Source organism: Marinobacter nauticus (assembly GCF_003634635.1).
Classification (GTDB): Bacteria; Pseudomonadota; Gammaproteobacteria; order Pseudomonadales; family Oleiphilaceae; genus Marinobacter; species Marinobacter nauticus.
Map to the genome: position 1 here is coordinate 1 of NZ_RBJB01000008.1, position 94293 is coordinate 94293.

General features: G+C 58.1%; 85 protein-coding genes and 3 tRNA genes. 52 read left to right on the forward strand and 36 right to left on the reverse strand.

Annotation, left to right across the window (positions count from 1 at the left end; all coding sequences use genetic code 11):
- Window positions 1–111: 111 nt before the first annotated feature.
- From C7436_RS18020 to C7436_RS18060, 9 genes are all read right to left on the reverse strand, one after another.
- A complete protein-coding gene (locus C7436_RS18020) occupies window positions 112–864 on the reverse strand; it encodes a response regulator (protein ID WP_014421941.1) in 753 nt (250 codons plus the stop codon).
- Between the two features lie 148 nt (window positions 865–1012).
- Entirely contained in the window at window positions 1013–1693 is a 681-nt protein-coding gene (locus C7436_RS18025) for a sensor histidine kinase (protein ID WP_014421940.1), read from the reverse strand.
- Window positions 1690–3330, reverse strand: a complete 1641-nt coding sequence (locus C7436_RS18030; RefSeq protein WP_121208667.1) for a response regulator — start codon at window positions 3328–3330, stop codon at window positions 1690–1692. Before C7436_RS18030 ends, C7436_RS18025 begins: the two co-directional genes overlap by 4 nt.
- A complete protein-coding gene (locus tag C7436_RS18035) occupies window positions 3327–6845 on the reverse strand; it encodes a PAS domain-containing hybrid sensor histidine kinase/response regulator (protein ID WP_113880503.1) in 3519 nt (1172 codons plus the stop codon). The genes C7436_RS18030 and C7436_RS18035 overlap by 4 nt, the downstream gene beginning before the upstream one ends.
- A gap of 27 nt (window positions 6846–6872) precedes the next feature.
- Complete coding sequence (locus C7436_RS18040; protein ID WP_121208668.1) at window positions 6873–7379, reverse strand: hypothetical protein; 507 nt, start codon at window positions 7377–7379, stop codon at window positions 6873–6875.
- 97 nt (window positions 7380–7476) lie between these two features.
- Window positions 7477–9246 (reverse strand): sodium:solute symporter family protein, encoded by a 1770-nt coding sequence (locus C7436_RS18045; RefSeq protein WP_121208669.1) that lies wholly within the window; start codon window positions 9244–9246, stop codon window positions 7477–7479.
- Between the two features lie 6 nt (window positions 9247–9252).
- On the reverse strand, window positions 9253–9516 hold the full coding sequence (locus tag C7436_RS18050; RefSeq protein WP_011784417.1) for a DUF4212 domain-containing protein: 264 nt from the start codon (window positions 9514–9516) through the stop codon (window positions 9253–9255).
- A gap of 210 nt (window positions 9517–9726) precedes the next feature.
- Window positions 9727–10434 (reverse strand): 3'-5' exonuclease, encoded by a 708-nt coding sequence (locus tag C7436_RS18055; RefSeq protein ID WP_121208670.1) that lies wholly within the window; start codon window positions 10432–10434, stop codon window positions 9727–9729.
- Window positions 10435–10449: 15 nt separating this feature from the next.
- On the reverse strand, window positions 10450–12366 hold the full coding sequence (locus C7436_RS18060; protein WP_121208671.1) for a putative nucleotidyltransferase substrate binding domain-containing protein: 1917 nt from the start codon (window positions 12364–12366) through the stop codon (window positions 10450–10452).
- A 182-nt stretch (window positions 12367–12548) separates the two neighbouring features.
- On the opposite strand from C7436_RS18060, the gene smrA reads away from it, so the two are divergent.
- From smrA to C7436_RS18100, 8 genes are all read left to right on the forward strand, one after another.
- The gene (gene smrA / locus C7436_RS18065) at window positions 12549–13130 is read left to right on the forward strand and encodes a DNA endonuclease SmrA (RefSeq protein ID WP_014421934.1); all 582 of its coding nucleotides are present in this window, start codon (window positions 12549–12551) and stop codon (window positions 13128–13130) included.
- Window positions 13131–13183: 53 nt separating this feature from the next.
- Window positions 13184–13375, forward strand: coding sequence for a hypothetical protein (locus tag C7436_RS18070; RefSeq protein ID WP_023011386.1), 192 nt, complete (start codon window positions 13184–13186; stop codon window positions 13373–13375).
- A gap of 59 nt (window positions 13376–13434) precedes the next feature.
- Entirely contained in the window at window positions 13435–13923 is a 489-nt protein-coding gene (locus C7436_RS18075) for a (2Fe-2S)-binding protein (protein ID WP_121208672.1), read from the forward strand.
- Window position 13924: 1 nt separating this feature from the next.
- Window positions 13925–16123, forward strand: coding sequence for a xanthine dehydrogenase family protein molybdopterin-binding subunit (locus C7436_RS18080; protein ID WP_121208673.1), 2199 nt, complete (start codon window positions 13925–13927; stop codon window positions 16121–16123).
- Between the two features lie 89 nt (window positions 16124–16212).
- Window positions 16213–16839: a methylthioribulose 1-phosphate dehydratase gene (locus C7436_RS18085; RefSeq protein ID WP_014421930.1), complete on the forward strand. Its 627-nt coding sequence runs from the start codon at window positions 16213–16215 to the stop codon at window positions 16837–16839.
- Window positions 16836–17393: a 1,2-dihydroxy-3-keto-5-methylthiopentene dioxygenase gene (locus tag C7436_RS18090; RefSeq protein WP_023007906.1), complete on the forward strand. Its 558-nt coding sequence runs from the start codon at window positions 16836–16838 to the stop codon at window positions 17391–17393. Before C7436_RS18085 ends, C7436_RS18090 begins: the two co-directional genes overlap by 4 nt.
- Window positions 17393–18085, forward strand: a complete 693-nt coding sequence (mtnC, locus tag C7436_RS18095) for an acireductone synthase (RefSeq protein WP_121208674.1) — start codon at window positions 17393–17395, stop codon at window positions 18083–18085. The genes C7436_RS18090 and mtnC overlap by 1 nt, the downstream gene beginning before the upstream one ends.
- 10 nt (window positions 18086–18095) lie before the next feature.
- Window positions 18096–19157 carry a DUF3080 domain-containing protein gene (locus C7436_RS18100; RefSeq protein ID WP_121208675.1) on the forward strand — a complete coding sequence of 354 codons (1062 nt, stop codon included), beginning with the start codon at window positions 18096–18098 and terminating at the stop codon, window positions 19155–19157.
- A 13-nt stretch (window positions 19158–19170) separates the two neighbouring features.
- Here the strand turns inward: C7436_RS18100 and C7436_RS18105 are convergent, their stop codons facing one another.
- The 4 genes from C7436_RS18105 to arsC are packed head-to-tail and all read right to left on the reverse strand — an operon-like array spanning window position 19171 to window position 22379.
- Window positions 19171–20964 carry a GspE/PulE family protein gene (locus C7436_RS18105; protein ID WP_406600428.1) on the reverse strand — a complete coding sequence of 598 codons (1794 nt, stop codon included), beginning with the start codon at window positions 20962–20964 and terminating at the stop codon, window positions 19171–19173.
- A 38-nt stretch (window positions 20965–21002) separates the two neighbouring features.
- Window positions 21003–21362: a DUF2069 domain-containing protein gene (locus C7436_RS18110; protein WP_014421925.1), complete on the reverse strand. Its 360-nt coding sequence runs from the start codon at window positions 21360–21362 to the stop codon at window positions 21003–21005.
- Between the two features lie 42 nt (window positions 21363–21404).
- Entirely contained in the window at window positions 21405–22010 is a 606-nt protein-coding gene (gene wrbA, locus C7436_RS18115; RefSeq protein WP_023007903.1) for an NAD(P)H:quinone oxidoreductase, read from the reverse strand.
- Between the two features lie 15 nt (window positions 22011–22025).
- Complete coding sequence (gene arsC, locus C7436_RS18120; RefSeq protein WP_014421923.1) at window positions 22026–22379, reverse strand: arsenate reductase (glutaredoxin); 354 nt, start codon at window positions 22377–22379, stop codon at window positions 22026–22028.
- A 67-nt stretch (window positions 22380–22446) separates the two neighbouring features.
- On the opposite strand from arsC, the gene C7436_RS18125 reads away from it, so the two are divergent.
- The 17 genes from C7436_RS18125 (at window position 22447) to C7436_RS18205 (ending at window position 41321) form a co-directional block, all read left to right on the forward strand.
- On the forward strand, window positions 22447–22923 hold the full coding sequence (locus C7436_RS18125) for a TlpA family protein disulfide reductase (protein WP_014421922.1): 477 nt from the start codon (window positions 22447–22449) through the stop codon (window positions 22921–22923).
- Window positions 22924–22925: 2 nt separating this feature from the next.
- Window positions 22926–26408 carry a DNA polymerase III subunit alpha gene (gene dnaE / locus C7436_RS18130; RefSeq protein ID WP_121208703.1) on the forward strand — a complete coding sequence of 1161 codons (3483 nt, stop codon included), beginning with the start codon at window positions 22926–22928 and terminating at the stop codon, window positions 26406–26408.
- 102 nt (window positions 26409–26510) lie between these two features.
- Window positions 26511–27464, forward strand: coding sequence for an acetyl-CoA carboxylase carboxyl transferase subunit alpha (gene accA / locus C7436_RS18135; RefSeq protein WP_011784433.1), 954 nt, complete (start codon window positions 26511–26513; stop codon window positions 27462–27464).
- Window positions 27448–28785: a tRNA lysidine(34) synthetase TilS gene (gene tilS / locus C7436_RS18140; protein WP_121208676.1), complete on the forward strand. Its 1338-nt coding sequence runs from the start codon at window positions 27448–27450 to the stop codon at window positions 28783–28785. The genes accA and tilS overlap by 17 nt, the downstream gene beginning before the upstream one ends.
- Window positions 28786–28873: 88 nt before the next feature.
- Window positions 28874–30502: a CTP synthase gene (locus C7436_RS18145; RefSeq protein WP_121208677.1), complete on the forward strand. Its 1629-nt coding sequence runs from the start codon at window positions 28874–28876 to the stop codon at window positions 30500–30502.
- Between the two features lie 2 nt (window positions 30503–30504).
- On the forward strand, window positions 30505–31350 hold the full coding sequence (gene kdsA / locus C7436_RS18150; RefSeq protein ID WP_121208678.1) for a 3-deoxy-8-phosphooctulonate synthase: 846 nt from the start codon (window positions 30505–30507) through the stop codon (window positions 31348–31350).
- A gap of 326 nt (window positions 31351–31676) precedes the next feature.
- A complete protein-coding gene (gene eno / locus C7436_RS18155) occupies window positions 31677–32972 on the forward strand; it encodes a phosphopyruvate hydratase (protein ID WP_113880494.1) in 1296 nt (431 codons plus the stop codon).
- Between the two features lie 199 nt (window positions 32973–33171).
- Window positions 33172–33444: a septum formation initiator family protein gene (locus C7436_RS18160; protein WP_011784438.1), complete on the forward strand. Its 273-nt coding sequence runs from the start codon at window positions 33172–33174 to the stop codon at window positions 33442–33444.
- A 151-nt stretch (window positions 33445–33595) separates the two neighbouring features.
- Window positions 33596–34297 carry a 2-C-methyl-D-erythritol 4-phosphate cytidylyltransferase gene (gene ispD, locus C7436_RS18165; RefSeq protein ID WP_121208679.1) on the forward strand — a complete coding sequence of 234 codons (702 nt, stop codon included), beginning with the start codon at window positions 33596–33598 and terminating at the stop codon, window positions 34295–34297.
- A 34-nt stretch (window positions 34298–34331) separates the two neighbouring features.
- The gene (gene ispF / locus C7436_RS18170; protein WP_121208680.1) at window positions 34332–34811 is read left to right on the forward strand and encodes a 2-C-methyl-D-erythritol 2,4-cyclodiphosphate synthase; all 480 of its coding nucleotides are present in this window, start codon (window positions 34332–34334) and stop codon (window positions 34809–34811) included.
- On the forward strand, window positions 34808–35863 hold the full coding sequence (gene truD, locus C7436_RS18175; protein WP_121208681.1) for a tRNA pseudouridine(13) synthase TruD: 1056 nt from the start codon (window positions 34808–34810) through the stop codon (window positions 35861–35863). The genes ispF and truD overlap by 4 nt, the downstream gene beginning before the upstream one ends.
- Window positions 35864–35883: 20 nt before the next feature.
- Window positions 35884–36654: a 5'/3'-nucleotidase SurE gene (gene surE, locus C7436_RS18180; protein ID WP_014421915.1), complete on the forward strand. Its 771-nt coding sequence runs from the start codon at window positions 35884–35886 to the stop codon at window positions 36652–36654.
- On the forward strand, window positions 36651–37307 hold the full coding sequence (locus C7436_RS18185) for a protein-L-isoaspartate(D-aspartate) O-methyltransferase (protein ID WP_121208682.1): 657 nt from the start codon (window positions 36651–36653) through the stop codon (window positions 37305–37307). The genes surE and C7436_RS18185 overlap by 4 nt, the downstream gene beginning before the upstream one ends.
- Window positions 37307–38296 (forward strand): DUF368 domain-containing protein, encoded by a 990-nt coding sequence (locus C7436_RS18190; protein WP_121208683.1) that lies wholly within the window; start codon window positions 37307–37309, stop codon window positions 38294–38296. The genes C7436_RS18185 and C7436_RS18190 overlap by 1 nt, the downstream gene beginning before the upstream one ends.
- A gap of 290 nt (window positions 38297–38586) precedes the next feature.
- Entirely contained in the window at window positions 38587–39357 is a 771-nt protein-coding gene (locus C7436_RS18195; RefSeq protein ID WP_170155448.1) for a peptidoglycan DD-metalloendopeptidase family protein, read from the forward strand.
- A 194-nt stretch (window positions 39358–39551) separates the two neighbouring features.
- Complete coding sequence (gene rpoS / locus C7436_RS18200; protein ID WP_011784446.1) at window positions 39552–40550, forward strand: RNA polymerase sigma factor RpoS; 999 nt, start codon at window positions 39552–39554, stop codon at window positions 40548–40550.
- A gap of 195 nt (window positions 40551–40745) precedes the next feature.
- The gene (locus tag C7436_RS18205) at window positions 40746–41321 is read left to right on the forward strand and encodes a chalcone isomerase family protein (protein WP_011784447.1); all 576 of its coding nucleotides are present in this window, start codon (window positions 40746–40748) and stop codon (window positions 41319–41321) included.
- Between the two features lie 71 nt (window positions 41322–41392).
- On the opposite strand, the gene nth is transcribed toward C7436_RS18205, so the two are convergent.
- From nth to metG, 8 genes are read right to left on the reverse strand one after another with little or no spacing between them, the layout of a single operon-like run.
- Window positions 41393–42031, reverse strand: a complete 639-nt coding sequence (gene nth / locus C7436_RS18210) for an endonuclease III (protein ID WP_011784448.1) — start codon at window positions 42029–42031, stop codon at window positions 41393–41395.
- Window positions 42032–42047: 16 nt separating this feature from the next.
- Window positions 42048–42764, reverse strand: coding sequence for an electron transport complex subunit E (locus tag C7436_RS18215; RefSeq protein WP_023007890.1), 717 nt, complete (start codon window positions 42762–42764; stop codon window positions 42048–42050).
- A 2-nt stretch (window positions 42765–42766) separates the two neighbouring features.
- Window positions 42767–43468 (reverse strand): electron transport complex subunit RsxG, encoded by a 702-nt coding sequence (rsxG, locus tag C7436_RS18220; protein WP_121208685.1) that lies wholly within the window; start codon window positions 43466–43468, stop codon window positions 42767–42769.
- 2 nt (window positions 43469–43470) lie between these two features.
- Complete coding sequence (gene rsxD / locus C7436_RS18225; RefSeq protein ID WP_121208686.1) at window positions 43471–44523, reverse strand: electron transport complex subunit RsxD; 1053 nt, start codon at window positions 44521–44523, stop codon at window positions 43471–43473.
- A 20-nt stretch (window positions 44524–44543) separates the two neighbouring features.
- The gene (gene rsxC, locus C7436_RS18230; protein ID WP_113880484.1) at window positions 44544–46373 is read right to left on the reverse strand and encodes an electron transport complex subunit RsxC; all 1830 of its coding nucleotides are present in this window, start codon (window positions 46371–46373) and stop codon (window positions 44544–44546) included.
- A complete protein-coding gene (gene rsxB, locus C7436_RS18235; RefSeq protein ID WP_023007886.1) occupies window positions 46373–46951 on the reverse strand; it encodes an electron transport complex subunit RsxB in 579 nt (192 codons plus the stop codon). Before rsxB ends, rsxC begins: the two co-directional genes overlap by 1 nt.
- A gap of 13 nt (window positions 46952–46964) precedes the next feature.
- On the reverse strand, window positions 46965–47546 hold the full coding sequence (gene rsxA, locus C7436_RS18240) for an electron transport complex subunit RsxA (protein ID WP_014421904.1): 582 nt from the start codon (window positions 47544–47546) through the stop codon (window positions 46965–46967).
- 21 nt (window positions 47547–47567) lie between these two features.
- Entirely contained in the window at window positions 47568–49604 is a 2037-nt protein-coding gene (gene metG, locus C7436_RS18245; protein WP_023007885.1) for a methionine--tRNA ligase, read from the reverse strand.
- A 180-nt stretch (window positions 49605–49784) separates the two neighbouring features.
- Between metG and apbC the strand changes: the two genes are divergently transcribed.
- From apbC to C7436_RS18265, 4 genes are all read left to right on the forward strand, one after another.
- The gene (gene apbC, locus C7436_RS18250; protein ID WP_022991706.1) at window positions 49785–50885 is read left to right on the forward strand and encodes an iron-sulfur cluster carrier protein ApbC; all 1101 of its coding nucleotides are present in this window, start codon (window positions 49785–49787) and stop codon (window positions 50883–50885) included.
- Between the two features lie 246 nt (window positions 50886–51131).
- Window positions 51132–51698 carry a dCTP deaminase gene (gene dcd / locus C7436_RS18255; RefSeq protein ID WP_011784457.1) on the forward strand — a complete coding sequence of 189 codons (567 nt, stop codon included), beginning with the start codon at window positions 51132–51134 and terminating at the stop codon, window positions 51696–51698.
- Window positions 51695–52294, forward strand: coding sequence for a YjaG family protein (locus C7436_RS18260; protein ID WP_022991707.1), 600 nt, complete (start codon window positions 51695–51697; stop codon window positions 52292–52294). The genes dcd and C7436_RS18260 overlap by 4 nt, the downstream gene beginning before the upstream one ends.
- Window positions 52295–52356: 62 nt before the next feature.
- Window positions 52357–53634 carry a valine--pyruvate transaminase gene (locus tag C7436_RS18265; RefSeq protein ID WP_121208687.1) on the forward strand — a complete coding sequence of 426 codons (1278 nt, stop codon included), beginning with the start codon at window positions 52357–52359 and terminating at the stop codon, window positions 53632–53634.
- On the opposite strand, the gene C7436_RS18270 is transcribed toward C7436_RS18265, so the two are convergent.
- The 3 genes from C7436_RS18270 to purM form a co-directional block, all read right to left on the reverse strand.
- Complete coding sequence (locus C7436_RS18270; protein WP_023007882.1) at window positions 53631–54371, reverse strand: DUF3108 domain-containing protein; 741 nt, start codon at window positions 54369–54371, stop codon at window positions 53631–53633. The two genes, C7436_RS18265 and C7436_RS18270, sit on opposite strands and share 4 nt — an antisense overlap.
- Before the next feature lie 73 nt (window positions 54372–54444).
- Window positions 54445–55107 carry a phosphoribosylglycinamide formyltransferase gene (gene purN / locus C7436_RS18275; RefSeq protein ID WP_014421897.1) on the reverse strand — a complete coding sequence of 221 codons (663 nt, stop codon included), beginning with the start codon at window positions 55105–55107 and terminating at the stop codon, window positions 54445–54447.
- Window positions 55104–56168 (reverse strand): phosphoribosylformylglycinamidine cyclo-ligase, encoded by a 1065-nt coding sequence (purM, locus tag C7436_RS18280; protein WP_014421896.1) that lies wholly within the window; start codon window positions 56166–56168, stop codon window positions 55104–55106. The genes purN and purM overlap by 4 nt, the downstream gene beginning before the upstream one ends.
- 188 nt (window positions 56169–56356) lie before the next feature.
- On the opposite strand from purM, the gene C7436_RS18285 reads away from it, so the two are divergent.
- The 5 genes from C7436_RS18285 to C7436_RS18305 are packed head-to-tail and all read left to right on the forward strand — an operon-like array spanning window position 56357 to window position 60146.
- Window positions 56357–57676 carry a DUF2066 domain-containing protein gene (locus tag C7436_RS18285; protein ID WP_121208688.1) on the forward strand — a complete coding sequence of 440 codons (1320 nt, stop codon included), beginning with the start codon at window positions 56357–56359 and terminating at the stop codon, window positions 57674–57676.
- Window positions 57677–57697: 21 nt separating this feature from the next.
- Window positions 57698–58258, forward strand: a complete 561-nt coding sequence (locus C7436_RS18290) for a CDP-alcohol phosphatidyltransferase family protein (protein WP_121208689.1) — start codon at window positions 57698–57700, stop codon at window positions 58256–58258.
- A complete protein-coding gene (gene hda, locus C7436_RS18295; RefSeq protein WP_113880478.1) occupies window positions 58255–58953 on the forward strand; it encodes a DnaA regulatory inactivator Hda in 699 nt (232 codons plus the stop codon). Before C7436_RS18290 ends, hda begins: the two co-directional genes overlap by 4 nt.
- Window positions 58954–58996: 43 nt before the next feature.
- A complete protein-coding gene (locus C7436_RS18300) occupies window positions 58997–59794 on the forward strand; it encodes a ParA family protein (RefSeq protein ID WP_011784466.1) in 798 nt (265 codons plus the stop codon).
- Window positions 59795–59804: 10 nt separating this feature from the next.
- A complete protein-coding gene (locus C7436_RS18305; protein WP_121208690.1) occupies window positions 59805–60146 on the forward strand; it encodes a YqcC family protein in 342 nt (113 codons plus the stop codon).
- Between the two features lie 16 nt (window positions 60147–60162).
- Here the strand turns inward: C7436_RS18305 and nadC are convergent, their stop codons facing one another.
- Entirely contained in the window at window positions 60163–61002 is an 840-nt protein-coding gene (nadC, locus tag C7436_RS18310) for a carboxylating nicotinate-nucleotide diphosphorylase (RefSeq protein ID WP_113880477.1), read from the reverse strand.
- 223 nt (window positions 61003–61225) lie between these two features.
- Between nadC and C7436_RS18315 the strand changes: the two genes are divergently transcribed.
- The 4 genes from C7436_RS18315 (at window position 61226) to C7436_RS18330 (ending at window position 67277) form a co-directional block, all read left to right on the forward strand.
- Complete coding sequence (locus C7436_RS18315) at window positions 61226–63526, forward strand: DUF1631 domain-containing protein (RefSeq protein ID WP_121208691.1); 2301 nt, start codon at window positions 61226–61228, stop codon at window positions 63524–63526.
- A 105-nt stretch (window positions 63527–63631) separates the two neighbouring features.
- A complete protein-coding gene (gene ampD, locus C7436_RS18320; protein ID WP_023007878.1) occupies window positions 63632–64243 on the forward strand; it encodes a 1,6-anhydro-N-acetylmuramyl-L-alanine amidase AmpD in 612 nt (203 codons plus the stop codon).
- Entirely contained in the window at window positions 64243–65130 is an 888-nt protein-coding gene (locus C7436_RS18325; RefSeq protein ID WP_014421889.1) for a histidine kinase, read from the forward strand. Before ampD ends, C7436_RS18325 begins: the two co-directional genes overlap by 1 nt.
- 116 nt (window positions 65131–65246) lie before the next feature.
- Window positions 65247–67277 (forward strand): methyl-accepting chemotaxis protein, encoded by a 2031-nt coding sequence (locus C7436_RS18330; RefSeq protein WP_121208692.1) that lies wholly within the window; start codon window positions 65247–65249, stop codon window positions 67275–67277.
- Window positions 67278–67304: 27 nt separating this feature from the next.
- On the opposite strand, the gene C7436_RS18335 is transcribed toward C7436_RS18330, so the two are convergent.
- From C7436_RS18335 to C7436_RS18355, 5 genes are all read right to left on the reverse strand, one after another.
- Entirely contained in the window at window positions 67305–67862 is a 558-nt protein-coding gene (locus C7436_RS18335; RefSeq protein ID WP_023007876.1) for a cob(I)yrinic acid a,c-diamide adenosyltransferase, read from the reverse strand.
- A 23-nt stretch (window positions 67863–67885) separates the two neighbouring features.
- Complete coding sequence (locus tag C7436_RS18340) at window positions 67886–68770, reverse strand: ketopantoate reductase family protein (RefSeq protein WP_023007875.1); 885 nt, start codon at window positions 68768–68770, stop codon at window positions 67886–67888.
- 4 nt (window positions 68771–68774) lie between these two features.
- Complete coding sequence (locus tag C7436_RS18345; RefSeq protein ID WP_121208693.1) at window positions 68775–71627, reverse strand: valine--tRNA ligase; 2853 nt, start codon at window positions 71625–71627, stop codon at window positions 68775–68777.
- 91 nt (window positions 71628–71718) lie between these two features.
- On the reverse strand, window positions 71719–72231 hold the full coding sequence (locus C7436_RS18350) for a DNA polymerase III subunit chi (RefSeq protein ID WP_121208694.1): 513 nt from the start codon (window positions 72229–72231) through the stop codon (window positions 71719–71721).
- A complete protein-coding gene (locus C7436_RS18355) occupies window positions 72221–73711 on the reverse strand; it encodes a leucyl aminopeptidase (protein WP_121208704.1) in 1491 nt (496 codons plus the stop codon). The genes C7436_RS18350 and C7436_RS18355 overlap by 11 nt, the downstream gene beginning before the upstream one ends.
- 237 nt (window positions 73712–73948) lie before the next feature.
- Here C7436_RS18355 and lptF point away from each other — a divergent pair, with 237 nt between their 5' ends.
- Both lptF and lptG read left to right on the forward strand, forming a co-directional pair.
- A complete protein-coding gene (gene lptF / locus C7436_RS18360) occupies window positions 73949–75052 on the forward strand; it encodes an LPS export ABC transporter permease LptF (protein ID WP_121208695.1) in 1104 nt (367 codons plus the stop codon).
- Window positions 75045–76106, forward strand: a complete 1062-nt coding sequence (gene lptG / locus C7436_RS18365; protein WP_121208696.1) for an LPS export ABC transporter permease LptG — start codon at window positions 75045–75047, stop codon at window positions 76104–76106. The genes lptF and lptG overlap by 8 nt, the downstream gene beginning before the upstream one ends.
- Before the next feature lie 8 nt (window positions 76107–76114).
- Here lptG and C7436_RS18370 read toward each other — a convergent pair whose 3' ends face one another.
- Window positions 76115–76651 carry an RDD family protein gene (locus tag C7436_RS18370; protein WP_113880474.1) on the reverse strand — a complete coding sequence of 179 codons (537 nt, stop codon included), beginning with the start codon at window positions 76649–76651 and terminating at the stop codon, window positions 76115–76117.
- Between the two features lie 158 nt (window positions 76652–76809).
- Between C7436_RS18370 and alaS the strand changes: the two genes are divergently transcribed.
- From alaS to C7436_RS18400, 6 genes are all read left to right on the forward strand, one after another.
- Window positions 76810–79440, forward strand: coding sequence for an alanine--tRNA ligase (gene alaS, locus C7436_RS18375; protein WP_121208697.1), 2631 nt, complete (start codon window positions 76810–76812; stop codon window positions 79438–79440).
- 105 nt (window positions 79441–79545) lie between these two features.
- Entirely contained in the window at window positions 79546–80784 is a 1239-nt protein-coding gene (locus C7436_RS18380; protein ID WP_011784482.1) for an aspartate kinase, read from the forward strand.
- A gap of 172 nt (window positions 80785–80956) precedes the next feature.
- Complete coding sequence (gene csrA / locus C7436_RS18385) at window positions 80957–81154, forward strand: carbon storage regulator CsrA (RefSeq protein ID WP_011784483.1); 198 nt, start codon at window positions 80957–80959, stop codon at window positions 81152–81154.
- 126 nt (window positions 81155–81280) lie between these two features.
- Window positions 81281–81370, forward strand: a tRNA-Ser gene (locus C7436_RS18390).
- Window positions 81371–81425: 55 nt separating this feature from the next.
- Window positions 81426–81502: transfer RNA gene (locus C7436_RS18395), tRNA-Arg, on the forward strand.
- A gap of 20 nt (window positions 81503–81522) precedes the next feature.
- A tRNA-Arg gene (locus C7436_RS18400) sits at window positions 81523–81599 on the forward strand.
- A 99-nt stretch (window positions 81600–81698) separates the two neighbouring features.
- Here C7436_RS18400 and C7436_RS18405 read toward each other — a convergent pair.
- Window positions 81699–82235, reverse strand: coding sequence for a DUF2058 domain-containing protein (locus C7436_RS18405; RefSeq protein WP_011784484.1), 537 nt, complete (start codon window positions 82233–82235; stop codon window positions 81699–81701).
- A gap of 104 nt (window positions 82236–82339) precedes the next feature.
- On the opposite strand from C7436_RS18405, the gene dbpA reads away from it, so the two are divergent.
- The 4 genes from dbpA to C7436_RS18425 all read left to right on the forward strand — a co-directional run bounded on the left by dbpA (window position 82340) and on the right by C7436_RS18425 (window position 87368).
- Complete coding sequence (gene dbpA, locus C7436_RS18410; protein ID WP_121208698.1) at window positions 82340–83713, forward strand: ATP-dependent RNA helicase DbpA; 1374 nt, start codon at window positions 82340–82342, stop codon at window positions 83711–83713.
- A gap of 225 nt (window positions 83714–83938) precedes the next feature.
- A complete protein-coding gene (locus tag C7436_RS18415; RefSeq protein ID WP_011784486.1) occupies window positions 83939–84190 on the forward strand; it encodes an OadG family protein in 252 nt (83 codons plus the stop codon).
- A 42-nt stretch (window positions 84191–84232) separates the two neighbouring features.
- On the forward strand, window positions 84233–86020 hold the full coding sequence (gene oadA, locus C7436_RS18420) for a sodium-extruding oxaloacetate decarboxylase subunit alpha (protein WP_023011360.1): 1788 nt from the start codon (window positions 84233–84235) through the stop codon (window positions 86018–86020).
- Between the two features lie 13 nt (window positions 86021–86033).
- Window positions 86034–87368 carry a sodium ion-translocating decarboxylase subunit beta gene (locus C7436_RS18425; RefSeq protein ID WP_041654810.1) on the forward strand — a complete coding sequence of 445 codons (1335 nt, stop codon included), beginning with the start codon at window positions 86034–86036 and terminating at the stop codon, window positions 87366–87368.
- 56 nt (window positions 87369–87424) lie between these two features.
- On the opposite strand, the gene C7436_RS18430 is transcribed toward C7436_RS18425, so the two are convergent.
- The 3 genes from C7436_RS18430 to imuA are packed head-to-tail and all read right to left on the reverse strand — an operon-like array spanning window position 87425 to window position 92661.
- Window positions 87425–90544 carry an error-prone DNA polymerase gene (locus C7436_RS18430; protein ID WP_121208699.1) on the reverse strand — a complete coding sequence of 1040 codons (3120 nt, stop codon included), beginning with the start codon at window positions 90542–90544 and terminating at the stop codon, window positions 87425–87427.
- Window positions 90544–91965: a Y-family DNA polymerase gene (locus tag C7436_RS18435; protein WP_121208700.1), complete on the reverse strand. Its 1422-nt coding sequence runs from the start codon at window positions 91963–91965 to the stop codon at window positions 90544–90546. The genes C7436_RS18430 and C7436_RS18435 overlap by 1 nt, the downstream gene beginning before the upstream one ends.
- A gap of 3 nt (window positions 91966–91968) precedes the next feature.
- Window positions 91969–92661: a translesion DNA synthesis-associated protein ImuA gene (gene imuA / locus C7436_RS18440; protein WP_121208701.1), complete on the reverse strand. Its 693-nt coding sequence runs from the start codon at window positions 92659–92661 to the stop codon at window positions 91969–91971.
- Between the two features lie 127 nt (window positions 92662–92788).
- Between imuA and C7436_RS18445 the strand changes: the two genes are divergently transcribed.
- A complete protein-coding gene (locus tag C7436_RS18445) occupies window positions 92789–93127 on the forward strand; it encodes a 4a-hydroxytetrahydrobiopterin dehydratase (RefSeq protein WP_014421872.1) in 339 nt (112 codons plus the stop codon).
- Window positions 93128–93159: 32 nt separating this feature from the next.
- Complete coding sequence (locus C7436_RS18450) at window positions 93160–93435, forward strand: YrhK family protein (RefSeq protein ID WP_014421871.1); 276 nt, start codon at window positions 93160–93162, stop codon at window positions 93433–93435.
- Here the strand turns inward: C7436_RS18450 and C7436_RS18455 are convergent.
- On the reverse strand, window positions 93432–94079 hold the full coding sequence (locus C7436_RS18455; RefSeq protein WP_121208702.1) for a phage integrase N-terminal SAM-like domain-containing protein: 648 nt from the start codon (window positions 94077–94079) through the stop codon (window positions 93432–93434). The two genes, C7436_RS18450 and C7436_RS18455, sit on opposite strands and share 4 nt — an antisense overlap.
- Window positions 94080–94293 lie beyond the last annotated feature (214 nt).

Sequence of the window (94293 nt, forward strand, 5' to 3'; positions counted from 1 at the left end):
AAGGGCCGAGCGCGCCAGCGCGAGCAATGTAGGTCATCGTCAGGCGCCTAATGCCTAAAAACCCCCGACAGCTTCGCTGTCGGGGGTTTTTTATTTCTGCCTTTATGGTCACTAGCGACCGATTAATTCAATAACGCCGCCAACAATGCTGTGCAGCAAACTGAATTGTTCATCGGTGCGCGCAATATACTCGTCCAGAACCCCTCCCTGCCATGTGACAAGCCAAACCAGTGCCACCAAACCCGCAATGGATAAGCCGCCGAGCCAGCGCATTTGCCGTTGTTGCTGGTCTAACTTCTGAACCTGTTGTAGCTGACATTCGGTAAAGGCAGCGCGCAACTCACGGATTTCTTCCTCCAGCTCTTCATAGGCAATTTCCAGCGTGGACAGGCGCCCGGTCATGCCCCGGGAGTTCTGTTCCGTTGCTTCCAACCCGTGATGTCCTCCTTCCTCAACGGCCAGGCGGATGGCTTCACTTTGTTCCTGATCAGGCACGTTAGACAGAATGATATCCAGAGTTCGCATCAGCTGGTCCCGGTCAACCTGCTTGCGAATGACGCCGGCAGCACCGAGGGCTCTGGCTTCCTGTAGGTAACGCTCTGCGTTCTGGGAGGTATACATGAATACCGGGATGTCCCGCGTCTCCGGCTGCTGCTTGAGTCTCTCCAGTGCCTGAAAGCCATTCATACCCGGGAGGAGATGATCAAGGAAGATAAGGTCGAAATGTTCCTGCTGAAGCAGGGGAAAGGCCTGCTCTGCAGTGGCAACCCCTTTGGTAGAGATATCCGCCCGTTCAAGCAGCCGGGACAACAGAATACGGGCCGTTGACGAGTCTTCGATGATCAGTGCGTGCCCTCGCGGCATGAGAGAGCTCCTCCCTGGAAGTGACAGACGTTGTTACGCCGTGATGAATCAGTCCGAAAGACTCGGGCACTATAAGTGCAGCTCAGAAAATATGCAGTGGGTTGGCGGGCCCGGGTTCCGTTTTTGAGACTCCCATTTCATTTTTGCGTCAGGGCAGCCAGATTTCGAATACACCCCCACCCAGGCTGCCGCCGTTGTGCAGTTTGATGGAGCCGGTTCGCTCGCCTTCGCTATGCAGTGCGGCCACAGACGAGGCGAAGAACAGCCCCAGGCTGGTACTGCCGGTATTGAAGTCCAGCGACTTGAAACTCAGGGTACCAGTATGTTGCATGCTTTCCGGGTAGCCCTGGCCATCATCTTCAACCCCCAGCACCAGATAACCGTCTTCTTCGCGCGCAATAAGCCGTATCTGGCTTTTGGTATAACGGATGGCGTTGTTGATGGTGTTGTTGAGTACACCGGTCAACAGGTCCTCGTCGAAAAAACCATTGATGTCATCTGCGGCAATTGAATATTTGAGGCCGAGTCCCTGCAACAAAGGGATGTGCCTGGCGAGGTGCTCCTCCAGGAAATCTGGCACAAAATGCTCGTCAATGTGCGCAGAGAGATTGTTTTCTCCCAGGCGATAGATACCGAGTAACTGAACCAGATCGTTATGCATACGCTCGGCTTCGTACTGGAGCATGTTGAATTTGTCGGAGCCAGCAAGGGATTGCTCATGTTCACCACGAAGTTCGTCGAGGCTGTTCAGTAACATGCCGAGAGAATTTTTCATGTCGTGCACGGCAGAGGCCAGCACCATCGAAAAGTCGATGTTTGGGTCGGTCATGCGGTCAGTCCTTTCAGTTTTCGGGTGAGGGCCAGGTATCGACGGTGTTGACGATGCTGCTCTGGCAGCTTGCTCAGACGGTCCAGGCGCTGTTGGCAGGCAGCCAGTAACGCAGGCTCCGGGTTCTGGTCATATTGCTTCATCAACACCTGAACCAGGTTCAGGTTCAGGGCAGCATGGTCCGGAACGATCGCCAGGGCTTTGTTGAAGGCTTCCACTGCAGCGTGGAGGTCGCCTGCCTCAAACGCTTTGATGCCATCCCGGTTCATGCTGCGTGCTTCCAGTTTCTGACGGAAGCCAACGGGCTCGTCCAGGAGGTTTTCAATTTTCTGCAAGGTGTCGGGGTCGTTATCAAATCGTGAGGCCAGATCGCCGAGGATTCTCTTGGCCTGATCTTCCCGGCCCATCCGGAACAGGGTTTTTGCGAAATCCAGCCCCATATCGGCCGGGAGTTCCTCCAGGCTCTCGAGCTCCGAGCTGACCGCGGTAAGAATCTTTTCGGCCTCCCGGTGGCGGCCTTGTCCGGCATGGAGACGGCACTGCACGATCCGGCTTTTGAGCCCGATGGTTTCATCGTTGTCGAAGCGTTTCTCCATTTTCGTAAGCACAGAGAGGGCTTCTGACGAGCGCGCCGCGCCTTCTTCGTCCAGATCGCCCTCGCTCAGATCGGACAGGCTCTGGGCGAGCGACAGGTAATGCTCTGCATTGTCGTGTATGGAATAGGTGCCCAGAGACACCGTCTGTCGCCACGCCTGGGAGGCGGTGTCAATATCCTGGTTTGCGCCGGCCAGTTCAGCGAGATGCTTCTGGCGGAGCAGAGCGTTGGGGGAATGTTCAGCCGCTTTCTCAAGAACCTGTTGGGCCTGGGCCGATCGTCCCTGTTTCTGAAGGCCTTCGGCCAGCAGGTCGTAGGCTTCCATATAGTCCGGGTGTTTTTCAATCAGAGCTTTGAGGCCGTCGACAGCCTGATCAAAGTTCCGGTTGGCCAGCAACACCTTGCACCGGCCTAGCCGGGCCCAGGACAGCTCCCGCTGATTCAGAACATCATCGTAGACTTTCTGGGCGTGGGCCAGGTCGCCGACCATGAAGTAGAGTTCTCCGAGTGTCTTCATCAGCCAGGTTTTGTAGCGCGGCTGTTTGGGCAGGGTTTGCAGGCAAAGACTGATGGCTTCCGGGTAGTTTTCCCGATCGATCTCCCGGGTGATGGGGAGCAGGGCATTGCGCTGTTTGATCAGGCTGCCCAGACGTTGCTCCAGCATGGCACGGTTAATGGGCTTTGTCAGATAGCCGTCAGGCTGATATTCCCGTGCCCCCATGACCATTTCCTTGGAGGTTTCCGCGGTTACCATCAGGAACAGCGATGAGCGTTTGAGGAGTTTCTTGTGCCTCAGCTCTTCCAGTACGTGCTGGCCGTTTTTGCCTTCCCCCAGGTTGTAATCGCACAGCACGACATCGACGTGATTGTAGGTACAGTACTGGATGGCGGGCGTGGCGTGAGCAACCAGTTCAATCTTGTCGGCACCACAACTGCGGAGCATCTGCCGCATGGATAGCCGAAAGTTCTCGAAATCGTCGACAACAAGAAAAGTAAGCTTGCCAAACGGATTTACTGCGTCTTTCCGGTCGGATGGATTCATGGCCGCTTTTGTTTAAGTAGTTTGTTTACGAGCGCTCGCAGGGCTGCAGGCTTCACTGGCTTGTACAGTACCTGGTAGCCCCGGTTGCCTGCGTCGTCACGTACCTCCGGCGCCATATAGCCGGTAATGAGGATGCCGGGAATATCGCTTCCCAGATGTTCCCTTATGCTGTCCATGGCATCCAGTCCATTGCGGTTATCATCCAGCTGATAATCAGCAAGTATAATATCGGGCCTGCGTCCGTCCAGTTTGTCCAGGGCATCGTCCAGGCTTTCGGCGGCAGTGACATCACACTGCCAGTTGCCCAGCAACGCGACCATGCCTTGCAGAATGGCTGCATCATTGTCGATGCACAGAACGTGCAGGCCCCCGAGATTGGAGACCCGTCTTGAACTGCTGCCACTTTTCTGGGAATCCAGCCGGCTTTGATCGGCCGGGGCGACCGGAACCGTGATCCCGAATACGCTGCCTTTGCCCTGGATGGAGTGCACGGTGACCGGGTGGTTAAGCATGCCGCTGATACGATCAACAATGGCCAGGCCAAGCCCCAGCCCCTTCTTGTCGCGACCATGCTGGAATCGGCGAAACTCCTCAAAGATGTGATTAAGCTGGTCATCTGACATACCCGGTCCGGTGTCCCAGACTTCAATGCGCAGATAGCCTTTCAGGCGTCGGCAGCCCATCAGAATCTTGCCGCTTGCGGTGTAGCGGATGGCATTGGAAAGGAAGTTCTGTACCACACGACGCAGAAGTTTCGCATCGGAACGGACCCAGGCGGTACTGGGGACCACATGCAGTTCCAGCCCCTGATCCTTGGCGATGGCTGAAAATTCGGTGGCCAGATGCCGAAGCAGCTCGTTGACCGGAAACACGCCAATATCCGGCTCAAGTGCCCCGGCATCAAGCTTTGAAATGTCCAGCAGTGTACTGATGATCTCCTCAGCCGCGCCCAGCGAGCTGTCGATGTGGTCTACCAGATCCCGGGTTTCGCCCTCGTTCACTTTGCCGGACAACGCGGAGGTAAAGAGTCTTGCTGCGTTCAGGGGTTGCAGCAGGTCGTGGCTTGCAGAGGCAAGGAAGCGGGTTTTACTCTGGTTCGCCTGCTCGGCTACCGACTTGGCCTTGAGCATCTGCTCATTGATTACCTGCAGTTCCTGGGTACGCTCCCGGACCCTTTGCTCCAGATAGATGTTGGTTTCCTTCAGGGCCTGCTCGGTCCTGCGCATGGCGGTAATGTCCTGGAATGTGGTGACATAGCCACCGCCTGGAATCGGACTGCCATCCACCCGGACGACCGTGCCATCGGGCCGCTGACGCTCGTAAGACATGGGTTTGCCTTCGCGCATGCTGTTACAGCGGTTCTCGACGATGTCGTCAATTCGACGGGCAGACAGGTTGGCGTTGGTGAGGTTATAGCGCATCAGGTCTTCAACCGGCCGGCCAACCCGGACAAAGCCCTTGGGATAGTTGAACAGCTCGAGATAGCGATGGTTCCAGACGACAAGTTGCTGCTGATGGTTGACCACGGACACGCCCAGGCTGATGTTCTCGATGGCAGACTGCAGTAATTCCCGGCTGAAGGTCATGGCCTGGGAGGCTTCATCGACAATGCTGACCACGTCCTCAATCTGCATATCGCGGCCAGTCAGGGTTGACTCCAGAACCACGCGGGCGGTGGAGGCTCCAATCACCGATGCCAGCTGGCGCTCTATGTACTTCATCAGGTGGGTGGAAGCTGGCCGCTGAGGATAGAGCCGGATGGCATTACGTCGTTCGTAGTTCCTGAAAATGCTTTCGGAACGTTCTTCCCCCATGAACCGGTCGGTCAGGGCCTGCAGGTCGGAAGTAAGAATCTCACCCTGCCAGCTCTGGTGCTGGGCATTCTCGGCTTTGGGCTGCGCATCGTGGAAGAACGCGGCAATCTGAATCTTCTCCCGAATACGTTGCCGGGTAATCAGGGAGAGCAGAATATAGGCCCCGGTGTTTACCCCCAGACTCCAAAGAATGCCATGGCTAATCTGATCCAGGTCGGAACCGAACAGGGCTGTTGGTCGGGTCCAGTTCCAGCCAAACAGGCCGTGCTCAATCAGGGTATCCGCAACCCACCCGGTGGACACCAGCGCGGGCAACAGCAAGGTGTAACACCACATCAGGAAGCCCAGCCCAAGGCCCCAGGCAGCTCCGGTGAAGTTACCCTGGCGCCAGAGAATACCGCCTACGAGCGCGGGACCAAACTGGGCCGCTGCGGCAAAGGACAGTAAGCCAAACGCCGTCAGGCTGTAGTCTTCGCCAGCCATGCGGTAGAAGCCGTAGGCGGTCAGCAGTACTACAAAGATGGCAACCCGCCGGATCGTCAGCAGCAGGAAGCTGAGATCAGTTCGTCGGTTCATGCCTGGTCGGAAGAACTTGAGCAGGCCTGGCATGATGATTTCATTACTCACCATGGTGGCTATGGCGACGGAACAGACAATCACCATGGCGGCCGCCGCTGATCCACCGCCCAGAAACGCCAGTACGGCAAGCCAGTGTTCCCCTGCCATGATCGGCAGTTGCAGGATGACGATGTCCGGATCGCTGCCCGCCAGGTGAGTGCTCAACAGTCCGGCTGCGGCAATGGGAATGACGAATGCGCTGGCGATGATCAGATAGATCGGCATCGCCCAGCGAGCGACCTCAAAATCCCGGTGATCGGTGTTCTCCACCACCATCACGTGAAATTGCCGTGGCAGGCAGATGATGGCCAGCATGGCAACCAGCGTCTGTGTGAGGAACGCAGGGGCTTCCAGCGACTCTGTGGTAAGCGTGCCCATCAGGTCAGCTTCGCGGACTCGGGTAAACAGGTCCCCGAAGCCATCGTACAGCCCGTAGCCAACAAACAGCCCCACCGCCACAAAGGCGATGAGCTTGATCAGTGATTCAAAGGCAACGGCCTGGATCATGCCCCGATGATGTTCTGTGGACTCCAGGTGCCGGGTTCCGAACAGCACGGTAAAGACCGCCAGAGCCAGGGTGATGTACCAGGCAGAGTCGTTCCAGGCCGCTGTACTCAATTCCTGATAACTGTCACCGGTGCCCGAGAGGACATTAAACCCCAGGGCAATGGCTTTGAGCTGAAGGGCAATGTAGGGAACGCTGCCGATCAGGGCAAAGATGGCCACCATGGCCGCCAGCACCTGGGATTTGCCGTAACGCGAGGCAATAAAGTCGGCAATGGAGGTGCTGTTGTTGCGTTTACTGATGTAGATGATGCGCCGGAGCAGCGGCGCAAAGAAAATGAATACCAGTAACGGGCCCAGGTAGATGGGGAGAAATGCCAGACCTTCCTGGGTGGCCCGACCAACTGCGCCATAGAAGGTCCATGACGTGAAATAGACGGCCAGGGACAAACCGTAAATATGGGTTCTGGCCAGACGGCGCTTGTAGAGCCCCGGGTGCCGGTCACCTGCCCAGGCGATCAGGAACAGCAGTGAAATGTAAGTGATCGATATAAGGACAAGCAGCCAGGCGCTAATCATGGGGTCTTGTTATCCGCTCCTGTGGTCTCAGCTTCTGCAAATGATGGTATAGAGTGGATCGTCGCTCTCCAGCAACTTCATGTTATCTACTCTCGGCGCCCCGTCGGAACCCAGTGGTACCAGCTCCCGGCTGCCACAGTTAATGAGATGAATCCGGTGCGAAACCGCATCGGTGACCGTCTGCTCGAAACGATAAAGGGTGAAGCGAACAATGTTCTGATCACCGGTATCACGGCTGATACTTTCCTTGTCGACCGCAGAGAATGAGGTCACGTAGGGAAACACAAAGGTCCAGGGGCGAAAGAAAATTCTCTCCTGTTCGGTGGCCACAACCACAGCTTCTTCCGGCAGCATGGCTCGTTTGTGGTCATACCAGGTGTATTCTCCATAGATCAGATAACCCAGCATGCCCGCACCGGCAAAGACCGGAATCAGCCACTTCGGGGCTTTTTTGGCGGTGGACGCGCGAATACCCATGGCAATGCCAGCGGCACCAAGACCGCAAAAAACGGTGGCTACAAAAGTCCAGAACATACAACGGTTTCCTCAAAAAAGAACGGGCTCCCTCACTGAGGAAGCCCGTTCGGTTTCAACCTGTCATCAGGTGCGATGAATCAGATTGTCTTTCGCTTCAGTGATCCTGGGCAGTACCGGCACCACGCGGGTAGCGGACGCTTTCAACCAGTTCCTGAATTTCAACGGGCGGCTCTGCAGTCACCTTGGATACTGCGAAGGCTACCGCAAAGTTGACGATCGCACCAATGGCACCGATAGACAGCGGGGAAATACCCAGCACCCAGTTCTCGGGAGTGTCTGCCAGATTGTTGGTGCCTGGGATGAAGAACCAGCCTTTGTACACGAAGATGTACACCAGAGTGAAGATCAGGCCGGACAGCATGCCCAGGGTCGCGCCCACGTTGTTTACGCGTTTGGAGAAGATACCCATCATCAGTGCCGGGAACAGCGAGGCAGCCGCAATACCGAAGGCAAGAGCAACCACCTGAGCCGCGAACCCTGGCGGGTTTGCACCGAGATAGGTGGCGACAACAATGGCAACGGCCATGGATATCCGGGCAGCCATCAGTTCGCCCTTATCACTGATACTGGGGTTGAATCGTCCCTTGATAAGGTCGTGACTCACCGCCGAGGAAATCGCCAGCAGCAGGCCGGCGGCTGTCGATAGCGCGGCTGCAAGACCACCGGCTGCGATCAGGCCAATGACCCAGCCCTGGCGCAGGTTGGCGATTTCGGGGTTGGCCAGTACCAGGATGTCACGGTTAACCACCAGTTCGTTGCCGTTCCAGCCGCGGGCCTGGGCTTCAGCTTCAAACGCAGGTACGTCGTTGTAAAGCTGGATACGGCCGTCTTCGTTTTTGTCAGTAAACTGAATCAGACCCGTTACTTCCCATTCCTTGACCCAGTTCGGGCGCTCATCATATTCGATGGGAGCGGCCTGGGTTCCGTCCGGGTAGATAGTGGTCATCAGGTTCAGGCGAGCCATGGAAGCGACAGCAGGAGCCGTCAGGTACAGCAGGGCAATGAAGACCAGAGCCCAGCCGCCAGACCAGCGCGCGTCAGCCACCTTGGGCACAGTGAAGAAACGAATGATAACGTGTGGCAGACCGGCAGTACCGATCATCAGGGACAGTGTGAACAGAACCATGTTCAGTTTGTTGTCCACATCAGCGGTATACTCGTTGAAACCGAGATCAGTGATGACCTGGTTCAGCTTCTCAAGCAGCGGCAAGCCAGAGTCGGTATGGGTAGAGAACATGCCCAGGCCCGGAATCGGGTTGCCTGTCAGTTGAATGGAAATGAATACTGCGGGAATCGTGTAAGCGACAATCAGTACACAGTACTGTGCTACCTGGGTGTAGGTAATGCCTTTCATGCCACCGAGTACCGCATAGACGAATACAACAACCGCTGCGATGATCAGACCGGTGGTGGCATCCACTTCCAGGAAGCGGGAGAAGGCCACACCAGCGCCAGCCATCTGGCCGATAACGTAGGTTACCGAGGCAACGATCAGACAGATAACGGCTACCAGTCGCGCGTTTGCGCTGTAGTATCGATCCCCGATGAACTCCGGAACCGTAAACTTACCGAACTTCCTCAGGTAAGGAGCCAGCAGCATGGCCAACAGGACGTAGCCACCGGTCCAGCCCATAAGGAACGTGGAGTTGGCATAGCCACCGGCCGCGATCAGACCAGCCATGGAGATAAACGAAGCGGCAGACATCCAGTCAGCACCGATTGCGGCGCCGTTGGTGATAGGATGCACACCACCGCCCGCAACGTAGAAATCGCTGGTACTGCCGGCCTTGGCCCAGACAGCGATGGCGATGTAGAGGAGGAACGAGCCCCCTACGAACATAATGTTGATTGCAAATTGGCTCATTTGTCCTTACTCCTCATGCACGCCGAATTTTTCGTCGATCTTGTTCATGCGCCATGCATAGTGAAAGATCAGAACAATGAAGGTAAGGATGGAGCCTTGCTGGGCAAACCAGAAGCCCAGATCGGTGCCGCCTACGGGGATTCCCGCCAGCATCGGGCGTAACAGAATAGCGAAGCCGTAAGATACCAGGGCCCAGATAATCAGGCTCCCGAATATCAGGCGTAGATTCGCCTTCCAGTAGTTTTCAGCGTCGTAGCTATGACCTGACATACAATCACTCCTGTATTGTTGTTGTGGAGATTGGGTGTTTTTTTGGTGAGGTGTTGCGGATAGAGAATTTATTATTCATGTAGTACTTCTCCGACTTGTTGTCTCCTCCGACTTTACCGGTCAATGGATTTATGGATATTGGCAAATGGTCTAACTCTCAGTAACTTGCCTTGTATTTGGTCAAGGACATCGCCAGTAGATCCTGTTCCGCTAATAGCGGTGCATATGCTGTAAACGGCGTTGATAATGCAGCTTTTCACTGAGTTCTTTGAGAGTTTTGACGTCGTTTTTCCGGGCTTTATTGAGGGCTATCAGCGCGAGTTCTGCGGTAACCAGCGCGTCGGCTGCGGCGTGATGGCGTTCACTGATTTCCAGGCCAAATACATCCGCCCAGTCGTCCAGGCCGCGCCCTTTGATCGTTGCTTTCGGGAAGAACGCCGGCATCAGCTCGGCAACATCCATCCAGACGTGGGGCAGGGTGTAGCCCAACTGGCTTTTCAGTGTCTTTTCGAGGAACTTCTGGTCGAAGGCGGAGTGGTAGGCAAGAATCGGGTCCCCGTTCATCCATTCCAGAAGGTAGAGCAGTGCATCCTGGGTTTCGTAGCCCTGAGTCAGGGCTTCTGGGCCGATGCCATGGATCAGCACGGTTTCCCGAATGTCCAGTTCAGGGCGGCGCAGTATCAGGTCAAACTGGTCATTCAGGTGGATGACACCACCTTCGATGGCAACCGCTCCGATGGCAATCACTTCATCTTTGGACGCGTTCAGGCCGGTGGTCTCAAGGTCAAGGACAATCAGCCGGCTCCGGGACAAGGGCTGGTCGCCAACCGTTTTCGGGCTGGGCAGATTGGCGGCATCGTGTTCGCCGACCGTTCCACCGCGCCTTCTGGCCAGCCACTGTTTGATGTATTCCAGCATGTTCTGTGCGCAGACCTATAGTTGATACGTAACTTCGAGTTTCTGCTGGAGCCGCTGGGCCTGGCGGAAAGACTCGCGAAGTATGCGCCGGTCCAGAGGATTCAGGTCGTCCGGATCGATGTAATTGGTCAGCTTCTCGCCCCGGTCGAGCATTTCCTGATGAGCACGCATACGGATGGCCTGAATCAGGCTGTAGGCTTCCTTCCAGGCGTTGGCGTCCTTGGCGTCAAAGATGTCTTTTCTGGCCAGGGCGTCAATGCGCTCCAGGGTATTGGCGGCTTCCACCCCATGGGCCAGTGCGAACACCCTTACGGATTCCACAAATGGCGCCAGGCCCTGACGTTTCAGATCCAGCGAGTGTTTCTTCTCGTCGTTCAGATAGCGGAAGTTCCGGAACATGGTCAGGGGCGGTTTTCGCTGCAGCGCGTTGCCAGCGAGCATTTTCTGGAACAGGGCGTTCTTGCGGATGCGTTGGAGCACCTTCTCCAGCAGACGATGGAGTGGCTCAGTGGGGCCGAAAACCGCTCTCATATCCAGGAATATCGACGAGTAGACCAGGTTCTGGGGGGTTGAGGCATCAATAAAGCGGATAAACCAGTCGTCCCATTCCCGGTCACTCAGGCAGAGTTTGGGGTTGCTGGCCATAATGTTGCCTTTGCACAGGGTGAACCCGCACTCTGCCAGTTCGTCGTTGACCTTGCGGGCAAAGGGCAGCAGTTTCTCACGCACCTGGTCTTCGGTCATGCCCTCCGGTGTCTCGAACAGAATACCGTTATCCTGGTCGGTCAGCAGGGTTTGCTCCTGGCGGCCCTCACTGCCAAAGGTAAGCCAGGTAAACGGAATGCCAGGGTCGTTCTTCTTGAGGTTAAGTTCGAGTACCCTGCGCACGGTGACATCGTTCAGGGTGGTAATGATCTTCACCACCTGGCCCGAATCCGCGCCGTGGGCCAGCATGGCGTCGACCAGCCTTGAGACATCGGAGCGAAGGCTGACCAGGGTACGCAAGTGGGTGGCAGTGCCGATGGTTCGCGCCAGGTTGACCAGGTCTACCCGCTGAAGAGAAAACAGATCCCGCTCGGATACCACGCCAATCAGGCGGTCCTCTTCGTCGACCACACACAGATGGGCAAAATGGTGTTCCGCCATCAGCATTGCCGCCTCAAAGGCGTCCGCTGTGGCGGGCAGGCGACAGGGATTGCCTGTCATCACCTGACGAATGGGCGTGTCGAGGGGGCCCTTTTCCTCAGCGATCATGGTGCGCAGGTCGCGCAGCGTGAAAATGCCGGTGGGATGACGATTGTCATCGGTGATAATGATGCTGCCCACATTGTTCTCGTGCATCCGGGCTACGGCCTTGCGAACCGGCAGATCCGGTGAGCAGACAATCGGGTTGCGCAGCGCGTAGCGCTCCAGGGGAGTGTCCAGGCTGTTGCTGGAGCCAATGGAAGCCATGGCCTTGGACTGGATGCGCTGATTGACCTGATCCAGCAGGCTGCTCACGCCCCGCAGGCAGAAATCGCGAAAGGATTCGCTTTCGGAAAACAGGGTGATGAAGGCGTTCTGTTCAATACTGAGGCAGAAGGTATCGCCGGAAGCCCTGTGTAGCGTTCGGGTCGGGCGCTCGCCAATCAGTGCCGCAAGCGGAAAGCACTCACCCTGGCTGATTTCAAAGGTGGTTTCTGCCCGGTCTTCTTTTTCATTGTGGCGCTCACCCCGGATACGTCCCTGCTTGACCACATAAAACCGCTTGACCACTCCATCGTCGGGCGAGAGCACTTCGTCGCCATCGGCGTAAAACCTCAGGGTCGCATGCTCGGCAAAATGGGCCAGATGGGTGTCGTCCATGCTGGAGAACGGGGCATGTTCCCTCAGGAATGACATAATCGCTCGGGTGTTCTGAGGGCGGGTAGTGTCCTGATTTGCTGCGGCCATATCGCGATCCGTAAGCTTGGGAGCCAGGTTCAGGGGAGCTCCATCGTTATTATTCTCCGCTTGCAGTGTAGTTCAGCGGAACCCGGAGGGGCTCTACGATTTTCGTCGCAGAGCTTTTCTTTATGGTAGACCGGTGCGGTGATAGAGTTCTGATACTCGTCAAACCGGAATCAGTTAGTGTCATGACCAGTAAAGATGAACGCCTTGCCTTCCTCGAAGAAATGAAGGATGTGCAGCGGATACGCAAACCCAATCGGGCCGAAGTATCGGTGCCCAAGGAGCTGACGCCCGGGCACCTTGAACGCCAGAGGGCGGCGGTTGAAAAACCGGTGCGAGACCTGAACCCGCTGACATCCGATATGGTAGAGCCGCTAACGGCACACGACATTCTCAGCTGGCAACGCCCAGGCGTTCAGCACGGGGTTTTCCGCAAGCTGCGTCTTGGTCAGTACCCGATCGAGGCCCGGCTGGATCTGCATCGCATGACGGTGGAAGAAGCCCGCCGGGAAGTGTTCGGTTTTATCAACGACTGCGTACATTACGGTTTACGCTCGGTGATCATCCTGCACGGCAAGGGCGAACGCAATCCCGATGGCATCGCCCAGCTCAAGAGCTACCTGGCGAAGTGGTTGCCGGAGCTGGACAACGTTCTCGCTTTCCATTCGGCAAAGAAACACCACGGTGGCACCGGCGCGGTTTACGTAATGGTCAGGAAAAACGATCGGGAAAAACAGCATAATCGGGAGATCCATGGTTCCAGATAAGGAATCGTCTGGATCATTCGCTACGACGGAAACACCGAATCGGGAGAATTAAGATGCGTTTGATTTTTGTGGCTTTGATTTCTGTACTGACATTGGCCGGCTGTAAAGACCGGGTAATCTGGAACGATAACGGCAAAGTGGAAAGTGCCACCCAGAACCGTGAAGTGTGGGATTCCAACGGCAAGCTGGAAACCGGTGAGCGCAAAATCTGGGTAAACAAGGATGGTGAAGACGTCGTCAAGTAAAGGCGTGGCGGTAAAACGCGCCGAACCTGCCAAAACAATAACATGATGAGGAGCACGGAATGGCTTTCACGCTGACTGTGAACGGTCGCCAGCATTCGCTGGATGTCGAACCCGATACCCCGTTGTTATGGGTGCTGCGGGATGAACTTGGGCTCAAAGGGACCAAGTTTGGCTGCGGTGCAGGCCTCTGTGGCGCCTGCACTGTGCACCTGAACGGTCAGCCCGCCCGTTCCTGCTCTACGCCGGTGGAGATGGCTGAAGGTGCCGAAATCACCACCATCGAAGGCCTGTCCGCTGATGGCGAGTTGCATCCGTTACAGAAAGCCTGGGTGGAACAGGGGGTGCCCCAGTGTGGTTATTGCCAGTCTGGCCAGATCATGACGGCCGCGCACCTGCTGGCCAACAACCCCTCTCCGGATCGCGAACAGATCGTCACCGCCATGACCGGCAACCTGTGTCGCTGCGGCACCTATCCTCGCATTGTGGCTGCGGTTGAGTCCGTCGCCGGTGGTGTGGGTCAGTACCAGCCGGCCGGGGAGGATGCGTAATATGGCGATGAATCGACGGGATTTCCTGAAGGTCAGCACCTCGGCTTCCGGTGGACTGCTATTGGCGCTGAATCTGCCTGGTTGTGCCTCCGTGCAAACCGGCTATGAGCCTGAAACCGGTGAATGGAAACCGAACGCCTGGCTGGAACTCACCCGGGACAACGACATTATTTTCACCCTCGATCGGGTAGAGATGGGCCAGGGCACCTACACCGGTCTTACCACTTTGATAGCGGAGGAGCTGGATGTAGCGCCGGAGGCCATTCGCGTGGAATTTGCCCCGGTTGCTCCGGAGTACCGTAACCCGTTGTTCGGGCTTCAGCTTACCGGTGGCAGCACCAGTGTCGCCTCCAGTTGGCAGCCCCTGCGGGAGGCCGGAGCTTCGGCGCGACTGATGCTGGTGATGGCCGCCGCCCGGGTTTGGCGGGTCGAGCCGGGACAATGCAAAACGGAGGGCGGGTACGTACGCCACCCCAACGGCCTGGATTCCATGCCCTATGGCAAACTGGTGGAGTTGGCGGACAAAGAGGTGATTCGTGGTGATGTGCCACTGAAACCCCGTTCCCAGTGGAAATACATCGGCCGACAGGCCGGAAGGCTGGATGCCGAGGCCAAGTCCACCGGCCAGGCGATGTACGGGATAGACGTAGAGCTACCGGATATGGTCTATGCCGTTATGACCCGGAGCCCCCGCTATGGCGGACTGGCGGTCAGTTTCAACCGCGATCAGGTTCGGGCCATGCCGGGCGTGCTTGATGCCTTCATCACCGAGCGCGGTGTGGCCGTAGTGGCAGATCGCTACTGGCGAGCCCGCAAGGCTCAGGAAGCGCTGGCGGTTGAGTGGGATTTTTCCGAGGCCGTCGGGTTATCCAATCCGGACGTGTTCAAACACTATCGTCAGGCCGCCGGTGACGATCCCGGCGAGGACGAACGGGTGGACGGTGACCCCGAGGCTGTTCTGGAGAAAGCGGGTACCCTGGTGGAGGCTGAATATGAGCAGCCGTACCTGGCCCACGCCACCATGGAACCAATGAATGCGACCGCCTGGTATCGGGACGGTGGCATGGAAGTCTGGGCGCCGACCCAGGCGCCGGATCTGGGCCGCATAGCCGCCGCGCGACACACCGATCTCTCTCCGGATGACGTGACTATCCACACGACCTTTCTTGGCGGTGGCTTCGGCCGCAGGTTGACTCAGGACTACATTGAGGAAGCGGCCCTGGTCGCCTACCGGGTGAAAGTGCCGGTCAAACTGATTTGGTCCCGGGAAGAAGACACCCGCCATGGCTTTTTCCGCCCGGCCATGTTGCATCGTATGGCGGCCAGTCTGGAGGATGGGCAGTTGACGGGCTGGGATCATCAGATTGTTGGCCCGCAGATACTTGACTGGTACGTCCGGAACGCTGCACCAGCCCAGTACCCCTGGGCACCAAAATTACTGTACGGAACATTGGGCAGGGTTGGCCTGATGGTTGAAGGTATCGCAACCCCGAAAGACATTTCGGCCATTGAGGGGGCTATTGGCTATCCCTACGCGGTACCCAATGTCCGGGTTCGGCATACCCATACTGACCCGGGCGTGCCAATTACCTGGTGGCGATCCGTGGGCTATTCCCACAATGGTTTCGCGGTCGAGACCTTTATGGATGAACTCGCCAGCCAGGCCAACGAAGATCCGGTCAGTTTCCGGCTGAAACTGCTGGAGAGTGAGCCCCGTCATCGGCGGGTTCTGGAGCGGGCTGCCGAGCTGGCGGGCTGGAACCAGCCGGTGCCAGAGGGCAGGGCGCGCGGAGTGGCTTTGTTCAAGAGCTTTGGTACCTATGTTGCCCAGGTGGTGGAAGCCAGTATTGAGCAGGGCGGAATTCGCGTTCACAAGGTCACCTGCAGCGTGGACTGTGGTCAGGTGGTGAACCCGCGAATTGTCGAGGATCAGATGACCGGCGGCATTGTCTTTGGCCTGACGGCGGCGCTGAACGGGGAAATTACCCTGGACGGCGGCGAGGTGCAGCAAAGTAACTTCCACGATTATCGTCTGCTGCACATGCATCAGGTACCGGAGATGGTGGTGGATATTGTCGACAGCGAAGAGCCGCCCACCGGCGTTGGGGAACCTGGCGTCCCGCCGGTGATTCCGGCCCTGGGCAACGCCTTGTTTGCGCTGACCGGCAAGCGCCAGCGCCGTCTGCCCCTTAAAGCCTGAGCGGAATCGGTTTTACCCGGGCTGGGGTGGTTCTATAATGGCGCCAGATTCGCGCCCGGGCAGGGCTCGTACCAACCCGGAGGATGCCTGTGTTTGATGTAACCCGCTACGCCACCGCCGCCCAATCCATCGTCGAGGCCGGCCGCTTTCTCTACGACCGCGGCTGGTCGCCCGCCACCAGCAGTAATTATTCGGCCCGTATCGATGGCGACCATGTGGCGATTACGGTATCTGGCCGGCACAAGGGCCAGTTGGGCGCAGGCGACGTCATGGTGGTGGATCTTCATGGCCAGGCGGTGCAAAGCGATTGCCGCTCGTCGGCAGAAACCCTTCTGCACACGGTGATCTATCAGCTTTATTCCGAGGTTGGCGCCGTTCTGCATACCCACTCGGTCAAGGCTACCGTGCTTAGCCGCCTGATCCCGGCGGGGCAGGCACTGGAGCTTGAAGGCTATGAATTACAGAAAGCCTTCAATGGCGTGCAAACCCATGAGGGTAAGCTGATTGTTCCCGTGTTCGACAACACCCAGGATATTCCGGCACTGGCGGAGGAAACCCGGGACTGGTTTGCGCGGCACCCGGAACAGCCTGGATACCTTATCCGCGGCCATGGTCTTTACACCTGGGGCCGCACCATGGCCGATTGCCTGCGCCATATTGAAGCGTTTGAATTTCTCTTTGAATGTGAACTCGAAACCATGAGGGTACGCCGATGACCACCCTGAGCATTTTTCATCAGAACCAGCCCGAGCAGGCCCTGACGGTCGTAACAGACCCGGACGCCATCCGGAATAAACTGAGTGCCCACGGTGTGCATTTCGATCGTTGGGCAACCCGTGATCTGCCGGCCGACGCCACCGAGGAGGAGATTCTTGAGGCCTATGCCGACGAAGTGGCACGGCTCAAGCAGGATTGGGGATTTCAGACCGCAGACGTGGTCAGCCTGACCGCGGATCATCCCCAGAAAGATGCGTTCCGGCAGAAGTTTCTGGATGAGCACACCCACAGCGAGGACGAAGTGCGCTTCTTCGTTCGTGGTCAGGGGTTGTTTTACCTGCACTTCGGTGACCAGGTATACGCGCTGCTGTGCGAGAAGAATGACCTGATCAGTGTGCCGGACGGTACCCGGCACTGGTTTGATATGGGGCCGGAGCCTGAGTTCACCTGTATCCGGTTATTCAGCAACCCGGAAGGCTGGGTTGCGAGCTTTACCGGTGAGGATATCGCTTCCCGGCTGCCACGTTATGAGAGCCTGGCGGGAGGGGCCTGATGATTCGAGTGATCCTGACGGACATCGAGGGCACCACCAGTTCGATCTCCTTTGTACACGATGTCCTGTTTCCCTACGCCAGCGAGCACTTGCCGGAGTTTATCCGGGCCAACCATCACACCTTGCCGGCGGTGGCGGAACAGCTGGCTCGGGTGGCAGAGATCAGCGGTACCGACCGGGAAGACATCGATGGCCTCATCGATGTACTGCAAGGGTGGATTGCCGAAGACCGCAAGGAGGGTTCACTAAAGGCGCTGCAGGGCATGGTCTGGGAGCAGGGGTATCACAGCGGTGAACTGAAAGGCCATATCTATCCGGATGCCGCGGATTATCTCCAGCGCTGGCATGATCGGGGCCTGAGACTGTTCGTATATTCTTCCGGTTCCGTCAAGGCCCAGAAGCTGATCTTCGGTCATAGCAATGAAGGCGACTTCACGGTTTTCTTCTCTGGTTATTTCGACACGGCCGTCGGGGGCAAAAAGGAGTCCCAGTCCTATCGCAACATTCTTGCGGAGCTGGGGGTAGACGCGGGCACAGTGCTGTTTCTGTCCGATGTTGAGGAAGAGCTGCGTGCAGCCGAGGAAGCGGGCCTGAAAACCGCCTGGCTGGTACGAGAGGGCGAACTGCCGGATACCGCTCGGGTCGTGGCCAGGGATTTTTCGGAGGTTGATGCGCTGTTGCGCAAACGATAGGAGGTGATTCATGCCCGGGCGCCGCTGGTATTCATGGCTGTTACCGGCTGTGTGTACACTCAGCCTGCTCGGGTGCAATCCCTTTTCAGACGCTGAATCCCTCACCGATGAGTACCTGGAACGTTTGGCCCGGGTACTCGATACCGCGGCCGTTCCCAGGGCCGAGCTGCCCGCCGGCTCCATTCCCCCCAGGCGGCGAGAGCGGATACTTGCCCTGCCGGAGCTGGATCTGGGCATGCTGGATTTTCTGTCGCTTTACGGCTGCGAGCTTCAGTATGTGGTGGGCGAACGCAATTCCGTGATGGGCAAGGTGATGCAGCCCATCAATCAGTTACGCTACGAGATTCGTTTTATCCGAGCTGCGGAGGCCTGTCTGCCTGAGGTGGATGACGAGGAGCTCACAGACGCTCTGGAATCCGCCATTGAAAGCAAACGGGGCAGTCTGCCGCTGGCGGTCTGGAATGCCACCTGGGGGACCGAAGAGGTGGAGCGCCAGTTCACACTGTCCAAAGGCTATTATCCGGTGGCGGAAACGGGCAATCCCGCGTCGGATCTGGTCCGGGATCTGCAGCAGTTGAACCGCCAGGTGGAAGCCTTACTGGCTCAGAAGCTCGAGATCTCCCTGGAGAATCTCGGCCAGATCCATCAGCGCTGGCAGGCGGATGTGCTGGCGGGCCAGACTATTAACAGCGCCCGCTTGCTGATCAGCACCCTGAATGCCGGCACCGAGCTGCTCGGCACTCGATTGGAGGGCATGCCGCTGTGTCTCAACGGCCAGCCCAATAACCAGTCGGAAATTGTTCAGAACTTCTTCTTCAGTATCTATATCGGAAAAATCCAGCCGTACATGAGTGACGTCAGCCGGGCACGGGATTCGCTGATTGCGGGCTTTGAGGAACTCGCCAGACAGCAGCAAGCCGTGATGCCAGAGAGTTTTACGCCCTGGTACCAGCGTCATCTGGCGGCTGATACCCAGAATAGCCTCTGGCAGGAACTGGATCAGGCCATGATGCGGCATACCCGGCACTGGCAGGATCTGTTGGGGCAGTGCGGGCTTCGTCCGGGCGCCTGATGGTCCGTTTTACTCAACGTTGGCTTTCCGGCGTTACCCTCAGAATTTCCTCCACCGTGGTCAGTCCCGCGGCCACTTTCTGGGCGCCATTGAGCCGCAGTGACTTCATGCCTTCTTTGTAGGCATCCAGCCGAAGCTGTTCCAGCTCGCAGTGATCGGTGATCTGGCGGGTGAGTTTGTCTGACAGTGCCATAATCTCGTATACCCCGGCTCGGCCCATGTAACCGGTGTTCCGGCATTCCAGGCAGCCGACCGGCTGGTAGAACTGCCGGGGCAGCAGTGCCTTCCACGGCCGGGTCAGCGTCTGCCAGGCGTGAGCATCCGACTCCCCGGGCTGCTTGCAGTGCGGGCAGAGCGTACGCGCCAGTCGCTGGGCCATCACGCCGAGTACCGTGGCCCGGATCAGATAGGGCGGAATGCCCAGCTCCATCAGGCGGGTGATGGCGCTGGGGGCATCGTTGGTATGCAGTGTTGAGAGAACCAGATGCCCGGTTAGCGCTGCCTGCACTGCCATTTCAGCCGTTTCCAGATCCCGGATCTCACCGATCATGATGATGTCCGGGTCCTGCCGCAGCAGGGCACGCACACCGTGGGCAAAGGTCAGGTCGATATTGGTTTGCACCTGCATCTGGTTGAATGCGGGCTCCACCATCTCGATCGGATCCTCAATGGTGCAGATGTTGAGCTCCGGAGATGCCAGTTGTTTGAGCGTGGAATACAGCGTGGTGGTTTTACCGGAACCGGTGGGCCCGGTTACCAGCACGATACCGTGGGGCCGCGAGGTCATGGTTTGCCAGCGTTCCCGGTCTTCCTTGCTGAAGCCCAGTTGCTCGAAGGATTTGAGCAGTACCTCCGGGTCAAAAATCCGCATCACCATTTTTTCGCCGAACGCCGTTGGCATGGTGGCCAGGCGCAGCTCCACTTCGCTGTTATCGGGTTTGCGGGTCTTGATGCGGCCGTCCTGGGGCCGTCGTTTCTCGGCTACGTTCAGGCGCCCGAGGATTTTCAGGCGGCTGGTCACGGCCACGCCAACGTGTTCCGGGAATTCGTAGACATTGTGCAGCACCCCGTCGATCCGGAACCGCACCTGGGTAACCGTGCGCCGGGGCTCTATATGAATGTCGGAGGCTCGCTGCTCGAAGGCATATTGCAGCAGCCAGTCAACGATTTTGACCACATGCTGGTCGTTGGCGTCCGGATTTTCGCTGGCGCCCAGGTCCAGTAACTGTTCAAAATTCTGATTGCCGGCACTGCCTGACGACTGGCCGCCACTGGCCTTGCTGACCGAGCTTGCCAGTTGATAGAACTCCACCGTGTAACGGCGGATATCCTCCGGATTGGCGACCACCCGGCGAATGTCCTTGCGCACGGCCTGGCGGAGGTTGCTTTCCCATTCCCGCTTGAAAGGTTCGGTGCTTGCAATCACTACTTCATCCGGGGTGATCTCCACCGCGAGAATGCCATGGCGCTGGGCGAAGGCGTAGGACATCACCCGCGCGATGGCCGGCGTGTCGATCTTGAGCGGATCGATATGGTAGTAGTCTTGTCCACCCCAACGGGCAAGCCAATGGGTCAGCCGCTCCAGATCAAGAGTTCGGCCGTCCCGCTGGCTGGTCAGTGCGGCAATTGCCACCAGCTCGAGAGGATGTCGTTGTGGCGTATGGCCGGCACCGGAGGCGGCACCGAGATTGGCCGTCAGTACTTTTTCAGCATCTCGCTGGGCGATCTCGCCGCTTTCCACCAGCGCTGAACAGATGTCCCTCAGGGTCAGGGTCTGGCGATGCGGCGGTGCCGGCATGGTCACGATGTCATTCGCCATCTATGTGCCTCCGGGAGCCAGCAACATCAGTTTGCAACCGGTCGATTGACCTTGAGATGCACCATGGCAACGGTAAACAACAGGAACGTCAGGATAGTCAGTGTCACAGGACCGGCGGCGCCCTCCGACAGCCAGGCTGAAACCACGGCCTGAGTGAAGTAGAAAATCACCACAAACGCCAGCCAGATATAACCCCGATTGTGACCCCGGAAAACCGGTACCGCGAACGCTAGCAGCGGCAGGAGTTTGACGGTCAGCATCAGGGGTATGGAAACACCCTCCACCGGTGCGGGCCAGAACGTAGTGACCAGCAGGGTGGCGAGCACGGCGAGGTAAAGGGCGATGGTCAGGCGTGCGGTATTTCTGGCTTTGTCGTTGTGGAGCATGGAGCAGTCCGCATTAAGGGTTGTTTGAAAGTTTGGTCCAGTTTAGTTGGCCAGTTTCAGGGCCAGTCTGGCGAGGCGTTCACCGAAGGCCTGGCACAGGGTTTTCTCATGGTCACTCAGGGCCTGCTGTTCACCGGTGCCGGCCCAGTGGGAGGGGCCATACGGTGTGCCTCCGGTGGCGGTCTCGTTGAGCGCGCTTTCGGAATAGGGCAGGCCACACAGTACCATGCCGTGATGCAGTAACGGCATCATCATGGTCAGCAGGGTGGTTTCCTGGCCCCCGTGCAGGCTGCCGGTGGAGGTAAAGGCGCCTGCCGGTTTGCCGGCCAGTTTGCCGTTGAGCCAGAGGTCGCCGGTGCCGTCCAGAAAGTGCTTGAGTGGCGCTGCCATGTTCCCGAAGCGGGTCGGGCTACCCATGGCCAGCCCGGCGCACTCCGCCAGGTCGGCTTTGGTGGCATAGGGGGCTCCCGCATCCGGAACCGGGGGCAGGCTGGCGGCGGTATCCGGGGAAACCGGCGGAACCGTCCGGATTCTGGCTTCTATTCCTGCCACTCTGGCAACGCCGCGGCCGATCTGTGTGGCCATCTCGGCGGTCTGTCCGTTGCGGCTGTAGTAGAGCACCAGCACATAGGGAGTTGTTTCTGTCATGGGTAGCCCTGGTAGTCAGAGAATGTCCAGTACGTTTTCTGGAGGCCGGCCGACGGCAGCCTTGCCATTGGCCAGTACAATCGGGCGCTCAATCAGCTTCGGTGTGTTTGCCATGGCACGTATCAGGGCTTCTCGGCTGAGATCCGGGTTGTCCAGCCCTTGTTCCCGGTATTCGGCTTCCTTGGTTCGCATGAGTTCCCTGGGTTCGCAACCAAGCAGATCCAGAATGTGTAGAAGTTCCTGCTCTGTCGGTGGCGTCTCAAGGTAGCGTATAATCACCGGTTCGATGCCCTTTTGCTGCAACAGTTCCAGGGTCTGGCGTGATTTTGAGCACCTGGGGTTATGGAAAATACGGGTAGCTTCTGTCATGGTCGTGGCCGTTTAACCTATTGATTGCAGACTTTTCCGGGGCGTTAGTCTAACAGGAGGATAACCCTTGCAGTACCCTCAGTCCGGGCTCTTTTGTAGTGGCGCACGTTGGCTGGCATGGCCGGTACTCATGCTGATGCTGTTGTTGGTCTCAGGTTGTGAAAAGATCGAGCTGGAACGGGCCGACGGCACCCTGGCCAACTGGAACAAGTACCGCGGCCAATGGGTACTGGTGAATTACTGGGCGGAGTGGTGCAAACCCTGCCTTGAGGAAATCCCCGAGCTGAACGAGTTGGACAAGGCTCCGGATATTGCGGTGCTTGGGGTTAATTTTGATGGCGTTACGGGTGTGCCGCTGGTTGAACTCGGCGAACGTATGGGGATTGAGTTTACCATGCTGGCCTCTGATCCGGGGCCCGGGTTCGGTTGGCAGGTGCCGATGGCGCTGCCTGCCACTTTCGTTGTGGATCCTGAAGGCACCCTGATTGAGGCCCGATTCGGGCCCCAGACCGAAGAAGACATCCGAGCACTGATTGGCGAATGACCATGGCAAACACCTTTGTACACCTGCGCGTTCACTCCGAATACTCCATGGTGGATGGCCTGGTTCGGGTCAAACCGTTGATCGGCCGGGTCGCGGAACTGGGCATGCCGGCGGTTGGCCTGACCGAACAGTCCAACATGTGCTCACTGGTACGTTTCTACAAGGCCGCCATGGGCGCGGGCGTCAAGCCCATTATCGGTGCCGATATCTGGCTGGAGAATCCGGATGAGCCCGAAACCCCGTTCCGGCTGACCTTGCTGGCCCGAGACAACGATGGTTACCTGAACCTGACGGAGATCATTTCCCAGGGCTATACCGAAGGCCAGCGCTACGGCAAGCCGATTGTCCAGAAAAGCTGGCTGGAATCCCGTGCCAAGGGCCTGATTGTGCTGTCCGGCGCCAAGATGGGGGACGTCGGCAAGGCCTTGCTGGCCGGGAAGCCGGAACTGGCCAGGGAGCGTGCAGACTATTGGCGAAACCTCTATCCCGACAGTTATTACCTGGAGTTGCAGCGCACAGGGCGGGCCGGTGATGAGGATTGTCTGCACATGAGTGTGGAGTTGGCAGCTGAGCTCGGTTTGCCGGTGGTGGCGACCAATGACGTTCACTTCCTTGAGGCGGATGATTTTGAAGCCCACGAAGCCCGGGTCTGCATCGGCGAAAGCCGGACTCTGGACGATCCCAGGCGGGATCGTCGGTTCAGCGATCAGCAATATCTGCGCAGCGCCGAGGAAATGATCGAGCTGTTCTCGGACATTCCGGAAGCTGTGGAAAACACCGTGGAAATCGCCAGGCGCTGCTCGGTGAAGGTTCGGATGGGTGAATACTTCCTGCCTAATTATCCGATCCCGGACGGCATGACCATGGACGAATATTTTCGCCATGTGTCGGAAGAAGGACTGGAAGCCCGACTGGCGAAGACCCTGAGCAAGGACGATCCGGAGTATGATCAAAAGCGTGAAGAGTACTACAAGCGCCTGAAGTTCGAGCTGGACATCATTATCCAGATGGGGTTCCCAGGCTACTTCCTGATCGTAATGGACTTCATCAAGTGGGCCAAGAACAACGGCGTGCCAGTAGGGCCAGGCCGGGGTTCCGGTGCCGGCTCGCTGGTGGCGTATGCGCTGCTGATCACGGACCTGGATCCGTTGGAATACGATCTGCTGTTCGAGCGGTTCCTGAACCCGGAGCGGGTCTCCATGCCTGACTTCGACGTCGACTTCTGCATGGAAGGCCGGGACCGCGTCATCGACTACACCGCCCAGAAATACGGCCGGGAAGCGGTTTCCCAGATTATTACCTTCGGTACCATGGCCGCCAAGGCGGTGGTCCGCGATGTGGCCCGGGTGCAGGGAAAATCCTATGGCCTGGCAGACAAACTCTCCAAACTGATCCCCTTTGAAGTGGGCATGACCCTGAACAAGGCGATCGAGCAGGAGCCCCAGCTCAAAGAATTCCTGGAGCAGGATGAAGAAGCCCAGGAAATCTGGGAGATGGCTCTGAAGCTGGAAGGCGTGTGCCGTAACGCCGGCAAGCACGCCGGGGGCGTGGTGATCGCACCCACCAAGATCACCGATTTTTCGCCGCTTTACTGTGATGACGAAGGCGGCAGTCTGGTGACCCAGTTTGACAAGGGCGATGTGGAAGACGCCGGCCTGGTGAAATTTGACTTTCTGGGCCTGCGAACCCTGACCATCATCAAATGGGCACTGAACATGATCAACCCGCGCCGGCAGCAGCGTGGGGAAGGCGAGCTCGACATCAGCGCGATTCCGCTGGACGACAAGCCCTCTTTTGACATGCTCAAGAAGGCAGAGACCACGGCGGTATTCCAGTTGGAATCCCGGGGTATGAAAGATCTTATCCGCCGCCTGCAACCGGACTCCCTGGAAGACATGATCGCCCTGGTAGCCCTGTTCCGTCCCGGTCCGCTGCAGTCCGGCATGGTGGATGACTTTATCGACCGGAAGCACGGTCGGCAGCCGTTGTCTTATCCGCATCCGGATTACCAGTATCAGGGCCTGAAGCCGGTTCTGGAGCCCACCTACGGGGTTATCCTGTACCAGGAGCAGGTCATGCAGATCGCTCAGGTGATGGCGGGCTATACCCTTGGCGGCGCCGACATGCTGCGCCGGGCCATGGGTAAGAAAAAGCCGGAAGAAATGGCCAAGCAGAAAGCCATCTTCCTGGACGGTTGTGAAAACAACGGCATCGACAAGACCCTGGCGGAAAACATCTTTGACCTGGTGGAGAAATTCGCCGGTTACGGCTTCAACAAATCCCACTCTGCCGCTTACGCGTTGGTGTCGTACCAGACCCTGTGGCTGAAAGCACACTATCCGGCCGAATTCATGGCTGCGGTTCTCACCGCCGATATGCAGAACACCGACAAGGTGGTGACGCTGGTGGAAGAGTGCCGCAATATGAAGCTGGACTTGCTGGTGCCGGACGTCAGCCGATCCGCTTATACCTTTACCGTTAATGATCAGGGCCAGATTGTCTACGGCCTGGGCGCAATCAAGGGCCTGGGTGAAGGTCCCATCGAGAGCATTGTAGAAGCGGCCAAAGAAGGCCCTTTCCAGGATATCTTTGATTTCTGCCGCCGGGTGGATCTGAAAAAGGTCAACAAGCGGGCCATGGAAGCCCTGATTCGCTCTGGCGCCATGGATAAACTGGGTGCCGATCGCGCCAAGCTGATGGCCAGTATCGACAAGGCCATCCAGCAGGCAGACCAGCAGTCCCGCAACGATGCCGCCGGCATGGTGGACATGTTCGGAGAAATGCTTGAGGGCGGTGGCGACGATGAAGACACCTATGCGGACGTTGCCCACGTTCGGGAGTGGCCAGAGAAAGAACGCCTGAAAGGCGAAAAGGACACTCTGGGCCTGTACCTTACCGGCCACCCCTTTGATGAATACGAACGGGAAGTACGTCGGTTTGTCCGTTGCTCCATCGCCGATCTGAAGCCCAATAAATCGCCACAGCGGGTAGCCGGGCTGGTGGTGGCCCAGCGCACCATGAAGACCAAGACCGGCTCTACCATGTGCTTCATTACTCTGGATGATCGCAGCGCCCGGATCGAGGCTACCCTGTTTTCCGAGGCCTTCTTCGAGAACCGGGAGTTGCTGCAGTCGGACCAGGTAATTGTGGTGGAAGGACAGGTCAGCCACGATGATTATTCCGGCCAGATGAAAATGCGGGTCAGCAGCGTGATGGATGTGGCGACCGCCCGTCAGCAATTCAGCCGGGGTATCAAACTGGCGTTGCGTTCAGAGCAGTTGCAGAATGGACTTCTGGAGAAGCTGGACGATACCCTCAGGCCGTTTCGCAGTGAAGGCAGTCCGGTCTGGATTGAGTACCGCAGTGCCGAGGCCAGCACCCGTATTGAACTGGGTGAAAGCTGGCGGGTACAGCCAGACGACACACTGTTGTTCGAGCTGAAGCACTTGGTGGGCGACCAGTCTGTGGAACTGGTCTATGATTAAGACCAATGTCCGCTTTAGCCTTGCCGGCAGCGCTGCTATCTTTGTCCCAAATTCTGGTTTTGGCGGGTTTCGGCCCGCCTGGCAATAAAATGATGGAACATCATGAACCCTAACTACCTGGATTTCGAACAGCCGATCGCCGACCTGGAAGCCAAGATTGAAGAGCTTCGCATGGTGGGTAACGACACCGATATCAATATCACCGACGAAATCAGCCGCCTGAAAAAGAAGAGCATCAGTCTGACCGAGTCGATCTTTTCCGACCTTAAGTCCTGGGACATTGCCCGTCTGGCCCGGCACCCGCGCCGGCCCTATACCCAGGATTATATTGACCTGATCTTCGAGGATTTTGACGAACTGCATGGTGACCGACGCTACGCCGATGATCTGTCGATCATTGGCGGCACCGCTCGCCTCGATAACACGCCGGTCATGATTATCGGCCACCAGAAGGGTCGTGAAGTGCGGGACAAGGTCAAGCGCAACTTCGGGATGCCTCGTCCGGAAGGTTATCGCAAGGCTCTGCGCCTGATGGAAATGGCTGAACGTTTCAAAATGCCGATTCTGACCTTTATCGATACCCCGGGCGCTTATCCCGGTATCGGTGCCGAAGAGCGCGGACAGAGTGAAGCCATCGCATTCAACCTCGCGGTGATGTCGAGACTGAAAACTCCGATTATCTCTACCGTGATCGGCGAGGGTGGTTCCGGTGGCGCACTGGCGATCGGTGTCTGCGACCAGCTCAACATGTTGCAGTACTCCACCTACGCCGTTATTTCTCCGGAAGGTTGCGCCTCCATCCTCTGGAAGAGCGCCGAGTACGCTGCTCAGGCGGCTGAGGCCATGGGTGTTACCGCCGATCGCCTGAAAGAGCTGGGTGTGGCGGATCACGTGATCGATGAGCCGCTGGGCGGCGCTCACCGTAATCCGGAAAAAATGGCGGAAACCCTGAAGACGTCGCTGGCCCAGGGCGTGGCTGAGCTGAGCCGATTGCCGCTGGATGAACTGGTTTCCCGCCGGTACGAGCGTCTTACCCGCTATGACGGCGGGCGGTAACACCGCTCGCCGGGATACCTGGCCCGAAGACCTGATCGGGCCGGTTCAGAAACTTCCCGCCTGTGATGAACTCTGGGTCGCTCTGAGCGGCGGCCTGGACTCATCCCTGCTTTTGCATGTCGTTGCGGCCGCCTATCCGCGCGTCAGAGCGTTGCATATCAATCATCAGTTACAGTCCAATCACGATCAGACGGAGCGCGCCTGTATCGATCTCTGTGCTGGACTGGGCGTCGAACTCCAGGTGCGTCGAGTGAATGTAGCTGCGGGCGCGGGGAGCCTCGAAGAGTCAGCAAGAGCGGCGCGCTACGAGGTCTTCAAGGAGGTTCTGGGAGACAACGACCTTCTCCTGATGGCGCACCATGCAGACGACCAGGCAGAAACGGTTCTGTTCCGGCTGCTGCGTGGTACTGGCGTAAACGGTCTGGCCGGAATGCCCGCCGCCCGGTCGCTCGGGCTGGGGCATCTCTACCGGCCCTGGCTTGGCGTATCCCGCAGTCGATTGGAGCAGGTGGCGCGTGAGCAGGGGGTAAGCTGGGTAGAAGATCCCAGCAACCAGAGTGAAGTACACGACCGCAATTATCTGCGGCACTCGGTAATGCCGGGCCTTAAACAGCGTTGGCCGGGTTTGTTGAAGCGCGTTGCTCACAGTGCCCGGGCCTGCGCCGAGAGTGAAACCCTGAGTCAGAGGCTGGCGGAGTTGCAATGGCAGAGTTGCGGCGACGATAAAGGTCGAATCCGCCTGACCCCGTTTTCGGCACTTGGGCAGATCGAGCGCCGGAACCTGGTGCGTTGGTGGATTCATGGCCGGGGATTGCCGGTTCCGGCGCTGTCAGATTGGTGCTCAGCACTCGACCAGTTGCTTCATGCAGGTTTGGATCGAACTCCGGAAATTCGTGGAGACGGATTCTGTATCCGCCGTTATCGGGATCATCTTTACCTGGTGCCCCAGGTCGGAATCCCTGCGGGTCCCAGGCCCTTGTTGCCGGGCCAGGTCATGGAGTGGGGGTGGTGGACCCTTCGGCTTGAGCCTGCATCGCAGAGCGCTACAACGGAAGCCTCCTGTCCGGAAATAAGGGTATCTACGAGGCAGGGCGGCGAGCGAATCCGGTTCGGCAGCAATTTACCCTCCCGATCGCTGAAAACCTGGATGCAGGAGCAGGGCGTGCCACCTTGGGAGAGAGCGGCTCTGCCGCTGGTTTACGAGGTCTCGGCGGCTGGAGAGGCATGGATTGCCATTGGCGATTTGTGGTGTTCTGAACAATACTCCGGAGGCGCCCATGCCGCCGGCTGGCGGCTGATTGTGGAGCGGGATTGTGATTGAGTAGAGAGAGGCTTTCTGGTAGTCTGGCGTCCCATCTTGAGATGAATAATCTCCCTCCTTCACCGAACCAGATAATCACGGAATCTGCATGACGCGTTATATTTTCGTCACCGGCGGTGTCGTGTCCTCATTGGGGAAAGGTATTGCGTCTGCCTCACTGGCAGCCATCCTTGAGGCACGCGGCCTGAAGGTCACCATTCTCAAGCTGGACCCGTACATCAACGTGGACCCCGGCACCATGAGCCCGTTCCAGCACGGTGAGGTTTTCGTCACCGAAGATGGTGCGGAAACCGACCTCGACCTTGGCCACTACGAGCGTTTCATTCGCACTCCAATGACCAAGCGCAATAACTTCACCACCGGCCGGGTGTACGAAGAGGTTATTCGTAAGGAGCGTCGGGGCGATTATCTGGGTGGTACCGTTCAGGTCATTCCGCACATCACCGACGAAATCAAACGCCGTGTGGTGGAAGGCGCAGCGGGTGCCGACGTGGCACTGATTGAAGTCGGTGGCACGGTAGGTGACATCGAGTCCTTGCCGTTCCTGGAAGCCTGCCGTCAGCTGAAGGTGGAAGTAGGCTCCCAGCGTGCACTGTTCATGCATCTGACTCTGGTGCCGTACATCGCCACCGCCGGCGAGATCAAAACCAAGCCGACCCAGCATTCCGTGAAAGAAATGCGCTCCATTGGCCTGCAGCCGGATATCCTGCTGTGCCGGTCTGAGCACGAAGTGGACGCCAGCTCCCGTCGCAAGATTGCCCTGTTCACTAACGTGGAAGAGCGTGCGGTCATCCCGATGCAGGACGCCAGGTCCATCTACGCCATTCCGCGCATGCTGCACGAATACGGTCTGGACCAGCTGGTTATCGAACGCTTCGGCCTGGATGCCCGTGAAGCAGACCTGAGCGAATGGGACGCGGTTGTGGATTCACTGATGAATCCGCAGGACGAAGTCACCATCGCCATGGTCGGCAAATACATGGAGCTGCTGGACGCCTACAAGTCCCTGATCGAATCCCTGCTGCACGCCGGTATCAAGACCCGCACCAAGGTCAACATCAACTACATCGATTCCGAAGACATCGAACGCGGCGGCACCTCCGTGCTGGAATCCGCGGATGCTATTCTGGTGCCCGGTGGCTTTGGTGAGCGTGGCGTGGAAGGCAAGATCCGCACCGTACAGTACGCCCGTGAAAACAAGGTGCCGTATCTGGGCATCTGCCTGGGTATGCAGGTGGCGGTTATCGAATACGCCCGCAACGTGGCCGGCCTGAAAGACGCCCACAGCACGGAATTCCGTGAACACACACCGGAGCCGGTTGTCGGCCTGATCACCGAATGGCTCGATGCCACCGGTGAAAAAGAAGAGCGCACCGAAGAATCCGACCTCGGCGGCACCATGCGTCTGGGTGCCCAGGATTGTGTACTGACTGAAGGCTCCACCATCGTTGGCTGTTACGGCAAGAAGACCATTCGTGAGCGCCATCGTCACCGTTATGAAGTCAACAACCATTTCCTGCCCAGGCTGGAAGAAGCAGGCCTGCAAATTTCCGGCCGCTCTGCCGATGGCAAGCTGGTTGAGGTGGTGGAAGCGCCCGATCATCCCTGGTTTGTTGCCTGCCAGTTCCACCCGGAATTTACCTCAACACCCCGCGACGGCCATCCGCTGTTCAAGGGCTTTGTTGAAGCCGCGCTGGCGAACAAGAAAGGATCCTGATTATGGCGCGCAGCAACCTGAACGTCTCGGGCATCGAGATCGCCAACGATAGGCCGTTTGTGCTGTTCGGCGGCATGAACGTGCTTGAGTCCAGGGAACTGGCGTTTGAAGTGGCGGAAAAGTATGTGGATGTCTGCACTCGTCTGGGCATCCCGTACGTATTCAAGGCGTCCTTCGACAAAGCCAACCGCTCATCCGTCAACTCCTTCCGCGGCCCCGGCCTCGAGAAGGGGCTGCAGATCCTGGCCGACATCAAAAGCAAATTCGGCGTGCCCATCATCTCGGACGTGCACGAGCCTGGTCAGGCTGCCCCGGCGGCGGAAGTCTGCGACATCATCCAGTTGCCCGCCTTCCTGAGCCGGCAGACTGACCTGGTGGTGGCCATGGCCAAAACCGGCGCCGTCATCAACATCAAGAAAGCCCAGTTCCTGGCACCCCAGGAAATGAAGCACATCATCACCAAGTGCGAAGAAGCCGGCAACGACCAGATTATCCTCTGCGAGCGAGGCACCAGCTTCGGTTACAACAACCTGGTGGTGGACATGCTTGGCTTCGGCATCATGAAACAGATGAACGTGCCGGTGTTCTTCGACGTCACCCACGCCCTGCAGATGCCGGGCGGTCGGGCCGACTCCGCCGGCGGGCGTCGCGCCCAGGTCACCGACCTGGCCCTGGCGGGAATGTCTCAGGGCCTGGCGGGCCTGTTCCTTGAGGCTCACCCAGACCCGGATAACGCCAAATGCGATGGCCCCTGCGCATTGCGCCTGAGCCAGCTGGAACCGTTCCTTGAGCGAGTGAAAGCTGTCGACGATCTGGTAAAAAGTTTTAAACCTATCGACACCGCCTGATTGGCGGTGTTGGTATTTTGACAGGTCGCATGCCTCATTGTTTTTGGAATGACGGCATACCGTGAACCTTGAGAGCGAGCGACTGGAAGGGCCTGGCGAAAATTTCGGAGGCCAGGGATGGCCGGAGAGAAGCGCACATGGGTGAGGCAAGCGTGTATGAAGCGGAGCTTCATGCGCAGCCGAACGACAGCAATCTGTGATTGCTGGCTGGACCCACTGGTGGGTGCTTGTAGCGGTTTTCGCCAGGCCCTTCCAGTTGATCGCTCCGGCACCATCATTCAAAGCTTGTATAGTGATTAAAAGATAAAATCTGGAGAATCAACCGAATGACCAAGATTGCCAACATCAAAGCCCGTGAGGTTCTGGATTCACGTGGTAACCCCACCGTGGAAGCAGACGTCATCCTGGAAGACGGCACCCTGGGCCGCGCTTGCGCACCGTCCGGCGCCTCTACCGGTTCCCGCGAAGCTCTGGAACTGCGCGATGGTGACGCCTCCCGTTACCTCGGTAAAGGTGTTCGCAAAGCCGTTGAAGCCATCAACGGTCGAATTCGTGACGCCCTGCTGGGTAAAGATGCCGCCGACCAGCGCAGTCTGGACCAGATCATGATCGACCTGGACGGCACCGAAAACAAAGCCAACCTGGGCGCCAACGCCATCCTGGCCGTATCTCTGGCTGCTGCCAAAGCCGCAGCTATCTCCCTGGGCAAGCCTCTGTATGAGCACATCGCCGATGTAAACGGCACCTCCGGCAAATTCTCCATGCCGGTGCCGATGATGAACATCCTCAACGGTGGTGAGCACGCCGACAACAACGTCGACATCCAGGAATTCATGGTCCAGCCGGTCTCCGTGAACAGCTTCGGTGAAGCCCTGCGCGTTGGTGCCGAAATCTTCCATAGCCTCAAGAAAGTGCTGAAGGCCCAGGGCCTGAACACAGCCGTAGGCGACGAAGGTGGCTTTGCCCCCAACCTGCCGTCCAACGAAGCAGCCCTGGCGGCGATCAAGGATGCCGTCGAGAAAGCCGGTTATGAACTGGGCAAAGACGTCACTCTGGCGCTGGACTGTGCCTCTTCCGAGTTTTACAAAGATGGCCAGTACCAGCTGTCTGGTGAAGGCAAGAGCTTCGATTCCGAAGGCTTTGCCGATTACCTGTCCGGCCTGTGCGACCGTTACCCGATTGTGTCCATCGAAGATGGTATGGACGAGAGCGACTGGGACGGCTGGAAAGTGCTGACCGACAAACTGGGCAGCAAGGTTCAACTGGTCGGGGATGACCTTTTTGTCACCAATACCAAGATTCTGAAGCAGGGTATCGAGAAGGGCATTGGTAATTCCATTCTGATCAAGTTCAATCAGATCGGTAGCCTGACCGAGACTCTGGATGCCATCAAGATGGCTCAGGATGCTGGCTACACAGCGGTCATTTCTCACCGCTCCGGTGAAACCGAAGATACCACCATTGCGGATCTGGCCGTGGCTACCTGTGCTGGCCAGATCAAGACTGGTTCTCTGTGTCGTTCCGACCGGGTTGCCAAGTACAACCAGCTGCTGCGTATTGAAGAGGCGCTGGAAGGCAAGGCACCTTACCGTGGCCTGAGCGAAATCAAAGGTCAGGGTTGAGGATTAGCGACGTTTTCTGACCTGCCGGTCCATTCCTGCAGGTAACAAAATGTTAAGGCCATCGCGTTCTGAATGAAAATCCAGACACGATGGCCTTTTTGTACAGTGACTTACAGAAAATTGTTGCTAATCTACTATAAGGTCTATACTTGACCCTCGACTCGTTTATTTTGTTGTTCATTTTCTGTACGGATTCGGCATGAAATCGCTTTGGGCCATTCTGGTAGTGCTGATACTCCTGCTGCAGGTTCGCCTGTGGATCGGGGAGGGCAGTTTTGCGCAGGTGTGGGCCCTGGAGCAGTCGATTGCCGAGCAGCGGGAAGAGAATGCCGAGTTGGCGGCCCGGAATGACCGGCTTTATGCGGAGGTGCGGAATCTTCGCAATGAGCAGGGCGCCGTTGAGGAGCGGGCCCGGATGAATCTTGGCCTGATTCGTGAGGATGAGACGTTCTTTCTCGTTGTTGAAAATTGATTTCAGACCCGGGTGGTGCGAGCGCCGGGGAGTGTCTCTCCGGGAACCGCTACAAGCACATCCATGTGCGCTTCTCTCAGGCCATCCCTGGCCTTCGAAATTCCCGGAGAGACACTCCCCGACGCTCACCTGACCTTTGAAGTGCCGTCCCATGAAAAATGCAGATCTTTGGCTTATTGTCCCCGCCGCCGGTATCGGCCAGCGCATGAACGCCGAATGCCCCAAGCAATACCTCAAAATCAATAACCGTTTCATCCTGGATATCACCCTGTCCCGTTTGTTGGACAACGCCCCGTTTAAAGGTTGTATGGTGCCGCTGAATCCGAAGGACCACTGGTGGCCGGAGAGTGAGTCGGCGAGGGATGATCGGGTGCAGACCTGTACTGGGGGCAAAGAACGGGCGGATTCGGTGTTGTCGGCTCTGGTAGCCCTGGAGGGGCAGGCGGCGGATAATGACTGGGTGCTGGTACATGATGCGGCGCGGCCCTGTGTTCATTCTGAAGATCTGTCCCGTCTGATTGAGACGTTGTCTGAGCATCCGGTGGGTGGTTTGCTGGCTGCGCCGGTGGCGGACACGTTGAAGCTTGCCGAGGCCGGATCATTGCCGGAGGTGAGTGAGACCATTGACCGGAGCCGGTTGTGGCGGGCGTTGACGCCGCAGATGTTCCGGTTCGGAGCGTTAAAACAGGCGTTGTCATTGTGTCTGGAACGTGGCCAGGCGATTACGGATGAGTCCTCTGCCATGGAGTTTTCCGGTAACATGCCGGTTCTGGTGGAAGGGCGCCCGGATAATCTGAAGATTACGGTCCCCTCGGATCTGGCGCTGGCGGAGTTTATCCTCGGACGTCAGTGATTCCCTGCATTCTGTTCTGTTTTCGGAGATGATCATGCGCATTGGTCAGGGCTTTGATGTCCATGCCTTCTGTGAGGGCGATTCTGTCATTCTTGGGGGTGTGACAATTCCCCATAGCCACGGTCTGAAGGCGCACTCGGACGGGGATGTTCTGTTGCATGCGCTTGCGGATGCGCTGTTGGGCGCGGTGGCGCTGGGTGATATTGGCCATTTCTTTCCGGATTCCAGCGAGGAGTGGGCCGGCGCAGACAGCCGGGATTTGTTGCGGCGGGTGATGCAGCGGGTGCTGGATGAGGGCTACGCGGTTAACAATATTGATTCCACAATCATTGCCCAGGCGCCGAAAATGGCGCCCCATATAGAGGCGATGCGGATGAACATTGCCGAGGATCTGGGCGTGCCTGCTAATCGGGTGAGCGTGAAAGCCACCACCACAGAAAAGCTGGGTTTTACCGGGCGAGGGGAAGGCATTGCCTGTCAGGCGGTGTGTCTGCTTGAGGCGGTTTCCCAGTGAGTGAGGATTCTCAGTGGCTGTTGGACTGGCCGGTGTCTGGCGGAGCCCGGGTTGGTCGTGCTGACCTGAAAACGTCGCCAAAGGATTTTCGGGTTGCGGAGTTGCTCTGGCCGGAGCGGGAGGACGATGCCGCGGCGCCAGGTCCGATTGAGGTATCCGGCGACGGTGAGCACCTTTGCCTGCGGCTGGAGAAAACCGGTGACAATACCGAGTACGTCGCCCGGGAGCTGGCGGCATTGGCGGGCTGTCGTTCTTTCGATGTTGGTTTCTGTGGCCTGAAAGATCGGCATGCGGTGACGGTTCAGTGGTTCAGTCTTTATCGGCCTGGCCAGGAAGCGGACGATCAGGCGTTGATGGCAGAGGTTGGCCAGCGTTGGTCGGTTCGGGCCGCGGTTCGCCATTCCCGCAAACTGAGGCGCGGCGATCATCAGGCCAATGGTTTTGAGATTGTGCTGCGCAATGTGACGGGCCAGCGTGAGCTTGTGGAAGCCGGGCTTGCGCGGTTGGCGAGTCAGGGCGCCCCCAATTATTTTGGCCCCCAGCGGTTCGGTTTTCAGGGAGCGAATCTCGACCGTGCTGTACAGATTGATCCCTCACGGCTCAATCGCAAGCGCGGACGCGCTGGCAGAAGCGCGTCGAAAAACGTATTGTACTTTTCGGCGGCACGTTCCTGGCTGTTCAATCAGGTACTTGCGGAGCGGGTCAGCAATCGAACCTGGACTGAGGTGTTGGCGGGAGAGCCGGAACCCTCAGGTGCCGGGCCAACCGGACCACTGTGGGGCGATGGCGGTACGCTGGCCTCGGGCGAGCAGGAATCCCTTGAGCGTGGCGTGGTGGATGCCTGCCCGGCGTTGACCAGGTTGTTCCAGTCCACCCGCATGAAACCGGAGCGTCGCCCCCTGGTAGCCCGCCCGGGAGAGTTCAAATGGCAGTGGCTGGATACCACCACCCTGCGAATTCAGTTTGTGTTGTCGCCCGGGCAATATGCCACAACGGTATTGGGTGACCTTTTCGAGCTTGAGGACCTGAGCCTCAGCCGTGATAACAAGTAGTATGGCTAGCGGAGATAATTGTGCGAATTCTGTTGTCCAACGACGATGGCGTTCATTCGCCGGGTCTGGTGGCGCTGTATGAGGGTCTGAAGGGCCTCGGGGAGCTGGAAGTTGTTGCCCCGGACCGGGATCACAGCGGTGCCAGTAATGCCCTGACACTGAACCGACCTCTTACGGTAGAGCAGCACCCCAATGGTTTCCGGTCTGTCGACGGAACGCCGACAGATTGCGTACACCTGGCCGTTAACGGTTTGTTCGACACGGCGTTTGATCGGGTGGTGTCGGGCATCAATACCCACGCCAATCTTGGTGATGACATCATCTACTCGGGCACAGTGGCTGCTGCTACAGAAGGGCGCCATCTGGGGCTGCCTGCCATTGCTGTATCGCTGGTCAACAATGGCCACTTCCATTACGACACGGCTGCCCGGGTAGTGCGGCTGTTGCTGGAGTACAAGCAGGCCCTGAAACTGGGCCCCCGTTCCATTCTCAATGTAAATGTGCCGGATCTGCCCTGGGAACAGCTTAGCGGGTTCCGCGTGACCCGTCTGGGACACCGTGAACGGGCCGAAGGTGCGGTGCCGATGACCTGCCCGAGAGGCAAGCAGAGATACTGGATAGGGGCAGCGGGGCAGGGCGGAGATGCAGGCCCGGGTACGGATTTTCATGCGGTGCGTGAGGGCTATGTGTCCATCACCCCGGTGCACATCGATATGACCCGGCACGAAGCCTTGTCCGGCCTCAGGGAATGGGTTGACGGTCTGGATATGACTACCGGAGGTCAGTCATGACGGCCCAGCTCGAAGGCATTGGTATGACCTCACGGCGCACGCGCATGCGTCTGGTGCAGCGTCTGCGTGAGGGGGGAATAGAGTCTGACCGGGTGCTTGAGGTGATTGGCCAGGTGCCCCGGCATATCTTTCTGGATGAAGCGTTGTCACATCGGGCCTACGAGGATACCTCGCTGCCCATCGGGCATGGCCAGACTCTTTCCCAACCCTACATCGTCGCCCGGATGACTGAGCTGTTGCTGGCCCATGCGCCGCAACGGGTGCTGGAACTGGGGACCGGCTCCGGCTACCAGACGGCCGTGCTTTCGCAACTGTTCCCCGAGATCTACAGTGTTGAGCGTATCCGCCCGCTCCAGGATCGCGCCCGGGACCGGCTGCGCCAGTTAAGCGTGCGCAATGTCCTGTTCAAACATGCGGATGGTGGTATGGGCTGGCCAGAACGAGGGCCCTTCGATGGCATCATCGTAACGGCAGCCCCGGTGGAGGTTCCCAGAGAACTGCTGGATCAGCTGGCCGATGGTGGCGTGCTGATAGCCCCGGTGGGGGAAGAGAATCAGGTGTTGGTTGAGATTATCCGCAAAGGCAATCGCTTTGAGCGCCACAACCTTGAACCGGTGCATTTTGTGCCTTTGTTGGGTGGAGTTATCCGTTAATGTCAGAACCGTCGGTGTCGGAAACAGACCAGAACCAGACTGAGTATCATCATCGCCTGCCTGCGATATTTCTGAGGGGCATGGCGATGGGTGCCGCGGATATTGTGCCAGGTGTTTCCGGTGGCACCATTGCCTTCATCACCGGTATCTACTTCCGCTTGCTGGAGGCCATCAGTGCCGCGCCCGTAGCCTTTGTGCGCCAACTGGTGCGGGGTAATGTGGCCGGCTTCTGGCGAGCCATCGACGGAACATTTCTGGTGTGCCTGCTGGCGGGGATTGTCTCGAGTGTTGCCAGTCTGGCCTCTGTTATTACCTGGTTGCTCGAAACCCAGCCGGTTCTGATATGGAGCTTCTTTTTCGGTTTGATCGTGGCCTCGGTCTGGCATGTTGGTCAGCAGATCCAGCGCCCTCGGGCCGGTTTGCTCGTGCCGTTTGTGGCGGGGGCTGTCTTTGCCTGGTGGGTGACGACCTTGCCGGCCAGTGAACTTGCGCCCACGGGTATTGCCTTCCTTGGAGCTGGCGCGCTGGCCATCTGCGCCATGATTCTGCCCGGAATCTCTGGCAGCTTCCTGCTGTTGATTATCGGCATGTACGCCCCCGTTCTTGCCGCGATCAAAAATCTTGAACTGATCCATCTGGGGCTGTTTGTGCTGGGTTGCCTGATTGGGTTGTTGTCGGTTGCGCGCCTGATTACGCTGGCCTTTCGGCATTTTCACGACACAGTGTTAGCGCTGCTCACCGGCTTTATGGTGGGCGCCTTGAGTAAGGTTTGGCCCTGGCAGGAAACCCTCAGTTGGCGTACCAACAGTGCCGGGCATCAGGTACCGTTGAGCCAGACCCCGGTGACACCGGAAACCTGGACAACGCTTTACGGGCAGGATCCCCAGATTCTGCTGGCGTCGTTAATGGCGGCGCTCGGGCTGGCCTTGGTATTAGTGATTGAATTGGCCGGCAAAAAGGCAACGCCTGCGGAGAGTGGTTCTGCCTGAGCAAGATAAAACGTTACCTGGCGCACAAAAGGACTGTTCCCGAGGGTAACAATCCTGTGCACAGGGTAACTTGGAATTGCCCGATAATCGTGCAATATATTAGTAAGTTAGTCCTGAATGATAAGAAACTGGATAAAACCAGGGCTATTCTTAAGACGGATTTTTCATAACCGGGCAGCTTTTAATACGTGACTCTTTTTAACGGGCGCATTCAATTTGAGCATTTCCCCGTTTGGTGGTCTGAAGTCCCGGCTTCTGAGCGCCGGAGCCCTCCATTGTTCCGGGTCCTCATGACGGCGCTTCTGGTCCTCGCCGTGCTTGTGCTCTCTGGCTGCAATACCAGTGCAATCTATCAGGACGATCTGTATAACCCCCCGGTTTACTGGGGCTCCCATGTGGTCAAAAAGGGTGAAACCCTGTATAGGATCGCCTGGCAGTACGGCCGGGACTACCGGGAGCTGGGTAATGCCAATGGCATCGGGCCGCCCTGGAATATTCGTCCGGGGCAGGTGCTTCGACTCGATCGCAAGGGCACGATCCCCCGGACCGCGCGGACGACCGCGCCCTCCAGGCCCGCGGCATCACCACCCCCTTCCCGTTCAGGTGCAGGCGCGACGGTGTCGAAACCGGCTGCCAAACCCGCGACCTCCGCTCCGACGGCCAGGTCATCCGGTAGTCAGGTGGTGGCCAATGTGCGGTGGCACTGGCCGCATTCTGGCACTGTAATTGCACACTTTTCTTCGTCTGGCAAAGTCAATAAAGGCATTGATATCGCCGGCAATCCCGGTGATGCTGTCAAGGCGGCGGCTGATGGAAGCGTGGTGTACGCAGGAAACGGGTTGCTAGGTTATGGCAATCTGATTATCGTGAACCATAACGAACATTATTTGAGCGCCTACGCACACAATCGGAAAATTCTCGTTAAGGAAGGGGAGGGTGTGAAAGCTGGACAGGTAATCGCCGAACTGGGCAATACCGGAACCGACAAACCGAAGTTGCATTTCGAGATACGCAAGAATGGCAACCCGGTAGATCCATCCAGGTATTTGCCAAGGCGCTGAAAAACGCGCACGGGCCCGAGGCCCGGAGGGTATTACCCAACAGCCTGACTGAAACCGCGAAACAGAAGAACAAAAACGGCAACGGTAATTGCCAGCCAACAAGTAAATGTCCTGAAGAAAACCAAAACTGAAACACTCCCGGAATAAAAAGAAGTAGCGGGTGACAACAGGATTATTGAGAGGCGGGGTAAACAATGTCAGTAGAACAGGAAGATATCATCATTGATCGCGTAGCAGATCTGGAAGACGCCGACGATCAACTGTTAGCCGAAGACAAGCCTGAAAAAGCTTCTGCTGAAGACGAAACTGCAGAAGTCGAAGACGGATTTCCCGCACAGGGAAAGTACTACTCCAACCAGAAGCAGCTGGATGCCACTCAGCTGTACCTCAACGAAATTGGTTTTTCTCCCCTGCTTACTCCGGAAGAAGAGGTGTACTTCGCGCGGCTTGCCCGTAAAGGGGAAGAGAGCGGCCGTAAGCGCATGATCGAGAGTAATCTCCGGTTGGTGGTCAAGATTGCGCGCCGCTACGTCAACCGTGGGCTGACACTGCTTGATCTGATCGAGGAAGGCAACCTGGGGCTGATTCGGGCGGTTGAGAAGTTCGATCCCGAGCGTGGATTCCGTTTCTCCACCTACGCTACCTGGTGGATTCGCCAGACCATCGAGCGAGCCATCATGAACCAGACCCGCACCATCCGTCTGCCGATTCATGTGGTCAAGGAATTGAACCTGTACCTGCGGGCCGCCCGTGAGCTGACCCAGAAACTGGACCATGAACCGACCGCGGAAGAAATTGCCCGCATGGTCGACAAGCCGGTTGACGACGTAAAACGCATGCTCGGCCTCAACGAGCGCGTTGCCTCCATGGACACTCCGATCGGGGCTGGCAGTGACAAGTCCCTGATGGATACCGTGGCCGATGAGGGCGCGTCGGATCCTGCGGATCTGCTGCAGGACAACAACATGTGTTCATGCCTGGAGAAGTGGATTGATCAGCTCAGCGACAAACAGCAGGAAGTGCTTTCCCGCCGTTTCGGGCTGAGGGGCTATCCCATCAGTACCCTGGAAGAGGTTGGCCAGGAGATTGGCCTGACCCGGGAAAGGGTGCGGCAGATTCAGGTGGAAGCCTTGCGTCGCCTGCGGGAGATCCTTGAGAAAGAGGGATTGTCCGGAAGTCTGCTGTTCAAATAGACTGGATTGACGAGATCAGTGAAAAAGCCGGCCATGGAAACATGGTCGGCTTTTTTGTTAAATGTGGCGGCAAATGAGAACCAGGTGGCGATCAGGCCGCAAAGTTCGTTGTTAGAATGGGCCACCGGGCAGATCTAGGGAGTCGCCCTGGTGTCGAATGAAACACTCAATAATAACGATCGAAAGGAAAGGACTATGAAGAAGGCTCTTACTGCAGGATTTGCATCCCTTTTGCTAACCGGTGTTCTGTCAGCCCCGGCTTCCGCCCTGACCGTAGGGGATGTCGATGTGCCCGATACCTATTCTGCCATGGGGCAGGAACTCAAGCTCAATGGCGCCGGCACCCGTTCCAAGTGGTTTATGGATCTTTATGTGGGTGGTCTCTATGTACCTGAACAGGTGAGCGATGGCGAAGCGGTTATCAACGCTGATGAGCCCCAGGCCATCACGCTGCACATTACCTCGGGGATGATCACCAGCGAGCGCATGACCGAGGCGACCATGGACGGCTTCAAGGCATCCACCGATGGTGACCTGTCTGCTATCCAGTCGGATGTGGACCAGTTCATGGCGGTATTCCAGGAAGAGATCACCGAAGGTGATGTGTTTGATCTGGTTTACCTGCCCGGCGAAGGCGTTCGCGTACTCAAGAACGGCGAGCAGAAAGATACCGTTGGCGGCCTGGAGTTCAAGAAGGCGCTGTTTGGTATCTGGCTGTCAGACAAGCCCGCCCAGGAAGACCTGAAAGAGAAAATGCTGGGCCAGCGTTGATCGCAACCCAGATCTGAAAAAGCCGGCATTCGCCGGCTTTTTTGTTCCTGTCAGTTCGCTTTCAAGACAGTCTACTGGTAGTCCCGCTTCTGCTTGAATTCGCACAGATCCTCAATAATGCAGGCGCCACATTTTGGCTTTCGGGCTGTGCAGGTATACCGGCCGTGAAGGATCAGCCAGTGGTGAGCGTCCATCAGGAACTCTTTCGGCACCAGCCTGAGCAAGCGTTTCTCGACTTCCAGTACATTCTTGCCCGGCGCGATACCGGTACGGTTGGAGACCCGGAAAATGTGGGTGTCCACGGCCATGGCTGGCTGCCGGAACGCTGTGTTCAGCACCACATTAGCCGTTTTACGGCCGACGCCGGGCAAAGCTTCCAGGTCTTCCCGCCGGGCCGGGACTTCACTGCCGTGTTTCTCGATCAGAATGCGGCAGGTCTTGATCACATTCTCGGCCTTGCTGTTAAACAGCCCGATGGTCTTGATGTATTCCTTCAGGCCGTCAACGCCCAGGGCAAGAATTGCCTCGGGCGTGTTCGCTACCGGGAACAGCTTGTCGGTGGCCTTGTTCACGCCTACGTCTGTGGCCTGAGCGGAGAGAATGACCGCAATCAGTAGCTCAAATGGCGTGCTGTAATTGAGCTCCGTGGTCGGATTGGGGTTAGCGTCCCGCAACCGGGAGAAAATCTCGGTACGTTTTTCTTTGTTCATGCTGGCCCGATCTGGTTCAGGAAATAGTGCCGGTTACGCGCACCCGTTTGCTACCTGTGCTGGCCGGAGCGGGTTCGGCGGCTTTTCTGCGTTCTTTGAGGTGATTGTCGATGCCGTTCTTCAGGGCAATCAACAACCCGAGGCCCACAAAGGCGCCCGGTGGAAGCACCATGAACAGCATGTCGGGGTACTGTTCGAACGGCCGGATGACCCAATCCGCCGCCATGGGGCCGAGGAGCAGGTGCATGTCGGCGAACAATGTGCCCTGGCCGATCAGTTCCCTCATAGCGCCCAGCGTCATCAATACCGCAAGGAAGCCGATCCCCATCATGGCGCCGTCCAGAATGGCCGGTAACGGTGGATTCTTGGAAGCAAAGGCATCGGCACGGCCAAGAATGGCGCAATTGGTAACGATCAGCGGGATGAAGATGCCGAGAATCTGGTACAGCTCATAGGTGAACGCTTGCATCAGCAGTTCAGCGCAGGTTACGAACGAGGCAATGATCATGACGAACGCCGGCAGTCGAACGGATTCGCTGACGAAGTTCCGGATAAGGGAGACCGACAGGTTTGAGCCCATTAACACCAATAGTGTGGCCAGGCCCAGGCCGATGGCGTTGACGACCGTGCTGGTGACGGCAAGCAGCGGACACAACCCGAGAACCTGCACCAGGGCAGGGTTGTTGTGCCAGAGGCCATCCTTGATGATTTCGCTGGACGTTTTCGTGCTCATGATCAGGAGTGCTCCGCTGGTTGAGTATCGGCGGCAATGGCTTCCGGAGACAGGCGGCGCTTACCGGGCTCCGGGGGCGCGTTCACCCGTTCGCGGATGATCTCACGGTTCTGGCGAAAATAGACCAGGGTTTTCTGTACCGCTTTCACCACCGCTCTCGGAGTGATGGTGGCTCCGGTGAACTGGTCGAAGATGCCACCGTTCTTCTTCACGTTCCAGGCGTTGGGGGCAGGGTTACCGAGAGACTTCCCGTCAAACGCATAGATCCAGTCAGACTTGCGGGTTTCGATACGATCGCCAAGCCCCGGTGTTTCCTTATGGCTGGTGACCCGAACGCCCAATACCCGGCCTTGAAGATCCAGGCCAACCAACAGGCGGATATTACCGGAGTAGCCGTCTGGTGCCACGGTGGGCAGTATCATGCCGATAGGCCGGCCGTCTTTTCTGGCAACCCAGGCCCGCACGGGGCCTTCAACGGGTAGCCGCTCGCTGGCAGGCAGGGTGACCATATCTCTCAGCAGGTCATTATCATGCTGGCTTTCCGGAATAATCTCGAACAGTGCCCTGGCCTCGGCGCGGGCCGCCTGCTCCTGAATCCGGTCTTTGGTCAGCCCCTGAGTCAGGGCAATGGTGCCGCCGGTAATAATGGCAAACAGGCCCAGGCCGATTGCGCTTCGACGGATGGCGGTGGTTACTGCACTCATGGTCAACCTCCACTCCGGCCCGGGACGCCCCGGCGGGCCTTGTGATGGCCGTAGGTGCGGGGTGGTGTGTAATGGTCGATAAACGGAACCGCGAAGTTCATCAGTAGCACGCTGAACGCGACCGCATCGGGATAGTTGCCCCAACTGCGAATCAGGTACACCAGGACACCGATGCCGGCACCGTATATCAGCTTGCCCTGATGGCTGGTGGCTGCCGAAACCGGGTCGGTGGCAATAAAGAACGCGCCAAGCATGGTACCACCGGCCAGCAGGTGCAGTTGCAAAGGCGCGTACTGGTCGGCGTTGCTGCCAAAGGCCAGGCTCATGGCGGCAATACCGGCCAGGAAGGCAACCGGAATATGCCAGGTTATGATTCTAAGGGCGATCAGCAGGACGCCGCCGGCCAGGAAGGCCAGATTGACCCACTCCCAGCCCCGGGCAATCAAGTTGCCAAAGGTGGGGTGGCCGAGCACTTCCACTGACGTGTGACTGGCAATCTTGTGTTTGTATTCGTCCAGCGGTGTTGCCATGGTCCAGCCGTCGACGGCGGTCTGGCCCCCGGTGAAAATCTTCGCGAGGGTCTCACCAAAGCCGGGCGCGCCGCCCCAGAGCGTGGCTGCTTCGGCCCAGTTGGTGGTCATGGCGACCGGAAACGAGATCAATGCCAGGGCATAGCCCACCATGGCCGGGTTAAAGGGATTGGAGCCCAGACCACCGTAAAGCTGCTTGGCCACTACGATTGCTGAGACCACGGCAATACCGGAGACCCACCAGGGCGTGAACTGGGGCAGGGATAGCCCGAGCAGCAGGCCGGTGACCGCCGCGGTGTTGTCACGCAGGAAAAAGGCGACGGGTTTGCCGCGCAGCTTCAGGAAGGCGGCTTCAGAGCCCAGCGCCAGGGCAATGCACCAGACGACATTGATCAGGTTGCCCCAGCCAAAGAACAGAGTCTGGGCCAGCAGGCCGGGCAGAGCGGCCAGAATGACCCAGAGCATGACCCGTGACGTGGGCCGCGCGCGACGAGCATGGGGTGAGGACTGTTGAGCAAGAGCCATGAAGTTCCAGCCTGATTGAATTATTGAGACGACGCGGGTTCTTCCGCCACTTGCTTGCGAGCCTGATCAAGCGCCTGCTGAGCCCGTTGCACCCGATCATGGTTCTTGGCGACAGCACGTTCCAGTTTCTCAACATTATCCGCCTGCTGAGACCGGGCCTCATCGAGCATGCCCTGCATGGTGTTGAGCTTGGCTTCTGCCTGGGTGAGTTGCTTCTCCAGCGCCTCTATGTCGGGTTTGTCATCGGCCACTTCAGTGCTGCTCGGTACCGGTTGCTCTTTGGTGTCGGCGGCTGTTTTGGCCTTCTTGCGTTCCAGGGCCTGCTGTACCAGGGCGGCTTTGGCTGCCCGGTCGTCGCTTGCCTGGCCATCGGCGGCGGCCATTTCGGCTTCCGCCTGCTTTTTGGCCTGAGCTTCGGCAGCAGCCTTGGCCCGCTCCTTGCGCCGTAATTCCTTTTCCTGTTGCTCCCTTTCCAGGCGGGCCTGACGTGCCTCGAAGCGCTCGCGAGCGCGATCCGCTTTCAGCTGTTCCGCGCGCTGGGTGCGAATCTCGCCTTTGGCAAACCGATAGTACTGGACCAAAGGAATGGAGCTGGGGCAGACGTAGGAACAGGCTCCGCATTCGATGCAGTCGAACAGGTTCAGGTGTTCTGCTTTCTCGAATTCACCCGCCTTGGAATACCAGAACAATTGCTGCGGCAACAGTTCCATGGGGCACGCCTCGGCGCACTGTCCACAGCGGATGCACGGTTGCTCTGGCGGCGGAGCCGGCAGTTCTGCCGCGGTTGCCGCGATCACGCAGTTGGTGGTTTTTACCACAGGCACGGAATCGGTGGTCAGGGTATACCCCATCATGGGGCCGCCAAGAATCAGCCGGTCAAGACGTTCCTGCGCCATCCCTGCCGTTTCGAGCAGGTGATGGATCGGCGTGCCGATCAGGACTTCAAAATTGCCGGGTTCCCGCACCGCCTCGCCAGTAACGGTTACCACACGGGATATCAGCGGCTTGCCCTCAAAGACAGCACGGCCCACGGCGACTGCAGTTCCGATGTTCTGGCACATCACCCCGATATCGGCAGGAATACCGCCACTGGGGACTTCCTGGCCGGTCAGAATCTGTATCAACTGTTTTTCACCACCAGACGGGTACTTGGTGGGCACCACCGCAATTTCAATCTGAGTGCCCGCCACCGCCTTGCGCATGGCGGCAATGGCCTCGGGCTTGTTGTCTTCAATGCCGACAACGCACCGGGAGGGCCGGAGAATCCACGCCATCACTTTCAGGCCTGCAACCACCTCGGCGGCCTGCTCGCGCATGGTCATGTCGTCGGCGGTGATGTAGGGCTCGCATTCCGCGCCGTTGAGAATCAGGGTATCGACCTTGCGATCCCTTGGAGGCCTCAGCTTGATATCGGTAGGAAAACCGGCGCCACCCATGCCGGAAATGCCGGCTTCGCGAATTCGCTGCAGCACCGCTTCCCGGTCAAGTTGTTTGTAATCGTCAATCGGTGACAGGGCGCACCACTGGTCTTCGCCATCCGGTTTCAGTACCACGCACCAGTCCGCCATACCGGACGGGTGGGGAACCGGACGTTGTTCAATGGCCTCGATCACCCCCGAAGTGGGAGCATGCACCGGCACGCCCATGCCATTGGTAACGTCTGCGATTTTCTGACCCTTCAGTACCCGGTCGCCCACCGCAACCACCAACTCTGCCGGTTCGCCGATGTGTTGTTGCAATGGCAATACCAGGCGATCGGGCATGGCGGCCTTGCGGATCGGGCGGGCCGTGGACTGATGCTTGTTCTCGGGCGGATGAATGCCGCCGGTGAAATCCCACAGCTGAGTCATCAGGCGCTGGCTCCCTGGCGATCGGTGGCGATGATTTGGGGCACTGGAGGTGTCCAGGTCCAGGTACGGATATCCGGCTCGATGGTGATCATGTCGATGCAATCCACCGGGCAGGGTTCCACGCACAAGTCACAGCCGGTGCACTCGCTCTCGATAACGGTGTGCATGTGCTTGGCGGCGCCCAGGATGGCGTCTACCGGGCAGGCCTGAATGCATTTGGTGCAGCCAATGCATTCGTCCTCGCGAATAACTGCCACCCGCTTGGCCTGCTCAACACCGTGTTCTGCGTCCAGCGGTTGTGGCTCTACATCCAGCAGGTCGGCCAGCGCCTTGATGGTGCTTTCACCACCGGGCGGACATTTGTTGATGGCGTCGCCGTTGGCAATGGATTCGGCATAGGGCCGGCAGCCGGGGAAGCCACACTGGCCGCACTGTGTCTGCGGCAGCAGCGAATCAATCTGGTCAACCAGTGGGTTACCTTCAACCTTGAACCGTTCAGAGGCAAATCCCAGTAGCCCGCCAAAGACCAGGGCAAGCGCCAGCAGGACCACAACGGCAATCAGGAAACTCGTCCACATAACAACCGCTCCGTCAGACCGCGACCAGGCCGGTGAAGCCCAGGAAAGCCAGCGACATGAGCCCTGCGGTAATCATCCCGATAGCTGCGCCCCGGAAGGCCACCGGCACATCGGATACGGCAATGCGCTCGCGCATGGCGGCAAACAGCACCAGCACCAGGGAGAACCCGACGGCCGCGCCAAAGCCGTAAAGCACAGATTCCACAAAGTTGTTGTTTTTGTTGAGGTTCAGGAGGGCTACACCCAATACCGCGCAGTTAGTGGTGATCAGGGGCAGGAAAATCCCGAGAACCCGATACAGCAGCGGACTGGTCTTGCGTACCACCATTTCGGTGAACTGTACCACCACCGCAATCACAAGGATGAAGGTGATGGTTTTCAGGAAAGCGAGATCCAGCGGGGCCAGCAGGTAGGTGTAGGCCAGATAACTGCACACCGACGACAGGGTCAGTACGAACGTGGTTGCCAGCGACATGCCCATGGCGGTTTCCAGTTTCCCAGAAACGCCCATGAAAGGGCATAGCCCCAGGAACTGCACCAGCACAAAGTTGTTCACCAGAATGGTGCTGACCAGAATCAGTAAATACTCTGTCATCGGAGCGTCTCAGTCTCTGCTTTACATCACCCGCATGCCCGGCACAGCGCCGGAATCCGGAGACAGAATGAAGATATCCTTACCACCGGGGCCGGCCGCCAGTACCATGCCTTCGGACATACCGAACTTCATCTTTCTGGGTTTGAGGTTGGCGACCATCACGGTCATACGACCTTCCAGATCTTCCGGTTTGTAGGCGGACTTAATACCAGCAAACACGTTGCGTTCGCCATGCCCCACGTCAAGAGTCAGTCGAAGAAGTTTGTCAGCGCCTTCCACATGCTCTGCTTTGACAATCTTGACGACTCGCAGATCCACCTTGGCAAAATCCGGGAACTCGATTTCCTCGGCGATCGGTTCGAGATCCTTTGCCGCCTCTTTCTTGCTGTCGCCCTGGGCTGCCGGCAGTTCCTCTTTGGAGGCCTCCAGCATCTTTTCGATCTGATCCATATCCACCCGGTTCATCAGCGGCTTGAACTTGTCGATGCCGTGGTTTTCGAGCAGGGCGGCACGGTTGTTCCAGTCCAGGCGTGAATTCAGGAACGACTGGGCTGCATCGGCGGTCTTCGGCAGTACCGGTGCCAGATAGGTCATCAGCAGGCGGAACATGTTGATGGCGTTGGTACAGATGGCCTGCAGCTGGTCATCCTGGCCGTCCTGTTTGGCAATCACCCAGGGCTGCTCATCATTCACGTACTGGTTGGCAATGTCTGCCAGCTCCATAATCCGACGCATAGCGCGGCCGAACTCACGGGCTTCGTAGAACTCTGCAATCTGTTCACCGGCATCAATAAACTCTTTCAGCTTGTCCTGCTCGGTAACCTTGCCCAGCTTGCCGTCAAAGCGCTTGGTGATAAAACCGGCACTGCGGCTGGCAATGTTCACCACCTTGCCCACCAGATCGGAATTCACCCGGGCGGCAAAGTCTTCCAGGTTCAGGTCCATGTCATCCACGCCGCCGGTCAGCTTCGCGGCGAAGTAGTAGCGCAGGTACTCCGGGTTCAGGTGGTCCAGGTAGGTCCGCGCCATGATGAAGGTGCCGCGGGACTTGGACATTTTCTTGCCGTTCACCGTCACGAAGCCATGAGCCCAAACCGCGGTTGGCGTGCGGAAGCCCGCATCGTGCAGCATCGAAGGCCAGAACAGGGCATGGAAATTGATAATGTCCTTACCGATGAAATGGTACACCTCGGCACTAGAATCCTTCTTCCAGAAATGCTCGAAATCGATGCCCTCGCGGTTGCACAGGTTCTTGAAGCTGGCCAGGTAGCCGATAGGTGCATCCAGCCAAACGTAGAAGTACTTACCTGGTGCATCCGGGATCTCAAACCCGAAATAGGGCGCATCCCGACTGATGTCCCACTCCTGCAGGCCCGCATCCAGCCACTCGGCCAGCTTGTTGGCCACCTGGGGTTGCAGAGCACCGCTGCGCGTCCACTTGCTCAGAAAATCGTGGAACTCCGGCAGTTTGAAGAAGTAATGCTCGGATTCCTTTTCCACAGGGGTAGCGCCAGACACCGCAGAGCGGGGATTGATCAACTCGGCGGGTGTGTAGGTGGCGCCGCAGGCCTCACAGTTATCACCGTACTGGTCTTCGGTTTTGCACTTGGGGCAGGTGCCTTTGATGAAACGATCCGCCAGAAACATCTCTTTTTCCGGATCAAAGAACTGCGTGATCTTGCGCGTGGCAATGTGATCATTGTCCTTGAGCTGGCGGTAGATGTACTCCGAGAAGTACTGATTCTCCTCCGAGTGCGTGGAGTAATAATTGTCGAAACGGATGTGAAAGCCCGCGAAATCTTCCTGATGCTCCTGACGAATCCGGTCGATCAGCTGCTCCGGGGTAATCCCCTCACGCTCGGCCCGCAGCATAATGGCAGTGCCGTGAGCATCGTCTGCACAAACGTAGTAGCAGTTGTGGCCGCGCATGTTCTGGAAGCGCACCCAGATATCGGTCTGAATGTATTCCAGCAGGTGCCCCAGATGAATGGGCCCGTTGGCGTAGGGCAGGGCGCTGGTAACCAGAATATCGCGCTGTTGCTTGCTCGCTTGCGTCATGGTGATGTCCGAACCTTATGTTGAGTCGGGTTGGAAAGACAAAAACGGGGTTCCGGCGCCAATCGCAATTGATTGTTCCAGGTAAAGACCCCATATGGTCAGAAACGGGCACAGATGATACCTTCCGAGCCATCATTTTTCACCTGCATTCAAGCTTATGAGCTTATTCCGGAGACCCCGATGACCCAGATTTCCCAACAGGCCCTCGAAGCCGCCGTTCGCGAATACCGGGACCCCTACCTGAACAAAGACCTGTACGAACTGGGAGCCGTCAAAAACCTGAGCGCAGACGACAGCGGCAACGTGACCCTGATGGTCGAACTGCCATACCCTTCAAAAGGCATCGCTGGTGGTCTGAAACAGATCGTCGCCAACGCTCTGGAGTTTGTCGATGGCGTTGAAAGTGCCGAAGTACACGTAGCCCAGAAAATCCACAGCTACAAAACCAACAAAGACCTGCCGGCCGTCCCCGGTGTGAAAAACATCATCGCAGTCGCCTCCGGCAAAGGCGGCGTGGGCAAATCCACCACCGCCGTCAACCTCGCTCTCGCCCTGCACGCCGAAGGTGCCCGGGTTGGCATCCTCGACGCCGATATCTACGGGCCCAGCATCGGCATGATGCTCGGCGTACCCGAAGGCAAACGCCCGGACGTACGCGAAAACAAATACTTCGTCCCCATGCTGGCCCACGGCCTGCAAGCCAACTCCATGGCCTTCGTCACCACCGACAAAACCCCCATGGTCTGGCGCGGCCCGATGGTCAGCGGTGCGGTGATGCAGTTGCTCCAGCAAACCCTGTGGGATGAACTCGACTACCTCATCATCGACATGCCTCCCGGCACTGGCGATATCCAGCTCACCCTGGCCCAGAAAGTCCCGGTCACCGGCGCCGTCATCGTCACCACTCCCCAGGACATCGCCCTGCTGGACGGCAAAAAAGGCATCGAAATGTTCCGCAAAGTCGACATCCCGGTGCTGGGCGTAGTCGAAAACATGAGCGTCCACATCTGCTCCAACTGCGGCCATGAAGAACCCCTCTTCGGCCACGGCGGTGGCGAACGCATCGCGGAAGAATACGAAACCACCCTCCTGGGCCAGCTACCCTTGCACATGACCATCCGCGAACAGACCGACAGCGGCGCCCCGACTGTGGTTGCCGAGCCGGATTCGGAAGTGGCAAGACGCTACCGCGACATCGCCAGAAGGGTGGGGGCGGAGCTGTCCACCCGCGAGCGGAATCTTGGTGGGACGATTTCCAGTGTTTCCGTAACTGAGCATTAATAAGTCAGGAAAATGTAGAGGAATTCCACTCGAAGGCTGAATCGCGGCATCAGGGTGCCCTGTCCAAAAATTTCGGAGGCCATGGATGGCCGGAGAGAAGCGCACAAGGATGTGCTAGTAGCGGTTTTTGGACAGGGCACCCTGATGCCGCAGCCCCCGCCGTAGCGTTTTTGGAAGCCTTCGACAGACCCTAAGGGAACAGGTAAACTACGCCCCAATTTTCCCAGCTGGAAACGAGAATTCACCATGAGCATCAAATCCGACAAGTGGATCCGCCGGATGTCCGAACAGCACGGCATGATCGAACCCTTCGAAGCCGGACAAGTTCGGGAAAGCGAAAAAGGCCGCGTCATCTCCTACGGCACCTCAAGCTACGGCTACGACGTACGTTGCAGCAACGAATTCAAAATCTTCACCAACGTCCACAGCGCCACCGTAGACCCGAAGAACTTCGACGAGAACAGCTTCGTCAACTACACCGGCGACGTTTGCATCATCCCGCCGAACAGCTTCGCTCTGGCGCGCACCGTTGAATACTTCCGCATACCCAGAAGCGTACTCACTATCTGCCTGGGCAAAAGCACCTATGCACGCTGCGGCATCATTGTGAATGTCACGCCGCTGGAACCGGAGTGGGAAGGTCAGGTAACCCTGGAATTCTCCAACACCACCAACCTGCCAGCGAAAATCTACGCCAACGAAGGCGTCGCCCAGATGCTGTTCTTCGAATCCGACGAAATCTGTGAAACCAGCTACAAAGACCGCGGCGGCAAGTACCTTGGCCAGACCGGCGTGACCCTGCCCAGGACATGAACGCCAACCAGTTTCTCAAAGCCGTCTCACAACTGCAGGGCTGGCGCGAATGCGCCTTCCTGCTGGCCCTGGCCGAACGTTCATTTCCCAACTACGCCCTGTTCGCCGACGCCGTTGGCCTGAAAACCGGCGGCAAGATGCGCCAGTTGCTCGATCTGGCCTGGGACATGCTCCAGAAAGACGTGGCCGATGCCGCCATCCCGCAGCTGCTCAGCAAACTCGAAGCCCTGTGCCCCAATGTCGACGAGTACGATGCCTACGGTGTCTACCCGGCCTTCGATTTCTGCCAGCTGCTTGAGCAGGCGCTGCTGAACCGTCTGAACCCGAACAAGCATCGCGCCACCGAAGCCTCCCAGCTGGCGACCCGCACCGTGATGGATTTTGTTGAAATGTCCGAAGGTGAGGGGCTGGATGAAAACGAACTGGTGCGCGTGTTTGAGCACCATCCACTGCTCAAGGACGACAAACTGTTTCAGCGCGACACCGTCATGGCGCTGAAAAAGCAGCGAACACCCAAAGAAGCCTTCCTGGCTGAACTGCGAGCCGGTGCCGCCAACGACGGTGTCAGTAACCTGGGTATCTCCCTGGAAGGCTGACTAAGGCAACCGAGCTACACTGGCTGTAACCTCCCTCAGTACTTTATTGAACGGAATGAATCATGAAACTCTCTGCTTTCGGTCGTAAATTCACCGCTGATGCCGGCATTACTTCCCTGATGGACGATCTCGGGAATGCCATGGCCTCGGGTGAAGACATGATCATGATGGGCGGTGGTAACCCCGGCCACATTCCGGAGATCCAGCAGAGAGTTCAGAGTATTCTGGCGGAGATGGCATCCAATGAAGCTGACGTGCGTCGGCTGGTGGGTATTTACGACCCCCCTCAGGGGGAAAAGCAGTTTATCGCCGCCCTGGCCGGGCTGTTGAACGAAGAATATGGTTGGGGCCTGAAACCTGAAAACATCGCGCTGACCAACGGCAGTCAGGCCGCCTTCTTCATGCTGTTCAACATGTTTGGCGGCGATTACGGTGATGGCCATCACAAGCATATCCTGCTGCCTCTGGCGCCCGAATACATTGGCTACGCCGATGCGGGTATTGAGCAAGGGCTGTTCCACGCGGTACAGCCGGACATCTCCTTCACCGATGCCCATGAATTCAAATATCGGGTGGATTTTGACGCCTTGGAGGTGACCGGAGAAACCGGCGCTATCTGTGTATCCCGGCCCACAAACCCCACGGGAAACGTCATCACCGATGAGGAGTTGGCCCGGCTGGAAGAACTGGCCCGGCAAAACGATATTCCGCTGATTGTCGACGGAGCCTATGGAACGCCATTTCCGAGCCTGCTGTTTGTCGACGCGCAGCCGACCTGGAATGAGCAGGTCATCCTGTGCCTGAGCCTGTCAAAGCTGGGCCTGCCGGCGGCGCGAACCGGGATTGTTATTGCCGAAGAGTCCATCATCAAGGCACTGTCGGGCATTAACGCCATCATGAACTTGGCCACCGGAAGCTTTGGTGCGATGCTGGCAGAACCGCTGGTGCGCTCCGGAGAGATTTTGTCCCTGAGCCGGGATGTGGTTTGCCCGTTCTATAAAGCAAAAATGGAGCGGGCGGTATCGGTGTTCCGGGACGCCATGGGCGAGGATAGTTGTCGCTGGTACATCCACAAACCGGAAGGCGCCATGTTCCTGTGGCTCTGGTTCCCGGATTTGCCAGTCTCCAGTCTGGAGCTTTACCAGCGCCTCAAGGCTCGGGGTGTGCTGGTGGTCTCCGGGCATTATTTCTTCCCGGGCTTGCCCGAGGACGGCTGGCGTCATCGCCATGAGTGCCTCAGGGTCACCTATTCGCAGGACGATGCCCGGGTGGCTGAGGGGCTGAGAATCATCGCTGAAGAAGTAAAAGCGGTGTGGGCCGAGCAGGGACTGGCCGATTAATCGGCCAGTGTCGCGTCTTTGAGTTTCAGCTCGTACTCGCTGCCGTCCGGCTCTACCTGGAGCAGGCGAACCAGCAGGTAATCCCGGGCCGGATCAAACCACATCAGGGTCTGGCGTTTGGAGTCTTCGTCCCGGACTTTTTCCGCCTTCAGGGTGTTCATGGTGCGGCCATTGTCGCTCAGGCTATCTTCGTCGATGACAGCAAAGCGGTCGTCGTCGTAATCCCCCTTGTCCAGCACCTGGTAGGTGACATCGCGTTTGCCTGCCTTGAGGTCCTGATGGAGTTGCAGTTGGTAGCCCAAGGGGTCCAGGGTGTTGTCTCGTAACTCCACTTCAAACTTATCGCCACGATAGCTGCCGGTGGCAATGCCTGCCTGCCAGTCAAAATCAATGGACTGTTTGCGATCTTTGATCAGGAAACCGGAGAGGTGATAGCGGTAGCGCAGGGGAATCACCTGGCCATCTTCCCAGCGAAAAATCAGTGATTCGTTGATATCGGCGATGAAAGAGTCGACATCCGTACGGTACAGCCAGACGTTATTGCCCTGGTCTGTCAGTTCCCGAACACCCTCGCCGTTGAGGCTGACGCCTTTGGACATGGAGGCGGTGTAGCGGGCCTCATAGGGCACCAGAGGGGCGTAATCTACATCGGCGGCGGACGCCGGCAGCGCAATCATGCCGGCAATTAGGGCTGCCCAGAGCTGAAAACGTGGTTTGTGGGGGTTGTCTGTGTGCATCAAAAAGCCTCTTTGACCGTCTACGCTAGCGACAGTGTAGTTGGTTCGGCGAGGCCTTGTGATGACAATCTGTTCAGTTCGCCGGCAGTCGCATGGGACGCTCGATGGGCGCGCCGTCAAACAGAACGCCCTCAGCGCCTAGCTGAATGCGACCCTCGCAGAACCAGCGCACGACGATGGGGTAGAGCACGTGCTCCTGTTGCTGAACTTTTTCCGCCAGGGACTCCGGAGTGTCATCCTCTGCCACGGCAACTTCCGCCTGGGCGATGACCGGCCCGCCGTCCAGTTCCTCGGTAACAAAGTGAATGGACACGCCGTGGGTACGGTCACCGGCTTCCAGGACCCTTTGGTGGGTGTTCAGGCCGGTGTAGGCCGGCAATAGGGAAGGGTGAATGTTAAGCATCCGGCCACGGAATGCGCGGACAAAGTCGCTGGTCAGAATCCGCATGAAGCCGGCCAGCACCACCAGATCCGGATTGTGGCGAAGGATTTCGGCCAGCAGGGCGGCGTCGAATTCTTCTCGGGAGCCATATTTTGTATGGTCGACCACAAAGGTGGTGAGATTGGCCTGGGCGGCGCGCTCCAGGGCAAACGCGCCCGGTTTGTTGCAGCCAACGGCAATGATCTCACCCGGAAAGTCGCGTTCCCGGGTGGCGTCGATCAAAGCCTGCAGGTTGGTGCCGCTGCCAGAGGCGAGCACCAGGATCTTCGGAACGGGGGCCGGATCTGCCTTCATGCCGTCAAAAGCCCCGGTGCGTAGCGAACAACGGGCTCAGCATCGCTGGATTCGGCTGCTTCCATTACGCCGATCTGCCATACCTTTTCACCCATGGCATTCAGGGTGTCCATGGCCAGTGCCTTCTGGTCTTCCGGTACACAGATGACCATGCCGATACCGCAGTTAAAGGTGCGATACATTTCCTCCTGGGCTACGCCGCCGGCATTCTGAAGCCACTGGAATACCGGGGGCAGCTCCCAGCTCTGGGTGTCGAGTGCGGCTATGGTGCCCTTGGGCAGTACCCGGGGGATGTTCTCGGGCAGGCCGCCGCCGGTAATGTGCGACAGGGCCCGAACATCGACTTCGCGAATCAGTTGAAGCAGATTCTTCACATAGATGCGTGTGGGCGCCATCAGGGCGTCGGCCAGTGTGGTGTCGCCCATCGACTGGCTCAGGTCTGCGCCACTGACTTCGATAATCTTGCGAATCAGCGAGTAGCCGTTGGAGTGGGGGCCGGAGGAGCCCAGCGCCAGCAGGGCGTCACCCGGCTGCGCGCGGCTACCGTCAATGATCTTGTCACGCTCCACAATGCCTACACAGAAGCCGGCCAGATCGTAATCGTCGCCTTCATACATGCCCGGCATCTCGGCGGTCTCGCCACCAACCAGAGCGCATCCGGCCTGCTCACAACCCTGGCCAATGCCTTCAACTACCTGAGCGGCAACGTCGACATTCAGCTTGCCGGTTGCGTAGTAGTCCAGAAAGAACAGAGGCTCGGCGCCGCCGACCACCAGGTCATTCACGCACATGGCCACCAGGTCGATGCCGATGCTGTCATGCTTCTGCAGTTGCATGGCAAGCCGAAGCTTGGTGCCTACGCCGTCCGTGCCAGAAACCAGTACGGGCTCTTTGTAGCCTGCCGGAATCGATACCATGGCGCCAAAGCCGCCGAGGCCGCCGAGTACTTCCGGGCGACGGGTGCGCGCTGCAGTACTCTTGATTCGGTTGACAAGATCGTTACCTGCGTCGATGTCCACGCCGGCATCGCGGTAGGTCAGGGAGGGCTTCTGTTCGCTCATGGAAAATAACCGTAGGCCTGTGAGTCAAGGCGCGGATTTTAACAGGTGCGCACGGGGGCTCCAAATGGAATTGGGAGCACAGGCAATATTGCCGGTTTCAGATTGCCTGACTGCAACCTGTGCTTGCTACTCTCGGCTCTGGTGATGGTGTATCCTGTGCGCCAACCATGGGAATGGCAAGGTGTTTCATGACCGAATCAGTGAAAACAGCCAGGAACGGGCGAGTTGCTGCGTTTCTGTTGGCGGCAGTCTGTTGGGTACTCTCGGCCGGCCCGGCATCGGCGGTCAGCGTGTCGGGACTCTACGCGGCCGATGTTCCGGTTGCAGGCACCTCGGCGGATGCGTTGAAGGCCGGATACGCTGAAGGGCTGCGTCAGGTAATGGTGAGGGTGTCCGGAACCCGTGAGGTGCTGGAACTCGAAGGGATAGACGAGGTATTGGCAGACGCCGAGTCCATGTTGCTGTCTTATCAGGTGAACCGTACCGCGGGGCAGTCACGTTTGCAGATGAGTTTCGGAGCCGTCGGGGTCAACCGCGCGCTGGCGTCTGTGCAGGCGCCGGTATGGGGCGCCAACCGCCCCCTGACGCTGGCCTGGATTGCCGTGGAAGACCGGGGAGACCGGCAATTACTTACCCGTGCAGCGGATTCAGCGCCGGGAAGTAATGAGGGGCTCTGGGCACAACATCTCTTATCAGCAGCGGCCGATCGCGGTCTACCCATCGCCTTCCCGCCGGAGACCTATGCCGGTGACCGGGCCTTGCTGTCGGATTTGTGGGGCCAGTTTGTCGGCCGCATCCAGCAAGCTTCAGACGATCTGTCCCACGACGCCCTGGCTCTGGTTCGTATCAGTCGTTCCGGCGGCCAATGGCGCGCAGGCTGGGTGGTTGAAGGCATGGGGCTCGATGCAGGTGAGCAGTCGGTCAATGCCGATACGCCGGAACAGTTGGCGCAAGCTTTAATCGATCGCTGGACAGAGCAATACGCCAGCCGATATGCGGTCACAGCCGGCGAGGCGGGTGAGGCTCCGAAAGTTGATATGGTGCTTGAGGGTGTAACGACGCTGGCAGATTACGGCCAGGTGACCCGGGCACTGCAGGACATGACTCCGGTAGTGTCTGTTGGTGCGTCACGGGTTCGTGGCAACCGGCTGACCGTGGAGGTGGCATTCTCCGGAGAACTTGACCAGTTGAAGGAGCATATCGCGCTGGACGCACGATTTGTGCCGGCGGAGCAGCCTGCAGAGCCGATAACGGCCAGCAAGAACAGCCAGGCTACTGGCTCGGAAGGGGATGGTACGGCGCAAACAGGCGAGGCCGGTTCCCGGAACGATACCGAAGCATCGGCCGGAACGGATGCGCAGGATAGTGCTGAGACGGCTGGGTTCAGCTATCAGCCCCTGGCTCCGGGCGATGAGCAGGATGCCGAACAGGCTTTTGAGTCTTTGTACCAGGTACTTTATTACCGCTGGCAACCCGCTCCCGGCGCCACTGGCGGCGACCGAAGCTGATGGCTTGATGGAGGCGGCCCGGTGAGTTCTAGGCAGTGGCGCTGGATCCCGAATGCACTGACATTCCTGCGAATGGTGCTGATCGTGCCGTTCGCCGGCGCACTGCTGGAAGGTAACTACCGGCTGGCTCTGGTGATATTCTTCGTTGCCGCACTGACCGATGCCTTTGACGGGTTTCTGGCCCGTCATTTCAACTGGCGCTCCCGGCTTGGCGCTGTGGCCGACCCTCTCGCGGACAAGGCGCTGTTGATTTCGGCCTATCTCATGCTCACCATTACCGGTGTACTTCCGTTGTGGCTGTTTGCCCTGGTGCTGGGTCGGGATCTTGTCATTGTCTGCGGCGGCCTGGCTTTTCATTACGGCATCGGCCGCTTCGATATGGAACCCAGTATTCCGGGCAAGATCAACACGTTTATCCAGATACTGGTGGCGCTCGCCATTATCATCCTGCTGGCGGGTTTGCCCATGCAGCCCTGGGTAATCGACACCGGGATCTGGCTGGTTGCCGTCAGCGCGCTGGTGAGCGGGGGCCACTATGTTGCCGTGTGGAGTTTGCGGGCCTGGAGGGCGAAACGGTCATGAAAGCCTCACAAATGGTATTGGGGGTCAAGCTCCGGGACGATGCCCGCTTCGACAACTTTCACGGTGACCGTAACCGTTCGGCCGCACAGCGGCTGGAGTTGGTGTGCCGGGAGCCGTCGGGGCTTCCGGTGGTTGTGATCTGTGGCGATTCCGATACCGGCAAAAGCCATCTGTTGCAGGCGATCTGCCATGAGTCCGAGCAGATGGGGAAGACCGCCGTCTGCATCAGCATTGTCGAGCTGCTGCCGTTCGGCCCGGACGCCCTGGCGGGCCTGGACAGTCATGATGTGATCTGTCTTGACGATCTGGAGCATGCCGCGGCTGATCCCGGCTGGGAGGAGGCGGTTTTCCACCTGTACAACCGGGTGCTGGATCGCAATGGCCTGCTGGTGGTCAGTCTGTCCGAGGTGCCCGCTTCGCTGCCGTTCGGACTGGCAGACCTGGGATCCCGTCTGGCGCATGGCTTGCTCATTCAGCTGGGCGTGTACCGGGATGAGGACCGGCAGCGAATCCTGATGGCCCGGGCAGAGCAGCGCGGGCTGGTGATGAGCGAGGATGTTGCCGGCTTCATCATGCGCAGGGCCCCGAGAAAGCTGGGTGATCTGCTGGGGCTGCTGGATACCTTGGATGAGAATTCGCTGCAGGCCCAGCGACGTTTAACCATTCCGTTTGTGAAAGCCGTGATGGGATGGTAGCGGTAAAGGGATTAATAACGATAAAGGCCATTGGAGAGACGACATGAGACGGGTTGTATTCAATCAGAAAGGTGGCGTTGGCAAGTCCAGTATCACCTGTAATCTGGCGGCCATCAGCGCCGCAAGAGGAAAGCGTACCCTGGTGGTGGATCTGGACCCGCAGGGCAACTCCACCCACTACCTGCTGGGCAAACCGGCGGCTGAACTGAAAGATACCGTTGCCGATCTGCTGGAGCAGACGGTCGCCTTCAGTGTCTTCAATCGTCGACCTGACGAGTTTGTACACGCCTCGTCATTCGACAACCTGTACGTGTTGCCATCCAGCCCTGAGCTGGATTTTCTGGAACGCAAACTCGAAGCCAAGCACAAGATCTACAAGCTCAGGGAGTTTCTGAAAAAGCTCAGCGACAGTTTCGATGAGATCTATATCGATACCGCCCCGGCCCTGAATTTCTACACCCGTTCTGCCCTGATTGCTGCCCAGCGCTGCCTGATCCCGTTCGACTGCGATGATTTCTCCCGCCAGGCGCTCTACAACATCCTCCATGAAATCCGCGAATTGCAGGAGGATCATAATGAGGAGCTGGTTGTTGAGGGCATCATTGCAAACCAGTTCCAGCCAAGGGCGAGCCTGCCCAGGCAGTTGGTCCGGGAGCTGACGGAGGAGGGGTTGCCGGTGCTGCCGGTACGCCTGTCCAGTTCCGTCAAGATGAAAGAATCGCACCAGAGTCGCCAACCGCTGATTCACATGGCTCCGAAACACACGCTCACACGCCAGTATGAGGATCTATACCGTGTGCTGCATGGGGAGTCTGTTGAGCTGGAGCCATTGGCAGACTGAGAGGAATCCCATGAGTGAAAAAGCACGCCACCTGGATCAGGTGACCGACGGTTTGCTGCAGATTGAAATTGAACTTCGGCAACTGGGTGTCTGGCAGACAGAAGGCCTGCCACCGGAGGCGTTCCAGAGTACACAGCCGTTCTGCCTGGATACCATGGACTTTACCCAGTGGCTGCAGTTCGTGTTTCTTGAAAAAATGAAGGCGCTGGTGGAAGCCGGTCACGCGCTGCCAGAGGTATCTGGTATTGCGCCCATGGCAGAAGAGCATTTCCGTGGGCGTGAGCAGTCCGGCCGTGAGCTGATCTCAGCGCTTGAGGAGATGGATCGGCTGTTGTCCTCTGGCGGCCGCTGATTATTCCGGGACTGGATTACTCCAGGCGCATGGACAAATCGATGGCTCGTACGTCTTTGGTCAGTGCGCCAATAGAGATGTAATCCACGCCGGTTTCGGCAACGGGCACCAGCGTGTGCGCGTTGATGCCACCGGAAGCTTCAAGGCGGGCTTTTCCGGCATTCCGCTTTACCGCTTCAGCCATGTCGGCAAGCGAGAACTCGTCCAGCATGATGATGTCGGCCCCGGCCTCAAGAGCCTGGTCCAGCTCGGCGAGCGATTCGGTTTCCACTTCCACGGGTTTGCCTGGTGCAATGCGGTGCGCTTCGGCGACCGCATTGGCAATGGAGCCGCAGGCGGCAATGTGGTTTTCCTTGATCAGAAATGCGTCCCAGAGTCCCAGCCGGTGATTATCGCAGTCACCGCAAGTCACCGCGTATTTCTGGGCCAGTCGCAGCCCTGGCAGGGTTTTCCTGGTGTCCAGAAGGCGTACGTTGGTATGGGACACCCGGCGAGCGTAATGGGCACAGGCTGTTGCCACGCCAGACAGGGTCTGCAACCAGTTAAGAGCAGCGCGTTCGGCGGTCAGAAGCGAGCGGGCCGGGCCTTGCATGCGGAAGATCACGGCGTTGGCGGGTACGTCGTCGCCATCGTGAAACTGCCACTGGAGTGTCACTGACGGATCCACCTGGTGAAAAACCTCCTCCACCCAGGCGCTTCCAGCCAGGCGGGCGTCTTCCCGGGTGATTACCCTTGCTGTTGCCAGTTTTTCGGCAGGGATCAGCTGGGCGGTGATGTCGCCATCGCCAATATCTTCCCGCAGACTCTGGGCAACGGATTCGATACGGGCCTGGCGCAGCAGTTCGGCAGAAATCATTGGGACGTCCGGAGGTTGATGGTGGCTTGGAAAATTGTGGAGGGCAATTCTACTGCCAGCGCTATCGATTCGCCAAATGGAGGTGTGAGTGGTCTGAAGTGTGATGCAGTTCCTGCTGACACAAAAGGTGACAAATTCTGACACAAGGTGACGACACTCGCCCGTATGATGTAATCCTATAAAGGTTTAAGTACCATCAGCTGATCGATTCCGGAGCATCCACATGGCGCACGATAACAAGGTAGTCCGCTTGGCCGGTCAGAAGCCGGTGAGCCGGTTCTCGTTACCGGTAGAGCTGGTGCGACTGCGTGACACATCGGGTCAGTCACTCAAGGCGGTACTTGCCAGTTTTTTCGAACAGGCTGACGACAGTTTGTTTGCCCTCGCAGACCGGGCCGGCTCCAACCAGGACCAGACTGCCTACTTCGACGCCATGCGGGAGCTGCGACTGCGCCGGAAGGCAATGACAGTGTCAGTCCTGCAATACGTCAGCCAGGCCTTCAATGAGCTGGGTAAGTTCAAACCTGCCCGCTCCGGTGGTTCACTGGAAGAAGTGGACCAGGACTCCCTCAGCCTGGTGGATCACTCTGACCTTGAACAGCAGGTAGCGATAGATAACCTGACCAATCGCCTGCGGAATCGATACCAGGAGCCGGTAAGGATGTTGGCGGCCCGGATTCGCCATCTTGTTCCACAGTTGGATCTCTCTGACGATCAAATGCCTCTCAGCCCGGAAGTCATTTGTGGCGCTATTTCGGATGCTTGCACCGATCTGGATATTGATATCCGTGCCAAGCTTGTGGTTTTGAAGCTGTTTGAGCGCCTGCTGGTGGACAAGCTCAGCGATTTCTACCAGGAATGCAACAAAACCCTGATCGCCGCCGGCGTGCTGCCTGACATGAAGCGGGCTCCGGTGGGTGGTGCTCAGGTAGCGCCGGGTCGCAGTGCGCCAAAGGCAGGCGGTTCGCCAGCGCCGGCAGAGGAAGCCCCGGCTGCCGAAGGTACTGCCCATAGCCATGGACCGTCGCCTACTTTCAGTGAGCTGAGTGCGCTGTTGCACCAGGGAGAGACCAGTAGTGCCGGTATGGCACAAACCGGCGCTGTTCTGGATACCGATCGTCTGATGGCGCGCCTGAACGAACTGCAGGGCGCAGCGCCGCAGGGTGAAGGCGACAATGTGGTGCCTTTGCGCCAGCAGTTACAGCCGCTGTTGCAGGGTCCGGAAGGGAAGCGATTCTCAGTAGGGCAGGTCGACAGTGACGTGATCAACCTGGTCTCAATGCTGTTTGATTTCATTCTCGAAGATCGGCAGTTGCATCCGGTTATGAAGGCGCTGATCGGGCGGCTACAGATTCCGGTGCTCAAGGTCGCACTCAGCGACAAGAACTTTTTCAATCGTGGTGGCCATCCGGTTCGCAAGCTCCTCAACGAACTTGCCCTGGCCGCCATTGGCTGGAGCGAGAAACGTGCCGGAATGCGTGATCCGCTTCGGGAAAAAATTGAGGAAGTGGTGGGTCGGGTGCTCACCGAATACACCGATCAGGTAGGGCTGTTCGAGGAATTGCTGAAGGACTTTGGTCACTTCATGGATCTGGATCGCCGCCGTCGCGAGCTGGTTGAGCAGCGCCTTCGGGATGCCGAAGAAGGACGCGCCCGGCAGGAACGTGCCAGTCAGGCTGCTACCGATGTTATCCGTGAGCACACTGCAGGCCGGGACATTCCCGAGCCGGTTTTACAGGTGCTGAACGAGCCCTGGACCCGTTACCTGCAGTGGGTGGTGTTGCGTGAGGGTGAAGAAAGCGAGCAATGGCTGCAGGCAAAGGCCATCAGCGAGCGGCTGGTGTGGAGTGTTGACCCGCGACCGGTGTCTTCTGATACCCGGGCGGAACTGTTGCGAATGATTCCAGAGGTGGTGGAAGAGCTCCGCAAGGCGCTTCAGGAGATCTCCTGGGATCCGTTTGCAACCGATGCGGCCATCCGGGACCTGGAGCTTGCCCATGTCGATGTTTTCCAGAAACTGGTGACCGCGCCGGTTGTTGAAGACAAGGCACCCACGATTGAGAATTTTGAGGTACCTGAAGCTCCGGCAGAGCCGGCGGAAACTCCCGAGCAATCGGAACCTGCGCCGGAGGTGGTTGACGAGGTGACTGAACCTGCGTCAGTCAAGCCTGCTGAGATCTCAGCCGGCGTTGAGACGGCAGCCGTCGCCGAGGAATCCGCGGAGATCCAATCACCAGTAGCGTCGGCGGAATGGCTGGCGAAGGCGGACGGCCTGAGAGTTGGATCCTGGGTTGAGATGGCCAGAGACGAGACCAGGGTCCGTTGCAAGCTGGCGGCCTTCATCAAGGCCACCGGCAAGTACATCTTTGTTAACCGCAGTGGTGCGAAGGTGGCGGAATATCATCGGGATGACCTGGCGATTGCTCTGCAGGAGCAGGCGATCACCATGCTGGATGACGGCCTGATCTTTGATCGGGCGCTGGAGTCCATCATCGACAACCTGCGTCATAACCGAAAAGACTGATCTCCGGTACTGAGTGCCCGCGCAGGGCGCCGGCGACGTCGTGGCATCCATGGGCGCTTTGTGATTCAATCATCTGCATGAGTCCCCTGCGCCGATGGAAACACGTTGTCTAGTATCCAGAACGATCATCACCCACACTCCCTGAAAGATGCGGCAGCACTTTTGCGTTCCAGTGGCCGGTTCCCCGGCGTGCGCTGGTGTCCGTCGCCCAATTTTGGTCCCCGCCCGGACGGTTCCTCTATCTCACTGCTGGTGGTTCACAACATCAGCCTGCCGCCGGAACAGTTTGGCGGCCCGCACATCGAGAATTTTTTCTGTAACTGTCTGGATACTGCTGCCCACCCCTATTTTGAAACGATCGCAGAGCTGAAGGTGTCTGCACACGCGTTGATTCGCCGGGATGGTTCCGTTATTCAGTTTGTCAGCTGTCTGGACAGGGCATGGCATGCTGGCCGTTCCAGTTTTCAGGGTAAGGAGGAGTGCAACGACTACTCCATTGGTATCGAGCTCGAAGGTGCGGATGACGTTCCCTATACCGATGATCAGTACCGTGCGCTGGCGCGTCTGGCGCTCCTGGCAATGACAGCCTGGCCGGAAATCACGCCGGGTCGCATTGCCGGCCACAGTGATATTGCTCCGGGCCGAAAAACCGATCCAGGGCCCGCGTTTGAGTGGTCTCGCTTCCAGACACTGCTGTCGAACGAGGAGATGGCCTGATGTCGTTGGTTGTTTTTCTGATTGCGTACGTGATTCGCCGCAGGCTGGACCGCGCCGATCACCTGGCTGGCGATGAGGTCTGGCGTAACTGGTTTCATCGTTGGGGCCGGGTAGAAGCGGGTCAGGAGCGGTCAGTCTGGAGAGGGGCGCTGCTGGTTGTGTTACCTTCTCTGGCGCTCGCTGGCGCGTGGGCGCTGTCCAGTGAGGCGGGCTACCGCTATGCCCTGTATCCGCTTGAACTGGTGCTGATGGTGGTACTGATGGGAGCGCCGGGCTGGCGCAAGGTGCTGCGAGCCTATTCCGATGCCTGGCGGCGCGGAGATATGCAGGCTGCCTGGCACCATGTTCAAGAGCGCCTGCCCGCCTCCGAAAGAGGAGCAGCGCTATCGCCAGAAGCCATGCACCTGTCGGTGTCGCGGGCGCTGATGGTCTCGGTTTTCGAGCGTTTCTTCCTGGTGGTTTTCTGGTATGCCGTCGGCGGCATAGCGCTGGCTTTTCTGGCTCGAGGGCTTGTAGCTCTGGCGGGCCAATGGCCGCAGGCGGCCGCGCGGGAACGCTATCAGCGGGCAGCCCGGCTTATCGGCTGGATTCCTTCCCGCTTGCTGTCATGCACATTCGGGCTCGCCGGTGACCTGGCCGGCTGGTCCCGGGAAATACGCAAGGTATTCCCGGGATTCGGGAAAAAGACCGCGGATGTGCTAATGATTTCCGCCAACGGGTCGTTAACTGGATATGCACTTGATCCTGCGCGCTTTTCGGAGTTGCACCCGGAAGAGTGGCCCGATTTTGGCGGGCGGAGCCTCAGCGCTATAAGGGACCTCCTCAACCGGAGCATGCTGGTGTGGATATGTGCGCTTGCATTGCTGGTGATCGCAGGCATGGCCTAGCCGGAAAGCAAAAACGGATTACAGAATAACACTAAATAGTGATTAAGTTTTTCCGGCAACGGGCGATAATCAAACAAAAGAATAAAGATTCAGTTGTTAGAAGCAGCGAGGGCTCTGTGAACTATATAATCAATCCGGCTGTAGCACTGATGAATCGGCTGCCCATGGTTTACAAATTCAGCCTCATCAGCATTCTCTTTCTTGGCCCTATCATCGTGCTTTCCTGGTTGGTGATTTCTGGGCTTAACCAGTCGGTTCAGACCATGACCCGCGGCATTGAAGGTCTTGCAGAACTCCAGAAGGTGGAGCGCCTGCTGGTGGCGGCGATGGATTACCGTGACTATCAGGCCCCCGGCATTCTGAAAGACGAACAGCCCTTGCTCGAAAAAGCCAACGAAGCGGCCAGTCGCATGGATGCCCTGTTGGCAGATCTCGCCGAACCACAGCGTTCTTTTGACACCTCCGGCTCCTGGCAGGAGCAGATCCTGGTTGTAAGAGAAGAATGGGAGACGCTCAAAGCCAACGATAACTATCAGGGCAACATTGACCCCCAGTTCAAGTACTACCAGGAGTTTGTGCAGAAGGTGATGGCCTTGCTGCCGGCGACCATTGAAATCAGCGGATTGGGTCAGGATGCGTCCCGGGAAAACCTGCTGCTGTTAGGGCTGGTGCGTTCTGCGTTGCCTGAGTCTCGCACTGTTGTTGGCCGCGCCCGTTCATACGGTATTTTTGCGCTGGTGGAAGGTCAGGTGGGCTATGCACTCAGCGAAACCCTGAATGAAATCTACGATCAGTTGACCAACCGCAGTTCGCTGCTTTCGCCGGCCCTTTCCGTTGCTGTGGAGGCGTCGCCCCAGCTGGCAGAGAGTGCGAGCGGTGCACTGACCCGCACGGAAGAGAGTCTGATGACAGTCCGTGATGAGCTGGACCTGAATGTCATCACGCCTATGCGCCTGGAGCTGCCCTGGCAGGAATTTGACGAGACCGTATCGGCGCAGATGGGATATTACGATACCCTCAGCGATCGTATCTTCGATGTGGTTGCCGGTAATCTTGAGGATCGCCTGGCTCGCCAGACCGGGCAGCGCACCCTGATTCTGGTGGCGCTGATTGCTGTGATGCTGGTAGTGGTCTACCTCTATGTGGGCTTCTTTATGTCTGTGCGGATTGCCATCAACCGGTTCAGCGAAGCTGCAAGAAATGTGGCCGCCGGCGATATGACCACCCATATCCGGTTGAACAACCGGGACGAACTGGGTGAGCTCACCTCTGAGTTCAACAACATGACCGATCGTATTGCTGAGCTTGTCCGGTCGGTGGGCTCTACAACAGCAGATGTTGATCAGCAGGCGGTCCGGGTGAATGACACCGCTTCGGCGAACAGTCAGGCCGTGGCCCGACAGATGGAAGAGACCGGGCAGATCAACGAGGCCATGGGCCAGATGGTGGAAGCGGTCAATGAAGTCACGGAGAGTGCGCACCGGGTGGCGGATAGTGCGGGGAATGCCGAGAAAGATACCGAGAAGGGTCGGGAAGTGGTGGCCGATACGGTGGCGACCATTAACCGGCTGGCTACGGAGATTGCAGGCGCCGTTGATGTCATCAACCGGGTGAGTGCGGACAGTGACAATATCAGTCAGGTTCTGGTTGAGATTAAAGCAATTGCCGAGCAGACCAACCTGCTGGCGCTGAACGCGGCCATCGAGGCAGCGAGGGCGGGAGAACAGGGGCGTGGCTTTGCGGTGGTGGCGGATGAGGTTCGTTCATTGTCTCAGCGTACCCACAAGTCCACTGAGGAAATTGAAGGCATGATCTCCCGGCTTCAGGGTGGTGTAAAAGAAGCGGTATCTGCCATGACCTCAAGTCACGATGCCACGGAGAAGACGGTACAGAAGTCTGGTGAAGTGACCGAAGCGCTGGATCGGATCGCCTCGGGCATTTCCGAGATCGTTGATATGAGCCATCAGATTGCCCAGGCGGCGGAGGAACAGTCGGCCGTGGCCAGGAACGTGAATGCCAACGTGGAGCGCATTGGCGAATTTGGCCAGAGCACTGCCTCCAACGCCGAAGAGACTCTGGCTTCGTCCAAACAGATGTCGGAGCTTACCGCGTCGCTTCAGCGCCTGGTGGAAGCATTCAAGGTGTAATCTGTGGTTGTTGTGAAAAATCCGGCCTCAGAGGCCGGATTTTTTTTGCTCCCAGAGAATCTCCTGGCTGCCATCCCGGCGAGCCAGCACCCGGGCGATGACAAACAGCAGATCGGATAACCGGTTCAGGTAGTGACGCGAGGCAGTATTGATGGAGTCCTCGTGGCCAAGGGCCACCACCACGCGCTCGGCCCGTCGACAGACCGCCCGTGCCAGATGACATTGTGCTGCGGCAGGGCAGCCCCCAGGCAGGATGAAGTTTTTTAGCGGCGGCAGGTCGGTGTTGTACTCGTCCAGAGTCTGCTCCAGCCACTCAATGTGATTGTCGCTGATCACCTTGCTGCCCGGGATGGCAAATTCGCCGCCCAGATCAAACAGGTGATGCTGAATGCGCCGGAAGGTATCGATCAGACTGTCACCAGAGGGAAGCGTCTCAATCAAAACGCCGATATGGCAATTCAGCTCATCTGCCATACCCATGGCTTCCACTCGCTGGGCATTTTTGGCGATACGGTTGCCATCGGCCAGGCCGGTAGAACCGTCGTCTCCGGTTCGGGTGTAGATCTTCGACAGGCGATTGCCCATGGTCTTGCTCCCTCTGGTAAAAGTCAGTTCAGTTGTTGTACCTGTTCGGCGAGCATTTGGTTCACCTGTACCGGTATGCCATGTTGATGGCCGAGCCGCGCCAGGTAACCGTTAATGAAGTCGATTTCCGTGGTTCTGCCTGCCTTTACATCAGCCCGCATGGAAGACGTGTTGGCGGCGGTTTTGCGGGCGACAGCCTCAATAGTCTCGCGCAGGTTTTCCGGGGCTTGTTGCGGTTGTCCGGCGGCAGGGAGCAGGCGGCTGATCTCCTCGCACAAGGGGGCAATCCATTGCAGGTAAAACGGTTGTGTCAGGATCTCTCCGTTGGGGCAATCCAGAATGGCCGTAAAGGCGTTTATGCCGGCGTTGATCACCAGTTTTTGCCAGAGCCTGGCGAGTATATCGTGTTCAGGGTGGACCATGAGGCCGCTGCTGGCGAGCTGTTGGGCAACCCTTTCGACCAATGGATTCCCCGCCGGGTTCAGGGCGCCGACCCAGGTAGTGCCGCGGCCAGCGTGAACGGTCAGCCCGGGGGCGGGCCGGTTTGCGCCTTCGGTCGTGGATGCGGCCAGTACCGGCCGGTCCGGCCATGTTTCGGTGACCTGCTGCTGGCTCCCCAGGCCGTTTTGGAACAACACAATGGGAGTCTGTTTGGCAATGGAGGGCAGGGCCGCCTTGAGGGCTTCGAGGGTGTCGCCGGCTTTGGTTGTCACCAGGATCAGATCAGGAGACTGGCCGGGTTGTAGCCAGGGAATAATGGCATTGGCTGATTCGCCGTCAATGGACTGAAAGCGATAACAGACGGGGTCTGGGGCCTGCCCCGGGCGGGGCACAAACGCTACCTGCCCGCCAGGTAGCGTTGCGGCCCAGAGCCGGCCCAGGGAGCCGGCACCGAGGATGGCGATCATGGCCTTACATGGCCTCGATTTCTGCCCGTTGCGCACTGAGCCGCTGCAGGCTGCCCTGGGCATCCTTCAGCTTCTCTTTTTCCTTCTCTACGACTTCGGCTGGGGCCTTGGCGGTGAACTTTTCGTTGTTCAGCTTGCCTTCCAGGCGACCGATTTCCTTGTTCAGGCGTTCCAGCTCCTTGTCCAGGCGCTTGAGTTCGGCGTCCTTGTCGATCAGGCCGGCCATGGGCACCAGCACTTCCATTTCGCCTACCAGTTGGGTGGCGCTCATGGGAGCTTTGTCGCCCTCGAACCATTCCAGCTTCTCAAGTTTGGCCAGGGAAATGAGGAATTGGCGGTTGTCGTTCAGGCGGCGCTGATCGTCGGCGTTGCCGCCTTTCAGAAGTACCGGTACCTGCTTACCCGGGGAGATGTTCATCTCGCCGCGGATATTACGCACCGCTACAATCACGCCTTTAAGCCACTCGATATCGGCGGCCACGGCGGCATCCTGCTTGCTGGCATCCGGCTGCGGGTAGGGCTGCAGCATGATGCTGTCGCCCTGCTTGCCGGCCAGCGGTGCAATACGTTGCCAGATTTCTTCCGTGATGAACGGCATGATCGGATGCGCCAGGCGGAGTACGGCTTCGAGTACGCGTACCAGGGTACGACGGGTGCCCCGTTTGGCTTCGGCACTGGCGCTGTCATCGCTCAGGGCTGGTTTGGACAGTTCCAGGTACCAGTCGCAGTATTCGTTCCAGATGAACTCGTACAGGGCGTAGGCGGCCAGGTCAAAGCGGTACTGGTCCAGGTGGCGGATCACCTCCTGCTCGCAGTGCTGCAGTTCGCTGATGATCCAGCGGTCTGCCAGGGACAGTTCCACCGGCTCATTGTTTACGCCGCAGTCTTCGCCTTCCGTGTTCATCAGCACGTAGCGGGCGGCGTTCCACAGCTTGTTGCAGAAGTTGCGGTAGCCTTCCAGGCGCTTCATATCCCAGTTGATGTCACGGCCGGTGGTCGCCATGGCCGCGAGGGTGAAACGCAGGGCGTCAGTACCGTGGGCGGCGATGCCTTCCGGAAATTCCTTCTCTGTGCGCTTGCCGATTTTCTCGGCCAGCTTGGGCTGCATCAGGTTGCCGGTGCGTTTTTCCAGCAGGTCCGGCAGGCTGATGCCGTCGATCATATCCAGCGGGTCGATCACGTTACCCTTGGACTTGGACATCTTGTCGCCGTGCTCGTCCCGGATCAGACCGGTGACATACACGGTATGGAAGGGTACCTGTGGGGTGCCGTCTTCATTTTTCATGAAGTGCATGGTCATCATGATCATCCGGGCAACCCAGAAGAAGATGATATCGAAACCGGTCACCAGCACGTCGGTGGGGTGGAACGTCTTCAGCCGTTCGGTGATTTCCGGCCAGCCCAGAGTGCCGAAGGTCCACAGGGCGGAGCTGAACCAGGTGTCCAGTACATCGTCGTCCTGCTTGAGTTCCAGTGTGTCCGGGAGCTGATGTTTGCTGCGAACCTCAGCCTCGCTCCGGCCCACATAGATATTGCCTTCAGCGTCATACCAGGCAGGAATCCGGTGCCCCCACCAGAGCTGGCGGGAGATGCACCAGTCCTGGATGTCCCGCATCCAGGCGAAGTACATGTTCTCGTACTGTTTGGGTACGAACTGGATGCGACCGTCTTCTACCGCTTCAATAGCCGGCTTGGCCAGAGTCTTGGCGTCGGCAAACCACTGATCCGTCAGCATCGGCTCGATAATCAGCCCGGAGCGATCGCCGCGGGGTACGCTCAGCACGTGGTCTTCGATTTTCTCGACCAGGCCTGCCAGTTCCATGTCGGCAACAATCTGCTTGCGGGCTGCTTCCCGGCTCAGGCCGGCATAGGCGGCCGGGAGGGCGCTGTTAATCTCGGAATTTTCGGTGCCGTCCGCATTGAAGACTTCGGCGATTTCACGAATGTTGGCGTCCTGCGTCATGACGTTGATCATGGGCAGGTTGTTGCGTTTGCCTACGGCGTAATCGTTGAAGTCGTGAGCGGGGGTGATCTTCACGCAGCCGGAACCTTTTTCCGGATCGGCGTGGTGGTCAGCCACGATGGGAATGCGGCGGTTAACCAGCGGCAGCAGAACGTGCTGGCCAATCAGATGCTGGTAGCGCTCATCGTCCGGGTGGACGGCTACGGCAGTGTCACCCAGCATGGTTTCCGGCCGGGTGGTGGCGACGATGACGTAGTCTTTGCCGTCCTGGGTTTTCTGGCTGTCGGCCAGCGGGTAGCGCAGGTGCCAGAAATAGCCCTTTTCTTCCTTGTTTTCGACTTCCAGATCAGAGATGGCGGTGTGCAGCTTCGGATCCCAGTTCACCAGCCGTTTGCCGCGGTACACCAGGCCTTCATCGTACAGGCGGATAAAGACTTCCTGTACGGCTTTGTAGAAGCCATCGTCCATGGTGAAGCGTTCGTTGCTCCAGTCCACGGAGTTGCCCAGGCGACGCATCTGGCGGGTGATGGTACCGCCGGAGTGTTCTTTCCAGTCCCAGATGCGCTTGATGAATTCTTCCCGGCCGAGATCGTGGCGGGTTTTGTCTTCTTCTGCAGCCAGTTTGCGTTCGACGACCATCTGGGTGGCGATGCCGGCATGATCGGTGCCGACGGTCCACAGTGCGTTACGGCCCTGCATGCGCTTGAAGCGGGTGAGGGTGTCCATGATGGTGTGCTGGAAGGCATGGCCCATGTGCAGGCTGCCGGTCACGTTGGGTGGCGGGATGGCGATGCTGTAGGAGTCGCCTTCGCCGCTGGGGCGGAAATAGCCTTTGGATTCCCAGTTTTCGTACCACTGGCGCTCGATGTTTTCTGGCTGGTAGGTTTTTTCCATGGGATTATGCAGTGACCGTTTTGGTTGATTCACATAGGGAAATTCTGAATCGGACGATTATACATGGTCGTCTTGATCGCGGCGAACCCGGCTAGCGTTTCCGCATATCATGCACCCGAGCTTCAATGCCCAGTGACCGCAACTGCTTGTAATGCCCCCGCGCCTGGTTCAATACCGCCGGATCATTATGGGCAACCAGGGCCAGGCGGCGGTATTGGTCAGCGTCTTCAGGCAGGGTTGAGGACAAGACGATCACGGTATCCCAGTCCACCGCGGCTGGCGGGTAGAGCAAAATGCCGACGGGGTCGGTGCAAGGTGTGGTTGCTGCTTTGGCGATGCTGTGAGGGATGAAGGCTTCGGGGGTGAAGTTCCACAGCAGATCGTCGAGTTCCACGGCCTGTTCTTCGGTGTCACAAAGAACGCACACACGGTCGCCCTGCTGCCAGGCTTTGTCCACGAGTTTGGCGGCGTGGAGGTTGCGGGCGGCGTGGGTGTTCTGGGCGAGGATGTGGAACCAGTAGCGCTGGTTTCTGTCGTCCTGGCCGGAGGGCCCGGCAGCGAGGCTGCCGGGCTCCGGGGAAGGGTTTGGCTGGTTATCCTGCATGGGTCATCAGGTAGTCGACCAGCAGGGGGACCGGGCGGCCGGTGGCGCCTTTGGCTTTGCCGGAGTTCCAGGCGGTGCCCGCGATATCCAGGTGGGCCCAGCGGTAGTCCTTGGCGAAGCGGCTCAGGAAGCAGGCGGCGGTAATGGTGCCCGCGGGGCGGCCGCCAATGTTGGCCATGTCTGCGAAATTGCTGTCGAGCTGGCTCTGGTATTCGTCCCACAGAGGCAGGCGCCAGGCGCGGTCGCCGGTGCGTTCGCCGGCGGCGAGCAGTTCGTTCGCAAGCTCGTCGTTGTTGGACAACAGGCCGGTGGCGTGACTGCCCAGGGCGATAATGCAGGCGCCGGTGAGGGTGGCCATGTCGACCACGGCTGCCGGGTCAAATTTCTTCACGTAGGTGAGGGCGTCGCACAGTACCAGGCGGCCTTCGGCGTCCGTGTTGAGGATTTCGACGGTCATGCCGCTCAGGGTTTTGACGATATCGCCGGGGCGGGAGGCACCGCCGTCTGGCATATTTTCAGCGGCAGCGATCACGGCAACCACGTTGATCTTGGGTTTGGTTTCAGCCAGGACTTTCATGGTGCCGAAAACGCTGGCAGAACCGCCCATATCGTATTTCATTTCGTCCATGCCTTCGCCAGGCTTGAGGCTGATGCCGCCGGTATCGAAGGTGATGCCTTTCCCCACCAGTACGTAGGGTTTGTCTTTGGCCTTGCCGCCACGGTATTCCATCACGATCAGGCGCGGAGGCTGCTTGGAACCTTTGCCTACGGCCAGGATGGTGTTCATGCCCAGTTTTTCCATCTGCTTCTCGTCCAGAACTTCGGTCTGGATGGAGTCGTAGTCTTTGGCCATGGCCTTGGCCTGTTCGGCAAGCCAGACCGGGTGGCAGATGTTGGGTGGAGTGTTGCCCAGGTCTTTGGTGTAGTTCATGCCGCGGCCGGTGGCCAGGCCAAGGTTGAAAGCATCTTTCAGGGACTTGCCGGCGCCGGATGCCTGTACCACAACTTTTTTCAGTTTGCGGGCGGCAGGCTTGTCGCTTTTGAATTCGGTGAAGGTGTAGAGCTGGTCTTCCAGAATCCGGCCAATCAGGTTGAGCCGGGCTTCTTCAGAGCTGACCGCAGCTTCGCCCTGAACCGCAGTATCGGTCAGGCTGATCAGTGCACTTTTGGAGGGGCCATCTTTCAATGCGCCGGTCATGGCAATCAGGCTCTTACGATAGGCTGTGGCTGTGCGGTCGGCATCTTTGCCGGTGCCAATTACCACAACGCGCTGCCAGGGTTGATCCACCAGGGGCAAGGTATTCACGGAGGCGTTGTTGCCGGTCAGGTCGCCGGCTTTCTCGAGTTGCTTGATCAGTCCGCCCAGCGCGTCGTCTGCCGCTTTGGTGGATTCTGGCCACTCGCCTTTCTCAGGCAGGCCGATAACCAGGCAGTCGGCTTTGGTGGCTGTGATGGCTTTGCTGCTCAGGCTGAAATTCATGGCAACTCTCATGGCAACTCCGTTGTCAGATTATGCTTTATTCAATTGAATTGAATGTTGATGGCAGTGCTCATAAGGATTGGGGCAAAGCCTTTATTAATCAAGCCGGGTGCCCGCTTCGTTACGATGGTTTTATCGTGTAGGCCCCGTACTGTCATTCGTCGGCGAGGTTACATAGAATACGCGCTGTTCTCCTTAACCTCCATCTCCAATGACGGCGCCGCCAGAGAGACTGATTTGAGTATTATCTTCCGTTACCTCATTCGCCAGATCATGGTCAGTATGCTTGCGGTGTCAGGCATTCTGTTGCTGGTGTTCATGAGTGGGCGTTTTATCAAGTATCTGGCCGATGCTGCTGAGGGCGAGATTGCGGCCGGCGTCCTGTTTGCGATTATGGGGTATCGTTTCCCCGGGTTTCTGGAATTAATTCTGCCCCTGGGCCTGTTTATCGGAATTCTGCTGGCGTATGGCCGGATGTACCTCGAAAGCGAGATGACGGTGTTGTTCGCCTGCGGTGTGAGTGAAAAGCAGTTGCTGGCGAAAACGTTACTTGGAGCGCTGCCGGTCATGCTGGTGGTGGGGGCCATGAGCCTTTACATCTCTCCCTGGGGCATGAAACAGGTGGAGCACATCTTTAACGAGCAGCGAAAGGCCACCGAGTTTGAAATGCTGGCCCCGGGGCGGTTTCAGGACTTTACCTCCGGTGATCGGGTCACTTACACCGAGGCCCTGAGCGACGACAAGCGCCAGTTGCAGGGGGTGTTTATTGCCGAGTACGACAAGGACGGTAAGGGTGTCACTCTGATCACTGCGGAGTCTGGCTCCCAGTTCATTGATGAGGAAACCGGCAGCCGGTTTCTGGTGCTGGAGGATGGCGGGCGTTTTCAGGGCGCTCCCGGCCGGCTTGATTACAATGTCACTGAGTTTGAAGCCTACGGTTTGAAGATTGTCAGCGGCCAGGAGGGCAGCAAAGAGCTGGAGGAAGGCCTGAGTACGCTGGCACTTTGGACCTCGGATGATCCGGAAGACCGGGCTCTCTTGCACTGGCGAATATCGTTACCGTTGATTGTGCCCATCGTCACCTTGCTGGCCGTGCGGCTCAGTCGGGTGAACCCCCGGCAGGGGCGCTTTTTCCATCTGTTGCCGGCAATGCTGGTTTACATCACCTATCTGGGCTTACTGATTGTGGCGCGGGATGCGCTGGCGGATGAAAAGGTGCCTGAATGGGTGGGTATGCTCTGGGTGCATGCGCTGTTCCTGGCGCTCGGCCTGTGGCTGCAGTTTGGCCCCGGGTGGCTGAACCGTCGTCGTCTTGAGAGGGAGGGGCGCCAGCGTGCATAAGATCGATGGTTATGTCATGCGTACCGTTGGCGGCGCCATGTTCCTGGTTATGGTTGTGGTGTTGTCGCTGGATGTGATCTTTGCATTCATTGCTGAACTGGAAGACACGCGCAACGAATATCAAACCCTGCAGGCGCTGTGGTATGTGGCGCTGACTTTGCCACGGCGAATCTACGATTACCTGCCTCTTGGCGCCTTCATGGGTTGCCTTGTCGGCCTGGGCTCCATGGCCAGTTCCTCGGAGCTGACGGTGATCCGGGCAGCCGGCGTGTCGCTCAAACGCATTGTCTGGTCTGCCATGAAGCCGGCGCTGATCGTGGTTCTGCTCGGCGTGGCGATTGGTGAGTATGTCGCGCCGACCACCGAACGTATTGCCCAGAGTGACAAGGCGGTGGCCTTGGGTGCGGGGAGCAGCGTGGCTTCTGCGGAAGGGGTGTGGCATCGCGAAGGCAATACCTTCATGCACCTGAATGCGGTTCAGCCAAACGGTGTGTTGCATGGGGTTTCGCTGTTCCGGTTTGACGATGCCCGGCAATTGCAGGTTGCCAGCTTCGCCGAGCGTGCCATCTACCAGAGCGACTATTGGTTGCTGGAGAACGTGACCTCCACTCGCATTGAGCCGGAGCGGACCGTGCGTGATGTGAGTGCGTCACTGCGTTGGGAGACCGGCCTGTCGCCGAGCGTGCTGAGTGTACTGATTGTGAAGCCGGAGAATCTGTCGATGACGGGCCTGTATACCTACGCGGCCTATCTCGGAGAGCAGGGGCTGAGTGCGGCACAATATTGGCTCGCGTTCTGGAAAAAGGCACTGATGCCCCTGGGCACGGCGGTGATGGTGTTGGTCGCCATCTCCTTTGTGTTCGGGCCACTGCGGTCTGTGACCATGGGGTTCCGGGTATTTACCGGTCTGCTGGTGGGATTGCTGTTCAAGTATATGCAGGATCTGCTGGGGCCGATGAGTATGGTTTATGGCTTTAATCCGCTGATTGCGGTGCTGGCTCCGATTGTTGTTAACGGTATTGTCGGAGCCGTCCTGATGCGTCGGGCGGGGTAGCGCCAGACCTATTTCTTCTCGGGCCTGGCCACCTGAACAACCACGCTGTTGGAGGTGCGGTCGGTCAGCGACAACCCATTGATGGGATAGAACAGCGCGATGATGGCCGGGATGCTGAGCAACAACGTCAGCGCGCCCAGGTAGTAGGCGCCGAGAATGCTCAGGAAAACGATGATCGCAGCGGTAACATAGCGAATCAGGGCCTGGGTCCAGCTCACGGAGGTACCATCAAGATTCTCGATGCGAACGCGCCATACCTGCATGCCGAGGGTCTGGCCGATGCGGGTCCAGAAGTAGGCGAAAAACAGATACAGCACCAGAAACAGAACGAAGGTCAGCCCCGGGTCTCCTGAGATTTCACCGGCTTCGGCCATTTGTTCATAGCGATCCCAGCCCGTAATCCATCCCGCAATCATGGTGTACACCCAGCTGGCGACAAGCAGCACGGCGATACTGATCAGTCCATCGTAAATAATGGCCAGGGCGCGTTTCAGGCCGGTCGCCGGTGGCAGAAGTTCATCGGCTTCATGAAAGCGTCGGGGCATGGCGTCTCCTGTGAGTTTTCACGTTTTTCAAGTTCTCGGCGTGTGCTAGAGTAGCCGATTTGCACACGCATGTAAGTAATCGCATTTAACCTCAGGCCCGGCGGTTCATTCGGCGGCGTTCTGGCAAGGTGTATCAGGTCGAAAGGTATCAAAGGTCTATGAAAACCGCAGAGTTGCGACAAGCATTCCTCGAATATTTCCAGCAGCAAGGGCATGCCATTGTGCCCAGCAGTTCACTGGTACCCCACGATGATCCCACTCTGCTGTTTACCAACGCGGGGATGAACCAGTTCAAGGATCTTTTCCTCGGCCGCGAGGAGCGCGACTATACACGAGCGACCAGCTCCCAGAAATGTGTGCGTGCCGGCGGCAAGCACAATGATCTGGAAAACGTGGGCTATACAGCGCGCCACCATACCTTCTTCGAGATGCTTGGCAACTTCAGCTTCGGCGATTACTTCAAGCGCGAGGCCATTAATTTTGCCTGGACGTTCCTGACTGGCGAACAGCACCTCAACCTGCCCCAGGAGAAGCTGTGGGTAACGGTTTACGCCGAAGACGACGAAGCCTTTGATATCTGGAACCAGGAGATCGGTGTACCGGCGGAACGGATTGTGCGCATCGGCGACAACAAAGGCGCCCGCTACGCCTCCGATAACTTCTGGCAGATGGGTGATACAGGACCCTGTGGCCCGTGCACCGAGATTTTCTACGATCACGGCCCGGATGTGGCAGGTGGGCCTCCCGGCAGCCCGGAAGAAGATGGCGACCGCTACATCGAAATCTGGAACGTGGTTTTCATGCAGTACAACCGCACTGCCGACGGCGAGATGCTGAACCTGCCCAAGCCCTCGGTGGACACCGGCATGGGGCTGGAGCGGATTGCTGCGGTTCTGCAGGGTGTTCACAGTAACTACGAAATCGACCTGTTCCAGGACCTGTTGAAGGCGGCATCCGAGATCCTGGGTGGTGCGGCCACCACAGAAGCGTCTCTGCGCGTGGTGGCGGATCATATCCGTTCTTGCGCCTTCCTGATTGCCGACGGCGTGATGCCGTCCAACGAAGGGCGCGGCTTTGTTCTGCGCCGAATTATTCGTCGCGCAGCTCGCCACGGCAACAAGCTCGGTGCTACCCAGCCGTTTTTCTACAAGCTTACCGGCGCTCTGGTTGAACTGATGGGCGAGGCCTATCCGCAATTGGTGAGTAGTCGCAAGCAGATCGAAAAGGTGTTGCTGCAGGAGGAAGAACAGTTCGCCAAGACCCTGGATAAAGGTCTGCGCCTGCTGGAGCAGGACATTGCGGAGCTGAAGGGTACCGAGATTCCCGGTGAAACCGTGTTTACTCTTTACGATACCTATGGGTTCCCGGTCGATCTGACCAACGATATTGCCCGCGAGCGTGGTCTGACTCTGGATTACGAAGGCTACGAAAAAGCCATGGAGGCCCAGCGCGACCGGGCTCGTGCCGCCAGCAAGTTTGGTATCGACTACAATGCCGCCGGCATCACGATTGAGGGCAAGACCGAGTTTACCGGTTATGACCACGTCGATGGTCATGAACGTATCCGCACGGTGCTGGTCAACGGTGAGGAGCGTAACGCGGAAGCGGGTGATGAGTGTGTGGTGGTATTGGAGCGCACGCCGTTCTACGCGGAGTCTGGTGGCCAGGTGGGTGATACCGGCCTGCTGACCTGGAGCGGTGGCCGCTTCCAGGTAACCGACACCCGCAAAGAAGGTGATAACCACCTGCATGTGGGCACCCTGATTGAAGGTGAGCTGTTCCCCGGGCTGGAAGTGGATGCGCGGATTGATCATGCCCGTCGTGAACGCACCAAGCGCAACCACTCGGCTACGCACCTGCTGCATGCGGCCCTGCGCAATATCCTGGGGGAACACGTTACCCAGAAGGGCTCGCTGGTCGACCCGGACAAACTGCGATTCGACTTCTCCCATTTTGAAGCCGTGACGCCGGAGCAGCTGAGAGAAATCGAGCGTACGGTTAACGAGCAGATCCTGGAGAACACGCCGGTAGATATCGACATTACCGATATGGATACCGCCAAGGAAAAAGGCGCGATGGCTCTGTTTGGTGAGAAGTACGGTGATGTAGTACGGGTGCTCACCATGGGTACCGACAAATACTCTGTTGAGCTGTGTGGTGGTACTCACGTTGCCCGTACCGGCGATATCGGGTTGTTCCGCATTACCTCCGAAAGCGGCATTTCCTCTGGCGTTCGTCGTATTGAGGCTGTAACCGGGTTGGGTGCGCTGGAATGGGTTGATGAAACCGAGCGTACGCTGCGCGAGACCGCACGTCTGGTGAAGGGCACCCGTGATTCTGTCGTCGACAAGGTCAAGCAGGTTCTGGACCGCAATCGCCAGCTTGAGAAGGATGTCGATGCCCTGAAAGCAAAACTGGCGAGTTCCGCGGGTACTGATCTGGCTGGTTCCGCGGTCGAAGTGGCAGGCCTGAAAGTGGTGGCCTCCGAGATGGAAGGCGCTGACCGCAAGGCCTTGATGGAAACTGCGGATCAGCTCAAGAACAAGCTGGGCGAGGGCGTTGTGGTGCTGGCCACTGTCGAAGACGGAAAGGTGGTGCTGGTGGCCGGTGTTACCAAGTCCGCCACCAACCGCATCAAGGCTGGCGATTTAATGAAGCATCTGGCCTCGCTGGTAGATGGCAAAGGCGGCGGTCGCCCCGACATGGCCCAGGGTGGTGGTAATGATCCATCCCGTCTGGCCGAAGCCCTGGCTGGTGTACCGGCCTGGGTTGAGCAAAATATCGGGTAAACAACTGTTTTCTGATACGGGCGGAGGTTTATAATCCCGCCCGTTTGTTTTTAATGGCGGGGCGCCTAGCCCCGTTGTGACACCCCGTTTCGGAGTTTGGGAAACATGGCTCTGCTGGTTCAGAAATTTGGTGGTACGTCCGTCGGGACAACCGAGCGGATTGAAGCGGTAGCTGACAAGGTCTGTCGGTTCCGCAAAGAAGGGCACGATGTCGTGGTTGTGGTCTCGGCCATGAGCGGTGAAACCAACCGTTTGATTGCACTCGCCAACGATATTATGGATGAGCCTACCCCCCGTGAGATGGACGTTCTGGTTTCCACCGGCGAGCAGGTAACCATTGCCCTGTTGTCCATGGCGCTCCAGAAGCGGGGCTGCGATGCCCGGTCCTACACCGGTTCCCAGGTCAGGATTCTCACCGACAGCAGCCATACCAAGGCGCGTATCAAGCAGATTGATGAGCAGCGCATGCGGGAAGATCTGGATGCCGGTCGGGTGGTTGTGGTAGCCGGCTTCCAGGGCATTGATGACAACGGCAATATCACCACGCTCGGCCGTGGCGGTTCTGACACCACGGCGGTTGCCCTGGCGGCGGCGCTGAAAGCCGATGAATGCCAGATCTATACTGATGTAGATGGTGTTTACACAACTGACCCCCGGGTAGTGGACAGTGCCCGCCGGTTGGAGCGCATTACATTTGAAGAAATGCTCGAGATGGCTAGTCTGGGTTCTAAGGTACTCCAGATTCGCTCAGTTGAGTTTGCAGGTAAATACAACGTTCCATTAAGGGTGTTGTCCAGCTTTCAGGAAGGCGAGGGCACCCTGATTACTTTTGAGGATGAGAACGCCATGGAACAACCGGTTGTTTCCGGCATTGCTTTCAATCGTGACGAAGCCAAGCTGACGATCTCTGGTGTGCCCGATACACCGGGCAGCGCACTGCGGATTCTCAAGCCCGTCAGTGATGCTAATATCGAAGTAGATATGATTGTTCAGAACGTGGGCGAGGATAACAAGACTGCCTTTACGTTTACGGTGCATCGCAACGATTTCAAACGGGCCCAGGAAGTGTTGCGCGGTGTTACCGCTGAGCTGGGTGCCGGTGAAGTGGGTGGAGATACCAAGATCGCGAAGGTCAGCATCGTAGGCGTGGGTATGCGCTCCCATGCGGGCGTTGCAACCAAGATGTTTGAAGCGCTGTCCAATGAGGGCATCAATATTCAGATGATCTCCACGTCAGAAATCAAGATTTCGGTGGTGATTGATGAGAAGTATCTCGAGCTTGCCGTTCGCGCACTGCACAGTGCGTTCGAGCTGGATAAAGCCGGGGTGGAGGAGAGTGCCTGAGGCAGGAGGTCTCAAATGCTCTCTGATCAAGGTCATTGAAGATAGCTATCAGGATTCAGGTAAGTATAAGTATTTCTGCGTCTTTAGTGTCTGAAGTGATCTCATTATAAAAGCAATAAGTAAACAGTAGTGTTTGTCGGAACAGGTAGCTCTGGAATAGGGAGTAAGGGATATGTTGATTTTGACTCGCCGTGTTGGCGAAACCCTCATGATCGGCGACGAAATTACCGTCACCGTTCTGGGTGTAAAGGGGAATCAGGTACGCATCGGTGTGAACGCGCCAAAAGATGTGGCGGTTCACCGCGAAGAAATCTATCAGCGAATTCAATCTGAAAAAGGCTCCGAAGAGCCGGAATCGGGCAATCGTTGATCAGTTAAAAAGCCGTTCGAGGGTAACCCGGACGGCTTTTTTGATTGTGGGGAAAATCGGCCAGAAAAAAGTCGTGTCAACCCTATGAAAACAGAAAAATTATGGTAGTATACGCCCCGTTCTCAAGGAGAGGTGGGTGAGTGGCTGAAACCAGTTCCCTGCTAAGGAACCGTACGAGCAATCGTACCGAGGGTTCGAATCCCTCCCTCTCCGCCATTTTCTCCCCGGAGAGAAGTGAGAACAGTTGAGGTAGCACTCAACGTTGCGATGCGCGGCTGTAGCTCAGCTGGATAGAGTACCTGGCTACGAACCAGGCGGTCGGAGGTTCGAATCCTCCCAGCCGCGCCAACATCGCAAATCAGTTTCAAGCGGCTGTAGCTCAGCTGGATAGAGTACCTGGCTACGAACCAGGCGGTCGGAGGTTCGAATCCTCCCAGCCGCGCCATATTAAAGTCAAAGCGCCTCAGTTTGTGTACCCCACAGGCTGAGGCGTTTTGCTATACAAAATAAAAAACCCCGCCTTGTGCGGGGTTTTTTATTGTCTTTACCACATCAAATCGTCGGGGATTTCATACCCTGCATACGGGTCGTCTTCGCCTGCGTCATCCTGTTTACGATCATGCATTGAGATGATGGCGCTCTCATCGCGCTCCATAATCTTGCGGGCCACCCTGTCCGGGACGATCTCATAGTGGTCACCCAGCGCCACAATGGCCAGACGGCCTCGAGAGAGTTGGTCCACCATCTGTTCGTTCACCAGAATCTTCTTGATCTTCTTGCCGTCGACAAACTGGTAGGAGGTTTCGCCGCGGCTCCGGTCCAGGCGATTGGTTTCGATCAGCTGCCGAATCTGTGCCTGAATCGCCTTTTTCTCAGCCTCTTTCTTGCGCTCAAGGTTGAGCTGTCGATCCCGCTCGGCCTTTTCCTGGCGAGCCTTGCGGGCGCGCTCTTCGGCTTCGTTTACGGTCGTGGCGCCTTTGGGCTGTTGCTTTCTCTGTTTTCGTTTTTCATTTCGTACTTCCCGGGCTTTCTTTTCGTCGGCCAGCCCGGCCTTTAATAACTGTTCCTGCAGTGAGGCCATCAGCGACTCCGTGAATTCATGATAAACTGGTGCGATCAAACGTTAAGTATACGCCGTCAGCATTCTCTCAATAACCCATCACAACCCACCCCACGGATTTTTCTATGTCATCTTTTAAAGCGCTTGGTCTTTCCGCGGCCATGCAGGCCAACCTTGATCAATTGGGTTACCAGCAACCCACGCCGGTTCAGGCAGAGGCAGTTCCGCTTGCGTTGGCGGGCAAGGACGTGATTGCCATGGCGCAAACCGGCAGCGGCAAGACAGCAGCGTTCGGGATACCGATTATCGAGGCCATCGATCCGCGATGCTTCCGGGTTCAGAGTCTTGTTCTTTGTCCCACCCGGGAACTGGCGGATCAGGTGGCCAAAGCGTTGCGAGAGCTGGCACGGGCCAAAGATAACGTGAAGGTGCTGACGTTGTGTGGTGGTGTGCCTATCGGCCCCCAGATCGGGTCGCTCAGCCATGGCGCTCATATCGTCGTGGGTACCCCTGGCCGGGTAGATGACCACCTGCGCAAAGGTACGCTTTCGCTGGATGGCTTGAAAGTGCTGGTGCTGGACGAGGCGGACCGTATGCTGGATATGGGGTTCGAGGAGGTGGTCACCAGCATTGTCTCCCAAGCCCCCGGTAGCAGGCAGACGCTGCTGTTCTCCGCCACCTGGCCGCCGGCCATCAGAAAGCTGAGCGAGCAATTCCAGAGCAAGCCGGAAGACGTGCGAGTGGAATCAAAAGCGGCCACCATCACCATTGAAGAATCCTTTTACGAAATCCAGCCGGACCAGCGGGCGGCGGCCGTGGCAGCACTGCTTTCCCGTTTTCAGCCGGTGTCGTCTCTGGTGTTCTGTACCACCAAGCGGGACTGTGATGAGCTGTCGGATGAACTGGGTCGTCTCGGCTTTTCGGCGTTGTCGCTACACGGCGATCTGGACCAGCGTGAACGGGACAGCGCTCTGGTTCGATTTGCCAACCAGAGTTGTACGGTTCTGGTGGCTACCGATGTGGCGGCAAGGGGGCTCGACATCAAAGGGCTACCACTGGTCATCAATGCCGAGCCTGCGCGGGATCCCGAGGTACACACCCATCGGGTGGGCCGTACCGGCCGGGCAGGCGAGCAGGGGCATGCGGTTACTCTTTGCACTCCGCGCCAGGGCCACAAGATTACGCGCCTGGAAGCGGAGCGGGGCGAGCCGGTGTTGTGGGGCGATACGGAGGCGTTGCTGGCGGAGGCGTTGCGCCCGGTTACGCCGGCCATGAAAACGCTATGCCTGGCTGGCGGCCGCAAAGACAAGGTGCGCCCTGGCGACGTGATGGGAGCTCTCACCGGCGAGGCCGGTATTCCCGGCGCTGCCGTTGGAAAAATCGACCTGTTCGATTTTCAGTGCTTCGTGGCGGTTGAATCCCGATGGGCGGCCCAGGCGCTGGCGCGGCTGGAGAAAGGTAAGGTGAAAGGTCGGAAATTCCGGGTTAGATATGCATGATTAAAGCCTGATGAGGCTGTTGCAGCAGGTGTCATTTCAGGCCGGGACGCTCGGAAAGTCCCTATAGAAATGCGTGCTTCAGGTTGCTCCTGGTCATTGAAAACGGTAAATTACGCAGGATTTTGCCTCCCGAATTGTTCCGCCGGGCCATTAGACTTTAGTTTTAGTGGTGGCTTGTCGGGCGGTACGGGGAAATCAACAAACCAATACAGGTAGCTGTTCGATATGAATGAGCTGATGTCACAAGCCGTAGACTTGATGATTGCCGGCATGGGCTTCGTGTTCGTGTTCCTGATTATTCTGGTATTCGCGACCGGCCTGATGTCCAAAATCATCCTGCGGTTTGCGCCGCCAGAGCCGGCAACCCCGGCCAGAACGCCACGTGCCAAGCCGAAGGCGCCCACGTCGGTTGACCCTGACACCGCCGAGGCCATCAAGAAGGCGATTGCACAATACCGGTCACGCCACAAGAAGTGACCCCGGTACACGATTAGAACCTTTTAACAGAAGGCTGACACGATGACTGACACGAAAAAACCGCTGGGGATTACGGACGTAATTCTGCGTGACGCCCACCAATCCCTGCTCGCCACCCGCATGCGTCTGGACGACATGCTGCCAATCGCCGAGAAACTCGACAAAGTGGGTTTCTGGTCGCTGGAATCCTGGGGTGGGGCTACCTTTGATGCCTGTATCCGTTACCTGGGAGAAGACCCCTGGGAGCGCATCCGCGAACTTAAAAAAGCCATGCCCAATACTCGCCAGCAGATGCTTCTGCGCGGCCAGAACCTGTTGGGCTATCGTCACTATGCGGATGATGTGGTTGACCGTTTCTGTGAGCGTGCCGCCGAGAACGGCGTAGACGTTTTCCGTATTTTTGATGCCATGAACGATCCCCGCAACATGGATCGTGCGATCAAGGCCGTTCGCAAGACTGGCAAGCATGCCCAGGGTACGATTGCTTACACCACCAGCCCTGTGCACACCATCGATATGTGGGTAGATCTGGCGAAAGAAGTCGCCGACATGGGCGCAGACTCAATCGCAATCAAGGACATGGCTGGTATTCTCAAGCCGTATGTGGCCTATGATCTGGTCAGTCGCCTGAAGAAAGAGCTGGATATCCCCATCCACATGCAGTGCCACGCCACCACCGGCATGTCGACCGCCACCGCCATCAAGGCTGCGGAAGCCGGTATCGACAACGTGGACACTGCCATTTCGTCCATGAGCATGACCTACGGCCATTCGCCCACCGAGGCGGTTGTTGCCATTCTGGAAGGTACCGATCGCGACACTGGTCTTGATCTGAACCTGCTGGAAGAAATCGCGGCGTATTTCCGCCAGGTGCGCAAGAAGTATGCGAAGTTCGAGGGCAGCCTGCGCGGCACCGATTCCCGCATTCTGATTGCCCAGGTTCCGGGCGGTATGCTGACCAACATGGAAAACCAGCTGCGCGAGCAGAATGCAAGCGACAAGTTTGACCAGGTGCTGGAAGAAATTCCCAAGGTTCGTGAAGACCTGGGCTTCATTCCGCTGGTGACCCCGACCTCGCAGATTGTCGGCACCCAGGCGGTACTGAATGTTCTGACCGGCGAGCGTTACAAGTCCATCTCCAAGGAAACCTCCGCCATTCTGAAGGGTGAGTACGGCGCAGCGCCAGCCCCCATGAACAAAGAGCTGCAGGAGCGTGTTCTGGATGGCAAGGAAGTCATGACCTGTCGTCCTGCAGATGTGCTTGAACCGGAAATGGACAAGCTGACCGACGAGCTCAAGAAGCTGGCGGACGAGAAGGGCATCAAGCTGGCCGACAATCTTGAAGACGACGTGCTGACCTACGCGCTGTTCCCACAGATCGGCCTGAAGTTCCTGGAGAACCGCAACAACCCGGATGCGTTCGAGCCGGTCCCGACCGCAGAAGACGCCGCACCGGCCAAGAAAGCCGCGGGCCCGGAGACTTACACCGTGGACGTTAACGGCAAGAAGTTTGTGGTGGCGGTTTCTGAAGGTGGCGAGATTACCCAGATCCAGGGTGACGGTGGCACCGCGTCTGCTCCGGCCGCTTCCTCTGCACCTGCTCCGGCGGCAGGCGAAGGCGAGCCTCTGGTGGCGCCGCTGGGCGGTAACATCTTCAAGGTTCTGGTTTCCCCGGGTGACACCGTTGAGGAAGGTGACGTGCTGATTATCCTCGAAGCCATGAAGATGGAAACCGAGGTTCGCGCACCGAAAGCCGGTACTATCGGCGAAGTCTTCATCAAGGTCGGTGATGCCGTCTCCCCTGATGATGAAATGCTGACAATCGCATAAGGGCCAGCATTCCATGGATAAATTAATGACACTGTGGACAGGCAGTGGCCTGTTCAACATCGAGCTGGGCCAGGTGATCATGATCGCTATTGGCCTGTTGCTTCTCTATCTTGCGATCAACAAGAAGTTTGAGCCGTTGCTGCTGGTGCCCATCGGGTTTGGTGGCATTCTGGCGAATATTCCGGAGGCAGGGCTTGCCCTGACTGCGGCTGAAAACGCTATTCACTTTGCTTTGCAGGGTGGCAACTCCAAGGTTCTGGCTGCACTGGCGGCGCCGCTGGATGTGGCCTATCAGGTCGGACAGGCGATTACGCCTGAGCTGAAAGAAGCCTTCAAAGTAGCGGTGAAAGAAGCCAGTTATTCCGAAATGGCGATGGCCAACTCCATTGCGCAGGATTACGGCTACGGCAATGGCATGCTGTATAACTTCTACTCTGTGATTATCGGCAGTACCGTTGGTCCTCTGCTGATTTTCATGGGTGTAGGGGCGATGACCGATTTCGGCCCTTTGCTTGCTAACCCCAAAACCCTGCTTCTGGGTGCGGCTGCGCAGTTCGGTATTTTCGGTACCGTTATTGGCGCGGCGTTGCTGGACTGGACGGGGATACTGGAGTTCAATATCCTCGAGGCCGCTGCAATCGGCATCATTGGTGGCGCCGACGGCCCCACCTCCATCTACGTATCCAGCGTACTGGCCCCGCATCTTCTGGGTGCGATTGCCGTCTCTGCTTATGCGTACATGGCGCTGGTGCCGATGATCCAGCCGCCGATCATGAAGGCGCTGACCAGCGAGAAAGAGCGTGCCATCAAGATGTCGCAGCTGCGCCCGGTGAGCAAGAGAGAGAAGATTGTCTTCCCTCTGGTTGTTCTGATTGCCGTGGTTCTGTTCCTGCCCGATGCGGCTCCGCTGCTGGGTATGTTCTGCTTCGGTAACCTGATGCGTGAGTGTGGCGTGGTAGAGCGTCTGAGCGATACCGCACAGAACGCGCTGATCAACATCGTAACCATCTTCCTGGGTCTGTCTGTTGGCTCCAAGCTGATGGCCGACAAGTTCCTGGATGGCCAGACGCTGGGTATCCTGGGCCTGGGTATTGTGGCTTTCGGTGTAGGCACCGCTTCCGGTGTACTGATGGCGAAACTGATGAACAAGTTCACCAAGGAAGCGATCAACCCGTTGATTGGCTCCGCAGGTGTATCCGCGGTGCCGATGGCGGCGCGGGTCTCCAACAAGGTGGGCCTGGAAGCCAACCCGCAGAACTTCCTGCTGATGCACGCAATGGGTCCGAACGTGGCCGGTGTTATTGGCTCTGCGGTTGCAGCGGGGGTAATGATCAAGCTGCTCGGCTGATCCTTACCGACACTGCCCTGAAAACCCCGCCTTTGGCGGGGTTTTTTCGTTTGTGGTCAGTGGAAATCCCGGGAGCTGACCGGTAGCGAGTTGATCAGATGGCTCAAGTCAGACAGCTTGCCGGCCATGACATGAACGATATCCCCCTCTTTCTCGATAACTCCTTTTACGTGTAACAACCGGGCGGTGAGCAACGGTTTGCGTTGGCGGCGGGCGGTGTCTAGCCAGACGACGACGTTGACGTTGCCGGTTTCGTCTTCAAGGGTGACGAAGGTGACGCCGGAGGCGGTGCCGGGCCGTTGGCGCCCGGTGACCAGGCCGGCTACTTGTACGGGGATGCCGGGGCGGGTGGCTTTGAGTTGGTCGGCGGTGAGGCAATGGCGCAGGTGGCCTTGTTCGCGGAGCAGGGCAAGGGGATGTCTTTGTAGTGTTAAGCCCTGGCTGCTGTAGTCGGCCAGTACGTTTTGCCCTTCGGTGGGCTCCGGGAGCAGGTGGCAGGGTTCCGGTGTGTATTCGGTCATGGCTTCGTTAGCGAAGAGCTCGGCGGGTTCTTCGTGTTCGAGCAGTTGCCAGTAAGCCTGGTGGCGGTTGCTGGTGAAGCCGGGCATGGCGTTGGCGCCGGCGAGAAGTTCCATGTCACTCTGGTTGAGGCCAGCTCGGGTGCGCAGTTCGGCGGCGCTTTGGTAACCGTTTGCCGGGCGGTTCTGGTGGGCGCGCTCGGCGCCATTGCGAGACAGGCCTTGAATGATTCTAAGGCCAAGGCGCAGGTGCTGCTCCGGACCTTGCAGGGTGTGCTGCCACTGGCTGTGGTTGACGTCTGGTGGCAGCACGGTAACGTTGTGGCGCCGGGCATCCTGAACCAGCTGGCTGGGCGAGTAAAAGCCCATTGGCTGGCTGTTGAGCAAGGCGCAATAGAATGCTGCCGGGTGGTGGCGTTTGATCCAGGCGGAGACGTACACCAGCAAGGCAAAGCTGGCGGCATGGGATTCCGGAAATCCATAGCCACCAAAGCCGCAGATCTGTTTGTACAGGCGCTCGGCGAAGTCGGCATCGTGGCCCCGCTCCAGCATGCCCTGAATCAGTTTGTCGCGGAAAGGTGTCAGATCGCCATGGGATTTCCAGGCCGCCATGGCGCGGCGAAGTTTATCGGCCTCGCCCGCACTGAAACCGGCGGCAACCATGGCCAGTTTGATGACCTGTTCCTGGAAGATCGGCACCCCGAGGGTGCGCTCCAGCACCTGGCGTACGGCATCGTTGGGGTATTCCACCGCTTCCATGCCGTGTTTTCGGCGCAGGTAGGGGTGCACCATGTCGCCTTGTATGGGGCCCGGGCGAACGATGGCAACTTCGATCACAAGGTCGTACCAGGTTTCCGGTTTAAGCCGCGGGAGCATGTTGATCTGGGCGCGGGACTCCACCTGAAAGACACCGATACTGTCGCCTTTTTGCAGCATGGCGTAGGTGTCAGGGTCTTCCTGAGGGACATCCTGAATGGTAAACGTCGTGCCTTTCTCTTCACTGATCAGCGCCAGTGCTTTGCGAATGGCGGTGAGCATGCCCAGGGCCAGGACATCCACCTTCATCAGCCCCAGGCTTTCCAGGTCGTCCTTGTCCCACTGGATAACCGTGCGCCCTTCCATGGCGGCATTCTCAACAGGCACCAGTTCTGAAAGCGGGCCGGCGCTGATCACGAAACCGCCCACGTGCTGGGACAGGTGGCGTGGAAAGCCCAGCAAGGTGTTCACCAGCGTGAAGAACTGATCCGCGACGTTGGGGCTGCGGGTCAGGCCCTTGTCCAGAATCTGCTGGCGCCAGCCGGTGGTCTTGTCACGCCAGTCGATGCCATCCAGCAGCTTCTCCACCAGTGTGGCATCAAAGCCCAGCGCCTTGCCCACATCCCGAATGGCGCTGCGGGGGCGATAACGAATCACGGTGGCGGCCAGGGCGGCCCGCTCCCGGCCGTAGCGCTGGTAAATGTACTGAATAACCTCTTCACGCCGTTCGTGCTCGAAATCCACATCGATGTCGGGGGGCTCATCCCGGTCTTTGGAGATGAACCGTTCAAACAGCAGTTCCACATTGGCCGGGTTCACCTCGGTGATGCCCAGGCAGTAACAGACTGCGGAATTGGCTGCGGATCCCCGGCCCTGGCAAAGAATGCCCTGGCGCCGGGCAAAGTCGACGATGTCGTGGATGGTGAGAAAATAGTGTTCGTAGCGCAGTTCGGCAATCAGCTCCAGCTCTTTGCGAATCAGTGCCTGCACCTTCATGGGTGTGCCCGATGGGTAACGCTGCCGTTCACCCTCCCGGGTGAGTCGCGCCAGAAACGATGTGGGTGTTTCGTGTTCCGGCACTAAATCGGGAGGGTATTCATAACGCAGGCTGCCAGGCTCAAAGCTGCAGGCTTCGGCGATTGCCACGGTCTCCCGAACCCAGGGCTCGGGGAATAGTCGCCGGATAACCGGTATCGGGCGCAAATAACGCTCGGCATTCTGAAACAGGCAGTGTCCGGCCTGTTCCAGCGTGGTGTGGTGGCGCAGAGCTGTCAGCACGTCCTGTAATGGCTGGCGTTCGCGGCGATGCATATGCACCTGGCCGGTTGCCACCACTGCGCAGCGCATTTGCTCAGCTAACCACCGTACGCGGACCAGTTGCTGTTCCTCGCCGGCTTCCAGTGTACGGGTCGCTGCAAGGCGTAGCCTGTGCTCGAAAATCCGTTGCAGCCATTCGCCGGTGATCAATGCCTGGTGCGCGTTGGTTTGTGATACCAGCGGTGGCAGCCACAGGCAGAGGCAGTGGTCCAGCGAATGGGTTTCGATGTCCCGGGTAAATAACCGGTATTGCCCTTTCTCAGCGCGTCGCCGCCCGGTGGTGATCAATTGGCAAAGCTGACCGTAGCCCTCGCGGGTTCGAGCCAGCAGTATGAACCGGGGTGGGGCAGTGGCGCCCTCGGGAGTATCGCTCAGTTCGAACCAGCTCCCGGTAATCAGCTTTACCGGGCTGTCTTTAAGGGCTGCCCAGGCTCTGGGGATGCCTGCCACCGAACAGGCATCGGTGATGGCAATTGCCCGATAGCCAAGCTCCGCGGCTTGCTCAGCCAGTTCATGGGGATGGGAGGCGCCGGTCAGGAAGGTGAAGTTGCTGAAGCAGAACAGCTCGGCGTAATCAGAATCCATCAGCCAAACCACCCGTGTATGTACCAGCCATCGCGAATATCCCGGAACACCCACGCCAACTGGCCGCTGGACAACTGGGCAATATAGTAGTCACGGTGCACCCGCTGGCCGTCCCACCAGCCAGCACTGATGCGTTCCGGCCCCGAGAACCATCTGGCCGGAGGTTCTGCCAGTGGGTGCGGCGTGGATAACAGCCATAAAGGGCGCGCAGGCAGGCCAGAGACCTCTGGTGTTTCGCTGTGCCTGCTGGCCGGTTTTATGGCGGAGGCTGTCCAGGCAAACTCCGGGCGGTGGTCTGCCCGCGGTGCAAGCTGTTGCAATGCCTCAGTACCAAGGCGGGCCTGTAAACGACTGGCCAGCGTATGCCAGGCTTCATTCAGGTCCTGACCATCGCCCAGGAGGTCCTGGCCAACCGGGGCTTCCCGGCCCAGAAACCGCTTTACCGACAGGGACAGGCTGATCACCGGTGCCCGCAGCGGGTGCTGATCCAGTTTCAGGCGCAGCAGTTTCAGAAAACTCTCTGCCCGATGCTCCGGGCCAGTCGTTCGCAACGTTAACCGGGTGGCTTCTTCGTGCCGGTGTTGGAGTAAAAGATGCAGGGTATCGGTGTCCTGTTGGCGCCAGCACAGGTCTTCTTCCAGCTCGGTCAGAATCCGCTGCAGCGCGAACAAAAGCCCCTGGGCATGCTCCACTTCCTGAATAAAATCGGCCCGCTGGCGAAATCGGTGCGGGGGGTGCCAGGGCGATTTGGGGTCTGGCCTGGTGCCCTGGGCTTTTTGTATACGTGCCAGCAGCTCCGGGGATAGCCTTTGTGCCAGTTCCCGGGCTGGCAGATTGAAGACTTCAGCCAGCGTATTCAGCCCCAGACGATGCAGGCGGGTACAGGATTTTTCATCAAAACCCGCAGCCACCAGAGGCAGTTTGCCCAGGGCCGTCAGAATGTGGCCTTTGTCTGCGGTGCACTCGCCTTTGCCTGCTTGCGCAAGGAGCTGAGCCGCCAGTGGCGTATGCCCAAGAGCCAGCCAGGCAGTGAGTTGCCGCTCTGCCAGAGCCTGCTCGACCGTTTGCCAAACGGCGGGAAGCCCGCCATATAGTCGCTGGAGGCTGCTGACTTCAGCCCACAGACCGTGCGGCGGCGACAGGGTAATGTGGGCCGCGTAACGGTATAGCCAGCGGGCCTGCTCTTCCAGCAGATTGGCTTCCTGTTGAGAATCGAGATGCAGAATCACCAGGTCTGGTGCCAGGCCCAGTGCGGTCTTGAGGCGCATGCCCGGCCGAATACCCAGGTGATCGGCTTCTGGGCAAACCTGCAGAATAGCCTGCCCGGCAAGATCGACCACTGCAAGTGCGCCCTGAGTTTGCTGACTGCGGCGAACATGGTCCAGCAGCAGGTGAGGGAAGTGCAGATACAGCCACAACATGAATCAGGTGGCTCCATCCTGTGACCATGGCCCCTGAATCACACCAGTGGGGTCGCTGGCCTGAATGCCCGCGCGATGCCCAAGGGCAAGAGTGCAGCGCTGTCCTGGCCAGCTACCACGGCGTTTCAGAATGTTGATCTTGAGATCCTGGTGTTCTCCGGGAATCAGCTCCAGCCGAAGTGCGGCCGGTGAATGCTGCTCTGCCTGCCGACGTTCCCGAAACAGAATGCAGACATTGTTACCCGCTTCGGAAGCCAGTTGCAGCCGGCGGATATCCCGGGTGGCCAACTTCCCCGGCCAGGCCATCACCAGGCCTGTGACAGGGGAGCGCAGGCAGTTTTCCAGTGTCCACAGAAAGTCAGCGGGATCGTGAGTTTGAACCAGCACCAGTTGATCGGTGTTTACGCCAGCCCTGGCCAGCGCCGGGGCATAAGGTGTGTGGGGCGGGTTCAGCCAGAAAATGGTCTTTCCCTGCCTGGCGACCTTCTGCATAAGCGGAAGTACCAGGTGCAGCTCGCCAATGCCACAGCTGTCCAGCAGGCATTCACTCAAGGCACCCTTGGGCCAGCCGAGCCCACCAAGTTGGTTATCCAGAACCTGATACCCCGTGTGCTCCGCCGGAGAGGCGTGTTTCTGGGGCTTATGACCCTGCCAGATACGGGCGTCCTGAAGCAGGTGGTTGAGTGATTTGCTCATGCTTATTTCTCGAGTACTGTTTATATATACAGTATTCGGAAAAAGGGTCGATTTCAACTGCCGGGTTGATAAACGACGGGTGGGCACCCACGATGTGGTTGAAGCCACAAATATAGTGGAGGACGCTATGTCGAATCTTGGCCAGCAAAGCTGCAGCGCCTGCAGTGCCGATGCACCCCAGGTCACGGATGCTGAAAAGCAGACCCTGTTGAAAGACGTGCCTGAATGGCAGTTGATCGTTCAGGATGGGGAAGAGCAGTTACAGCGGGTGTTTACCTTCAAAAACTTTGTCCAGGCCCAGGCCTTTACCAACAAAGTGGCGGACCTGGCGGAAGAAGAAGGCCACCACCCCGCGATACTGTTGGAATGGGGGAAAGCCACCGTACGCTGGTGGACCCATAAAATCGGAGGCCTGCACAAAAACGATTTCATCATGGCCGCCAGAACCGACGAACTTTACCCATAATCGCTTCAAACAGACCGGAAACAGGAAGTGCCATGGACGAACAATCAATGGACAACCCGCTTACCCTGAAACTTGGCCACGAAGAGCTGATCATCCGGCGCCGCTACGAGATGATCAGCATCATCAATGATTTCTTCATCGCCATCTGGTTTCTGGTGGGGAGCATACTCTTCCTGTTTCCGAAGCATGAGACCGCCGCAATCTGGCTGTTTATTATCGGCAGCTTCCAGTTCCTGGTAAGGCCCACCATCCGCCTGATCAGCCACATTCATATCCGCCGAATACCAGCGAGTAACTGGGAATCCTAAACGGCCTGGTCAATCGGGCTGCGGACTCCAAAGCCGCCTTTCTGCACAACGTGGGTGTAGATCTCCGTTGTGCGCACGTCTGAGTGCCCGAGTAATTTCTGAATGGTTCGCAAATCGTAGCCCGATTCCATAAATCTGCCTCTCCCTTCGCGAACGATTAACTGCTGCATGCCGAAATCGACGTCTTTGACACGTAAGCGAAGAGCTTCGTTAATCCTCAGGCCGGCACCGTAGATCAGCATGGCCACCAGCTTGAATTCTCCCTTTAGGTTATCAATTACCCGCCTGGCCTCGTCCGGGCTGAACACAACCGGAATCCTCTTGGGCTTTTTTGCCGCTTCATACTCCAGGTTTTCCAATGGTGTGCCCAGAAACTCCCGATAAAGAAATATCAAAGCATTCAAAGCGACACGCTGAGTAGCCACGCTGACATTCGCCTGCAGAACCAGATGGGAAAGAAAAGCTTCAACCTCCGCTGTACCCATAGACTCCGGGTGTTTTCGACCATGGAAGCGGATAAAGCGCTTGATCCAGAACACATAGGTTTTCTCGGTTTTGTAAGCGAGACCGCGAAGTCGGATAAAATTTCTGAGCCGATCCAGAAAGCGTGTGGATTGCGGAGAAATCGGGCAGCGGATGTCCATATCCTGGCTCCTTAATGATTATGTATAAATATACAGTATTTAATTTTCCGGAATTGTCAATCAAGTATCCAGAAGCGGAGTTATACGAACGCGTTCGCAAAACTCCGGGAAACCAGGGCGAAATGTTGCTAACCTTCTGATAAGTTTGAAAAGGAATATCGGGGCGTGCGGAGTTATACGCCCCCAATCTGGAGCAGGGGTGGCTCGAACACGG

What these genes read in the sequence shown, in the direction of transcription:
- C7436_RS18020 (WP_014421941.1), bottom strand. Translation starts at nt 864, where the DNA reads ATGCCGCGAGGGCACGCACTGATCATCGAAGACTCGTCAACGGCCCGT.
- C7436_RS18025 (WP_014421940.1), bottom strand. Translation starts at nt 1,693, where the DNA reads ATGACCGACCCAAACATCGACTTTTCGATGGTGCTGGCCTCTGCCGTG.
- C7436_RS18030 (WP_121208667.1), bottom strand. Translation starts at nt 3,330, where the DNA reads ATGAATCCATCCGACCGGAAAGACGCAGTAAATCCGTTTGGCAAGCTT.
- C7436_RS18035 (WP_113880503.1), bottom strand. Translation starts at nt 6,845, where the DNA reads ATGATTAGCGCCTGGCTGCTTGTCCTTATATCGATCACTTACATTTCA.
- C7436_RS18040 (WP_121208668.1), bottom strand. Translation starts at nt 7,379, where the DNA reads ATGTTCTGGACTTTTGTAGCCACCGTTTTTTGCGGTCTTGGTGCCGCT.
- C7436_RS18045 (WP_121208669.1), bottom strand. Translation starts at nt 9,246, where the DNA reads ATGAGCCAATTTGCAATCAACATTATGTTCGTAGGGGGCTCGTTCCTC.
- C7436_RS18050 (WP_011784417.1), bottom strand. Translation starts at nt 9,516, where the DNA reads ATGTCAGGTCATAGCTACGACGCTGAAAACTACTGGAAGGCGAATCTA.
- C7436_RS18055 (WP_121208670.1), bottom strand. Translation starts at nt 10,434, where the DNA reads ATGCTGGAATACATCAAACAGTGGCTGGCCAGAAGGCGCGGTGGAACG.
- C7436_RS18060 (WP_121208671.1), bottom strand. Translation starts at nt 12,366, where the DNA reads ATGGCCGCAGCAAATCAGGACACTACCCGCCCTCAGAACACCCGAGCG.
- smrA (WP_014421934.1), top strand. Translation starts at nt 12,549, where the DNA reads ATGACCAGTAAAGATGAACGCCTTGCCTTCCTCGAAGAAATGAAGGAT.
- C7436_RS18070 (WP_023011386.1), top strand. Translation starts at nt 13,184, where the DNA reads ATGCGTTTGATTTTTGTGGCTTTGATTTCTGTACTGACATTGGCCGGC.
- C7436_RS18075 (WP_121208672.1), top strand. Translation starts at nt 13,435, where the DNA reads ATGGCTTTCACGCTGACTGTGAACGGTCGCCAGCATTCGCTGGATGTC.
- C7436_RS18080 (WP_121208673.1), top strand. Translation starts at nt 13,925, where the DNA reads ATGGCGATGAATCGACGGGATTTCCTGAAGGTCAGCACCTCGGCTTCC.
- C7436_RS18090 (WP_023007906.1), top strand. Translation starts at nt 16,836, where the DNA reads ATGACCACCCTGAGCATTTTTCATCAGAACCAGCCCGAGCAGGCCCTG.
- mtnC (WP_121208674.1), top strand. Translation starts at nt 17,393, where the DNA reads ATGATTCGAGTGATCCTGACGGACATCGAGGGCACCACCAGTTCGATC.
- C7436_RS18100 (WP_121208675.1), top strand. Translation starts at nt 18,096, where the DNA reads ATGCCCGGGCGCCGCTGGTATTCATGGCTGTTACCGGCTGTGTGTACA.
- C7436_RS18110 (WP_014421925.1), bottom strand. Translation starts at nt 21,362, where the DNA reads ATGCTCCACAACGACAAAGCCAGAAATACCGCACGCCTGACCATCGCC.
- wrbA (WP_023007903.1), bottom strand. Translation starts at nt 22,010, where the DNA reads ATGACAGAAACAACTCCCTATGTGCTGGTGCTCTACTACAGCCGCAAC.
- arsC (WP_014421923.1), bottom strand. Translation starts at nt 22,379, where the DNA reads ATGACAGAAGCTACCCGTATTTTCCATAACCCCAGGTGCTCAAAATCA.
- dnaE (WP_121208703.1), top strand. Translation starts at nt 22,926, where the DNA reads ATGGCAAACACCTTTGTACACCTGCGCGTTCACTCCGAATACTCCATG.
- accA (WP_011784433.1), top strand. Translation starts at nt 26,511, where the DNA reads ATGAACCCTAACTACCTGGATTTCGAACAGCCGATCGCCGACCTGGAA.
- tilS (WP_121208676.1), top strand. Translation starts at nt 27,448, where the DNA reads ATGACGGCGGGCGGTAACACCGCTCGCCGGGATACCTGGCCCGAAGAC.
- C7436_RS18145 (WP_121208677.1), top strand. Translation starts at nt 28,874, where the DNA reads ATGACGCGTTATATTTTCGTCACCGGCGGTGTCGTGTCCTCATTGGGG.
- kdsA (WP_121208678.1), top strand. Translation starts at nt 30,505, where the DNA reads ATGGCGCGCAGCAACCTGAACGTCTCGGGCATCGAGATCGCCAACGAT.
- eno (WP_113880494.1), top strand. Translation starts at nt 31,677, where the DNA reads ATGACCAAGATTGCCAACATCAAAGCCCGTGAGGTTCTGGATTCACGT.
- C7436_RS18160 (WP_011784438.1), top strand. Translation starts at nt 33,172, where the DNA reads ATGAAATCGCTTTGGGCCATTCTGGTAGTGCTGATACTCCTGCTGCAG.
- ispD (WP_121208679.1), top strand. Translation starts at nt 33,596, where the DNA reads ATGAAAAATGCAGATCTTTGGCTTATTGTCCCCGCCGCCGGTATCGGC.
- ispF (WP_121208680.1), top strand. Translation starts at nt 34,332, where the DNA reads ATGCGCATTGGTCAGGGCTTTGATGTCCATGCCTTCTGTGAGGGCGAT.
- C7436_RS18185 (WP_121208682.1), top strand. Translation starts at nt 36,651, where the DNA reads ATGACGGCCCAGCTCGAAGGCATTGGTATGACCTCACGGCGCACGCGC.
- C7436_RS18190 (WP_121208683.1), top strand. Translation starts at nt 37,307, where the DNA reads ATGTCAGAACCGTCGGTGTCGGAAACAGACCAGAACCAGACTGAGTAT.
- C7436_RS18195 (WP_170155448.1), top strand. Translation starts at nt 38,587, where the DNA reads ATGACGGCGCTTCTGGTCCTCGCCGTGCTTGTGCTCTCTGGCTGCAAT.
- rpoS (WP_011784446.1), top strand. Translation starts at nt 39,552, where the DNA reads ATGTCAGTAGAACAGGAAGATATCATCATTGATCGCGTAGCAGATCTG.
- C7436_RS18205 (WP_011784447.1), top strand. Translation starts at nt 40,746, where the DNA reads ATGAAGAAGGCTCTTACTGCAGGATTTGCATCCCTTTTGCTAACCGGT.
- nth (WP_011784448.1), bottom strand. Translation starts at nt 42,031, where the DNA reads ATGAACAAAGAAAAACGTACCGAGATTTTCTCCCGGTTGCGGGACGCT.
- C7436_RS18215 (WP_023007890.1), bottom strand. Translation starts at nt 42,764, where the DNA reads ATGAGCACGAAAACGTCCAGCGAAATCATCAAGGATGGCCTCTGGCAC.
- rsxG (WP_121208685.1), bottom strand. Translation starts at nt 43,468, where the DNA reads ATGAGTGCAGTAACCACCGCCATCCGTCGAAGCGCAATCGGCCTGGGC.
- rsxD (WP_121208686.1), bottom strand. Translation starts at nt 44,523, where the DNA reads ATGGCTCTTGCTCAACAGTCCTCACCCCATGCTCGTCGCGCGCGGCCC.
- rsxC (WP_113880484.1), bottom strand. Translation starts at nt 46,373, where the DNA reads ATGACTCAGCTGTGGGATTTCACCGGCGGCATTCATCCGCCCGAGAAC.
- rsxB (WP_023007886.1), bottom strand. Translation starts at nt 46,951, where the DNA reads ATGTGGACGAGTTTCCTGATTGCCGTTGTGGTCCTGCTGGCGCTTGCC.
- rsxA (WP_014421904.1), bottom strand. Translation starts at nt 47,546, where the DNA reads ATGACAGAGTATTTACTGATTCTGGTCAGCACCATTCTGGTGAACAAC.
- metG (WP_023007885.1), bottom strand. Translation starts at nt 49,604, where the DNA reads ATGACGCAAGCGAGCAAGCAACAGCGCGATATTCTGGTTACCAGCGCC.
- apbC (WP_022991706.1), top strand. Translation starts at nt 49,785, where the DNA reads ATGACCCAGATTTCCCAACAGGCCCTCGAAGCCGCCGTTCGCGAATAC.
- dcd (WP_011784457.1), top strand. Translation starts at nt 51,132, where the DNA reads ATGAGCATCAAATCCGACAAGTGGATCCGCCGGATGTCCGAACAGCAC.
- C7436_RS18260 (WP_022991707.1), top strand. Translation starts at nt 51,695, where the DNA reads ATGAACGCCAACCAGTTTCTCAAAGCCGTCTCACAACTGCAGGGCTGG.
- C7436_RS18265 (WP_121208687.1), top strand. Translation starts at nt 52,357, where the DNA reads ATGAAACTCTCTGCTTTCGGTCGTAAATTCACCGCTGATGCCGGCATT.
- C7436_RS18270 (WP_023007882.1), bottom strand. Translation starts at nt 54,371, where the DNA reads ATGCACACAGACAACCCCCACAAACCACGTTTTCAGCTCTGGGCAGCC.
- purN (WP_014421897.1), bottom strand. Translation starts at nt 55,107, where the DNA reads ATGAAGGCAGATCCGGCCCCCGTTCCGAAGATCCTGGTGCTCGCCTCT.
- purM (WP_014421896.1), bottom strand. Translation starts at nt 56,168, where the DNA reads ATGAGCGAACAGAAGCCCTCCCTGACCTACCGCGATGCCGGCGTGGAC.
- C7436_RS18285 (WP_121208688.1), top strand. Translation starts at nt 56,357, where the DNA reads ATGACCGAATCAGTGAAAACAGCCAGGAACGGGCGAGTTGCTGCGTTT.
- hda (WP_113880478.1), top strand. Translation starts at nt 58,255, where the DNA reads ATGAAAGCCTCACAAATGGTATTGGGGGTCAAGCTCCGGGACGATGCC.
- C7436_RS18300 (WP_011784466.1), top strand. Translation starts at nt 58,997, where the DNA reads ATGAGACGGGTTGTATTCAATCAGAAAGGTGGCGTTGGCAAGTCCAGT.
- C7436_RS18305 (WP_121208690.1), top strand. Translation starts at nt 59,805, where the DNA reads ATGAGTGAAAAAGCACGCCACCTGGATCAGGTGACCGACGGTTTGCTG.
- nadC (WP_113880477.1), bottom strand. Translation starts at nt 61,002, where the DNA reads ATGATTTCTGCCGAACTGCTGCGCCAGGCCCGTATCGAATCCGTTGCC.
- C7436_RS18315 (WP_121208691.1), top strand. Translation starts at nt 61,226, where the DNA reads ATGGCGCACGATAACAAGGTAGTCCGCTTGGCCGGTCAGAAGCCGGTG.
- C7436_RS18325 (WP_014421889.1), top strand. Translation starts at nt 64,243, where the DNA reads ATGTCGTTGGTTGTTTTTCTGATTGCGTACGTGATTCGCCGCAGGCTG.
- C7436_RS18335 (WP_023007876.1), bottom strand. Translation starts at nt 67,862, where the DNA reads ATGGGCAATCGCCTGTCGAAGATCTACACCCGAACCGGAGACGACGGT.
- C7436_RS18340 (WP_023007875.1), bottom strand. Translation starts at nt 68,770, where the DNA reads ATGATCGCCATCCTCGGTGCCGGCTCCCTGGGCCGGCTCTGGGCCGCA.
- C7436_RS18345 (WP_121208693.1), bottom strand. Translation starts at nt 71,627, where the DNA reads ATGGAAAAAACCTACCAGCCAGAAAACATCGAGCGCCAGTGGTACGAA.
- C7436_RS18350 (WP_121208694.1), bottom strand. Translation starts at nt 72,231, where the DNA reads ATGCAGGATAACCAGCCAAACCCTTCCCCGGAGCCCGGCAGCCTCGCT.
- C7436_RS18355 (WP_121208704.1), bottom strand. Translation starts at nt 73,711, where the DNA reads ATGAATTTCAGCCTGAGCAGCAAAGCCATCACAGCCACCAAAGCCGAC.
- C7436_RS18370 (WP_113880474.1), bottom strand. Translation starts at nt 76,651, where the DNA reads ATGCCCCGACGCTTTCATGAAGCCGATGAACTTCTGCCACCGGCGACC.
- alaS (WP_121208697.1), top strand. Translation starts at nt 76,810, where the DNA reads ATGAAAACCGCAGAGTTGCGACAAGCATTCCTCGAATATTTCCAGCAG.
- C7436_RS18380 (WP_011784482.1), top strand. Translation starts at nt 79,546, where the DNA reads ATGGCTCTGCTGGTTCAGAAATTTGGTGGTACGTCCGTCGGGACAACC.
- csrA (WP_011784483.1), top strand. Translation starts at nt 80,957, where the DNA reads ATGTTGATTTTGACTCGCCGTGTTGGCGAAACCCTCATGATCGGCGAC.
- C7436_RS18405 (WP_011784484.1), bottom strand. Translation starts at nt 82,235, where the DNA reads ATGGCCTCACTGCAGGAACAGTTATTAAAGGCCGGGCTGGCCGACGAA.
- dbpA (WP_121208698.1), top strand. Translation starts at nt 82,340, where the DNA reads ATGTCATCTTTTAAAGCGCTTGGTCTTTCCGCGGCCATGCAGGCCAAC.
- C7436_RS18415 (WP_011784486.1), top strand. Translation starts at nt 83,939, where the DNA reads ATGAATGAGCTGATGTCACAAGCCGTAGACTTGATGATTGCCGGCATG.
- oadA (WP_023011360.1), top strand. Translation starts at nt 84,233, where the DNA reads ATGACTGACACGAAAAAACCGCTGGGGATTACGGACGTAATTCTGCGT.
- C7436_RS18425 (WP_041654810.1), top strand. Translation starts at nt 86,034, where the DNA reads ATGGATAAATTAATGACACTGTGGACAGGCAGTGGCCTGTTCAACATC.
- C7436_RS18430 (WP_121208699.1), bottom strand. Translation starts at nt 90,544, where the DNA reads ATGGATTCTGATTACGCCGAGCTGTTCTGCTTCAGCAACTTCACCTTC.
- C7436_RS18435 (WP_121208700.1), bottom strand. Translation starts at nt 91,965, where the DNA reads ATGTTGTGGCTGTATCTGCACTTCCCTCACCTGCTGCTGGACCATGTT.
- imuA (WP_121208701.1), bottom strand. Translation starts at nt 92,661, where the DNA reads ATGAGCAAATCACTCAACCACCTGCTTCAGGACGCCCGTATCTGGCAG.
- C7436_RS18445 (WP_014421872.1), top strand. Translation starts at nt 92,789, where the DNA reads ATGTCGAATCTTGGCCAGCAAAGCTGCAGCGCCTGCAGTGCCGATGCA.
- C7436_RS18450 (WP_014421871.1), top strand. Translation starts at nt 93,160, where the DNA reads ATGGACGAACAATCAATGGACAACCCGCTTACCCTGAAACTTGGCCAC.
- C7436_RS18455 (WP_121208702.1), bottom strand. Translation starts at nt 94,079, where the DNA reads ATGGACATCCGCTGCCCGATTTCTCCGCAATCCACACGCTTTCTGGAT.